Origin of the sequence: Listeria farberi (genome assembly GCF_014229245.1) — a bacterium.
GTDB lineage: Bacteria > Bacillota > Bacilli > Lactobacillales > Listeriaceae > Listeria > Listeria farberi.
Genome location: NZ_JAARZJ010000014.1, coordinates 1 through 83,009, shown reverse-complemented (window position 1 = coordinate 83,009; position 83,009 = coordinate 1). Strand labels below are relative to the sequence as shown.

The following is an 83,009-nucleotide window of genomic DNA, read 5'->3' as shown; positions in this document are numbered from 1 at the left end:
ACTTATAATAGGGTAAATAGTATAAGATTTAATTAATGTTACAAAAGAAAAATTACTATGTTTTAAAGGGAGGAACTTATGTTTAAACACATCTTGCTTTCATTAAATGGGTATAAAGCATCCTATTTACGAAATGATGTTATTTCAGGCGTCGGGGTTGCTGCACTGACAATTCCTGTTGCAATGGGATACGCACAAGTAGCAGGACTTCCGCCCATCTATGGATTATATGCATCTTTTTTGCCGGTTATTGCTTATGTTATTTTTGCCAGTTCGCCGCAATTAATATTTGGGATAGATGCGACAGCTAGCGCCATTACTGGGTCAATTATTTTAGGTACAGCTGGACTTGCAGCGGGGTCCAAAGAAGCCATCACACTAGCTCCAATTCTCGCATTTTTTTGTGCAGCCTTTTTAGTACTTTTCTCCGTCTTAAAATTAGGACGTTTTGCAAAATACATATCTGCTCCAGTTTTAAGTGGGTTCATTTCAGGACTAAGTGTTTCCATTATTATGGGGCAAATCCCCAAAATAATGGGACTAAAAGAAAGTGGAGATAGTTTCTTTTCTAGTTTAGGCATTATTTTTGGTCAATTTTTCCAGTCCAATTGGATTTCATTTGCCATGGGTGTTGTTACAGTAATTATTGTTATAACTTGTAAAAAAGTAATTCCAAAAATCCCAATGTCGCTTGTTGTTTTAGTACTCGGAACAATGGCAGCTTATTTCTTTAAGTTAGACCAATATAATGTAGATATTGTTGGTAAGATTCCAGTGGGATTCCCGTCACTTGCGCTTCCCGATTTTGGAGCTAGCTCATGGGCACTTGCAATCGGTGGTGGTTTGGTTTGTGCTATCGCTACCTTTGCTGGTTCGCTACTACCAAGTGAGAGTTTTGCAATGAGAAATAAATATACAATTGATGATAATCGTGAGCTGTTCGCTTATGGAATTTCAAATTTTGTTGCAGCCTTTTCTGGTTGCCCTCCCGCTAGCGCCAGTGTATCTAGAACTGCTGCTAATGAGCAATTTCGTGGTAAAACGCAAATGGTTTCTATCGTTGCTGCGACCATTATTGCGCTAATCGTTGCCTTCTTAAGTGGCTTACTTTACTATATGCCGCAACCAGTTCTTTCTGGTATCGTATTCGCTGCTCTTGTAGGTATTATTGATGTAGATGTGTTAAAAGGTTTATTCAAGGTTTCCCGTCGTGAAGCAACTGTTTGGATTGTTGCAGCACTTGGTACCCTTTTAGTTGGCGTTATTTTCGGGGTACTACTTGGGATTTTCCTATCATTCATTAACGTAGTAAGTCGTTCGATGAAATCACCGATTGCGATTCTTGGAGTAATCGAAGGACGCCACGGTTATTTCGATTTAAAACGTAAACCAGAAGCAAAACCAATTCCAAATGTTGTTATTTATCGATACAGCGCATCGCTATTTTTTGGAAACTTTAACAAATTCGCAGACGGTTTAAAAGAAGCAGTCCAAGATGATACAAAACTAGTCATTTTTGAAGCAAGTGCGATTATCAATATCGATACAACTGCTACAGAATCAATGAAAGACTTGCTAAAGTGGCTTGATGACAAAGGCATTGAATATTACTTTGCTGACCTCATTGATCATTTGAAAACCAGCTTTAGAAAACACGATCTTGGCTACCTTATCGATAACGGCTATACGAAAAAAACCGTGGAAGACGCGCTCGATGCCTATAATGCTAAAAATAAATAACAAAACGCTTAGTCGGGCTTAAACTCGACTAAGCGTTTTTCATTTTTTACAAAAGAGCAAAAATTCGCGGACTAATTAATCGCACAAATGGTGACACGACAACAATTTGCAAAAATAAAGCCACAAAATAATTGCGTAAAATAAGAATGCCTAAATAACTCCATTCGCCTTGGTTCACAATCAGGCTAAGTGTCGACATAAGCACACACATAAATGTCACCATTAATAATTGCATCATAATGATCTTTTTAAATTTCGAAGCATCTTCCCTTACCAAAAGGGCGTGCAGACGATTCGCAATTTTTCCGACAACAAAAAAGTCTAATAAAAATCCAATAAAAAGAAACGGAACAAACGCTTTTAATATAATTAATAAAGAATCTGTACCAATACCATTTTCAAGAAAGATATTATAAGAGCTCATGCATAAAATCATTAAAGAACACATAATAAGTGTAAAAACAATCTTCTCTTTCCTATTACTGTACATAATTTCACCTCCAAAGAACTATCGTAGCAAATTAAAAATTTCTTCGTAAGTGACAATTTTGTTACAAAAAAAGTTTTGCTCGGAAATCCAAGCAAAACTCGTATTTTACATTTTTTCTTTGTCAAGCTGTGTCCTTATTTCCCGGGCAATATTTTCAATCGTATATAGTGCTGGTAATTGGGACGTGATATTCGCTTCCTGATACATTTCCTTATTAATATAATAAGCGATATTCGCGTCAGAAAGCCTCGCAATAGTTGATTTCGCACTATTCGTAATCGAAATCACTTTACAATTTTGTGCCTTCAACTGGTGAATGTAGCGAATAATGTCTTCATTTTCCCCTTCCACCGAAATCGCAATCATACAGATTTTATCGGATAATTTGCTCGATAAATGGTAAAACGGGTGGTTAAGTGGATCTTCAATATGTAGTGCTAGTGTAAATAACGACGAAAAATAAATCGCACCATATTCAGCAATTACACCCGATGAACCCACCCCTGCAAATAAAACCAGCTCGCGGTCACGGAGAATTTCTACTGCGTTTTGAATTTGCGCTTTAAACTCTGGTTGCGCCGTGCGTTTCAGAAAATCAATATAAGTTGTTTCATCCGCCATATCAATTTGCGCCAACTTCTGCTCTTCTAAATAAAGCTGCAACTTCACGCGAAACTCCGAAAAACCATTACAACCAAATTTCCGGCAAAAACGTAGAATTGTCGTTGTACTCACGTGCACTTCCGTCGCCAAATCGCGAATTCGCATATAAACAACCTTATCTAAATTCGCCACAATATAATTATAAATATCTAATTCCGTATCATTTAATTCCAAATTTTTATCCAAAAAAAGCATTTCCGCACCTCTTTTCGCTTTATTTTACCATGTAACACCTCGTTACTCAAATGTGACAAGTTCCTACTTAGAAAATCCTTACCTAAACCTAGCCAAATACTAGCTATTTTTTCATAAAATTCCTATACTATAACTGTGAGAAGAAAAGGACACTAACAATTAAGTAAGCCTTTTCAAAAAAATATCCTTGGAGGTATAAATAATGACTAAAGGTATTAAAATCGCAACTATTGGTGGCGGATCAAGTTATACACCTGAACTAATCGAAGGATTTATTAAACGTCAAAACGAATTGCCAGTTCGTGAACTATGGTTAGTAGACGTAGAAGCTGGACGTGAAAAATTAGAAATCGTTGGTAATTTAGCAAAACGTATGGTAGAAAAAGCTGGCGTTGACATGGAAGTACATTTAACACTAGACCGCGAAGAAGCTTTAAAAGGCGCAGATTTCGTAACAACTCAATTACGTGTAGGTTTACTAGACGCACGTGTGAAAGATGAGCGCATCCCGAATTCATATGGCGTTGTTGGACAAGAAACAAACGGACCAGGCGGCATGTTCAAAGGACTTCGCACAATCCCAGTTATTTTAGATATTTGTAAAGACATGGAACGCCTTTGCCCAGATGCTTGGTTAATCAACTTTGCTAACCCAGCTGGAATGGTAACAGAAGCAGTTCTTCGTTACAGTAACCAAAAGAAAGTTGTCGGCTTATGTAATGGCCCTATCGGCATCGAACGTAATATCGCTGAAACTCTTGGCGTAGACGTTTCTGAAATTTATGTAGAATTCGTTGGTCTAAACCACATGGTATTCGCGAAAACTGTTTATCATAATGGCAAAGACGTAACAAAAGATGTTGTTTTCAAAATGACAGAAGATGAAGCTGGCTCAAGCCTTAAAAATATCAATGCAACTGGTTGGGACAAAACATTCTTACGTACACTAAATATGATTCCAATCGACTACTTGCGCTACTACTGGCAAACAAAACAACAACTGGAAGACCAAGCTCGCGCATATGCAGAACATGGTACTCGTGCAGAAGTTGTTAAAAAAGTAGAAGCGGAACTTTTCGAGCTTTACAAACAAGAAGAACTTGCTGAAAAACCGAAACAATTAGAACAACGCGGCGGCGCTTACTACAGTGAAGCAGCATGTAACCTAATTAACTCTATCTATAACGATAAACGCGACATTCAAATCGTTAATACTCGTAACAATGGTGCTATCCTTGATATTGATCCTGATTCCGCAGTAGAAACAAACTGTGTTATCACTCGCCAAGGCCCAATTCCACTAGCAAGCGGACGCCTTCCAATCGCTATCAACGGCATCATCCAAGAAATCAAAACGTTCGAGCGCCTAACAGCCGAAGCAGCAGTTACTGGTGATTACGACAAAGCACTCCTTGCAATGACAATCAACCCACTAACTCCAAGCGAATCTGTAGCCCGCGAAATGCTGGATGAACTTTTAGAAGCGCATAAAGAGTATTTACCGAATTTCTTTAAATAAGTAAAAAAGAGCCTGTCAAAGGGCTCTTTTTTTATATCCGCCAATCCGTCATATTATTCTCCAAATAATCAATCCCAAACGCCAAAAGCCCAATCCGGTAATCCGTCGTAAACTTACGCGACAACACAATCTCCGGCAAAACCGCATACGGATAAACTTGCTTCAACTCTTCCGTCAGTTCCTCGGTGAAATCCTTCTGCCCAAAATAAAAATTTGTGTAGAGCACAATCGTTTCCGGATCATAAAAACTCATCGTGAGGAGCACCATTTTACGAATGTGCGCTTTAATTTCATCCACCGAAAAATCAAAGTTATCCCAGTCCACTTGAAGTGGCATATGCTTAATCTCCCCAGCCAGCCCATTCTGACCTTTCAAAATCTCTCCGTTCATCAAAAGCCCCGCACCTGGTGGAAAACGCTCCGGATAGTAAAGTCCCACAATGTTCTCCTCTACAACAGGCCGATTTTTATACCCGAAAATCGCCGCATTCGTATCCGTTTCAACCAACACCGGCAAATTCACTTCCGCCTCCAAAGTCTCCCGCAATTGCACATTTAAAAGTAGCGGAAAATCCATCGCGCGCAGCTTCCCACCAATTTCAATCCCCGGTACCCCAATTACAACGCAAGAAATCTTCGGAAAAGCGCAAACAAGATCTTTTGTATTCCGTTTCAGCGCAGTAATGTCCAAATCCTCTCCAGACATATCCTCTACAAACTCCGGCTCACCAAGTAAATTATAGACCGAAAAAGAATACGTAATTTTCTTCCACTTTTCTTGCAAACTAATAACCAACACCTGCTGAAAATTAGGATTAATTTCATACGAAACAGCTCTTCTTCCGCCAGTCGCAACCGAATTATCTTGTTCTAAAATCTCTTCATTTTCCACTAAATCGCGAATCAGCTTGTTCACTGTAACTACACTAAGCCCAGTCACTTCGGCGATTTCCGCTTTCGTCATCGCACCTTGTTGCCGTAAAATCGACTTGATATTTTTCTTATTCAATTCTTTTAAATCACGAGGAATTGCCATCATCAACCGCTCCATTCGCAAAGTTATTAAATAAACTTTATAAACTATATTTACTATCATTTTAACCACTCTGAACCCATTTGTCAAAACAAAAAAGAACCTCTCATTACGAGAAGTTCTCTTCGATTTATTATTTAGCTTTACGAATAAATAGCGAACACAGCAGACCAATACAAGCCATAATCAGTCCAAAGACAAAGGCATTTTGTATTCCCGCTGTCAGTGAAGCAACCATTTGCTCCGGTCCCATTCCTTGCGCCGTTTCCATATAAGCTTTTTGTCCAGCAGACATGATCGTAATCGCAACAGCTGTTCCGATCGCACCGGAAACTTGTTGCAATGTGTTCATAATCGCCGTACCATCAGGATATAATTTCCGTGGCAATTGATTTAATCCGTTTGTTTGTGCCGGCATCATAACCATCGAAATCCCAATCATTAACACCGAATGAAGCACGATGATAGTTAATGCAGATGTTCCAACTTCTATTCTCGTTAAGAAAAATAGTGCCACAACCGCTACGATAAATCCTGGGATAACAAGTGCGCGCGGACCGTATGCATCGAACAAACGCCCAGTAAATGGTGACATTAAACCATTCAGCACTCCGCCCGGAAGTAATACTAATCCCGCCGAAAATGCCGCGAGCGCTAAACTATTTTGTAAGTAAAGCGGTAGTAAAATCATCGTCGAAAGAATCATCATAAAGCTGATAAATACTAAAATAAGTCCTAACGTGAACATTGGGTATTTAAATACTTTCAAGTCCATCAAAGGTTTTTCCATTGTTAGTTGGCGCCAAACAAATAGTCCAAGTGCAATTCCACCAACGATAATTGAAACTAATACCGTCGCGCTTCCCCAACCATTTTCTCCCGCACTACTAAAGGCAAATACAACTCCACCAAAACCTAGCGTCGAAAGAATAATCGATAAAATATCAATTTTCGGCTTCGTAACCACCGAAACATTTTGCATAAATTTCATTCCGAATAATAACGCAATAATAAGGAATGGCAAGGAAATCCAGAAAATCCAGTTCCAAGTCAAGTTTTCTAAAATAAGTCCTGAGATTGTCGGACCCACTGCTGGTGCAAACATAATTACCAGCCCGATCATCCCCATTGCCGAGCCACGTTTATGCTCTGGGAAAATCAGTAAAATCGTGTTAAACATTAACGGTAGTAATAGCGCCGTACCTACTGCTTGCACTACGCGTCCAATCATTAACATCGCAAACGTTGGCGAAAGCGCCGCAATGAGCGTACCTGCAATAGAAAAACTCACTGCTGTAAAAAATAAACCTCGTGTCGTAAACCATTGTAAAAGTAATCCCGAAATCGGTACTAATATTCCAAGCGTTAGCAAATAACCTGTCGTAAGCCACTGCACTGTCGCTGAACTAATATCAAACACCTGAATCAAATCACTAAGCGCCATGTTAAGAGCAGTTTCACTGAATAGCCCAATGAACCCCGCCATCAAAAATGAGGCAATAATTGGTATTGGCCGAATCTTCTGCCCACCTGTTGCTTCTTGTTGCATATAATTTCCCCCTTTTCAGACTAAAAATTAAGTAGTCTACGTTTGATATTACGGAGATTTCGCCAATAAGTCAACGTTTCAAGCTCTATTTTTACGAAAAATTTACAAGCTATGCTATACTTCGAAGTAGAAAAGAGGGATTTTTTATGACCATTTTAGCATTTATTTTAACTTTCATCGTAATGATCGAGCATATTTATATAATGATTTTAGAAATGTTTTTCGCAAATACCAAACTCGCATCGAAGACGTTTGGTGTCGAGAAGGAACTACTTGCGAATAAGAAAGTACAGACGCTGTTTGCGAATCAAGGGCTTTATAATGGCTTTCTTGCGGCAGGGCTTGTGTGGGGATTGTTTTTCGCGGGAGCAGGGTTTGCTGAAACTGTGCAGATTTTCTTTTTGAGCTGTGTGGTTGTGGCGGCGCTGTTTGGCGGAGCGACTTCTTCTAAGGGGATTTTGGTGAAGCAGGGCTTGCCAGCGGTTTTGGCGTTGGTTGTGGTTTTGTTGGTTTAGAGGAGTGTAGGAAAAGGCTTGGATTTGGGTCCTGGCCTTTTTTATTTTTGGGGTTTAGATTTTAAAAGGAAGTTTATGATTTCATAATAAGTAGTTAAAACAGATTATAGCTGTCTGAATTGCTGTGCTTACACTATTTACATTTCATAATGAGTAGTTAAAACTCTTAACACCATTGGATATAGCATCTTCAACAACTGAATTTACATTTCATAATAAGTAGTTAAAACTTATTTAGCAATGATGCTGAATCTCTATTCATATTATTTACATTTCATAATAAGTAGTTAAAACAATACATCACAGAAAGAATACGATTAAGTGACAAATTTACATTTCATAATAAGTAGTTAAAACCGTGCCGCGGTGGATGATGTTATTGATCTCGTCGCTAATTTACATTTCATAATAAGTAGTTAAAACAAACGGAACTTTAGTGCGCGGGAAAGAATATTCTTCATTTACATTTCATAATAAGTAGTTAAAACGATATAGCATCTTCAACAACTGCTGGTGGTATATTTCTATTTACATTTCATAATAAGTAGTTAAAACCTGTCCCACGAAAACCAAATAAATCTGGAAAACCATTATTTACATTTCATAATAAGTAGTTAAAACGGGCGTTACACGTATGCCGATGGAAGCACAGCAGGATTTACATTTCATAATAAGTAGTTAAAACGACGGGGTGACTATGACTATAGATGATATAAACGTATTTACATTTCATAATAAGTAGTTAAAACCTGTTTACAGATTACGACTGTGAGCAGACCCTTTGATTTACATTTCATAATAAGTAGTTAAAACAATATCTTCCGGGCCGACACGGCCAGAATTTCCAGAATTTACATTTCATAATAAGTAGTTAAAACATTATTGTTTCTTCTGTGATGTATTCTTGATACTCATTTATATTTCATAATAAGTAGTTAAAACGCTGTCGCATGGCAGTGTGAGCATATCAAGAAATAATTTACATTTCATAATAAGTAGTTAAAACTCGATATCTGTCGTACCTTCAAACCTGCCAAAATATTTACATTTCATAATAAGTAGTTAAAACTTTAGTTATCCGCTGATCTGGAAAAAGCAAAGTTTATTTACATTTCATAATAAGTAGTTAAAACACGTAAGTATATTATTCCATTCATTGACTTAGAGGCATTTACATTTCATAATAAGTAGTTAAAACCCGCTCTATTTTACGCCTACTCCCATCATAACTCAGGTCACTATTTTTGTCGACCTCTTAAAAATTGCGTAAAAATCATAACTTATCCCTTCAGATTTCCGCTTAAAAACTTCAAACGCTTTCTCCCCCAATGATTTCCCTAAATCTGTCGAACCCCACTATTTTTCGCACTACTAAAGGTCGACAGACCGAGAACATCAAAAGAAATTAGAAGTCTTTTCATCCGTTAATCCCCAAAATTCTTTTTCTAGCCATCTTTGTTGTCTACTAGAAAAAACAATTACTGAATCTTTATCATCTCGAATATACTTATCTAACTCCATCCTTAACTTAACTAAAAGCGCTGGAGTTATTTCACCTTCAAAAACTGATTTTTGAACATGAGTTAAGTACTTTTTACAAATCTTAAATACATTTCTCCAGACTTTTGCCCCACCGTTTTCTATTGAAATATCATAAATTAAAATTACATACATACCTTCACCACCAAATTTTAAATGCTTCGTATTCTTTATCATTCATCAAATGCTTTACTAATTTATAACATTCTAAGCGAATTAAATGCCGATAAGATACATTTCTTCCTAAATCCCGATGTTTAATTGTTTCTTTCATACACAAATCATACGCTTGTAATACCTTTTGCCGAGCTGCTTTTTTCATATAGCAAAAGTTAGCCTCTTTTTCAAAGTCATCTTCGGTAATAATATTTTTGTTTAACAAACTAAAAATAATCCGATCAGCAATTAGTGGTTTGAAAATCTCTGTTAAAGAGAGCTCACCTCATAAAAATCCCTACCTCATCCGAATAATTACATTTAAACTTAATAACACTCTCATAACGGTTTATTTCATGCACATCGCTCTCACCTTTTTTATAAAGATAGTCAGGAATACTCACCATAAATTCAGCTAAATTGGTTCTTGCAATCATTTTCTCTTTTGTTGATATTTCTTTAGAAGTTTTACAAAGAATAGCAAAATAAGAATTGATTTCTTCCGCATTATCTTGCCAAACTTTTTCCGGAATGACAGAAACGGAATTAATGTTTCTAAATCTCCTACGAACATCTGCTTTATCCAATTCATAACTATCAAAAGCTTTCACGTAGTTTATCGTTTCTATCAAATCGTTATAAAACTCACTCCCACGTAAAGCCTCTGTTGAATAAACCCGCTCCACTAGTTCCATTTTCTTCTCTTCTGTCAAAACGCCAGCATGCTCATTCAAAATGGTCTTAGAATTTTCAAATATCAACTTATCGATAAAAGTTCCAATTCCTGAGCAAACTTTCGCTCCACCATCAAAAACATAGACATTCGTATCCACATCCAGCGCTCGGTTTCGGTAACATCTGCCCATCCGTTGAAACAGCCCATTCACATCCGATAGCTCCGTGAAAAGTAAATCAAAATCAATATCCAATGAAGCCTCTACGACTTGTGTTGCTACCCAAATACATTTTTTCGTACTATCTTTTTGCCCATCTTTAAAAATCGCGTCCTCTTTAGCCGAACGATCTCTTTTAATAAATTGACTATGAATGAGATGAATTTCTTCGCTTTGGAAATACTCTTTTAACTCCGAATAGATTTTTTTTGCTTTACTAATAGTGTTACAAATAACTAAAATTCGATTATTGTTAAAAAATGGTTTAATAAATTCACTTTCAACCTCCGTATGAACCATCTCCATGCTGTGGCGAATTCGCGATGATACAAATTTCTCTTCTGGTTGGACAAAATTCACACCGTTTTCTAAAAGTAAATCTGTCACTATTCCCGGTAAAGTCGCCGTCATAATGCAGAACTTCCCACCAAATTTATCAATATAAGATAATCCTAAAATCAAATAAGCAAGTAAGTCCGGTGAGTACATCTGGATTTCATCAATAATCACTTTGGAATAAGATAGAGTAGCTAATTTATGCTCAAAACCTGCATAACGAAAGACAAAATCAAACAATTGATCGAGCGTGCAAATAGTTATAGGTAAAGACATTTGCCTCGTCCGCGTATAATATTCATCAATATCCATCTCCGCATTTCCTTCATGTAGCAAATACTGACTATAAGTTTCCGAATGAAGTAAACCCACTCGCGCCGCTTGATTGGTCGTAACAATATTTTTTGTGATTCGCTCATAAATTGCATTGATTGCCGTACGCAGTGGAAGTGTGAAAAAACCTTTATTATTCCCAAGCCAAAGTAGCCCTGCCTCCGTTTTCCCCATGCCAGTTTCAGCAATAACGACAATATTTTCATTTTGGTGCTGCATCATATATTTTTGCAAAGCGTTCCAATCAGCTTCTGGATTTTCTGCTTTAAAATGAGCTAGTTGCACTTCCATCGAATCCATCAAAAAGTCATTTTCAAGTTCTACATCAATTCCCCCACTCGCTGCAAAGTCAATTCGATTGAGTAAGCCTTTTAGTAGAACGTATTTTTTGAATGTTTCTGCGTCCGCTGCGGAGTTACCTTCGAAAATTCGGGAGCCTGGGTAGAAGTACAACATTTCTACCTCACTACTATATTCCGCATTTTCTCCTAGCTGACTGTATATAAAACCCGCCCACTGCTCTTCTAATTTGATTATTTCTTTTCTCCACTCTGAATCAGAAAAATCGTATTTTCTTTCATGATGCCGCGCAATCGCCTGATAAACAACTTTAATTTCATCCTCCGAGTATCCCATTTCTTCAAGTTTACTATCTGGAACAAATGCAACAGACAAATAACCATGCGGAATTTCTTTACCTTTACCAGAAGCATTACCTAATTTCGTTTGGAATAATAGATTCATTTTCCCTAAATCATGTAGTAAACAAACTAATTCTAGTAAATACCAATCTATTTCCACAGCTGGGTATAGTTTTTTTAGTCTTTGATAGTTTTTTAATAAATTATCCGTATGTTCTTGAATTGTTTCTTCTGGATTAGATTTCGCTAAATATTTATGCATCTCGAGCCGCCCCTTATACAAAATCCCCTTGAACACTATACATTCAAGGGGTAATTGTTTGTTATTATTACTCCTCTTCTTCAATAAAGACTAAGTAATCATCTTCATCAAAAAAGAAAACATCTTTCTTAGAGACAAAAATTCTACTTGAGTAAATAACATCTCTCTTTCGCCACTTACGGAAAAACTTAGGTGCTTTTTCTGTTCCGTGGTTAACTCTTTCATATTTTTCTGTTAGCAAATATCTTGTACCTAACAGTTTATCACGACCAACTGAGCTTTCATGTGATTTGAAATGAACAGAATTATTTTCAGTGAGCGAGATTGGCACATAGGCATTGTAACCATCTGATATTTCTGTGCTTTTTTTAGGTTGCCGTTTCTCCACATCCACAACTTCCACCTCTTGAATAGTCGCAATATCCTCGCGACGACCTAGCGATGGGAACTCAATAGGCTCTCTAAATGCTTTTTCGATGATTGGTACGAGTGATGAGTCTTCCGGAATGATGTGAAGCAGTAGTTCTAAATCCACAAGAAGCTCTACCGTCGATATACCACGACTCACACCATAATCACCTACTTTGATTTGATGACGAGTGGCATCGTAATTCATCCCATTTTTAAACTCATACCTCGTCGCTAAATCGTTCACCTTCGAAAAGTACTTCCCTTGAATACTAATTTTCATTTCATGATAGCTCGTAAAACCACAAAGCGTATGGACCATCCCGATTACAGTTGAATAAGGTGGTAAAGGATACGTTTCTTTTAATTGAAAACTAGTTGGTTTCTTAAAATTCACCAAGTCTTGCCAAAGTTTTACTCTAATTGCTTTCATAATAAGCATCAATCTTTCCTTTAATATCGTTAAAGAATGCCGGCACAGATTCTGCTTTTAGCTCGGCTTTCACTTCATCAGAATTAGCAAATTGCCCGTCAATAATACCCACTCTCGTATTTTCTTTGATATCTTCATACGTAAGTAAATCTTTAATATTTTTAATAACAATATTGTTATCTGCTACATCTACAACATTTTGGAAAACAGGATTTTTCACATCATAAACTCCACCTATAATGAAAAGAGGTTTTAAATCTTCTCGGCGCCCGCGAATGTCACGGTACAAAAATGCTACTGTGTCCATCAATTTTTTCACACGACGAGCTTTTTCTTTATTATCAAGTGCAATTTCCCCATCGATACCAATTTGATCTAAATCAATCGTCATTGTATAACGATAATAAGATTTATGAATTTCCGCTTGTGCGATATTCATGTTTTCATTTAATTTATCGGCTTGACCTTTATTCGTCAGAAAATCCAAATCACCTTTAAACGTTTCAAGCGAAATGGCATTAGATAAACGGACTTTTGCAGAACGCTTTTGTCCACCGCTTCCTTTCTCTGTTTTAAGGTAACCAAAGAAATCAAGTTCTGGGAAATCTGTAATAGTCGCTTCACTTAGGAATTGAATAACTTTCTTATCACCGCCACCTTCAGCCTTTACTGGAGCTTCTTTCTCTCCAATTTGATCCATCAAGTTGTAGCGAATTGCTTGGCGAGAAATATATGTATATTGGTCACCGTTATTTCTAGAAATCTTTTTAAGTGAAGAAATATTACCAAGAGACTCCCCGTAGTTGGCACTTTCTGCTTGGAAAATAATTGTCATTGCTAGTCCTTTATTTTTCATCTGTGTTTCCCCCGTCTTCTTTTTTAGTTTTCTCTCCACCTACTCCAAGCATAAATGCATAACCAACTGATTTAAAAGCTTCATCATTCGAAAACATTTTTATGAATACATCTGGAATGGGCATAGCTAAATAGGAATAACTATTCAATAAAGCATCCATAAATCCATCTTTATCATTGACCTTTAATGAATTTAATAATTTGTATGTTATTCCCGAAATTTTATTTTCTGACTTCTTCTTAACATAGCCTTCCTTAAATTCCTTTCCACAATTTTGAACGAACCATAATTGATTTTGAGAAATATTTGTCATCACTTCCATCTCCTTCAAAAATTTTGTATTTATATCTAAAATCCCTGAAACGTGTCCCATATTGTAATACAACCCATTTACACTAGTTTGCTTATAGTAGATTAATTTATGAATAAGCGTAAATAAATTTTCATTGTTCATTAAATGCTGAAGAACTTCTTTGTACAAATTAACATTCAAATTACCTTCTTTGTAGCCACAACGAATTAAACCTTTCAATATTCCCTTTGAATCATTTACAATATGCAACATTTTTTTAGAAAGTAAATTGAAACGATAATGCTCATTTTCGTATCTAACTAACTGAATATCCGCCAGTTCATAGCGACGATTATTTTCATGCTCCATAGTAATAGACTCCACAAGTGCTCGGTAAGTATTAGTTGAATTAATTCCATCTTGGTTAAAGCGCAGGATAGAATTCCGCATACGTTCATTAACACGATATAACTCCTCTACGCCATATGAATCGTTGACAAACATACCTTCTCCGTACACATACGTAAATCCAGCTGGAACACATGAATAAATCAAACGACAAATCGGGCAAGTCGCAACATCATTGTTAAAATCCCATACGTGAGCCGTTTTTCTTGCAGTATCAAATCCAACATCGTTCATAAAACTGAGATCTAATTTCAAATTCTTGATTGGTTGATTACAATTGAAACAATTGTATTTCGCTTTAGACAAATCAGTATCTAAATATTCTAAAACTGGATCCACAAAGGTTGTTTTGTAATCTAAATAAGGATCAATAAATTTTGTTTGTTTAAAAAGGAAAGAAACACCGGACCAGCCTTTATTTATAACAGAATATATCAGGTTTTTTGCGCCTAGATATTGAAGTCCCTTTTCACTTGCACAAAAATCAATAATCAGATCTAGCTGAGTATAAATTTGTTTCACCTGTTCAATTATATTTAACTTCACATCTTCCCATTTTTGCTTTTTGGTCAAATTAATCGTATTTATATTCTCTAGCCATTTATTTACATCAACATCAGGATTAATTAGTGGGAACACTTTGATATAATTAGCCTTCTTTAAATAAAATTTTACTACATTTTTCACATATTTATTTAAATTATCCAATGCATTTTCATCAAAAGAAGCAAATTCATCTGCTTTAAAACATTCCATTGTCTTTTTATAAGAAACGATTTTAGACCAAGCTAATGTTTCTTTATATTCTTGAATAAAGAAATTAAAATATTTAGTTTCAAAGTCTTCCAATAAATCAGCTGTGAAATAAATCGATTGCCCCTCAATTCTCACATTTTTTTTACCAACAATATTTAGAAAACCAATTAAACTAGCATTTATAATCCAGTCATTTGCCCGCACTTCTATTTCTGTTTGCATTTTCTCCACCTCCAGTCTAAAGCTGCTCTATCATGCCAAATCCAGATCCTGTCATAGTCCCAATCCCATTCTCCACCAAATACTTCTGCAAATAAGCCTCAGCCTCCAATTCAAAAATCCCAACCGAGCTTTCAATATGTATCTCGTGGCAATAAACGACTACTTTCTTCATCGAAATTGGCGTTATTTTCAATTTCTCCAAATCATAACGAGCTTGCTCACCATGTGCTTCTACCAAATACGGCAACATATTTCTTTTCAAAGTTGCCTCAAATTCGGCATCCTCAAAACTGTAAAACCAGTTTTTGAATGTTTCCCTATCATGATTTCGACTTACAATAGGAGAAAGCGTTTTCAAAATAGTGCGATTACCGCTAATTTTTTTCTCTGGAATCATTTGGATATTTTTTACAGTAATATTATTTTCAGCTCCAAATAAAACTTTGCTACCTCTCAAACTGATTAATGCATTATAAAAAATGACTCCTGTTTCTGCATCTCCCGTTGAAAAATTAATAATACAATTAGCTTCTTCAAGATTAATTTCTGACTTATTATTCTGTGGTTTAGGTAAGTAAACTGAAAAAGTATACTTCTTATGTTTGTTCCCGCCAAATAAATCTTCGTATCTCTCTGGGTTTGATTTCGTAATTCCCGCTTTAAAAAGACTAACAATTTTACTTCGAAAATCTTTAGGGATTTTTTTAGAATCAAAGTCACAATTTATCTTCAATCTCACTGTTTTCCCACCTCCATTCCATAAGATAAATTTAACATAAAAAAACGCCCAAATCAATTGCAATTAAAGGGGTTTCGATTTATTGTGTTATTTTGAACATTCAACTATTCTATTATTTGTTTATTTCACTTTTATCTAATAAAAAAAATCTCTCCTTTTTGTTATTTTTTAAAATTTACTAAAAACAGACTTGTAAACGCTTTCTATCCATGCTAAAATCATTCTATAAACAAATATCCTTATTCAGGAATGTTACCAACTTGGGCATAACCTAGATAAATGGAGAATTGGCTTTTTGGGCTAGTTTTCGATTTATCTGGGTTTTTATTTTGCTAAAAACTTACAAAAAAGGAGAATAAGATGAAGAAAAATATTTTTAAATTGATGATGGCGTTATGCGCAGTACTATTAATTGCAGGTTGCGGTAACAGCACATCTGCAGACAAAAAAGAGACAAAAGAAACTAAAGAAGATGGCACTGTGACATTTTATGTAGTACGTCATGGTAAAACAATGTTAAACACAACTGATCGTGTACAAGGTTGGTCTGATGCGGTTCTTACTCCCGCTGGTGAAGAAGTAGTTAAAAGTGCTGGTAAAGGCTTAAAAGACGTTGATTTCTCTGCAGCTTACAGCAGTGACAGTGGTCGTGCTATCCAAACTGCAAACTTAATTTTGAAAGAAAGCGATAAATCCGCTGATAAAAAAGTCGAAACAGACCCACGTTTCCGTGAATTCAATTTCGGTTCTTATGAAGGCGATTTAAATGAAAATATGTGGACTGATATTGCAAAAAGCCAAGGTAAAACTTTAGAAGAATGGCAAAAAGCTGGTATTTCTCCAAAAGGATTTGCGGATAGTGTAGCTGCTCTTGATAAAACTCGCGTAAAAGAAGGCGAAAACTGGCCAGCAGAAGATTACGCAACTATCCAAGCTCGACTAAAAGAAGGCTTAACAGAAGTTGCTAAGAAAGAAAGCGAAAATGGCGACAGCAATGTATTACTAGTTTCCCACGGCTTAAGTATCGGCGCACTTCTTGATACTATCGAACCAGGATACAAACTTCCTGCTGAAGGTATCAAAAATGCAAGTGTAACAAAAATCACTTACAAAGATGGTAAATTCACTATTGGCGATGTAAATGATTTAAGCTACGTGGAAAAAGGTTCTAAATAAAATCCTATATTTTTATGCCACACATAAATCTAAACAAATAAAAGAGGAGATACTTTTGAAAAGTATCTCCTCTTTTATTATCTTGCTATTAAAGTGTCACAAATCGCATGGGCCATGATATAGGAAGATACGCTACCAAGCACAAGTTTTTCAACCCGATTCATTCCGGTAGCTCCACAAATAATTAAATCTGCTTGAAATTCTGCTGGAATATCAGTTGATAGTAAGATTTTAGGATTGCCTTTAGCTACAAAAGTTTCTACTTTCGCCACCCCAGCTTTCCTCGCTATATCGGCATATTCATTTACGCTTGTTTTTAATTCTAATTCTGCTTTTTCTTCTAAACTACCATCATAAGAGACATTTGGAGAAAAAGCTCGTAAATCAACAATGCTTGCAATACCAAGAACACCATTTAATTTCAGAGCTAGTTCTACTCCTTTTTCAAAGGCTAATTTCGCTGGTTCCGAACCGTCCACAGCTACAAGAATGCGATGATATTTTTCCATAATTATAACCTCCTACAACTTTTCTTATAGTATTCAATACCCTATAAAAATAATTTTAGGCTTCTTTTCAGATGTTTAAGATTTGCGTTTTCTGAAAAGAATGAGAGCCGTCAAACTAAGCATTGCTCCTGCTGAAACTATTGGAAGAGTGCCTAGTCCCGCATCGCCGGTTTTTGGAAGGTTTTTAGTTTTTGGTTGGTTTGTTTTTGTTGCTACATTTTCATTAGTTACGAGTGTAGCCTTTTCTGCTTTTTCTTGCACGTTAACTTGTTCTTCTGCGTTTTCACTAAGGATTTCTGGAAGTTTTGTGACTTCTGAGATTGGTTTTTCATCTTGTGTTGAGTTCTTTTCTTCGGATGCAGGTGGTGTTGGGTCAACTGTTTCGCCGTCCGCATCAGTGACTGTCACAATAACTGTTACAGGATCTGCTTTTTGGCCGCGCTCATTTTCAGCATTTAATGTTACGGTGTATTTTCCTGGTGTGGTTAAATCTACTACTTTATTAAAATCGCTCGTAAGTGTCGCGTTTCCTGTTACAGCGGAATGAATCTCGTTTAAAAATTCGTCGACTGATTTAGTTGTTGCTTTTTTATAAGAAATAGCAGGATCTGCTGTGATAACAGGTTTTTCATGTACAGTTACCTTTACTGTCACAGGAGTTGCTTTTAGCCCTGCCGCATTTTCTGCGTTTAATGTGACCGTGTATTCGCCCGGTACATCTAGTTTTACTACTTGGTTAAAATCACTTTGGACAAGAGTGCCATCGTCCGTTTTAGCGTTAACATCTTTTAAAAATTGCTCTTCTGTTGTTGCATCGTATTGATTATAGTCAAAACTTTCATCGGCTGTTAAATCTAACGTATGGCTAATATCAAAATACTGATCGTAAGTTCCGCTTGAAACAACATAAGAAGTCATATTCGGTGGTGTAGGATAACTACCTGTCGGAAAATCATAGCGCGCATTATATTCAATTTCCGTTAAATTATCAAATTCTTCTTTCGTTACGCCACTTACTGTAATGCCATCATCTGTAATTGTAAGACGTGAACTTGGAAGTGCCACATCGTTAAAACCTAAGTACGTGTTACTTGCAGAGTTGGATTTAGAAAAAGGAGCAACTGTCCCATCAAAGCTAGTTAATGGCTTTGGCATCATCGAAAATGGTAAATATAACGTTTGGTTTGCTTCGTTAAAATCAAGTTTGCCTGATTTAAGCGTGATGCGCGGATTTGTCCGACCGGTATTTTGTCCAAATGCTGCTAAAGCTTTTAAGTTACCATTTTTAAAACTCTCAAAATCATTTAAAGGTCGAAAATCATCAATTCCATCAAATTGTACAAAAAGCGTTGTTAATGCTGGCAAAGAGGCTAATGCAGAAATATCCGTGATTTTCATTGAATTTTGGGCATATAGGTAGGTAAGTTTCGGTAATTTATTAAAATTATTGAAAATATTATGTGTTACTTCGCTGCTACCGATACTCAAGCTCTGTAAATTAACTAACCCGTTTAAATCTACAAAAAAGCTATCTTTCACATTGTCACCACTAACAGTTAAGTAAGTCAAAGATGTTTGGTTTTTAATTGGCTCTAGGGTTTGAATGTTTGTATTGTTAAGTGTAAGTGTTGTAAGATTTTCCGCTTCTTCTATACCAGTAAGATCAGTATAATTACTTCCAGCAAGAGTAACGGTTTTGATTGTTGCTAGTTGGCTTTTAGTGATTGGAGCATCCGCGGGTTGTTTGAGTAGTCCATTTAGATAGGCTCTTAAGTTTGTATCAGGAATATTTACGACCTCTGCGGTTTCATCTGCATGAACTGCCGTTGTAGGATAAATCATTATAAACATACAAATAGTTACGAGAAACATTTTTAGAACTTTTTTCATTTATGGTCTCCTTAATGTTTGATTTCTTTCCAAAGTATAACGTCCTAAAAATTAACTCTCAATACGTTTTCGTAAAAAAATTCACATTTTATTTGATTTAATATTCATATTATTCAGTTTATAATACTGATAAATCGCTTTAAACCAACAAAGAAAACGTTTTATTTATCAGAAATAAAAGTTTTGAAAATTCAATTAACGTAACATTTTGTACACAAATAGACGTTTTATCACTAATTTTAAACTCTCTGTTTTCTATTTATTTAAAAACTTATCAAATTCCACTTGTAAATAAAGCTTTTTTAATGAGAAAAAAGTAGTGCGCTTACCATCATTTCTTCGCCCTATTTATGCTATACTGTTGATATTGACAGAAAAAGGGGTATATTTATGAACAATGAGCAAAACATGAATCAACAAATCGCTTTATTTTACTTCGGCTATAAAGCATTTACAGAGACCGCTGATTTAATTATTGCCAAACATTCACTAAAAAGATTACATCATCGCATTTTGTTCTTCACTGCACGGATGCCTGGACTTACGATTAACGAACTTCTAACCTTTTTAGAAATATCGAAACAAGCTTTACACCAGCCACTTGCAGAGTTAAAAGATCGCGAACTTCTTACAATTGAACAAGGCACTCGCGACAAACGCCAACGCTGTATTTTCTTGACCTCAGCTGGTAAAGAATTAGAAAATGAACTTGGCGCTGCACAACGAAAACAGATGGCGGAAATATTCGCTAATACTTCTGATACTGATGGCTTACATTTTACCGAAGTAATGGAAGGCTACGCAAAAAATCGACCTGGTGCAGCTTTAATAAAAGATTTTAAGGAGTGACGGATGATGGAACAAATTTTATTCATTCAAACTGGCTTTGGTGTAGATGTACACGGCCAAAATATAACTAAAGCGGCTGAACGCGCTGTAAGAAATGCGATTTTCACTAATTCGATGCCCGGAATTCAAGGACTCCTTCCAGAGGGCGATTTACAAAACATGGTAGTGAATATCAAACTAGCTTTACCATGCGATGCTGATAAATTAGACGAAGATTCCATTCGCGCCATTATCCCTTATGGCACAGTAACAATCGAAAAAATGGCTGGCGGCATGATGACAACAAGCGGCATTTTCTTGGAAGATAAAGAAGACAAGAACGACTTAATGTATATTGTCAACGCTTCTGTTGAAACTGGATATTAAGAAAAAACCATCTGATTTTTAGTCAGATGGTTTTGCTTTTATTAAATAATCCAAAATAGCTTCTAACATTTGCTTATTATCCCGAGGAACACTTTTACCTCGCATTAATTCGATGCTTTGAACGTATTTACCCGGTGTGATAAATTCCCCATCAATTTGCAAAATGGTTTCTATTCCAGCCTTTTCCATTTCAAAATGAAATTGTAAACCGATAATATTTTCTCCGTATATAAAGCCTTGATTTAAGCAACCTTCGCTAGCAAACAAACGAGTAGCACCATCCGGCAACGAAAATGTATCTTGATGCCAATGAAATACGTCGAGCGATTCAGGAAAAAACGCTAATTTTTCGGATGTTCGCTTAACAGGAAACCAGCCGACTTCCTTTTCTTTATTTACCGTAATTTCACTACCAAAAGTCGCTGCAATTTGCTGAGCACCAAGACATACACCAAATACTGGTTTATTTTGCTCACTTAATCGTCTTATCAAGGCCCTCTCTTCCAATAACCAGGGGAATTCAGCTGTATCATTTATCCCCATCGGTCCTCCAAGCACAATTAAAAAATCCGCGTCTTTTGGAACATATTCATTTTCTTCAAATAACGTATGTATCTTTAACTGATGCTGATTTTCTCTCGCCCAATTCGCTATAAGTCCAGGTCCTTCGTGCGGCACATGTTGCAATACATCAATAATCAATTTATCAGCTCCCGTCATTTTTTTCTATTATGACGGAATTTTAGGGTTTCCGCAACTAGGCTAAACTATATGTTATTTTCACTTTGAATCTTGATATTTTTCGAAAACTTGTTGCTTGATTGCTTGGTAATTCTTTACTTCATCCTTGCTCTCAGAAATAAAATCGTATTTTTGAACTTCGCCAAGTTTGTCAAAATCTGCAAGAATACCTTGTTTTTCTTGGAGATTTTCACTGAATTTACCGTAACCCATGCTAACTATAGAACTTACTTTATCGTCGCTTTCGTTAAGAAACAAGGTATATTCTTTATTTTTTTCAAGCGCAATATAGTTTTCAACCGCGACATATTTATCATCACTTAAATACCACGGTTCCGAGATATCTATTTTCTCGCCCTTTTTAAAATTACCTTTGTAGTTTTTTAAAATCTCTACTTCACTAATTGTACTTCCATTTTTACCGATGTCTTTATTCTGTAGAAATTTCACTTTAACAATAGAATCACTGCTCGCTGTTAGTTCCTCCAAATTTGCTGGAATAGTGTAGTCCGCTCGTATAGAGATCGTCTTCGAAATGGCAGTTTCTTTCGTTACCCCTTCGTTTTGTGATGAACAACCATATAATAAAACTGCGAGTAGCATAAGTGGCATTAAAACTTTTTTCATGAAAATGTCCTCCAGATTATTTAATAATTTCTTTAAAGCCGCTTCCTACATTTACATTTCACAATAAGTAACTAAACAAAAATGGAAGTTAAAAAATTAAAGATTGATATATCATTTACATTTCACAATAAGTAACTAAAACTTTTAACTGTCTGAATGTAGTTTATATCTTCAACTTGATTTACATTTCACAATAAGTAACTAAAACGGTGTTTGCACATGTTAAGGGAGTCATGTTCACGCAATTTACATTTCACAATAAGTAACTAAAACATCAAACGCGACTGTTGAATGAATTTCCATTTTGTATTTACATTTCACAATAAGTAACTAAAACGAAACACACGCTCTTTTCGATGTAGACCAAACAACATTTACATTTCACAATAAGTAACTAAAACCCGTGCACTTTTCTTCTTACTCCCATCTTACCTCAAAAGGCTGTTTCTGTCGACCTGTTCAAAATCAGATGAAATCTACTTTTGCCAGCATACTTTTTCAAAGCAAATATCTCCAAACTCTGCTTCCTCCAAGCATTCACAACTTTCTGTCGGTCTTCGGTGTTTTTTACGTTACTGCTGGTCGACAGATTACTAAAAACAAAAAAACAGCACTATGCTAAGTTACTGTTTTTAAGTTTAATATTTAAAATAACGGATGCAATGAACGGTTTTCTTGGACGCCTTCGATTGCGCGGCCTAGGATGCGTCCAATGGAAATCGTGGTTAGTTTTTCGAATTGTTTTTCTTCTGGAAGGTCGATAGAGTCGGATGTAATAACTTCTTTGATTCTTGAGTTTTGCAAACGTTCAGTCGCGTCTCCAGCCATGACTGAATGGGTTGCGCACGCGATTACTTCTACTGCCCCTTTTTCAAGTAAAATGTCAGCTGAAGTTGTGGCACGTACACCTGTATCAATAATATCATCGACAACGATTGCGACTTTGCCTTTCACGTCGCCGATAACGCTCATAATCTCATCTTCGTGCGGTCTTGGTTTACGATTTAAAATGGCAATTGGCGCATTTAACCGATCAGCAATTCTACGTGCACGAACAACACCACTATGGTCTGGTGCGACTACAACAACGTCCTCTTCACCGTATTTTTCAATCAAATAATCACCGATAAGTGGAACTGCTGACAGATGATCGATTGGAATATTGAAAAAGCCTTGAATTTGAGCTGCATGCAAATCAACCGTAATTAAACGATTTGCTCCCGCACGTTGGATTAAGTTTGCCATTAATTTGGCAGTAATAGGTTCTCTTGAGCGTGCTTTTCTGTCCTGACGAGCATAGCCATAATAAGGCATAATTATATTAATTGAGTGCACGGAGGCGCGTTTTAAGGCATCTACCATGATTAAAAGTTCCATTAAGCGTTCATTTACGTTTGCATTCATTGATTGAACAACATACGCGTTAGTACCGCGGATACTTTCCTCAATATTAATTTTCACTTCTCCATCACTGAACTTCTGGAGCTCCACCTCACATAAAGGTATATCTAGATAATCTGCAATTTTTGTCGCAAGTGGTCTCTCACTCGTCACAGAAAAAAGTTTCATTTTGCCTGTCATTGCTATCTCCTTCCGCCGTACTAATTTCTTCTCCTTATTATTATATAGAACTGTCTGAGGGTTGTCTACTAGCTAAAAATTCTTCATGGAAATGAAATAAGCATTAGCGCGAACTAATGCTTGTTTCACTATATTACAATTAAAGAATGCCTCCGAACCAATGAAGTCCGTAATATACAATCCAAGTATACCACTGAGTCCCTACAGCTAGAGAAGTTACTTCTACAGCATCTTTCGGTATATTATAGCCGATTTGACCAGCAAGTTCTGTCATCAGTGGTGCCGCTGCGCCTGATAGGTAGAGGGTAATAATGACGATAACGATACCTGTAAAAATACCTCTAAACAAATTACCTTTTGATGGCACAATGGCAAAAATCATATAGAATGGTAATGCCGTTAAATCAGCTAAAGGTAATACTTTATTGCCTGGCAAAATGAATGCCAAGATTAAAGTAATTGGAATCATTAAAAGTCCAAGTGAAAGTACAAATGGGTGTCCAATCCCAACTGCTGAATCTAGTCCGATAAATAGTTCGCGACCTGGGAAACGTTTTTCCATGAATTCATGGGCAGCTTCTGAAATAACGGTAAGCCCGTCCATTAAAAGCGAAACCATCCGCGGAATAAGTACTAAACTAGCTGCAATTGTTACTCCGGTTTGCAGTACTTGGCTTAGTGGCATTTGCGCAATTGCTGCAAGTCCACCACCGATAATTAAGCCCATCAGCATTGGTTCGCCGAAAATACCTAAGCGGGTTTGAACTTTCTCTGTGGACCAATTGATTTTCCTAACGCCAGGAATTTTTCCAAGTAACCAGTTCATCGGATAACCAACAAGAGCCCACCCAGAAGTTTGAATTTGTGGTAGGGAAATTCCATCCAAACCTAATACATCCTCTACATCTTTTTGTGTCCAGTCAGCGATTTTGAAAATAATTGCCATATTAATAATCGAACTAAGAATAGCAATAATCATACTACCGGTCGTTAAGTAAAGTGCACTCGCGATAAAAAGCGGCTGCCAGTAGTTCCAAATATCAACATCCATTGTTTTCGTCCATTTAAAGGCAATCATTAAAATATTAGTTGCAATAATTGCGACGAAAACAAATGGTACTACTTCAGTTCCCCATGCGAGTGATGACCCGACTCCCCAGCCGATATCCGTCGCGGTTAATTTGAAATTATAATTTTCTACGAGTGCTTTTGTTACTGGTGTAATGGTCGTTAACATAAGTGAAGTAATAACGCCTAGTCCAACAAACCCAACACCAACTGTTAATCCTGCTTTAAAAGCTACACTAATTTTCTTGCGGAAAATCACACCTAGAATGGTAATGATAATTGGCATCATAACTGTTACACCAAGTCCGATAATATATTTAAAGAAATCTAGAATAATATCCATTTTGTGCCCTCCCTTTAATCTTGAAGTATCGCGAGTATTTCATCGATTGTTTCTTGTTTTTTAAGGCCTGTTAAAAATGATCTCCCAATAACAACCGGTACATCACCAACATCGCCTGTAACAGTCGTTGAGCTAACAATAATGTCTGGCTTGGATGTACTTACTTTTGATGCTACTTCTTGAACCGTGCATTGACTAATTTCATATGGAATGCGCTTTTCATCTAAAACTGCACGTACTTTTTTGGAAATAACTGTGGAAGTCGCAATTCCAGTCCCACAACATACATAAATTCTCTTCTTTTTCATCTTAAAATCCCCCTATCATTCTGGGAAAAATAATACTTTCCCGAAAAATTCATTTCTTTCATAGATTCGCTCAAAAACTTCTGGTCCTTCAGCAAGTGAAAGACGATGTGTAATCATTGGCTCAATGTTGATTTGTTTATTGGCTAGGAAGTGAATGGTTGTTTGCCACTCTTTCCCTGGAAATGGTGCGGAAATTGCGTTCCATGAACCCCAAACAGTAAGCTCGCTCCGAACAATTTTTTCAAAATAGAAACGTTCGATTGTTACATCCGCGTATGGAATTCCAAGGAAAACGACGCCTCCACCTTTTTTGGCATAGGCAAAAACTTGGGCAGATGTAATGGGTGATCCCGCTGCTTCTACAACTAAATCAGCGTTTAGATCATCTGTATGTGCAGCGACTACTTCTAACGGATCTTCTTTTAAAGAATTAATAACGACGTCTGCTCCTACTTCTTTTGCAAGAGCTAACTTTTTATCGTCTACATCAATTGCAATAACTCTTTTTGCGCCAAAAACTTTTGCCCATTGAATTGCTAGCAAACCGATATTGCCGCTTCCGACAACAACGACATCATCGCCTGCTTGTAATTTCGTATGATAAAACCCATGAACGACTACTGCGGAAGGTTCTACAAGTGCAGCAGCTTCATAATCTAATTCGTCTGGTATTTTTACTACATTTTCTGCTGGAAGTTTGATATACTCAGCATAGGCTCCGGGATGTCTTGCTCCGATTACTGTTAGCTTCCGACAGCGGGCGAATTCGCCTTTTTTACAGTATTCACACTCACCGCAATAGAGTGCTGGGCATCCGGCAGCCCTATCACCAACTTCAATATCCGTTACCTCACTACCAACCTCAATCACTTCTCCTGAAAATTCATGTCCCCACACCATTCCTGGTACGTACGGACCAAGTTTACTGTATCTCGAAATATCAGATCCGCAAATCCCAACCGTTTTCACTTTCAAAATAACATCATCTGGCTGTTCGATTGTTGGCATATCCGCTTCTTCATAACGCAAATCTCTTTTTCCATATAATTTTAAAGCTTTCATTCTGTTAAAACTCCTTTCGATAACTTCTCCAAATTCGCTTCGATATCTCCTTCAAATAAGTAAGATCCTACAACGATTAAATCCGCACCTGCAAGTGTACATTCTTTCGCAAGTTCGGCATTCACTCCGCCGTCTACTTCAATTTGAATAGGACGGTTTCCAATATACGCCTTGGTTTTTCTGATTTTTTCTAAACTTGATTGGAAGAATTTTTGACCACCTAATCCTGGATTTACAGTCATAAGCAAAATACAGTCAATATCATCTAACACGTATTCCAAAGTGCTTGGTGGTGTACCTGGATTTAACACAACTCCCGCGCGAACTCCGTAACTTTTAATTAGTTGAATTGTACGATGCAAATGAGTCGTCGCTTCTTGGTGGACTGTAATCATATGTGCGCCTGCTTCCACTAATCTTGGAATATAACGGTCTGGTTCATACACCATCATATGAACATCAAATTGAAGTTTTGTGCCTTTTTTCATCATTTTGATTTGATCTGGACCAAAAGCAATATTCGGAACGAACGAGCCATCCATCATATCTACATGTAATAAATCGATGCCATTTTTCTCTAAGACTTGTAACTGTTCATTAATTCTGCCAATGTCTGCTCCAAAAACAGACGGAACTATTTTTGCCACTATTATCACCTCAAGATTGAATTTCTATGATTTTTTGTAACTTTTCTTTGTCACTTAGTTTTAATTTTTGTTGACTAAAATGGAGTAATTTAGTTGATTCTGGTGCATTTCGGGCTGATTTCACCCAAAATTCATTTCGGCTTGGCACGAGAATGTACCACGGTAGAGCTTTTTTCTTTGTTTGCCACGCTGCATATAATTCGTCCAGCTCCCACGTTTTCATTTCTGCTAACTGATTCATTTTTTTCGGTAAGTAGTATGCGAGTGTCCACTTGGCGTATAAAATGGTGGTGGCGTAGATCATTACTATAACCATAAAAACCAGCATATTATCTTCAATTAAGTTAACGACAAACCTACCTGGACTTCCTATTAGCCAGTCTACAAAACTTGCAAAAAAACTCCCCATCTATTCCCGACCTCCCTTAATTATTCTTAGAAAAATGTTCTATTGCGGAAAGAACATCTCCCGTTTCTTGCGCTTTAAGTAAGGTCGTCATCACCTCCTCGTCTTGAATAAGTTGAATAAGTGTTTGTAGCATATCTAGTTGTTCATCGGCACTCCTTAGCGCCATCATAAAGACAATTCTCACATCAATTGCTTCGTTATCAGAGGCCATTTCAATAAATGAAACGGGCTTCTTGAGTATTCGTACAGCCACCACTGGCCGAATAACATGTTCGCTATCTGTATGCGGAATGGCAACCCCGGCGTGCGCGGTTAGTAATCCGGTTGGAAAAACTTTTTCCCGTTTAATTACCGCATCTTTGAAACTCGGCTTTACAGCGCCTACTTCACATAACTGTTCCGCCATTTCCGCAAGTAATTTTTCTTTATCCTGTTCGTTTGAAAATCGAACCATTTCTTCTTTAAAATATTCTAATACATCCAAATTGCATCCCTCCGACTGGCTGCTTGTTTATTTATTTAATAATTTGTTTCCAACGGCACCACCAGGATGGATGACGGAAAACTGCTCTTTTGTGTAATTCATATAGGTCATTAAGCAAACAATAACTGCATCAAAACTTGCAATAACAGCCATTGTACTTGCCGTTGCTAACATATTAAAAGGGTCTGGTTCTTTACTTACACTTACTGGGAAAAAGACATCTGCTTCATTGGCGATAACGGATTCTGGGTTTTCTGTTACGCCAATCAATGTACTTCCTTTTGTTTTACAAGCAGGAATTAAATTAAGTAATTCGCCTGTATTCCCACCTTTTGAAATGAGAATCAATATATCTTCTTTTTGAAGTACGCCAAGAGTCCCGTGCACAGCATCTGATGGGGTTAAAAAGACGGCTGGACGTTCGATACAATTGAAAGAATGTACTAATTTTTTCGCAGCGACGCCGGACGTTCCACAACCAGATACGACTATTTTCCCTGTGCACTTGGCGATTTTTTCAACAGTTTTAACGAGGGCCTCTTCACTTGTTACTTCCGGCAAACGGGAAATCGCATTTGCTTCTTCTTGCCATGTTTGGTGAATATTATTTAAAATAGCTTGTTTATCCAAAATTTATTCATCCTCTCTAATTACTAATTGGTTGATTGTTTGCATGACTTTTTCTTTGGTTGCGTTTTCAAGTAAATCGTCTAAAATTTGGTGATTCTCTGCTAAATGAACGATTTGATAAAGTGCTTCAATATGTTGCTCTTTATCCACGGGTGCGATGACTATTACGAAATGAACTTGTTCTGTTTCTGAAAAAAATACGCCATTTTTCACGACTAAAAGAGACATAGCGAGTCGATTCACCCCTGCATTAGGCATTGCGTGTGGAATGGCAATATCTTCACCGATAATAATGTACGGATCGTGGAATTTATGGTTATCAATCATGGTCTTTACATAGTTTGCTGTAATTGCTTGTTGCAGTAACAGCGGCTGACTAGCTAACCGAATCGCTTCTTGATAGTTTTTAACATCCTCACAAATCATGATGTTATCTTCGGTGATTAAATCATGTAAATAGACTTTTTTCACACGTTTATTTTCATTTGTAGCTGTATTAGCGGACAAAATATCAATGATTCCATCTCGTATTGCATTCGGATCCTTTATAACGGCGTTACGCTCCACTACTTCCATGATTTTATCAATACTTGTGAGCTGATTTCCCATTCCAAATAAGTTTTGTAAGACGTGTTGCCGCAGTTGTGTTTTTTCGATATCGTTCATAAATGGCTGAACAACAAAGACATTTTCACCATCTTTTAATGGAATGGAAGAAAAAACAATATCAACTTCTGCTTTAAAAAAGGCGTATTCACGAACAGATATAGTTGGATAAAAATGGATTTCCGGGAATAGTTTTACTAAAATATTTTCCATGATTTTCGAAAAAGTAACCCCACTCGGACAAAGAACAATCGCTCGTTTTTGTTTATGATAAATATCGTTTTGCGGAATCATATCGCTACCGATGAACAACGAAATGAAGAATATTTCGCCTGCCGGGATTTCGCGACCAATAAATTTCGCAAGTGGGTCAAAAGCTTCTTTCACAATAAAGTTAAGCGCCTCGAATTCTTGATTGAATTTTTCATAAAGTGTATCTTCCAAATTCATTTGGTATTTAATCCGGTAATAGGCTGGTTTTAGATGTAAGAGTAATTTTTCAATTAAGATATGTTTGTTTTTAAGGGAAACAAGTGCTTTTTTCTCGAATAGGTCTAAGCATGTGAGGACAACTTTTTCCAAGTCTTCTGTTAATTTTTCAGTTAAAATTTCGCCGGAAAAGATGTTTGTTGTAAGAAGTTGTAATGTGATGAAAAGTCGCTCTTGTTCTGGAACTGGGCCGGTTTTTTCGAGCAAAATATCGGTAATATGGTATTCTCGCGTGTCTGAAAGTGATTTCTCGTCAATATGAAAAGCAGTGTCGATTAAGCGCCGGTCTCTGATTCTTAAGAACATCACGGATAGCAGATAGGGTAGTAATTCGATTTGTTCATAGGTGAATTTTATTTGCATCATCGCTTCTGCTTCTTCAAGTGTGCGGCGAATTTCCATTAGTTGGACTTTTTCAATTCCTGAATACGATAAGAAATAGTGTTCTCCTCGAAACATCTCTTTCACACTACTAACAACTTGTGTCAGAACCTTGCGCAGTTCCCACTCACTGCCTGCCAACTGATAACCCGATGCTCTACTATAAGTGACAGTAGTTTCTTTAGGAAGTAATTTTTGTGCTACTTTTAAATCACGAAGAATAGTGTTTTTGCTTACTTGAATCTTCGTTGTAAAATGGGCGAGGGATAGTTCTTCTTTTGCTGTTAAAAGCATCAGCAAAATTAAATTAGCACGTTCATTTTCAGAAGGTAAGTATTCTACGCTTGGATCTCGAGTTTCTTTTTCAGAAAATAGCGCTGTAAGCTCGGGTTCTAATATAAATCTGCCGTTTTTGGAACGCTTTACTTCTGGATAATTTTTCCACTTAAGCCATTCGTTTACTTTCTGAAAACTATAGCTGATTTGGTAACGCGATAATTTATACTTTACTTCGAGTTGTTTATTTGTAATGTTCGGATTTTTTATGACTTCTTGAAATAGTGTTTTACTTCTGTTATCCAGATACATGCGTCTCCCCCCCTTTGATAGCCTAATTATAGCATAGGGTTCGGCGCTTAAGAATGCGCTTTCATCACAAGTTTTCTCCACACACTTCCACAACATGAGAAGGAGATTGTTACTTTTCGTACAATGTAGCATCTTTATTAAAGACACGAATTGCTTCTACTGCTAAAACTTTGTTGGTCATTTGCGAATAAATTTCATAAGGAATTGTTACCGTATCTGCGCCACTTTCATAAGCTTGCATTACTTGCCCACTATGTTTAAAGCTCGCTGCCATAATTTGTGTTTTAAGCGCCTTTTTATCAAAAAAGTGACGCATTTGGGCGATTTCTTTAAAAGGATCGATGTTCGCTGCGCTCATCCTATTCACATATGGGGCAACAAAATCTGCACCAGCCAAGGTAGCCGCGATTGCTTGATCAGCCGAATAAATAGCAGTTCCTAAGATTTGAATGGTTTTATCCTCTTTTTTGAGTGTGTCTATGACGTTAATACCAGCCTCATGTGCCGGAATCTTAATAGCTATTTTTTCTTTCCCAAACGTAGCTAATAACATGCGTGCATCTGCCAAAATTTCCTCATAGCTAAAACCAACTGTCTGTACAAAAACTTGTTTATTTGTATGTTCTAAAATATGATTAATTGCTGTTTCTCGATTACATTTTTCTTTTACTAAAATAGTTGGGTTCGTTGTAATTCCTTTAAAAATGGAACTGGTTTGAATTTTTTTCACGTCATCTAAATTAGCTGAATCTAAATGCATTTTCCCTCACCTTTCTTGGATAATTTCTCTTAGTGGCGCTAGTTTTTCTTTATAACTACCTGGCTTATCGTTAAACAATGCCGCTGTTCCAACGACATAGACATCTGCGCCAATTGGTTCAAGCAACCGAACTGTTTCTTCAAAAATATTACCGTCTACTTCAATTAATGGTTTATTGGTATGGCTTTCAAGCTCTTTTTGAAGTTGCTTGATTTTTTCTAGTACATGATGCTGGAATTTTTGCCCGGCGAATCCTGGGTTAACAGTCATCATTAAAACCATATCGACTTTCTCTAAAAATGGATAAATCTGTTCAATCTCTGTATTCGGGCTGATGGCAATGGATGGTTTGATTCCTAGCTCCCGGATGTGGTTTATAGTCGCATCGACATCAGGTGAAGCTTCTACGTGAAAGGACATATAAGCCGGCTTTATCGCCGCATACAAATCTACAAATTTATCAGGGTTCACTGTAGCTAAATGGATATCTAGTAGCATATCTGTATTGTTTTTTATATCTTGAAGGACATAGGCGCCCATTGCTGCATTTTCTACAAAAACACCATCCATCACATCACAATGGAGCATCTTTACGTTTGCTTGTTCGAGTGCCCGGAGTTCGTCAGCGAGATGAAGCGAATCTGCGCACATAATGGAAGCCGCAATCATTTTCATTTATCTTCCTCCCGTTCCTCAAGTTCCGCCAATTTTGCGATCCTTGTCATATGTCTCCCGCCTTCAAATTCCGCCGCAAGCCATGTATCAAGTAAGAGTAACGCTAGACTATCGCCCAGAACACGTTCACCAAGACAAAGAACATTACAGTTATTATGTCGCCTCGTCATCATTGCTGAAAAAGCATCTGAAACGACAGCCGCACGAACACCTTTTATTTTGTTGGCTGCCATAGACATTCCAATCCCTGTTCCACAACAGAGCACACCTAAACTGTTTTCGGTTGCAACAAAGTGTCCTACTTTAGCGGCATACTCTGGAAAATCCACGCTTTCTAATGAATAACAACCAAAATCTTTTACTGTGTAGCCGCTTTCAATTAAATGCGCACGGATTTTTTCTTTCAACTGAAATCCGCCATGGTCAGCTGCAATTGCAATTTCCATGTTATCCTCTCCTTTCTCACCTTGATTGTAGCACCGGTATTTCCGAAAATGTTAAACTGTTCGTCACCATTTTTCTCTATTCAACTCCGCAAGATGGTAAATTAGCTCTATCCACAAAAAAAGGCTGAAAAAGCAATGAGCTCTTTCAACCTTCTATGAGTTATATCAGCCTCTTAATTCGGCTTGGATTTCTTTTAGTTTTTTAGGAGTTACATCGTCTCCAAGTGGATCAATAATTGTTACGTGATGTAAATTATCTTGCACTGTTCCTCGAATTTTCTTCAAATATTCTTGACGAAGGGCAGCTTGTCTTTCTTTTTCAAAAGCAGTTAATCCTTCACTTTTTTGTTTTGCAGCAAGTTCATTAATATTTTTTAATAACAATTTCATGCTATCCCTCCTATCATTATCGAGTTACTTTTAATAAGTAACTAACCAAATTATAATACAAAGGTCAATAAAAGTCAAACTTCTTTTTCGAGCATCTTTTCAGGATTTCGTACTTTTGTTTTTTTGCGTTCATAAATAAGATCCATTAATGCGCCCGATCCGAGCAAGACGCCAACAATGATAAAAACGAACCCGACTAATTGTGGAATTCGAATTGCTTCTCCAAGGAAAAGTAATGCGCCAATAAGCGAAAACAATGGATTGAAATTCATAAAAATAGCCGAGCGCGACGGCCCAATTTTCCCAACCGCATAATTATAGACAAAATTACCAAAAGCCGTTGCAACTACAGCCGAAACAACAAACAAGAGCCACAGTTTCCATGAATGAACCGCTACTAATTCTGACATGCCAGCAGGCTCCATGAAGCGACTTAAACCAAACAACATAACCGAACCAAGAAACAGCATATATCCCGTCATCAGACCCGTGTCCATCGAACCAGCGAGCTTTTTAATAATAATGAAACTAAATGCCTGGGAAGCCATCGCGATAAAAATGTCGATGTCTCCCAGTGAAATCCCGCTAATTCCCGTTCCATTAGAAAGAACAACCAAACTCACGCCAAAAATCCCTGCTAAAAAGCCGACCGCTCGCCAAGCCCCAATCCGTTCACGGAGAAAAACCACAGAAAAGATCGCCACCACAATCGGCGCAGAACCAAGAATAAGCCCAGCATTCGTCCCAGTCGTCAGCTTCAAACCGTTCGACAAGAAAAAATGATGAATAACAATATTAAAAATACTCGCGAGGAAAATTAAACCAAATTCCCGCTTTGTAGGCAGACGTAATTTTTTGGTGATAAATAAAATAATAATAACGGTAATCGCTGCAGTGAAAATCCGAAATGATGTCATCGTAACAGTCGGAAAATAGCTAACTAATACCTTCGTCATCGTGACATTAAAACCCCAACTCGCCATCACTGCAATTAATAAAAAATAAAGTCCTATCGGCGCTTTCTCTTTCTGCAAAACAAACACTCCTTTTTTATAGAAAAATGCCCCTTAAATTACTTTAAGGGGCATTTCATAGCGTCATCTTCCGCAGCCTTCCACAAAGCTATAACGCGGAAAATGGGGCAGTGAAACTTAAGTCACTGCTTGTAGGCTCATCGCATAGACCCAACTATAGCATGGATAAATTTTTCTGTAAAGCGTTATTTTGTAAATTCTAACCAAGTAGAGGCAATTGCTTCATGTCCTGCTTTGGTCGGGTGCACCCCGTCCTCAGCTAAAAAGGTCGGCCCATGTTTGATAGCGAGGGCGTTCATTAGCCCATCAAGCGGAATAAGCGTTGCACCAAATTCTGCCGCAAGTTCGCGCACAGCTCCAATTTTTGGATCCAAATCACCACGCCACTCTTTCCGATCTTCCGGATACGGTAATACAAACGGCTCCATCAAAATCAGTTCCGCATTTGTTTCTGTTTTAATCCGATTCAAAATCACACGGTACACTTCTTTAAACGCCGTCACCGAAGTATCTTCCCATCTGCTAAAACTAAACCACGTATCATTTATCCCAATCATAATCGTAACTACATCTGGTTGAAGTGAAATCGCATCTTCCTCAATACGACGATGCAAATCCGCCACCCGGTTCGCACTAACGCCACGATTTATAACCGATACATCATCTTTCTCAAGCTGGTCTGCAATCATTTTCACATAACCATGTCCTAATTCGCGGTCATTTTCAAAATCGCGCCCAGCATCTGTCACACTATCACCTAAAAAAAGTAACTTCTTCATTTAGTTCCGTCTCCTTTAAAATTCCTGATGCCTTATTATAACAAAAAAACCTTAAACTTAGACGATTAATCTACATTTAAGGTTTTTCGAACTTCATTAAAATTGTTTATGCAGTAAATCAAGAACATGACGTAACTCATTAACATCAATTTGCCCAGGAGCTGATGCTTTTTTCGCAGCGCCAAATGTCATTGCGGAGCCAAATATTTCGCCAGCAAGACGACTGATGACGCCAGTTCCCGCCATCGACATCGTAATGATTGGTTGATTAGCTTTTTCAGATACGGTATTCGTTGCATCTAGTAAAGTTAGTACGTCTCCAGCAGATTTTGGCATTACGGCGATTTTCGGAAGGTCCGCGCCAAGTGCTTCCATGCGAGTTAAGCGAGAAACGATTTCTTCCTTCGCAGGTGTTTTATCAAAATCATGATTCGACATCACTATTTTTACATTGTTCTTGTGAGCTGTTTCAATTAAGCGTAAAACGTCTGCTTCTTCATTGAAAAGTTCCACATCAACTAAATCAATTTTACCAGTTCCAGCTAGAGTTTCATTTAATTCAAAATAAAATTCATCACTAACAGCTAACTCGCCGCCTTCTTTTGCACTGCGGAAAGTGAATAAAATCGGTGTTTCTGGTAAAATTGCGCGAATTTCATCTAGTGCAGCTTCCACTTTAGCTAAATCTTTGACGTCTTCAAAAAAGTCAACGCGCCATTCGACAACGTCCAAATCGATTGTTTGTAACATTTCTGCTTCTACTTTAAGCGCAGCAACCGTTTTACCGACCATTGGTACACAAATTTTTGGTGCACCTTCACCAAACGTAACATTCTTTACGACTACTTTATTCATGTATAATTCTCCTCATTCGATATTATGTTTTAAGATTAGCGATAACCTTGTTCTTTTGCAAGTTTTTAAAATAGGATTTCTTTAATGTAATCAACTGGCATTTCTTTGTGTGTCCAAATTTCGAAAGCTTTCGCACCTTGCCAAAGCATCATGCCTAGACCGTTAAGTGTTTGACAGCCTTGTTCTTCGGCGATTTCAAGCAATCTAGTTTTAGTTGGTTTGTAGACAACATCTGAAACGATTAATTCTGGACGAAGCATATCCGCACTTGGTAGAAGTGTTTCGCCTTCGAAAGGTTTCATCCCAACGCCAGTCGCATTCGTGAAAATAACACTTTCAGCGATTCCTTTACGTAATTGATCGTGGTCTTCGATATCAAATAATTGTGCTTTACAATTTGTTTTTGTATTGATTTTTTCTACTGTTTTTTCAGCATTGGCGTAAAAATCATCTTTTCTGTTGAAAATAGAAATTTCTTTTACGCCGTCAAGAGCAGCTTGGATACAAATAGCTGTTGCCGCACCACCAGCGCCGCAAATCGTCATTTTTTTGCCGATAATGTCATGTCCAGCTTCTTTTAACGCACGCATATAACCAGTGCCGTCAGTGATGTGTCCAGTTAATACACCGTCATCATTAACAACTGTATTTACTGCCCCTACAAGTTCAGCCGCTGGAGAAAGTTTATCTAAATATTTATGAATGTTTGTTTTGTTTGGCATGGAAACGTTCCAGCCACGTAAGTTCATTGCGCGGAATCCTTGTACAACATCTTTCAGTTCTTTGTCCCCAACTTCAAAAGCAAGGTATACATAATCAAGCCCGAGTTTTGCAAAAGCTTCATTATGCATTGTTGGTGATAAACTGTGTCTGATTGGAGTGGCGATTAAACCGATTAATTCTGTGTGTCCTGTAATTCTTTCTGTGATTTTGTTTGTCATAATAACATCGTTCCTTTCCAAATTAAGGTTTATTTGTGAAAATGTGAACTTATATAAAGAGCGAATGTGGCAAGACGGACTCCGCCTTGCCAGTTCGGATTACAAAGAGCCAATTTTTTCTAATGTAGTTAAAATATTTCTTCCTTCGCGAACGCCTTCCAAGATTTTTCTTGTCGCAGCGCTGTCGCCAATATTTACGATTTCAATTTGTTTTTCTTTGCCGTATGCCGCAAGCTCTTCCATAAGTGGGCGTTCTGGTCGCATTCCTAGGCAGACAAAGCCGTAATCAAATGGAATCTCGGCGTCTACTCCGTCATGCTTCACTTTGAAATGATCGGCTGCAACTTCGGTTAATGCTGTTTCTGTCTGCACATCGACGTAGTTTTTCTCGATAATGTCCATCATGGAAAGCCTGGTAATCATATCTAAGTCTTTTCCAAGGATTGGCATCATTTCTACAATTGTAACATCCGAGCCACGTTCTGAGAAGTACTCGACCACATCAAGTCCAACTGCACCACCGCCGATAACTGCCACTTTTTTGTTACTAAATTCGGTAAAGTCATCGATATTCGAAATAAGTCCGAAAATCGAATGAACCTTACTGCCTTCTTTGTCAATCACGTCATGCAAACCTTTAATTGGTGGAAGTAATGGTTTGGATCCTGTGGCATTGACTACCACATCAGGATTAAATGTATCAATAAGCGCAGTATCAGCTTTAGTGCCTGTAATAACTTTTAAATTGGTTAATTTTTCTGCTCGGTTCGCTAAATAATTAGGGAAATCGGCAATTCTACTTTTATCTGGAAGGTTAGCAATGGCACGCGCCAAGCCACCAGTTTGTTCATTCGCTTCAATTAGCGTTGTGTTACAGCCAACTTCGGCCGCCGTACAAGCTGCTTCAAGCCCTGCTGTTCCGCCGCCAATTACAACAACATTGGTCGGACGAGTTACTTTTGTTTCTTTGTATTTATCTTCATGAATAATATCTGGATTTACCGTACAACGGATTGGCTTCGACTTCGAAATTCGGTGATCCGCACACCCGATATTACAAGAAATACATTTTCGAAGCATGTCTTCTTGACCAGTTGCCACTTTATTCACCCAGTTAGGCTCAGCAATTAAGCCACGTCCCATCGCAAGCAAGTCCGCATATCCTTCTGACAAAATTTTCTCTGCCGCTTTTGGACTGCGAATGTTACCGGAAGTAATCGTTGGTTTGTTAAATTTATCTTTCACCGCTTTTGCAAGGTAGCTTCTCCAGCCATCTTCCAAGTTCATTTGGTCAATTTGCAAGTATAGGTTGTCATTTATTGCCGCTGATACATTCAAAATATCCGCTTCTTCTTGGCAATAATCTAGCAGTTCCAAAATATCTTCTAAATGGTTACCGCCTTCTGTAAATTCATCTGCACTAAAACGCAGCACAATTGGGAAAAATGGACCAACTTCCGCGCGAACTTTTTCTAAAATCAGTTTAACGATACGCGCACGATTTTCAGGCGAGCCACCAAATTCATCCGTACGTTTGTTATAAAGTGGCGATAAGAATTGGCATAGTAAGTACGAGTGTCCGCCGTGGATTTCAACTGCATCAAAGCCAGCTTGTTGGGCGCGTCTTGCGGCATCTCCGTATTTATTGACGATTTCATAAATTTCTTCTACTGTAAGCGGACGAGGAACAGTGCCCCCTTTTTTAGATGGAATATCTGACGCGGAAACTGGTTGAAGTCCATTCAAACGAGCTGGATAAGCTGATGCCCCAGCGTGGTTAATTTGGATGGATACACAAGTTCCGTGTTTATGAAGACGTTCAGTTAATTTGTAAAACCCAGGAATGTATTGGTCATTATCAATTCTAAGTTGCGTCGTTCCGTTTGTACCATAAGGAAAATCTACACAAGCGTTTTCAATAGTAATTAGACCCGTTCCACCTTTTGCACGTTGTTCGTAGTAATTCATATGTTCTTCTAAAAATTCGCCATTTAATCCAGCAAGGTTTGTCCCCATTGGTGGCATTATCACACGGTTTTTAATGGTCATTCGTTTTACAGTTAATGGTTCAAAAATACTCGGATAATCTGTCATAATAAGCCTCCTGCGACTATAATCTCAGCAAATTATTTGTTACATTATTCACGTTCAATAATGCACAATCTTATTTCTCTTTCATTATAAGTCAGGAGTAATTATTAATCTAATGTATATTTTTCGATTTATCCATAGATTTTTTCTATACAATCGCTTACAATAGAGTTATCAAGGCATTTAAAGGAGGTAGTTTCATGAATTTGCGTCAATTATACTATTTTAAAAAACTAGCTGAAAAAGAGCATTACACTATTGCTGCTGCCGAATTATCCATTACACAGCCTAGCTTAAGCCATTCTATCGCAGAACTTGAGCGAGAACTTGGCGTCTATTTATTTGAAAAACAAGGCCGCAATATTCGTTTAACTAAATACGGTCGCTTTTATTTAACTTATGTGGAAAAATCTCTCGCCGAACTAGAAAAAGGCGAAAAACTTTTACACGAATTAACGAGCCCATCGCACGGAAATATTGATTTAGGCTTTATTTATACAATGGGCGCACACACAGTTCCAGAACTTGTCCAAAATTTCACCAAAGCTGAAAATCATAAAGACATCACATTTTCCTTTTTTCAAGGTGCGACAAAATCAATTATTCCTGATTTAAAAAATGAAAAATTTGACCTAGCAATCTGTTCCTACGTCGAAAATGAACCCGATATTGAATTTTTGCCATTAACAAAACAAGAACTGGTGATTGTGGTTGCTGAAAACCATCCGCTCGCTAAGTATGATTCCATCGATTTAAAAGATACCGCAGATTATTCGTACATCTTCTTTTCTGACACAAGCGGGCTAAGATCTCTCATCGATTCTCTTTTTGCTGAAATAAATATTCAACCTAAAATCGGCTGTTATGTAGAGGAAGATACCGCGATGGTTGGGCTTGTGAGTGTTGATTACGGAATTTCGATTATGCCAAAAATCTCCTCTCTTGCGCATTATAACGTCAAAGTTCTCTCCATCAATGAGCCAAAACATGAGCGTTTCATTTACTTAGCAAGCTTGAAAAACCACTATATCTCACCCGCATCCAAAGCTTTTAAAGATTTCGCATTACGTTATGGCGAACAGCATTTTCTATAGAAAAAAGGAGCCAACCAAATCGGTGGCTCCTTTTCTATTTAAAAATAAATACTTCCCGCTTCAGCATCCGCATTAAATCGGTATAACTCGCCCACTTTTTCTAAATACGGTAAATACTCGATATTCTCCATAAATTCTACTTCATCTGGCAAAATGCCTGGCTTCGTGCAACCATCCAACGTTTGGTAAAGTAGCTCTGCTGAAAAAGTTTCCGGCAAGAAATCACGAATCGCCGTTGTCAGTAAAAATTCTTCTGTAATTGCACTAAATGCTTTTTTGAGCATATCTAAATGGTCAAATGCAAGTGGCAATTCGAGCGCTTCTGTCATTGGAAAAAGCCCGATTTCTGCTGCATCATCGCCAGCCGCCCTTTTTTCCAAAGCTTCCGGTGGTACAATTGCGTAAAACGCCCGTGAAATAATCCAACCACGCGGATCACGACCCGGTTTATCAAATACCCCAAACGGAATCAGCGGAATATCTGTCAAACTTGTTTCTTCTTCTAGTTCGCGTTCAGCAGCTTGTTCAGCTGATTCATTTTCATCCACAAATCCACCCGGAACCGCCCATTTTCCGCCTTCCATATTTGGTTTTCCTTCCGCGTTTGTATGGCTTCGTTTAATTAATAAAATATGTAATGTTGGTGTCCCGTTCAACTCTTTTACAGTAGTTAAAATCATATCACTCGTATAGCCATCTGGTGTACGAAACTCTTTTGCATTATAATTTTTCAGCGCATCTTCTTTGTTCACAAATTCTTCTGTCATGTCAAAATCAGACTCCTTTTTGTGTATTTAGCTCTTTCCATTATAGTATCACAAAAAAAAGAATTTGTTCCAATCACTGGAACAAATCCTCTTATTTTTCGATAATTGTGCGACCTTTATAAGTGCCGTCTGGTGAGATGCGGTGTGACATACGGTATTCGCCTGTTTCACTATCGCGACTCAAACCTGGTGCTGTTAAGCCTTTATGCGTACGGCGCTTGTTTTTCTTCGCTTTGGACGTACGTCTAGCTGGAACTGCCATCTTGCTCGCCTCCTTATTTCTTACACTTGTACCATTGTAACGCTAATCACACGAAACATCAATCTTACAAATCCGCTAAATCCTTCACCCATTCATTCAAAGGACGGCGCGGTTTTGCTTCAGGAACTTCGGCTAACCTAGTTAAGTGCAAAGTTCCGACAATTTTTTGCTCAGAAGGGATACCTAAATCTTCCGCAAACTTCGCATCAAAAATAAATCTATTCGACCGCCAAATCATCCCAATTCCCGCTTCCCAGCCAAGTAATTGAATGTTTTGGATAAACGCACTAGTTGCTCCGATTGATTCGAAATCCTTTTTCCCATGACCGATAATGTTCGTCGTCACAATGAGTAAGTAAGGCGGCGTAATAATTTTCTTCGCATAGCCTGCTTTTAAATCCGCAATCTCTGCTTCAGAAAAACTAACCCCTTGTTCGCGCTCATTAAACTCAATGATTTTCTCGATGTAACGCTCTTTTTCAGCAAGTGTGTGCAATACATATACATTCCACGGCTCTACTTTGCTGTGAAAAGGCGCATAGGCAGCTTGCTCTAAAATGGTGTTTACCGTTTCTCTTGAAATTGGCGCGTCGTTCGCTTTTTTAATGCTGCGACGTTCCATAATTGTTTTTTCAATCATGTTTAATTCCCCCTTAAATGATAAACGTTATCATTTAGAGAATTATAGCATGATTGGATTGTGGGTTGCTAGTAAATGGGCTTTTGGAGAAAACTACTGTATTTATTTTCTCATCTGAAAACAAAAAACAAGCCATCTACCTCGAAATGGCTTGTTCACTCACTTCTTATTTTTCAGCAATCACAGGGTTTTGCACATGAACCACTTCAAAACGAGCGATTGCATTTCCTACGATGCCTTTGCGGTCTTCTCTTTGTTCTCTAGTGTCTTTTGTTCTACCGTGTGCTTTTTTGAAGGAATCGCTTTTCACCCAATTACGTTGGGCTTCTTCGCTTTCCCATTTGCTTGTTACGACTACTTCTTCATAGTCTTTGTCTTCTGGTTTGCTGTGCCATAGTTCGAAGCCTAGGAAACCTTCTACTTCTGCAATATCTTTTGTTGGGTGTCCGTCGCCATTTGCGCCTGTGAACTGACGGATAACGTGCTCTGCTGCGCCTTTTTCTACCTTAATCGTATTAGTTACAATAATCATTCTTAAATCCCCCTCGGATAATTGTATTGTATGTATAATAGGCTAGTTCCTTCCATTATATTGATAATGATTCTCAATGTCAATTTTAGGGAATGGGATTGGAGGGGGATTTAAAAAGAACAAATTTCACAATCAATGAAATTTATTCTTTGGTTTGCTATTCTTTTTCAACCACCGGAATCCAAACTTCCGAATAATAATCAGCGGCAGTTGTGTCGCCTTCTGTGTAAACTTCTAGTTCTGGAGCGTTCCCGTGGGTGTAGTTGCTTGTTTGGAACCATTCGCCGTAAATGTATTCCCACACTTTTTGAATTGCGTTTGGTAGTGGGCCGACTGATTTGAAGATGGCCCATTTACTTGCTGGGATGGTTAGTTTTTCCATGTCTTCTGGCGGAGTGAGTTCGGATTCAACCGAGATATAATAGTCCATTTTGTCGCCGTTCATTTTGCAAACGCCTAAAATACCATCAATCGTTGCAAATTCAGCTAATTCGTTAATTCGTTCTGCATCGCCATTTGCGTTTGCTTCTTGCCAAAATTGGCTGATTTTTTCTTTTTGCACATCATTTTCAACCGAAAAAGTTCGTTTTTTCCCCACAGCTGTAAAAGCATTTCGTTCGACAATTTCTACTTCCATGATTTTTGTCCTCCTTCAATTGCTTTAGGTACCCTAAGTATAAACAAAAACTATCCAATCTCCAAATGGAAACCAGATAGTTTAAATTATTATTCTTCCGCTGCTGCTTGTTTTTGTTTCATGCGTTCGCGCACGCCAACTCGTTTGATTTGTTTACTACGAAGTTGTCCACACGCGGCATCAATATCTGTCCCGTGTTCGCGGCGAATAACACAATTAATACCATTTTTCTTAAGCGTATCATAGAAAGCGAGTACGTCTTCTTTTGTGCTACGTTCATAATCGATATGCTCGTCCACCGGGTTGTAAGGAATCAAGTTAACATAAGCTAAATGACGATGTTCGCCGAGAAGTGCCGCAAGTTCGAGCGCTTCTTTTTTGTGATCATTTACACCTTTTAGCATAATGTATTCAAACGTGATTCGGCGGTTAGTTTTGTTAACGTAATAATGGATTGCTTCCATCAATTTCTCAATCGAATAGGTTTTGTTAATACGCATAATGCTCGTCCGTAGCTCATTATTCGGCGCATGAAGGGAAATCGCTAAGTTAACTTGGAAATCCTCATTTGCAAAATCAATAATGCGCGGTGCAAGACCACTTGTCGAAACAGTGATATGGCGCGCGCCGATTGCTAGACCTTTATCATGATTAATCACACGCAAGAAATCCATCACATTATCGTAATTATCAAACGGTTCTCCGATTCCCATTACAACCACGTGACTCACGCGTTCTTCCAAATTACGTCCATCCAAATAATGCTGTACATTCATAATTTGTTCCACAATTTCTCCAGCAGTTAAGTCGCGACTTTTTTTCAAAAGCCCACTCGCACAAAAAGTACAGCCGATATTACAGCCAACTTGGGTCGTTACACAAACCGACAAGCCATATTCTTGCTTCATCATCACGGTTTCAATTAAGTTCCCGTCACTCAGCTTAAATAAATACTTCGTCGTGCCGTCTGTAGATTCTTGTACCACTTGTTCTTCTAAAGTGTTCATCACAAAATTCGCTGTTAAAAGTTCAATTGTTTCTTTTGGAACGTTACTCATTTCTTCAAAAGTTTTGACACGTTTTCTATAAAGCCAGTCCCACACTTGTGTTGCGCGGAATTTCTTTTGACCGTGTGCTTCTAGCCATTCTGTTAATTTTGTCCATGTTAATCCATAAATGGAGCTCTTTTCCATTGTTCAGCCTCTTTTCAGGTCTTGTTTTCGTCTATAAAGATTATAGCTGTTTTATGGTTCACAAGCAATGCTATTTCGTAAATATCAGTCGTTTGTCCTGTCTCGCACAAAAAAAGTAGCTATTCTGTAACAAATAGCTACTTTTTAATTTTATCTAAACATGGTTTGGGTCGCTTTCGCTAGCACTTTTGGATCACGATTATGTGGTGTTACCGGGCAGATTTTTTTGTCAATATCAAGCAATGTGTACACGGCGATTCTAGCGGCGCGAACGGAATATTCTTCGGTAAAAACCATATCTTTTGGAATTTCCACAAATTGACTAATCATCGCGAAGTTTGTACTACCTTCTGGAACAACGGCTGGACGATCACTCATTGCCCGTGGCTCAAATTGCGCATCAATATATGGCATATAGCATGGAATTACATTGATTATATCCGCTTTAATTTCTTCAAAATCATCTTGCCAGTTCAAATGACACATTAATTCATATAAAATTTCTTCCCCAGTACATTCTTTCATCGGTTTTTTCACGAAATCACCCACACGGTCTGGATATAATCCATAACCCCAGAAAATCGTAGTGTTTGCATCTTGCGCTTTAAAATGTGGTTGTGCGGCAACAACAGTACTCATTAACCAATTAGAATCTTTGAAAGTCATAAGCGCACCACTTCCTGGAATGTTTCCCGTGAAGCGTTCGATACGTTTTAATAATTTATCACCATGACAAGTGACGGTGAAACTTTGCCAATTTGTTTCTTCTTCATGGCCGAAAAATGGCTCTGGATTGCCTAAGTTTGGTTTCTTTTGCGCGACTTTATACCAGAGCTCACCAGAAATTGGTTTTTCTTCAGGTTTTGGTGCTGGCGTATTCATATCACCAAGCGTCGCGCTATCCGTCATACAAGCATTCGTCATAATCACATCATCGTCCGGGCCAAGTTCGATAGTTGATCCATCCGATAAATGAAGTGCTGTCGCGGTAATCCCAGGCGCATCTTTAAAATCGATATCTTCCACCGTTTGATTAATCGTAAAATCAACATGATGTTTATCTAAAAATGTTTTTAAAGGTAAAATCAAGCTTTCGTATTGGTTTAGAGGAGTTCTTGTTACACCTTCTAGCGTATCAATCCGGCTAAATTCTAACATCATCCGATTCATATAACGTCTAAATTCAAACAAGCTGCTCCATTTTTGGAAAGCAAAAGTGGTTTGCCACATATACCAAAAATTCGTTTCGAAAAAGTGTTCGTCAAACCAATCACGTATCGTTAAATTATCCAGTTTTTCTTCCGGAGTAGCGAGCAGTTTCGTCATCAACATCCGGTCATTATTATTAAATCCCATCGAATGCGCATCAAGAATATTGCGGTCTTTATCAACTAATCTCGCTTGCGCATGGGTTGGATGTAGGTGGTCAAAGTTCAAAATTTCTTCTGTCACACTAAAGTTCGGCATATCAAGTGACGGAATACTACTAAATAGATCCCAGAAATTTTCATAAGTTTCTTCATTTAACATCCGACCACCGCGACAAACAAAGCCATGTTCCACGCTTCCGGCGCCATCATTACTTCCGCCTAAAATATGCATACCTTCAATAATATGAATATTTTTCCCATCAAAATTGGCATCGCGAATTAAATAAACAGCTCCCGCCAAACTAGCAATCCCGCCACCGACGAAATACACTTGTTTGTCACCATAATAGCGCGCTTTAATTGCTTCATCCACTGCCCGTTCTTTTTCAGCAGCCTTTTGTTCAGAAATTTTCTTTGCGGCAATCCCTGTTCCAATTGCAGCCCCAGTTAGAGCGACTAGCGTACGTTTTTTATTTTTCATCACTATCTCCTCCAATTTCTTGATACAGATAGTATACCTCGCCTCGTTCGCTTTTAATCTGGGCAAAAGAACGCTTATGTCTGATTTTTAGACAAATTAGATATATTGTCTAGTTTTTGCGGTACATGCTGCTTGCCAAAAATTCCGTGTCCTTCGCAAGTCGAAATAGCTGGTTCGCAATCGTTTCCGGAGCCTCTTTGAAACCGCGCGTAATCCATTTAATCAGTACTCCCGAGCATCCGTAAGAAAAGAATTCCGCATAAAATACCCGATCCGCCTCGTTCACGGCCACATTCGTATCAATTTTCTCAAATAAATCCATAAACAGCGAATTCGTTAATTTAGAAAAGCAAAAAGAAAGAATACTCGCATCCGCCGAAACCGTATTTTTATAGAAATCAGCATTTTCTTTAATCGATTCCAGCATTTTCAGCACATGCTTATCCCAATTTTCAAGCGTAATCCCATCCGCCAAACAATGGAAAAAGTCATTTTCATACGTCCAAGTAAGCAAATCGTATTTATCTGTAAAATGATAGTAAAAAGTTTGCCGATTAAGCCCGCAAATATTCGTAATATCCGCAATACTAATCTTTTCAAACCGCTTATGCTGACAAAGCTCCATCAGCCCACCAGCAATCGCTTTTTTAGTAATGAGTGATTCCGCCATGGCATCCGCCCCGTTTCGTTTGTTTGGGTTAATTGTATCTCAAGTGAGATTGGAATTGCTAGGGAAAACATGGGAAAGATTGGTTCGCTAATATTTTTAGAGTTATAGATTAATTTTTACTATTTGTGATTATATTTTCATATAGTAATAAGATTGTTTTATTACTCCATCGCTTTAAAATTATTTAGAAACTGAATTCCTTTATTTAATTCTTTCTCCATATCGTTCCATTGACTTGTTTCATCATCATACCAAGAATAGATAGTTTTAACTTTTCCATCAACCACAGAAACTACTTCAAATGAAACATAGCGATAAGGGGCACAAGCTGGTTCTTCAACTACAATTTCTGCCATACATTTGTCATTATCCAGTTCTACAACATAACCGTCTTTTTCATTCTTTATAATTGTTAATTTTATATTATTCTTCTTCAAATGCTCTTTTTTTGAATCTATCAATTCAATTACACTCAATCGAATGTCACTGTAGGTATCTTTTTGCATAATTATTTTCCTCTCAAATTTTTGATATTAACAGTTTTTGGCTTTTATGCAAACATAGGAAAGCTTCTTAATTTCAGTTAATCCATCCACTCCAAAAAGGAACATTAGTTTTGATTTTATGAACCTTTAAATCTTCATAGTTTTTATTTCCAAATTCAATTCTAAAATAATCCCATAAATCAGTCCCACAGACTATTATATCTGTCTGATACACTGAAAAAATAGGATTTCCTACCTCACAAGGGACACTAGGTATATATCTATGTGAGTAAATTGGGATAAGAGGGGAAGCTTGCTCCAAATTATATTCAACGATATCAATAGCTAATGCTATGCTTTCTGGTTTTTTTCCCCAAGCATCCATCCAAAACGAATTTTCTTTTACATCAAATATTATACCCTCCCTCGGCCAAGCTAAAATGTTCTTCATTTTTGCGATGTTTTTCTCAGATAAATCAGCCCAATTGTATAACTGATATGGATTAAAAGTCATTAATAGCTCTCTTAATTCTGGAGGAAAAGTTATTTTATACAAATCTTGTATTATATTTATTTGTTCGTTTGACATCCCATCCAATAAGATATACCCATTTGATTCCAGTAATTTAGCTATCTTGTTAATTTGATTTTCAAACATAATTTACCTCTATAATTTATTTTTTAAATTATGATACCACTAGAACTGTAGAATTAAAACCAATGGCTTAATAGTTTGCGAAAAATTCTGCATCCTATTGACAGTCTATAAATAGCCTCTCACCTAGTTTTATTTATTTTTCAAAGCTAGCAGATAACCTCAAACAAAAAACAAGCAAGGTTTATCTCTTTAAAGATTGTCTTACTTGTTTCCTTTTGTGTTACCCTTATTCATTGGAACTATATTATAAAAAATCAGAGCATTATAATATTATGTTTATTGCTTAGGCATATAATTTTCTTTCCAATGGGTAAACCGCTCACTTATAATTACTGAAATTAAATCATAATTCTCTTTTGTATCTTCAATATGATATATGGATTCATATTTAAAACCGTTTTTTTCAGCTTTCTCGTTAAACACATTGCAGTAGTCAACATGATAATTAGCTACTTTTTTGGCAAAATTTGAATCTTCCTCATAGTAATCATTGGCAAAATGCTGACCTAATTCTGATAAATCATCGTCTATAAATTTTTCATCACAATCCATAATCAAAAATTGGGCTCCAGTCATTTTTCCCTGTAGTACTTTTTCAATATCATCTTCAGTATCTTCTTTTAAATCATCGGATATAAGGTTATTATATATGCACCATGCTAAAAACATACCTATAGCAGTTGCTGCATTTTCAGGTGGCAAATCTTTGGGATAGTTACCCTCGTAATGCCATGAAGCATCATCATATTTCATAGATAATTCTCTCCTTTATTTTATACTTAAATTACCTAAATTCTCTCCATTAGGCTGAAGTTAAATAACAAGTATAGCTCTGCATTTTACAAACTTAGTATATCAAAATAACAGGACAAAACAAAATAGTTTTCAATTTTTACTTCCTGGCTTTTACGAGAGTATGGACTGGCCAAAACCCAAAAGTACAAATCCACCTCAATGTCGATGAGTCTTATTCAATCATATACTTCTTTTCCAACTAATATTCATTTTTCATACAAGATAGAATCGTGAGCGTTAAAAGATACCCAGATAGCACAATATAATAAATAGAGTCCCCTCATTGCTGATTAGACATTCTAACCATAAATATTTAAAATTTTTGTTTTTAAGTATTTTTTCAGTCCGTTTTAGAGAAGTTCAATGAAGTTTAACAAGTCTTTATTATTTAATTGGTGAATTTATAATTGATCAAACAAATTAATTATGGAGGAAAATCAATGATTATACTTAAAAATCACTAAGCTTTCTTCACCTCTTTGATATACTCCCACAAAATAAAAATAACCATTTGTATAATTACTTTCGCTATCTTCCTCCAAAAAACTAATGTGATTGTGATAATGAGATTCCCATTCATCCGGAAAAGAAATATTTAAGGAATTGAGACGGTTACGTTCTCGATTCACATATAAATTCACTTGATTATTAGTTAACATTTGCACTAAATCTTTTTCATTTTCAGGATTTTCAACGCTTATAAAACCTGTATCTACACCGTTTAAAAATAACTAGGCTTACACTACCTGAGCTGGTTTTCATTTTATCAATCGCATCTTCGGTCATTTGAGTAATTTTTTTATAAGTTTTCTCAGCAAAATTGGAATTGCTAGGGAAAACATGGAAAACATTTGTTCGCTAATATATAATTAAAAAGAGTTGAATATGATGAAAATGACAGACCCGCTCTACGGAATATTTGAAATAGAACCTGTTTTGGCCGAATTAATCCAGAGTCCATTGGTTTCCCGGCTAGCACACGTACATCAAGGTGGCTCGAGTTATTTAGTAAATCCGCTTTGGGACCTTAGCCGACTTGATCATTCGATTGGCGTGATGCTATTTATTAGGAAATTCGGTGGTTCGTTAGAGGAACAAATTGCTGGATTATTGCACGATGTATCGCACACTGCTTTTTCGCATGTGGTGGATTATGCGCTTGATTTTGAAGAGGAAGATTATCATGAGCAGATTTTTGAGGATTTTGTAAAAACTTCGACGATTCCCGCCATTTTAGAGAAGTATGGTTATTCTTATGAAGGGATTTTTGATGATATTGCGAAATGGAAGATTTTGGAGCAAGAAGCCCCGGAGCTTTGTGCTGACCGGATTGATTACACGCTGCAAGATTTGTATCGCCATGGGAAAATTCGTTTGGTTGAGGTGGAAGAATTTTTGCAGGCTTTAGTAATGATTGATGGGCGACTTTATTTGGCAAATATCGCTCTTGCAGAATGGTTTGTTGCGCAATATTATTCAGAAGTAATTGATTATTTTTATGATCCACTAAATGTTTATAGTTATGAGATTTTGGCTGAAGCAATGCGCATTGCCTTTCAACAGGAGGCGATTACGACCGCGGATCTTCGGTTGACTGATGCTGAATTATTGGCTAAATTGAATGCGAATTCAGTTGCTCGGGAGAAAATTCAATTGCTCGCGAGTCCCCATTTAGAAGAAAATAAGGCGGACTTTACTTATCATCATAAGAAGAAAATACGTTTGATAAATCCGTCTGTTTTGGTGGATGGGCGGCTTATTCCGGCGGATGAGCTTTCGGAAAACGTACGTGAAATGAATCGAGAAGCGAAGATAAAGAGTGAACGTGGAGCCTACATCAAAGTGATACAAAAAAGTAAGCAGTAGTAGTGCTTACTTGAAATGCTTTAGTTTTTGTTTCAATCATTTTGCTCTTGTAATGGTGGGTGTTTCATTTGATTATCCTCTTGACTTGAGCCATCTTTAAAAGCACTGACATAAATATGGTAAGGTAAGTCTATCCTTTCATCATAACTATATTCATACTTTAGTTTTGAATCATCTTTAAAAACTATCTTTGTAAGATAACCACCCATTTTCCAATCTTTCTTAATCATCCTAGTTTCAATTTGATTGGATTTGATTTTTTGTTCTGCTAGATAGTTATCCACTGCTTTATTCGCCGTATATTTGGGAATTGCAAACCAATAAACGTATCCAATAACACTAAGAATGAATATTATACCTATCGTTATCCACCATTTTTTATACTTTTTCATTTAGTTACACTTCCTAAGACATGAGATTTATTTAAAGTATTTCACTTGTTGAGGCTTATATGCTTTTGAAAAATAATTTGGTAAATCATACACGGTAACTAAGGACTGAAATACTTGCACAACATGCTTATTTCCTGTTCCGAAATAATAGGTTTGAAGTACAATCTTAGAACAGTAAGTCGGGTTCTTACTATATCGGCTTCCAGTCATACCGTATTTAGGGAAAATATTTTGTTTGGATGTGCCGTTTGTTGAATAGTAATTTTTATCAGCCTAGCTAGCTGCGGCATTCGCAACTGAACTATCCTTCAGGCGGTAAACTTTTACCCAGCCTCTTTTATCATAATAATCCATCCACCAAAATTAGCCAATTGTGAATGTCTTACCTTTGTTATTAGAGTAAGTATAACTCAACTCTTCAAGGCTATCCTGTTTTAATTATGATTCAAGCTAAAGCTTCTAAAGAACGAGTCACTTCTTCTCTAATTTGCTTTTCACTGTAGTAAACATTAGGTAATTTCAAATCTTCTTCACTATCAGAGAATCTAGCTGCCATATCAGACACATTCCCTAAAATTGTGTATTCTTCCTTTGATAATTCATCATAATCTATTTCTAAATCAAAAATTTTCATAAACTGATTTGTAAAGGTGCTAATCTCTATTTCTCCATTATCCAGTCCATTTAATAAAAAGTATAGTTGTTCTTTTTTTGTCATAATAATTCTCTTCCAATATTATTTTGATATAGCGGACAATGGTCCCAATAGCCTTCTTTCAATGTTCGAACTGAAACTGCTCTATCTAGATTAGCCATATGCTCATTTATTTTGTCTGTATAATTAAATATATCCTTTCAAATTTTTGATATTAACAGTTTCTAGTATTTATGCAATTATAGAAATTCCCTTTTGACAATTAAGTCTATTGGTTAAAGAATTCACCACATTTTATGATTCACAGTATATCTGCAACCTGTCTACTTCAAAAGAAATATAATGCCCTACTAAATGTTTATAGTCTTCCAATAAGTCACTTGTAATGAAAAATCCTACATCTAATACGTTATCCTCTAATAATTCCCCGAAAAGCATGTAACTAAAATTATTAAGGTGCTCAATTCTTTTTATTTGTTCATTTTTCTGTTCTGTAATTTCTAAAAAATCATTAGTAAATATATCTATTTCTGCTTTATATTCTTCGCCTATCTCTAATTCTTGAGGCGAGACATTAAAAGCAACTACTTTTTGCTTATTAATCAAAAGTTCTACCTTCTCTTCAACAAGAGAATCAATTTTATTTACTGCTATTAAATTATTCATAAGTTCCCTCCTATTTAATTGGATTGATAACAGGGATATTTTCCCCATTATTCATCATTTTCCAAAACGTTTTACCACTTTCAACATGATAAGTGGTAATTTCACCTAAATTATTAGTCCCAACAAACTCAAATTTAGCATAACTCTTTATCGGAACACCTTTAGAATTAGTTAGACTGCTGTTTTTCATAAACCTAACATAGCCTGTTCTAACCTCACCTTTATAATTATACTGCACTTTTATTCCGTTCTTTATAACATAATTAGCCCCTGCCAGGTATTCATCAGCACTAGAGAAAACTTTACCAAATTCTCCGCCATGGTTGGAAAAATGAGATTTTAATTTTTCTGTATTTCCAAAATTAGCCTCATTGGCTTTTTTAGGCATTATTGGCTTATTTCTAGCTGCTGCAATCCCAAACCCTAAACCTAATGCCATATCCGTTAACCCTGCATCATCTGCCCAATCTTTCATACTAGCAACATAAGCAGATGACCGCAGTGTGGCTCCAGAAAATCCAGATACTTTTTGACTATTTAAATAGTTGATACCCGCTTTCCATCTTTTTCAAGTAGCCACATCATCACGGTTTCATCTTGACTATTCACATATGTATAGGATAACACGGTGTAATCTTCCAAACCATCCGGATACGGGTCTTTATCATTTTCTTTTCGTGCCGTATCGAGTGCTTTTTTCATAAGTTGTAGACTGTTTGCCGTACTTTTCGGCACGGAGTAAGCACCTGTTTTATCATCAAAAGTGACATGGTGTAACAACTCTTGCATCGCGCGTCCGGTCGCTGAAATAAGTTCATCTAATGCGCTAAAAAAATGGCTATGACTTTGTTCAAAAGCTAAATATTTTTCTAAGATATTCTCCTTATAACATCAGTTGCGCACGGCTTTTGTTCTATTTAGTAAGAAGTAGCCCTACAGAGGATATTTAAATGAATAAATTAACATTTTTTGTCATATACTATCTCAGTATGAAAACTGTAGTTCGATTATATGATCTACGTTCAACTAAATTTCTTCACAAAAAACAGTTTCTTCGAATTTATCCGTATAATCATAATTAGTTTCACATTGACTAAATTTTATAAACTGATTTCCGCTATTTAATTGATGTTTTATCAACTTTTGATTTTTTACATCTGATACTTCGATTTCCCCATCGCCTCTTTCCGTATGGTAAATAATTGTTAATACCCCTTCGCTTTCACTTGTTTCTTTTTCTACTACCCATTTACTTAACTCCATAATTACTCTAGCTTCAAGCTGTGTATTAAGAACACGCTGGAATTTTGCAATTACATTTCACAATGAATCTAGCTAGCTATTGGCAACTTTGTTAGAAGGTTACAGCTTATTAGTCAAGGCTTTAACACTTGATTCCCATTCTCGTGATAAAGTGTCTTTTTGATTTATAAATCTTTTATTTCTATATCTACACCTTCTTCTATAGCTTCTTCCATAGCTTCTTCTAATACACTTATTAGATTTTTTCCATCAGTTGTTACAAAATATTGGGCTAAATTAGTAATATCCTCACTTATATGTGTCCCCCAAGGTGGAGTCTTGTCCAAATCTTCGGCATCCCATATAATTTTTTCGGGAGAAATTTCACCCAATCCTAATTTAATTTCTTTCATTTCCTTTAGAGCAATTTCAACTTTTTCTTTTGACAAATAACCAGCGTACATATCTTTCATTACAACAGGGAATTTGCTTCCCCAATTCATATTTTCTAAGTTTACACATACAGTTGAAAAGAATGAATGAAAGAAATCACCACTCCCAATAGAAAACCATAAAAAATCTACTTTAATACCTACAGCCACATTATTCACCTCTTAAATATTATTTCTACTTTAACACCAGATTTCTCTAAAATTTTACTTCTAATATTTTTCAGAATATCATTTGATACGTTCTGACCTCTAACATCTATTAAAATAGTTTGATCTGTTCCAGTTGGTAAATTAGTTAGTCTTTCTTTTATCTGTTTAGATACGTTATTAATTAAGTTGTTTTGTCCAGAAATGGTTTGAACATTATAATTTTTAACTTCTATACTATGTCCTTGTTTATATAACTCTGGGCGAGAACTTTCTTTAGTTCCATAAGGTACTTCTTCACCATTTAAAAAAGATTTTTGAGAATCATATTCTTTATAATCCAATTCTGCATCAATTTCAGATTGACGCCAACTTGGTCTCTTTGGAATATTTTCAGCCTTTGTCATTATTGCTTTATTTCTAGCAGCTGCAATCCCAAACCCTAAGCCTAATGCCATGTCCGTTAATCCAGCATCGTCCATCGCATCTTTCATACTGGCAACATAAGCGGATGACCGCAATACGCCGCCGGACAATCCAGATACTTTTTGACCATTTAAATAGTTGATACCCGCTTTCCAAGAATCATTCACTTTTCGGTCAAGTTCTTCTCCGGAAAGGTTGGTATAAAGAAGTGGGTCTAATTCCTGGCCATGTTTTTCTAAGAAATCTTGTAATTCCTTGTTCTCTACCCGTTTTCCATCTTTTTCGAATAGCCACATCGTCACGGTTTCACCTTGATCATTGACATAAGTATAAGCTAACACAGTGTAATCTTCAAAGACTTTCGGAAATGGGTCTTTGTCATTTTCTTTTCGTGCGTTATCCAGTGCTTTTTTCATGAGTAACAAGCTGTTTGCCGTACTTTTCGGCACAGCATAAGTGCCTATTTTGTCGTTAAAAGTCACGTGATGCAGCAATTCTTGCACCGCGCGCCCGGTTGCTTGAATGAGTTCGGCTAATGCACTAAAAAACTGACCATGGCTTTGTTCAAAAGCTAAATATCTTTCTAGGATGTTCTCTTGTTCGATGGCTTTCAGCAATTGGGTATGAACGCTTCTTGCTTTCACTGCATAGACTTGTTGCATATCTGGTTTGGTGTTCGGCGCCGTCAATTGCCGGTGTAAACCTTCTTCTTTTCGCTGTAACTGGCTAACCTTGGCCATCGCTTCTTGTAAGATTTCGGCATCAATTCTGGCAGAAGGCGAACTATCCACTTGGCTCCCGAACTCGCGAATATATTGCGCTAGTCGCTCTTCGCTTTCATCCAATGCTTCGATGATGCTCTGGCAAATACTTGTATAGGTACTCGTAAAATACCGTTTAGAGGTACTAACCGCTTCCCCTTTTAAACTATTGTCCTGGGCGTAATCCATCGCTGCTTCTTTGATTTTTCTAATCATCGCTTTGGCTTCGGCATTACTACTTCGCAAACTGTGGAGAAAGTCATTCAATTCGGCAATATCAATCCGGCTCACTTGCTCCACTCCTTTTGCAAGGTGGCTTGTTTTGTTTCTAGTGCGTGGAGCCTGGCCTTATTTTCTTGTAATTCCGTGTCTAAATCGGTTCTTTTATCTTGGAGATCCTTCCTCCAAGCCTGAGATTCTTTGTGTTGCTGCTCTTCTAAATAACGATGAAAACCACTGGCTTCTTCGCCTTGCCAGCCACTGCGTAAAAAGTCGAGTAAAGCTAGTTTTTCGTGTGTTAATTGGTTACTGTCCTCTTCAAGCCAATCTTGTTCATTTTGTTTTCTTCTCGTTTGATCCACATTTGTTTCTGCCATTATCTTCGCTTTTTTGATTTGTTGGAATTGTTGTTCTAGCTTGCTGTGTGCGCTATCCATTTAACGCACCTCCAACTGATTCATTTTTTGTCCCATCAATTGGTCTTGTTTAGCGTAAGCAATACCCATTTTCTTTAAGCGACTCGCATCTTGTTTGGTCACGCCTTGAAAATCTTCCACCACATCCACCAACTCAATCAATGCCGATCGCAATTAATCTATCGAATTGGCTCTGGAGTATGCCATGTTCCCGTTTTTTAAGGGTAAATAACTCCCCGAACTTTTACTTGCCAATTTGCTTGCGTGTTGTTGGAAGGTCCTTTCATTGACTTTTATTTCTCTCATCTGTTTGCTTCCTTTCTATGTATAATCCCTCCCCTCATTATAGCACCGGTAACGCGCTTCTTTTGTGAGCGTTTTGTGAATCTATTTATTAGGAAATAGCATTACATAGGATATTTAAGTGAATAATTTAACATTTTATGTCATATACTATCTCAGTATGAAATCAGAATGCCAATGTTTCACATCATTTTATTCAACCTAACTCAAGTATATTGAGTTAAATTCATTGCTAATTATTCTTTATGGTATAAATGTATAATTTTTATAGGCTTTCCAATAAGTCTTCTCTTGCATATATGGTTAGAAGCCCTATTAATCAGCCATTCGTTATAAAAAACAGACTGGAAATAAAGTAATTTCTACTTTATTTCCAGTCTAAAATGAGCAATGCTCCACTATTTAATTCCCTTAAACCAAATTCCCCACAACTTTCACGCGCAATCTTGTCGCATTGCCCGGATGATACGCCAATGGGATTTCTTCCACTTCCACCACTTCAATCGAGTCAGTCACTGCGCCGGCAAGGGTTGCTTGTTCTCTTGCTTTTTGCTCGGCATCTTTGAGCGCTTCTTCCCGCTCGATTTGAGAATAGATGTAAATTTGTTCATATTGTCCGCTAATTTGGGAAATGGATGCGCCGATTGCGTTGGCGACTGGGCCGTTTTTGTCGCGGAAAATTTGTGCGACACCAGAGATTTCGTCTGGAATAATAACGCTACCACCGCCAACAAGAACTAGGCTTACACTCCCTGAACTTGTTTTCATTTTATCAATCGCATCTTCAGTCATGTCAGCGATTTTTTTATAGGCTTTTTTGGCAAAATCGGTTGGGATGTGTGCGACTAATTCAGGGTTACCGATTTCTGCCATACCTAGACGAACCGCGATGTCCGTTGTGGTCATCGTTTTACCTCCGAAAACTAGTGCTTCTTCGGAAATGCGGTAGCCAACGCTATCTGGTCCGATTGTTATGTCGCCATCTTTTTCGCGAATGATGCTTCCTCCGCCAAGCCCGATGGAAATAATATCTGGCATTCTAAAGTTCGTACGCACTCCGCCAACATCAACCGCAAGCGAGGACTCTCTAGGAAAACCATCCGTAAGCACTCCAATATCAGAAGTTGTGCCACCAACATCGAGAACCATCGCATCTTTAAGTCCCGCCAAGTAAGATGCACCGCGGATACTATTCGTTGGTCCACAGGCGATCGTCAAAATCGGGAATTGTCTTGCATAGTTTAGTGACATTAAAGTCCCGTCGTTTTGGCAAAGATAGATTTCGGCGTGCTCAATTCCTTCTTGTTCTAATGCTTTTTCAAAACCATCACTCGTTGCCGCAATAACTTTGAAAAGGGCTGCGTTTAAAATCGTCGCGTTTTCGCGTTCAATCAGTCCAACAGAACCTACGGAAGAGGAAATTGAAACCGGAATATCTGCGCCTAGTTCTTCTTCAATTATTTTTTGAACAGCTAATTCCTGATCGTTTTTCAAGGAAGAAAAGACGCCAACCACTGCGACAGATTCCACTTCACCTTTCCAACTAGCTAAGGTTTCACGAATTTCTGCTTCGTTGATTTCTGATAGCACCTGACCATCGTACTCATAGCCGCCACCAGTTAATTTATATTTTCCAGACAAGAAGCCAACCATGTCTTCCGGCCAAGCTGTATATGGTAAAACGGATGCTGTTGCCGGATAACCTAAACGAAGGACTCCGACTTTTGCTAATTTTTTACGTTCCACAATCGCGTTTGTACACTGCGTTGTTCCAAGCATGGCGTGCGTTACTTTCGAGCGATCAATGCCCGTTTCGCTCAATACGCGATGAAGTGACTCTGTAATTCCTGTTTCAATATCTTCACTCGTTGGCATTTTTACACTATGGATAAGTTTTTGATTTTCATCTAAAATGACGGCATCGGTGTTTGTACCGCCAACGTCAATTCCAATTTTATACATGACGGCGTTCCTCCTTTTTGACAAGTTCTTCTAGTGGTTCAAAATCGACATCGTAGCCGAAATAGCGCGGTCCAACTGTTTCGATACCTTTGTCCGTTCTCCAAGCATCATCAGCTGGTAGTGCCATCACGCGGACACGTTTTCCGTATTTGAGCGCTTCCGTTGTTACTGGCATCAGCGTTTCAAGGTCTACCATGCAAATTAAATCTGGTGTAATCGCTATTGGTTCGCCATTTTTCTCCGCAACAAGATTTTCGTTTTGGAAATGGACAATGACTTCGCTACCCGTGTCTTTGTTTAGTCCGTCGATTTTCACGCGACCAAAGTTGAAGCCAGCACGCGTTTCCCGAACAACATCGGTAATTTTCCCTTCGAACAAATGATAACCGTGCGTTACATCTAATAGTTTTTGTAGTTTTTCCGCTTCGTCCATTGAAGTTTCACGGATTACTTTACCGATTTCTTCCGATAGTGTCACGATATTTTTAATACTGCTTTGCTTAATTTGCGCGCCGTTACACGGATACAGGCTCACAAGAGAACTCGCGCCCATTTCGACCGTTGTCACACGTGCAAGTCGTTCGGTCCATTTATTATCAATCGTTTCCATGATGCCAATATTACCTTTTTCATCGGTGATAGCCATTGGTGTTGCGGAAATCCCGTCTAGATGGAATGTCACCATTTGTAGTTCTGGAAAAGCTCGGCCCATGCCGTCACAGTCCACCATTGGCAAACCTAGTTGCGCAGCCACAACGATTGGGATCATTGAGTTTACTCCGCCAGCTTCCATTGGAAATGTTCCTTTTACTTCTTTGCCTACATATCTACCTAACTTTTCAAATACACGAATGAATTCGTCGCCTTTAGGAAATTTTTCAATGAGTACAGATGGTGCCCCCATCATCGCGGCTGGAATGAAATAATCATCATCCGCAATTTCTTCTGGGGATAAAAGTTTAATTGGTCCATGTTTTTTAATTGCAGTTAATGCCATCATCTTGCCTATATATGGGTCCCCGCCGCCACCAGTGCCAAGAAACGCAGCACCAATCGCGATATTTTCAATAGCTTGTTCATCTAAATAACGCATTTATTTTCCCTCCAAGTTTTCTACATTGTTGGTTTTTCCGCTCAGCACTTTTGCTCCAACTAAGTAAACAGCTAGTGACAAGATAATGCCGATAAGTGGTTGATTTGGTAATTGTGGTAACGCTGGGAAAAATGTCAAAATGACTGGAATTCCCGCGATGACTGCACCAACTAACCAAGAAGTTACGCCGAGCCAGTTTACGCCTGGTACTGGAGCCCATTTGGATTTATCACCTTTTTGAACAATCCAGTAAGAAGCAATCATCACTCCTGCAACAGGTGGCACCATCGCGGAAAGTACAGACATAATCGGAACAAAGTGGTCCAAAATTCCGATAACTGCGAGTATTGTTCCCAGTCCGCCGGCAATCGCTACAGCTACCTTATGATATTTTTCTGAGATATTGAATACATTGATGATTGCAATTCCGCCTGAGAAAGCGTTGACCGCATTGGTAGTCCATGCCGCAAGTATTAGACCGATAATTCCAAGAACTGGTAAACCAAGATTCGTGAATACTACGGAGATATCAGCTGTTCCCGCCGTAAGAGCAAGAATCGCTCCGACCGCAATCATAAGCACACCTGATGGCAAAATCCCAACAATAGCTGCTTTTACAACGTCTTTACGTGATTTCGTATACTGCGAATAATCCCCTGCAATAACTGCCCCTAAAGCAAACGAGCCAATTGTAATAGCAAGTCCCGTCATAAACGACATACTTCCTGCTGGTTTATAATTTTCCACAATAGCTAGTCCGCCATCGTTTAAAGAAACAACAAGTCCATAAATACATACAAATAATAAAACTGGAACTGCAATATAATTTAAAATACTCAAAATACGAATACCATAAATAGCTGAAAGTAACATAATCACTCCCCAAATCAAGGAAGAAATCGGAACTGGAAGATTGATACCATAAATTCCTAAAAACTGTGAAAATGCCGCCCCGCAAACATTGGCTTGAATTCCAAACCAACCAAGACAAGCAATCGCCAGTAGAATTGAAATAATTTTCTTAGATCCTTGTTCCCCGAAAACTTGTGAAGCTACACTAACTGCTGGAATTCCTAAGTCACTACTTTGCATTCCTTGATATATCATAAATAAGACAATAACGCCGTATCCTAAAAGTGCTATTAAAATGGCTTCCCATAAAGGCATGCCTGAAATAAGTGTTCCTCCTACAAGAAGACTCGGAACGCATATCATTGCGCCGGTCCATACAAATGCCAAACTCTGCCAGGATTGTGTTTGCTCTACTGTTTTCTTCTCTGTCATTTTGTTTCGCCCCTTTTCTTGAAATAGTTGTATTAATGACTAATTATATAAGAACTAGCTAGCATTTGTATTTATCAGAATTGAAAAAAAACAGCGCAATCTTTGTCGTTTTAGACAAAAACTACGCTAAATTTACTTATTATTGTTTGTTTCGCCAAGCAAACGTCGAATTGCTACTGCTAAATACAGGTTATAAGACTCCGGAATTTTTGTTGCTGGATATTGCAATAACTCATTTATCCGTTGAATTCGGTATTTAATCGTATTTTTGTGGAGAAATAGTATATCTGCTGCTTGGTTATAATTCGATTCCCCTTCTAGTAAAAATACCGAAAGCGTCTCAATCAGCTCAGCATTTTCTTCCAAAGGTTTTAACGGTTTCATTTGTTCCGCAATTGCAAGTTCTCCTCGACCAACTATTTCGACGCATTTCGCTGCAAAATCGAATTCTTGGAGCGAATATATCGACTTATTAGCGTAAATTGCATTCGCTGCATTTTTATATTCATTTACTAATGAATAAGCATTTTGGACATCTGATGTTTGTTCCATACCTTGGCAAACGGTGATTTTTAAAGCTATTCCGATTTTCTGCATCATTTCAGCAAATGCTTGAGCCGTATGTGTCCGGTCTCGTTGCGCGACAGAATTATCTAGAAGGACGACGATATTATCTTCAAATAAATCAATCAGCGAAACATTGAAGTGACTAGAAACATAGCTTTTCAGTTCCTTTAATACTAGTTCATTGTCACGAACAGCTTCAGGTTTTACAAGCCACATCCATTTAATAGAAGAAACATCGACATTTAGAATTTTTCCAAGTCGGCGCATCTTGACACTTTCATCATTCAAAATAGCCTTCATTAGTTCGGTTGTACTAATTTCGACATAATTTTTGCCCCATAAATTCATAAATACTTGGACAACTTCGCTAATTTGCATAGCTACATCGATGGTTAATGCTCCTTTTTCTTTCATCATAAATAAGTGCATTGCCTGCATGCCATCTTGAAAAATCGGTCTTTTAGCTGTATAAAAATCTCGTTCGTCTAGAGTCAGCTGGACAAGTTCGTGCTCGTTTATATGTTTTGATGCTTCAATGACTCTTTCAAAATCCCAGTGACGGGTCCGTGGCCAAGTGATGGAATTAATGACTTGGAAGGAATTGTCCGTTAAAACTAGTGAGACATGCGTTCTATCAGATAGGATTTTCAGTGTCGTATCAATGTTTCGTTGTGGTGGTCTTACACTCGAAATTTGTTCTAGCGACTCAGTTACAAAGTTTGTATCAGTCATTTCTTGCCTTACAATAGCTTCAACTACCTCATAAATGACTTCACTATACCTAAGCGACATCTCATTTTCCGGCATAACAATAATGGTAAAATCGAGTTCATTTGCAAAGTCCACTAGCTTTTGGTCAATTTTAGGGACAAATATTCCAACATAGTAAAGTATTAAAGCGACTTCACCCACCTTATGTAATCGTTCAATCGTGCGACACTGCGCCTCGACATCATCCCGAATATTTACAAAAGCCGATACAACTATTTCACTGCCATAAAATTCATCATTATCAAATAAATCATCTTCTAAAAGAGCTACCTCTGTATATTCTAAAACAGAAATAGACGAAACAAGCTTAGATAATCCTGATTTACCAGATACTACTTTCGCTTCTTTTAAAGATGGTAGTTTCATTAAATCTGCTAATTTTACGCTCAAAGTTCGCCACCTCCAGTTATTCTAAGTGTAAACAATCTCTTTAGAAAAGTCCATGCCACCTTAAATCTTTTACATTCCAGGCCTATTATAGTAGCATTAAACCATGAATAAACATATTCTGACTAAAAACATAAGAAAAGAAACGGAGGCAAATTATGTCTACAGAGCCATCCATTAAAATAAATGAAATTATTAATGAAGTTGAAAAAGTTATCGTCGGTAAACGACATGTTGTTAAATTAAGCTTAACAGCCCTATTTGCAGGAGGTCATGTATTACTTGAAGATGTTCCTGGTGTTGGTAAAACAATGATGGTACGCACGTTAGCAAAAACAATTGGAGTTTCCTTTAAACGAATTCAGTTTACACCAGATTTATTACCGGCAGATGTAACTGGCGTTTCGATTTTCAATCCAGAAACACGTGAATTTGAGTTCCGTCCAGGCCCAGTCATGGGTAATATTGTTCTCGCAGATGAAATAAACCGTACGGCACCGCGCACTCAGGCAGCTTTACTTGAAGGTATGGCGGAAAGCAGCGTGACAGTTGACGGTATTACGCGCAAACTTGCTGACCCTTTTTTTGTTATGGCGACACAAAATCCGATTGAGTATGAAGGGACTTATGCACTGCCAGAAGCCCAATTAGACCGTTTTTTACTTAAAATCAACATTGGTTATCCGACTGTGGAAGAAGAAATGCAACTACTTACTTTAAAACAATACCAAGACCCACTTGATCAAACAAAACAAGTTGTAACCTTAGAAGAATTAGTAACGCTAAAAAATAAAGCAAAACAAGTCTTTATTGATGATGTTTTAAAAAATTATATCATTCGCTTAGTGGATGCGAGCCGTAAACATCCATCGGTTGCGCTAGGGATTAGTCCACGTGGATCACTCGCATTTATGCAAGCTGCTCAAGCTTTCGCACTTATTGAAGGCCGAGACTACGTTATTCCTGATGACATTCAGTATTTAGCGCCTTATATTTTCACCCACCGTCTCATTTTGAAGTCTGAAGCTTATTATAATGAAGAAACAGCCGAATCCATTATTGCTTCCATTCTGAAAAACACGTCAGTCCCGGTAGAGAAGAGGTAACAAGATGTTAAAAAAACGTCTCCTATTAGCATCTCGGTGGATTATTATGCTAATTATTTACGCTGGACTTTGGGCTTATACGCTATTTCAAGGTGATACAGCTAGCTGGTTCTTAACCTACTTTTTTAGTTTTATCTTGTTATTTTTACTTTTGTCCTCGATTTACCCATTAAAAGCGTGGAAAGTAAATCGAAATTTCGTTAAAAATACCTACCATGATGGTGATTTAATTGATATGCAAGTATCATTCTCTCGAAAATCACGTTATCCAGTAGGTTATTTGCTATTCCAACAAAAAATACCCGCTAGTTTTGGTAAAATAAGTGCTCGTCAACAAGTAGTATATCCGCTTTTTAAAAAGCAATTCACGGTGACACTTACTGGAATTGTAGGCGTTCGTGGGATTCATTCATTTCCGCCAGTGGATGTAGAAACTAGTGATGCATTCGGTTTGTTAGAGCGTTCGCGCCAACTTTCTTCCGAAAAATCGCTCACTATTTATCCAACCTATTTTCCCGATGTCTTAGAAAAAATTAGTGAAGCTTCTCCAGAAAATGAACGCAATGCCGCTTATTGGACGCTTAAGAAAAACAGCAATTTGCACAGTTTGCGCGAATTTTCTTCGGGTGACCGAATTTCCCTTATCGATTGGAAATCTTCTGCTAAAAGCAATCAACTGATGACTCGAGAATTTGAAAATAGTGCGACATCGCGTTTATCTGTCATTTTTTACGGAGCGAGTCATCCCAATTTTGAATTATCACTTCGGGCAGCTTATTCGTTTATTCGCAAAATCTCCGAAGACAATGGAGAAATTCGCGTTACACTTTTAGGTGACCAAACGAGTAAATTTGCTCCAGCGAAAGGTACAAGTAGGCTTCAGGATATTTCGACTGCTTTTGCAGAAGTCGCACCGGTAGATAACTTAACGCTGCAAGAATCGCTTGATAATAATTTACATTCTGGCGAGAAGATTCTTCTGTTTACACCGTGCATAGATACCATGTTAATGCAAAAAGTGACTCGTTTAACAGATAACAAACAGCTGCAAATCATTACTTTTCAATCAGAGCATTCTAAAGCGATGGATACTCCAGCGATTTTCCTTGAGCCGGCAAGTCTTCTAAGCAGATGGGAGCGTGAAACTCAATGAAAAGATATTTAACGCTCGTCATGCTATTTATTCTATCTGTTTTACTTATCTCTGAATGGGTTTATCCATTCGCTGAACTAACAGAACTCTCTACAGCAAACTGGATTATTTTATTTATAACCCTTTCACTCGGCAGTTTTTTCCTCCGTTTGAAATATTATTGGACGATTCCACTTCATATCGTGATGATTATTTTCGTCTCTGGAATTTACTACGCTAAAGGTGGTATTCTGGCAGGCAATTGGTTTAGTTCTTTTTTCCAAATCACCTTTAATGGTTTTAGAGATATGGTACAGTTTCGCTCGTCCGATATTTCTATGGACTTTATTTTAATTGTTTTTTTAATTGCTTTATGGCTTTTGAGTTATATTACTACTTATAGTATTCTGCGCAAACAGCGGGTTATGAGTGTTTTAGTTTTAACGGTTGCCTATTTAGCGGTTATTAATACCTTTACAGATTATAACAGTAATTGGGCCATCGTCCGGACTGTATTAGAAGGATTTTTATTACTTCATCTTGCACTGGCAAGTCGAATTGCAGCGCCAAATAGAATTAGTGCGGACTCCTTGAAACGTAATGGTTTGTTTTATCATATTTTTGTGATTTTATTACTGGCCGTATTTGTTTTTAGTTCGTTAATGCTTCCGAAAAAAGCACCAATTTTCCCTGATCCAATACCAACGATAAAAAATGCGCTTGGGATTAATACAACACGCACAGTTGGTTATAGTGAAGATGATACAACGCTTGGTGGTGCTCTCAAAAAGGATAACGCTACTGTATTCACGGCCCGAGCGGAAAAAGGTCACTATTGGCGCGTAGAATCGAAAACGGTCTATACTGGCACCGGCTGGGCAAATGCAAATTCCGCGGATGTCATATCTTTTTCTTCCGGTGATAATTTCCCGATTCAACTTACAGAACAAACAACTGGTGCTACAAACACAGCCGAAATTAGTTTTGCTTCTTCTAGTGATTACATGCCTTATCCATATGGAACGCAAGCGGTTAATGGTGCAGTGGATTCATTCAGTGCCAATTTAACCATTGAGCGAGTTGGACCTGTGGATACAATCAAGAATTACACGGTTCAATTAAAAACACCTGTTTATAACATTGAAAAAATGCAGAACGCCGACTTTAGTACACTTTCTAACGCTTTTGTTTCCCAATATACACAAACACCAAAAGACTTACCAGATCGGGTGACAAAGCTAGCCAATAAAGTAACAAAAGACGCCGATTCAATCTATGACAAAACGAAAGCAATCGAAAGCTATTTAAGCACTTCTGGCACATTTACTTATAGTACAGAGGATGCGAAAGAAACGCCTATGGGAGCGGATTATGTCGATCAATTTTTATTTGAAACACAAATTGGTTATTGCGATAATTTTTCTACTTCCATGGTAGTTATGCTTCGTTCGCTTGGAATTCCAGCTAGATGGGCCAAGGGCTACACACCTGGTGAGGGCGAGAAAAAAGAGAATGATGCTAAAACGACTTACACGATCACAAACAACAATGCCCATTCTTGGCCGGAAGTATTTTTCCCAGGAACTGGATGGGTTCCATTTGAGCCAACAGCAACATTCTCCAATCCCGAAAATTTCCAAGAACCAACAACTGAAACAGCTAATAAACCCGAAACGCCTAATGATAGTACGAGTACGCCGGAAACACCAAACACACCTGATAAGACACCAGAACAAGATAACGGCAGCAGCTCCACAGGGGAAACTCCGAAAAAAGAAGAAACTAAAACAGAAAAAGCGACCTCTAATTTCGAAATCCCTTCTTGGGTTTGGTGGATTCCTGCTGGACTAGTTGTGGTATTGCTCGCACTGGCTGTTATATTTAGGCGCAAAATCCGTAGCTATTTACTGCTTCGTTCTCTGAGAAATAGTCCGGAATTTGGCAAAACCTATCATAGACTCGTGAAACTTCTTGCTTCCTATAGTTATATCCGCGAATCGAGTGAAACGTTACGTCATTTTAGTGCCAGAGTAGATGCTGATTTGACAACGACAGAATTCTCGCGACTAACGAAAATGTATGAAGCACAACTCTATAGTAATAACTTAACGGAAAAAGTGATAACTGCGGAGGAAACGCAGCTTGTTCAACAAATTATCGCTCATTTAACTAAATAAACAGAGAAAAAAGCGCCTACAGAACGATTCATGGCGCTTTTTCTTATGTAATATTTTTATTTTTTCACCATAAATATGCGATAATATTAACATGAATAAAATAAAGGAGACTTGAAAATGACAACTATTTTCCCAAAAGAACAAAATGTCACTCCCCTTTTCGAACGGATATTGGCTAATCCAACAGCTTGCAGACGTTTCAAAGATGTATTTCTTGATAATTTAGAGAGCTATCAAGAGACGCGTGGTTTTGAAAAAGATGATACCCTTTTTGCCAAAATTATTTTGTCGGCTTATAGGCAAAGTGATGTAAGCGCCTTGTTGTTAGGTGTATGCGGAAAAACACTATTCGAACTTCTCAGACAAGCTTTTCTTATTCCCAAAAAATTAACAGTGGATAACCCGTTCTTTTTAACAGATAAAGAAGGTAATTTTATAGCCAAAAAGGACGATATTTCTAACCGCGAACAGGAAAAATTTCAAGAAATTTATCAATCGGATTTGCATCACTTTGAAACAACGATTTTCTTAGTAGACGATGATGATATCGTTCATTCCTACGAGCCAGATTTTTCGATTTCCACCAAACGAATCAATAAAAAAAGAGGGATACTAGTGCTTTATTCCCTTCCAAATACTTTAAAACTAGAAATGACTGAATCCGAAGTCTATGCGTTTATTTGGAAAACTTTCTTGCATATACAGGAAATCATTCCATCCAGCCGAATTTTCTATGGACAAGAAACATCAGAAAATGCAGATGAACTTGGCGTATTTCTTCCAATTCACCATTTTGAGAAAAAAATGCTGCAAAATATTGAGCAAGTTAATGAGCTAATTGACGCTCTTCGCGAACAAATGGTTAATAAATAAGACAAAAAGGATGAAAAATCATGGCAAGATCTAGACAAATTTCAGAATCAATCAGGCTGGGGCTTTTACTTGCACTGGCTGGCGGATTTATGGATGCTTACTCTTACATTGAAAGAGGCCAGGTATTTGCTAATGCGCAGACTGGGAATATACTTTTATTTGGAATTAATATTTCAGAGGGGAACTGGACTATCGCTTTTCAATATTTTTGGCCGATTGTCTCTTTTACGGTCGGAATCGCATTATCTGAAGTGATTCATCGGCGCGATATTAGGCGTCTTCACTGGCGTCAGCTTTCTGTTTTGATAGAAGCGGTAATTTTGATTGGTGTCGCATTTATTCCACTTGCTCATAATTTGATTGCCAATTCACTCATCTCTTTTGTATGTGGTATTCAGGTAGAAAGTTTCCGAAAAATGCATGGTAGAGGGGTTGCGACGACGATGTGCATAGGGAATTTGCGAAGTGCTACGCAAAACTTATGTGATTATTTCGAGTACAAGGAAAAACAATATCTTCACAATAGTTTCTTGTATTTTTCGGTTATTCTTAGTTTTATTATTGGTGCCGTAGTGGGGAATTTCTTTATCCAGCTATTTGCTCAATATGCCATTCTCGTTTGTGCATTTTTACAGTTTATCGCCTTTATGATGATGTTTATTGATAGAGAAAGCAAGATTATCTAAAAATGCCAACAAAATGATTTCTCACTTTGTTGGCATTTTTTTATTTTACTTCTTCATCTACTTTTTTAAATTCGAAGTTCTTCATCCATTTTTTATTTTTGCGAATGGAGAAGTAACCGATGATAGATATCACAAAAGCGCCGAGGAAGTCAACGAACAGATCGCCCATTGTATCAGCAACTGCTGCATGACCTTGAAGCATCGTTCCATCTTCTAGCATCGTTTTTTGCATGTTCATTCCAAAGCTATCGGCTGCAAATTCATAAAATTCCCAGAAAACACCCAAGAATACAGCAAAGCTACAAGCAAATAATGCAACAAAAACCGGACTCATCGAAAGGGTAATCCGTTCATCATTATTCAGTAAGCTCACAATAGAGAACCCAAGTCCCCCAAGCATTGCTCCACTGAATGTATGTAAAATCGTATCCCAATTAGGAATTAAATAATAGAAACTACGTACTTCGCCAAGATAAATGGCACAATATAAGAATACGATAAATACAATATACATCGCATTCGGAATGACGAATTTCATTTTTTTACTAATGATGGATGGTAAGAATAGCACTACCACTCCAAGTACACACTGCATAAGCATAAGTGAGTAGTCGCCCTTTGTTTGTTGTCCTTCTGGAACATTGCCAGATGGTGCTGTAATTAAATTAACCGTTGCATAAACCATCGAAACTACGAGCGTTACTAATACAAAAATAGCTAAAATCTGTGCCCAGTTCCATTTTCTTTTCTTTGTTTTGTCCTTCATGAAGCGTCTCACCCCTTTTTAAAATATGTATTCATTATAATCTATGTGAAGCGAAAAAAGAAGTTTAAAATAAGTCTGTCGCTTCTTCGTCATTATTCTGAGGCAACTTTCTGTTTGAAATCATCTATATTTACTGTTTGCACATATATTATTTTATTTTTGCTTTACCAGTATTTTTTAATTTGTTACACTAAACTCATAATAAATCTATCTTTCAAATGGAGGAAAAACGATTGAAGAAAGTATCATCTTTATTAACACAAGAACAATTTTGGAATATTATCGACAACTCTGACAAAGGCAGCAAATTGGAAGAATTACTAGAAAAATTGAGTAAAGAGGAACTTTTTGGTTATAATTATTGGTGGAATTACTACCATAAAAAGTCTTATAATCAGTCACTCTGGGCGGTAGCTTATGTAGTATTAGGAGGTTGCAGTGATGACGGATTTGACTATTTCCGCTATTGGTTGCTAACGAGAGGAAAAGCGGTTTTTATGGCTGCGATGGAAAATGCAGATACGCTTTGTCACGAATTCGATTTATTAACAGAAGATGAATATCCAGAAAATGAAGAAGTAGCTTATTTAGTGATGGATGTATTTGAGAACAAATTCGGCAAAGACTATGACGATGCTGAAATTGAAGCGTCAAGTAAAATTAATTTTGAGGAAGTAACACTGCCTAACATTGATTTTAAGTGGGATGAAGATGACGAAGATTCTATTAAAAAAGTATGCCCAAACACTTTTGCAAAATGGTGGGACAACGACAAATTCTAATAAAAAACACGGAAATCCAGTAATGCGGACTTCCGTGTTTTTATTTTTATTTCAGAAAATCTTGTAAAGCTTTCGCATTTGCGGCTACGTCATCTAAACGTAGAACTGCTCCTGCACCATCAATTCGCTCATTATGCCATTTCCCTTCAACTGGGATAGCGAATTTTTCCATTGTTTCTGTTTTTCCTAGTAGAAAATCTGCGCCAATTGACATTAATGTGCCGGTCGGGATATTGGTAGAAGAATAACCTTGTAATTTTCCAATGACATCTGGAATTTTAGTAACATCTCCAACATCAATAGCTTGTTCTTTCAAGGCTTCTAACACTTGCTGTTGACGGCGAATTCGTCCGAAATCTCCTTCTGCATCTTTACGGAAACGAGCATATTGTAAAAGTGTTTTTCCGTCCATTACTTGCTCACCTTTTTTAATGTTTGCATCGATATTTTTCGACATATCTTTCTCTGCGTTGATTTTGATTCCTTCCGGTGCAAGCGTATCAACAATCTTAGGGAAACCTTCGAAATTAGCTACCACATAATACTGCACATCTACACCAAAATTTTCTTTAATCGTTTGGCGGACTAGTTCTGGACCACCGTATGAATAAGCAGCATTGATTTTATTTTTGCCATGACCTGGAATATCCACATACGTATCACGCATGATTGATACTAATTTTGGCGTATTTGTTTTCGTATTATAATGCGCAATCATCAAGCTGTCAGAACGCCCTTGGTCTGCGCCGCGAGAGTCACTACCAATAAGCAGTACATTAATCGCGTCGCCATCTGCTTTAACTCCATTAAATTTGTATTCTTTTAATTTACTATCATTCTGTGCTTCATTTAAGCTCGATTGATATTGAAAATAACCTATAACTGCAACTACACCAACTAAAATTAATAGGGCTACAAGAATTGTACCAAAAATTCTACCTTTACGTGCCTTTCTTTTTTGTGCATGTCTTGCCATTTTTCACACCTCATTTATTGTAACTTACCTCCATATTACAATAAAATGACAAAAAAAGAGAGCGATATTTGCATAAGATTTTCTAAAGATTAGAATAAGCCCTCTAAACACAATGTTTTAGAGGGCTTGGGGTGCATTCTATAAAGTGCTATCGCTATTAGTACTATCACTAGTTCCAGAGTCCGAGCTATCATCTGAAGGCACCTGTCCAGGTTCACCAGACGGGGGCGTTCCACTTGGGGTACCACTTCCTCCAGGACCTTGCATCGTTCCATTACTATTTTCCGGGGTATTTTGACTAACTGAATACAGCTGATAACTTAAAACACTAATAATTATGACAGAAAGAATACTGACAATAATCGTGCTCCACTTCCATTTATTGTGGATACCATTCCCACGAATAATGACCTTCTTTTCTGGCTGTTCCATCTCTTCCATCCAACATCATCCTTTCGTTACCACTACTTTACCAAGCAAATAAGAACAAAGTATGACATGAATTAGAAAAAAATATGTCAGTCAAATCTAAAGTTTTCTTTAATTTTTTCAACTTTTTCTGAAGTGTTTGGTATAATTAGTTGAATAAAACATGAATTAAGGGGTGTATTATGGCCAATTTAAATGGGAAAAAAGGTAACAACAAGAAAGCAATTATCATTGGAAGTATTGTTGCTGTTGTCGTCCTCGCAGGTATTGCCATTTATTTTTTCATCCAAAATCAGCATAAAGATGAAAAAAGCGCTTTAGCAGCCGCAGAAACTTTTACATCAAATATCGCTAAAGAAAAGTACGACAAGTTGGGGAGTAGCGTCTCAAGTGAATCCTTGAAAAAAGTAGAATTTACAAAGAAAGAAATGGAAGACAAGTATCAAGCCGTTTACGACGGAATTGGTGCGAAAGATATTAAAGTCAAAAATTTAAAGTCAGTCTATGATGACAAAGAAAACAAATTCAACTTAACATATGAACTAGAAATGCGAACAAGCCTCGGAAAACTCGCTACACAAAAATACAAAACCACTATTTCCAAGCAAGATGATGACTGGAAAATCGACTGGAAACCGGCACTAATTTTCCCAGGGATGGTGAAAACTGATAAGGTTCGAATGACAGAAGATGATGCAGAACGTGGTCAAATCGTTGACAGAAATGGCAAACCACTAGCAACAACAGGGCAATTTGCTGAAGCTGGTGTTGTTCCTTCCAAACTTGGTGAAGGCGATGAAAAAGTTAAAAACATTACTGATATTAGCAAAAAACTAGATATTTCTACAGATTATATTAACAAGCAACTCGACCAAAAATGGGTACAAGCAGATAGTTTTGTGCCACTAGTTACTTTAAATAAAGATAAACTTCCAGAAGCAACAGGTCTTACTTACGCTCAAAAAGAAATGCGGACGTATCCATTAAATGAAGCAACATCGCATTTAATTGGCTACGTCGGTGAAGTTAGTGCTGAAGATATTGAGAAAAATCCAAAACTCAGCGTTGGCGATGTCATTGGAAAAAGTGGCTTAGAACGTTACTATGACAAACAATTGCGCGGTAAAAACGGCGGCGCAATCAAAATCATCAATGATCAAACCAAACAAGAAGACACTTTACAAAAAATCGATAAAAAAGACGGCGAAGAAATTAAACTAACTATTGATGCTGATGTTCAGAAGAAAGCTTTTGATAGCCTTGGCTCTGAAACTGGCGCTGTAACAATGATTAATCCAACAAACGGCGAACTATTAGCATTAGTGAGCACACCTTCTTATGATGCAAATCAGATGGTATTAGGAATCACTTCCGAAGATTACGCAAAATACAATGACGATGAACGCCTACCTTTCTTAGCAAGGTACGCGAATCGTTACGCACCTGGCTCTACTTTTAAAACGATTACCGCAACGATTGGACTGGATACTGGAATTACAAAACCTGATAAAGTCCGTGAAATTTCTGGATTAAAATGGCAAAAAGATGCTTCATGGGGCAAATACTTTGTTACTCGTGTCCATGATGTTCCAAAAGTAAATATGACGGACGCACTTGTGCATTCTGATAACATTTATTTCGCCCAAGAAGGTTTAGAAATTGGCAAAGATAAACTAACTGCTGGCTTGAAAAAATTTGATTTTGATAAGGAATATAACTTACCTTTCACGATGAAACCAGCACAAATTTCGAATGACGGGTTGAATTCAGAAATCCTACTAGCTGATACGTCTTACGGACAAGGTGAATTACTGATGTCACCAATTCAACAAGCGATTGCTTACTCGGCTATTGCTAACGACGGAAAAATGCCTTATCCAAAACTAGATACAAAAGAAAAAGCTGGCAAGGAAACACAAGCAACCGAAGCCTCATCTGCTAACCAAGTCAAAGCGGCTTTAGTCAAAACTGTTTCTGACCCAGCCGGCACAGCGCACGCCCTACAAATTCAAGGTCATAGTATCGCAGCCAAAACCGGTACAGCCGAACTAAAAGAAAAACAAGGCGAAGATGGTCTAGAAAATGGCTTTGTTTACGCCTTCGATGCCGACAATCCAAATTACCTCATGGTAGGAATGATTGAAAACGTCAAAGGTCGCGGCGGTAGCGGACTTGTAATCGATAAGTTAAAACCAGTTATTGAAGGTATGTATAAATAAAAAAATCGCCATTCCGTTCTCAAATGGAATGGCGATTTTTTATTAACTTTCATGAGCTAATTCAATAATTTCTCCTTTTGTATTAAAACGAACAACTAAAAGTTCATCGCTAACTTCTGGTAATAATTTGAAATCGAATGTTAAATCGAGCTCATTATTAGCATTTTCTGAAAACCAAGCACCTGATAGCACTAATTTATCAACTAATATTTCATTTGTTATATTTTCTATTGCACCACATTCTGAGACTTCTAAAACGTCTTCTGTTAATTCTTCTATATGAAACTCAAAATAATTAATAATCGTATCATTCACTGCAAATTGCGCTAAAATAGTTTTCTTTGCTCTTAAGTAAAGTTCTGGAATTTGATCCGTTAAAGTAACGATATTTTTAAAATAATCTTCTGAAGTAAGTTTCTCGAAATATTAAAGTCGATTGTCACTTCTTTACCATCTAAAAGGATTACAGCATCCATCATAGTGCCTTTTTCGTCCGAATAAGGTACTGTTCCTAACAACTTGGTAGTTAATGTTCTGTTTGTCATGTTAAGTGCCTCCTAAAAATATTATCTAGCATACGTTCAGTATACGTAGCCAGAATTGAAATAGCAACTAGTTTCACAGTTCTGCTTTCAGGGAAACTAGTAACAACTATTTAAACCGAAGAAAGAAGGAAACCCCATGGTAAAAATCACGAGTTATCCCGCTGAACCTTCTGATGTTAAACATTATATTTCTGGAGAAAAAATGAAAAATGACCACCATTTGCATACTGTGCTCACATTTGATAGTCATTTAAATATAGACGTTCTAAAAAAAGCAGTTATGCAGTCTACTAAAAAACTTCCGCTACTTCTTTGCCATTTTAAGGAAACAAAAAAAGGTGCTTTTTGGCAAGAAAGTGTTTTTTCTGAGGAGGATTTGGTTTTCCTCGTTGAAACAAAGGCGCCAGAAACCGAAGTGAATCGCGCACTCATTGCAAAACTATCTACTGAAAATGGTCCACAAATTTGTTTTACTGTTGTTCGGACTGAGAGCGCCGATCAGCTTGTTATTATAATGAATCATATGTTAGCGGATGGCGCTGGTTTTAAGGAATATCTATATTTGCTGAGCGAACTTTATTCTAAGTTGCTAGAAAACCCAGATTACCATGCGAATTTGAGCTTAGGTTCGCGAAGTTTAAAACAAGTTTTCGAGCAATTTTCACGCAAAGAAATAAAAACGATTTTCACTGAAAAAACGAAGCAACAATCCATCAAAAATCCAACATTTCCACTAAAAGGTGACCCGAAAAATCCAAAAGTTATTTGGACTAAACTACCAAAAGAGAAATTTTCGCAAATCCTCCACTATGCAAAAGAGCACGGTGCGACGGTGAATGACGTTCTTTTTGCCGCAATGGCGCGCACCGTTCTGCAAACAACAGGGGAACATGAGCTTTCCATTGATTGCCCGGTGGATCTCCGCAAGTATTTGCCAAGTAAAACCAGTAGCGGAATTACCAATCTAACCGCCAATATTACATGCCAAATTAGCGCAGATGACGACCTAACGTCTTTCGAAAGTACACTCCAAGCCGTCAAAAAATCGCTCAATTCACAAAAAAACAGCTTAGCCCCTCTGCGAATTTATTATTTATTGGAACTGATTTTCAAGAAAAAGCGCTACATTTTCGCAAAAAAAGCTTCTGGAAAAATGTATTCTATTCCGAAAACAAGTTTTACGAATATCGGAATTATTGACGAAAAGAAACTCGTTTTTAAAGGAATCACTTTAAAGGATTGTTTTATTTGCGGCTCTTTAAAATATGCACCGTTTTTCCAAGTCGCCGCTACTACTTTCCGAAATGAGCTGACACTAAGTACTAATTTGCATGGTACTATGCAAGATCACGCTTGGCAGAAAGAATTTTTGGAGGAGATGATTTCGGAATTTCCTTTTAAATAAGAAACAGCCTACCTCGACCAAGGTAGACTGTTTTATTTTATTTCAACAATTCCCGAAGTGCATCCCCGCGGTTTGTCAATGGTTTTCCTAATGCTTTTTCAAAATCATTAGAAACAACATCTAATTGATTATTCTTAATATCGTGTTGGAAAGATAGAAACATTTCTGCAACAGGCTGTGGTAATCCGACAGAAACTAAATTTTCTACAAATCCTTTATCATCAGAAGAAATGACTTCGAAATCTTTTCCAGTAGCTTCTTTTAATGCTTCTGTAAGTTCTGCGTATGTCATTAGTGGGCCAGATAGTTCAAGGATTTCTGGGAATTCAGCGCCTGCAACAGCTTTTGCAGCTACTTCTGCATATTCGCGTTTTAATGCCCAGCCCACTTTTCCGTTTCCAGCTGCGTATACAAATTTTTCACCATTCAAAGCGCCACCAATCATTGGCATTTCATTTTCGAAGTACCAGTTGTTACGCAAGAAAGTGTGCGCAATTCCGGATTTTTTGATTACTTTTTCAGTAAAAATATGATCCGCCGCTAGAGCACTAGTGGAATTATTTGCGTCTGCGAAACTTGTGTAAGCAATATAAGAAACTCCTGCTTCTTTTGCAGCATTCACTACATTTTCGTGCTCTACTTGACGATTTCCTGGAGCACCAGAGACAAACAACACACGATCAATCCCTGCAAATGCTTGTTTCATTGACTCTACATCACCGTAATCACCAATTCGAATATTAAATCCTGCTGCTTTCAAATCCGCTCCTTTTTCTTCACTGCGAACTAAAGCATACATATCAGACATTGGAACCAATTCTTTTAAATAAGTTAAAGCATAACCACCAAGTCCACCTGTTGCACCAGTTACTAAATAAGTCATTTAAACCACTCCTTCAAAATTTTAATTATTTAAGCTGTACATTTATAATTTACACCTTTATAATAAACATTATGATAAGATAAGTCAAGAAGAAACATTGAAAGGATTGAATAAAATGAAATACTCCATCCAATTTAGTGATGCTATCCACATTTTGGCTTATATAGAAATTTTTAAAAATACGAATTTGTTATCGAGCGAAATAATTGCCAGTAGTGTCAAAACAAATCCTGCTAATATTAGAAGAATTATGAGTAATTTAAAAAAAGCTGATTTAATTACCACACAAACCGGTAAAGCGAATCCGATTCTTACTAGAGCGCCAGAAGATATTTCACTGCTTGATGTTTATAAGAGTATAGAAGGCAATACGAATTTAATTCATGTTGATCCAAAAACAAACCCAGATTGCATCGTCGGAGCCAATATCCAACAAGTACTTTCAAGTAAATATGAACTACTCCAACAAAAAATAGAACTTGAAATGGATCAAATTAAATTAGATAGTATTATCCATGATATTTCTGTACTGGAAAGCAAAGATCGACCGCAGAACAGCGAGTTTATTACTAAGTATTTGTAAAAACGAACATACACACTGTAGTGCGTCCCTTTAGTTAGACCAAAAAATCTAACTCCGGGGGCGTATTTTTAAATGAAACTATACAAAAAACATTACTGAATCAAAGCAAAATTTGATTGTGGGCTATTCCAATATCATGAATGACCGCATAAAAAACCGACCAGATTTATCTGATCGGTTTTTAGGTCTAACTTTTGAATCTTACTACATTCTTCCAATAGTTACTGAATCTTACTATTATGATGAATCACTTTGTTTTTACTTTTGTTTTTCTTCTTAAGAACATCCATCCTCCAACAAATAGCAACGTAACACCCATGAAAATTAGCTCTGTATTCAAAGTATCTCCTGTTTTCGGCATATTTTTTGTTGATTTCGTTGTTTTTGGATCTTTTGTTGGTTTGTTATTATTATTCTTACCTGGTGTTACTATAAACGATGAATCATCTTTTTTGACTGTTAATAGAATAATTTTCTTATCAACGCCTCCAGATGAATTTGTCGCCGTTACAGTTACTTTATACTGCCCTGCTGTGTTCCAATCAACAATTTCACTTAGATTAGTAGTTATTGTTACAGTTCCATAACTATTTGTAGCTTTGGCACCAATATCTTGCAAAAATTGCTTATCAGAAACTGGTTTTCCTTTTGGATAACTAATTTCTACTTTGTCGATGGTCAGTATAGGGCTACTTGTATCTACAATCTGCACTGTGCCTTTTAATTTACTGGATTTATTTCCAAGTGCATCAGTAACAGTAAAGTAGATAGGATAAGTTCCTACTTTATTAAGATTAACTTCACTACTATCTACTATAATATTTTTTGTAACATCACCATCAACAATATCAGTCGCTTTTACTCCAAAGAAAGTTAACCAATTCGGTTCTTTGCTTTGTACTTCTAATTTGTTTGTTGATTTACTCATTTCTATGCTTGGTCCAGTTGTATCTTTAATTGTTAAAGTAACAGTTGTTTCAGCTGTGTTGCCTGAATCATCTTTCGTTGTTACTTTAATAGAATACTCACCTGGAACATTGCCTTTAATTGTTTGTTCTGGTGTATAAGTTACTTTTAATTTATTACCTGAAAGATAATCTGTTGCTTCAATATTAAATATAGATTCTAATGATGGTAACTCGTTTACTGCTTCGATTGTTTTATTATCAGCATTTTTGAAAGTTGGTGCGATTTTATTAAAGATGCTTACTGACACTTTTACAGGTTCTGCAGTATTACCGTATTCATCTTCTGCATTTAAAGTAACTGTATATGTTCCTGCTTTGTTTAAATCTACTTTTTCTGCAAAATCACTAGTAATTTTAACATCACTAGATAATTCATCTGTTACTTCTGCATGGATATCACTTAAAAAGTTAGCTTCGGTTACTTCTGTTTTTCCTTGATAACTTATTTTTGGATCTGCAGTAATAACTGGTTTATCCTTACTTACTTCAACCGTTACTTTTTTTGTTGTTTGGTTACCCGCAGTATCTGTAGCAGTGATGGTTACTTCATACTTACCAGGCTTATTCAAGTTTACTTTTTCAGCAAAATTAGAAGTAATAATTAAATCAGTTGTATCATCATTGTTATCTGTCACATCTAAACGAGCATCTTGGAAGAATTCTGCTTCTGTTTTTGTTGTATTGACGTGGTAAGACACATTATCTGCTTTAATTACAGGCCCTACAGTATCTACTACATTAATAGTAATTGTTTGTGGAATAGCTTGATTTCCACTAGAATCTGCTAAATTTACTTGAACTTGATATTGCCCAGCTTTCACACTAGTGATATCACTAAAAATAGTACTAAAGTTACTAGTAAATACCATTGGCTTTTTATTTGGTTGGACTGGTTGACCTGGTGCTAAATCATAATTATCTCCACCGATAAGTCCTGCCGCTGTATACAATCCTTGTTCAGTTAATTTCCGCATATTTTCGATAGAATAAGTTAATGGATTATTCGTTACTATAATTGTAGGCGCGATAGTATCTACTATGCGTAAATCTACTGTTTGAGTGGCTTTATTACCACTTGCATCCGTTGCTGTAACAGTAACTGGATATGTTCCAAGTACATCCCATTTAACTTTACTATAGTCTATTACTGGCGTGATATTTCCATCATGCGTATCTGTTGCTACTACATTTAATGGCTTAATCCAATCAATATTTGCTTCAGTACTATTCACTTCTGCAGATGAATCTTGATTAACAGTTAATGTTGGAATTGTATAATCGATATCAAACGTTTTTTCATCGGAAGCCGTGTTTCCAGCTTCATCTGTTGCTGTGTTTTTAGCTATATACGTTCCTTCATCGTTTGGAATACGAATCGTATTTCCAGTTCCGGAATAAATAACTGTTCCGTTACTATCTTCTAATGTCCATTCATTTGTTACTTCTGTCGCTTCATCGCTTGATTCAATTGTAATCGCACTTGGAGTAACTTCCCTATCTAGTATAATTTTTGTAGTTGGTTTACTAGTTTCAGTAATATAAATTTCTGCTACTCCACCCACACCTGGAACTACACTATTTAAAGTATATTCATTGGTAGACATATTAAATAGAGGGTTCTTGGCCGAATAGACAAAATTCGTTCCTGTTGGCGCAGTTACTTTCAATTTAAAATTAGCCGGATTTTTAATAGCTACATCGCCAAAAGAAAATTCTCCCTTACTATTCGTTTTAATTGCTGATTGTACTTCTTTTCCATCTTGATCAAATAAAGCTATTTCATAATCTTGACCGTAAGATGTGATTTTTGGTTCTCCGTCTTTATTTACAAAAACAACAGCTCCTTTAATAGGTGTTGACATGTAAATAGGTATTTGGATACCAACTAGATTTTTAGGATTTCCGCTAGCCAAATCATCAATGGTGAATTCTGTAGAGTTATTGACAGTTACCCAACCAATGGAATCATCTTTTGAATCTTTTACGATTTTGTATGGACCAGTAGTAATAAAGTCTGCGTTTTTATTTGGTAGATGAGCAGCTATTTTATAGGTTCCATTACTCAAGCCATTAAAATCAAATAAACCTTTTTCTTTATCCAAAGAGTCCGAGGAAGTATAAACGGTTTCCACTTTCTCAAATTCATTATTATTCTTTTTGTATAAATCTAACTTAACAGCATTTAACCCTAGTTCATCCTCATCTTGTACACCATTTTTGTTAAGATCGGAAAAAGAATTACCGGCTATGTTTAAATCTGTTGATGGACTTGTACTTTTTACTCCCCCACGTGGAGGTTCTGATGCTAATTTGCTTGTACCAGAGCTTGTTTCCTTGTCAATCCGGTAAGCAATCGAGTTATACGCCATTTCACCATTTCTTGGAGCATCAGTTGGAACTATTGCTTCAAAATTTAGTGTGATTTCGTCCCCTACTTTGAATTCTGTATTCGGTAGTTTAATTCGGAAACTTTTCACATCAGTCATATTTGTTGGAGCCGAGATTTGCCAAGGATCGCCTGCTACATTCTCCCCGTTTGTATCGAAACGTTCAGGTGTATTACTTGTTGAATATTCTAAAGTTGCTGAATCACTTTTCTCTCCATTAACAAGAACTTCGATTTCACTAGTCGGGATAACTGAAAACTTCGATCCACGTGGACCAGTTCCTAAAACATACTGATCATCAATGTGTGGAAGTATATCAATAATTTCCAAGTTATTCATACTTCTTGTACCATTATTTTCAAATGTTAAATTATAATCTACTCTTTTACCTGGAATTGTAGTAGCTGTACTTGTACTAACATCAACAAAGTCGTTATCTTGACTTCCTTTAATTTTCATTTTAGTTGCAAGGCTATTAGATACACCTACTTCAGCTACCTTCGATGTAGACAAGTATTTAGTAGATGTTACTCCTGGAAGTTTAGATTGTAATTCGCTAGATAATTCTTTTGTTTCAAGTCCTGAATTAGCAGCGCCATTTAAATTCCAGCTGGAATCAGTCATTGATCCCATACCAAATTCTACTTTATTAGCGCCACTGTTTGTTTTATTTAATTTAAAAAGTAAATCTAATGCTAACATTTCACAACTTTCCATGCCTGCTGCTAAACCAGTATCTGGCGCTTCCCAGTAATACAATGTGGAACCATCTGATAAAGTTTCTTGTCCTTGAACATCTGCACTAGATTTAGGGTAAAGCGTATCCGTTCCATTAGAAGGAGCATACGTATAATTTAATGTGCTTCTATAAGGTTGTTGAATGAAATTTCTCTTAGTTTCTACATCTATACCCTTTGGTACTACTACAAAAATATATGGATTTTCTAGTTTACTTCCAAATGAGCCTAAGCGAACTGACTGTGCAATTTTGTCACCATTAAAGAAAATTGTACTTTCAAATCCTTTGCCATAAATACCAGCATTTGAAGATAAGAAAACTTCGCCATTTATTTTCGCTGGATCAGAAGTTTTTTCTACTACTTGAACGTTCTTTTCATAACTACTTGTAGTTGTATCAATTGCTTTACTCGTGTTGTCAGAGTCTGTATAGGTGATAGATTCTGGTTGGAGTTTAAAAGTTTCTCCTGCTTTCACACCAATATTCTGCATTCGAATTGTGCCATAAGTATAAGGCGGCATATCTTTATCATTAATAATTCCATCTCTAGATGTAAGCTTTAACTTTTCAATGCGATTAACTGACTGGTCAATCTTTGAAAAATCCCAACCACTAGATGTTTGAGGAGCCATTGATATCCATTTACCATTCTGATAATACTCTAATTTTTTCATACTTGCCATTGAGTTATTATTAGGAGTGAAAGATAATGCTTTAATCCCTTCAGGAATTGGTGCCACAATTTCTAAATCATTTACACCTGGTGCCGCAGAAGATATTCTAGGCATGAATCCCCATTCTATTACATCACCTTCTGATATACTTGTTTTAGAAACTTTGCTATCGACAGCTATTGAAGTAGCTGAGTCAGCCACTTCGCTCTTAATTTTAATGGAAGTTACTAAAACATCTTCATCATATACATTCACCGTACCAGTATAAACTGTTCCTTTAACCGCATCTGCTGGTATTTTCGCTGCCATTGATACCTGTATTTTTTTGTAAATATTAGCATTAATTGGTCCATATTCGACTACTTGCTTCTCATCATCATTAACAAGTACATTTGCTTTACCATTAACTGTACTAAGCTGTGACCAATAAGGCTCTCCGAATCTAATTACGTAAGGATCTGCTGTATTAATAGATATAACATCCCCACCATTTTCTTTAAGATATTCTAATTTTAAATTTTTGAAACTTTTATTTTCCAAACTTTTCTTCTGGATTTCAGGCCATTGGATGGAATATCCACCTGGCTTAAGTGAATATGCGATTTCTTTCATATTAAATTCCCAGCTATTATCACCTGCTGTAATTGGGCTGTAATCTAAATTGGTGCTACTTTCTTCTAAATTAACTGTGGTTGTTTTTTCTTCTGGTGTGTAGGTGTCACCAGCACTGTTCTCACCTGATAGTGTAGCTTTTAGGTCCATTGGTACTCCTGGCTTTGCACCATAACCAGCTCGTACAACGATTGGAATATCAAATGGAGCACCACTAGATATATTATCCACTAAGTTAATGGTTAATTTACCTGTAAGCGCACTATAAGATGTTGATTTTATATTTCTATTTGCTGTTGTATCTTTAGGATAATTCACTAATTCAAGATTAGAGTTATTAAAGTCTATTACTAATTTACCGTTTTTCAATGTTGAAGAGCCATCTAGAAAATTAATAGAATAGTTAAAAGTTATTTGTTCTGTATAATTAGCTAATGTAGCTTTACTTGAATCCGCTTGAAGAAATAATTTATCCGAAATAGATGAACCAAGTAACTGTCTACTTGATTTTTTGACTGTTTTTGCAACTTCTTCATCTACGTTTTTAACAACTAACTCTAACTTTGCTTGTACTTTATCCCCTTCTTTTAGTTCTAATTCGTATGTTCCTGTTTGAGAAGGAAGTAAATATAACGTTATTTCTTCGCCTGTACCTATAATTGTTAGCTCATTTTTTCCTTTGTCATATTCAACTTCTTTTCCTGTCTTTTTCTCATCTAAACTAAAAGATTTTGGTAAAGATAATTTATATTCTTTATCTTTCACAGCTCCTTTTATAACAATTGTATTATTATCAGCTTCATTATTAGTTGATTTTTTTTCTAACTTAATAGCTTCTTGTTGCTGCTCATCAGTAGTTGCATAAACAATACTATGGTTTGAGACAATCACAGTTTGTATTAAGATAGTAAAAGATAAAATCCCTATAAAGATTTTTCTAATCAATTTATTTTTCCTCCCATTCTACATATTGTAGGTTCATTCCTATTTATTATACATATGGAATTTGTCATTAAATAGAGGTGATTTCATACAAAACCTATGAAAAAAGTAGAAATGTGAACAATGAGTGAACAATGAAGTTTATATAAATTGATATCCCTTGTTAAAACTAAATTAAAACGAATTTAAAAAAATCTATTTATAGCCAAATAAATCCAATCCTTTAAAA

General features: G+C 37.0%; 77 protein-coding genes, 4 pseudogenes and 2 CRISPR repeat arrays. Of the genes and pseudogenes, 17 read left to right on the top strand and 64 right to left on the bottom strand.

All coding sequences use genetic code 11. The features are described 5' to 3' along the window. Positions 1–78 precede the first annotated feature (78 nt). Positions 79–1,740: a SulP family inorganic anion transporter gene (locus HCB45_RS12630; RefSeq protein ID WP_185620135.1), complete on the top strand. Its 1,662-nt coding sequence runs from the start codon at positions 79–81 to the stop codon at positions 1,738–1,740. 46 nt (positions 1,741–1,786) lie between these two features. On the opposite strand, the gene HCB45_RS12625 is transcribed toward HCB45_RS12630, so the two are convergent. Both HCB45_RS12625 and HCB45_RS12620 read right to left on the bottom strand, forming a co-directional pair. Then, positions 1,787–2,230 (bottom strand): DUF2798 domain-containing protein, encoded by a 444-nt coding sequence (locus HCB45_RS12625; protein WP_185620133.1) that lies wholly within the window; start codon positions 2,228–2,230, stop codon positions 1,787–1,789. Between the two features lie 105 nt (positions 2,231–2,335). Next, a complete protein-coding gene (locus HCB45_RS12620) occupies positions 2,336–3,088 on the bottom strand; it encodes a MurR/RpiR family transcriptional regulator (RefSeq protein ID WP_185318031.1) in 753 nt (250 codons plus the stop codon). Between the two features lie 202 nt (positions 3,089–3,290). Between HCB45_RS12620 and HCB45_RS12615 the strand changes: the two genes are divergently transcribed. Continuing rightward, on the top strand, positions 3,291–4,607 hold the full coding sequence (locus HCB45_RS12615) for a 6-phospho-beta-glucosidase (protein ID WP_185318030.1): 1,317 nt from the start codon (positions 3,291–3,293) through the stop codon (positions 4,605–4,607). Between the two features lie 31 nt (positions 4,608–4,638). Here the strand turns inward: HCB45_RS12615 and HCB45_RS12610 are convergent, their stop codons facing one another. Together HCB45_RS12610 and HCB45_RS12605 are read right to left on the bottom strand one after the other, a co-directional pair. Further along, the gene (locus HCB45_RS12610) at positions 4,639–5,643 is read right to left on the bottom strand and encodes an ROK family transcriptional regulator (RefSeq protein WP_185318989.1); all 1,005 of its coding nucleotides are present in this window, start codon (positions 5,641–5,643) and stop codon (positions 4,639–4,641) included. Between the two features lie 130 nt (positions 5,644–5,773). After that, positions 5,774–7,189: a DHA2 family efflux MFS transporter permease subunit gene (locus HCB45_RS12605; RefSeq protein ID WP_185620132.1), complete on the bottom strand. Its 1,416-nt coding sequence runs from the start codon at positions 7,187–7,189 to the stop codon at positions 5,774–5,776. 146 nt (positions 7,190–7,335) lie between these two features. On the opposite strand from HCB45_RS12605, the gene HCB45_RS12600 reads away from it, so the two are divergent. Next, positions 7,336–7,704 carry a DUF1304 domain-containing protein gene (locus tag HCB45_RS12600; protein WP_185318028.1) on the top strand — a complete coding sequence of 123 codons (369 nt, stop codon included), beginning with the start codon at positions 7,336–7,338 and terminating at the stop codon, positions 7,702–7,704. A gap of 72 nt (positions 7,705–7,776) precedes the next feature. Continuing rightward, a CRISPR array of direct repeats spans positions 7,777–8,902; the repeat unit is 29 nt; unit sequence ATTTACATTTCATAATAAGTAGTTAAAAC. A 197-nt stretch (positions 8,903–9,099) separates the two neighbouring features. Here HCB45_RS12600 and cas2 read toward each other — a convergent pair. The 7 genes from cas2 to cas6 form a co-directional block, all read right to left on the bottom strand. Beyond that, a complete protein-coding gene (cas2, locus tag HCB45_RS12595; RefSeq protein ID WP_031643491.1) occupies positions 9,100–9,378 on the bottom strand; it encodes a CRISPR-associated endonuclease Cas2 in 279 nt (92 codons plus the stop codon). 4 nt (positions 9,379–9,382) lie between these two features. Beyond that, positions 9,383–9,664: a CRISPR-associated endonuclease Cas1 gene (gene cas1, locus HCB45_RS12590; protein WP_312026329.1), complete on the bottom strand. Its 282-nt coding sequence runs from the start codon at positions 9,662–9,664 to the stop codon at positions 9,383–9,385. 16 nt (positions 9,665–9,680) lie between these two features. Continuing rightward, positions 9,681–11,864, bottom strand: coding sequence for a CRISPR-associated helicase Cas3' (gene cas3, locus HCB45_RS12585; protein ID WP_185620130.1), 2,184 nt, complete (start codon positions 11,862–11,864; stop codon positions 9,681–9,683). Between the two features lie 67 nt (positions 11,865–11,931). Next, on the bottom strand, positions 11,932–12,714 hold the full coding sequence (gene cas5b, locus HCB45_RS12580; RefSeq protein WP_185620128.1) for a type I-B CRISPR-associated protein Cas5b: 783 nt from the start codon (positions 12,712–12,714) through the stop codon (positions 11,932–11,934). After that, positions 12,692–13,561, bottom strand: a complete 870-nt coding sequence (gene cas7i / locus HCB45_RS12575; protein ID WP_185620126.1) for a type I-B CRISPR-associated protein Cas7/Cst2/DevR — start codon at positions 13,559–13,561, stop codon at positions 12,692–12,694. Before cas7i ends, cas5b begins: the two co-directional genes overlap by 23 nt. Continuing rightward, positions 13,551–15,239, bottom strand: coding sequence for a type I-B CRISPR-associated protein Cas8b1/Cst1 (gene cas8a1 / locus HCB45_RS12570; protein ID WP_185620124.1), 1,689 nt, complete (start codon positions 15,237–15,239; stop codon positions 13,551–13,553). Before cas8a1 ends, cas7i begins: the two co-directional genes overlap by 11 nt. Positions 15,240–15,255: 16 nt before the next feature. After that, a complete protein-coding gene (gene cas6 / locus HCB45_RS12565; protein WP_185620122.1) occupies positions 15,256–15,978 on the bottom strand; it encodes a CRISPR-associated endoribonuclease Cas6 in 723 nt (240 codons plus the stop codon). Positions 15,979–16,338: 360 nt separating this feature from the next. Here cas6 and HCB45_RS12560 point away from each other — a divergent pair, with 360 nt between their 5' ends. Further along, entirely contained in the window at positions 16,339–17,154 is an 816-nt protein-coding gene (locus HCB45_RS12560; RefSeq protein WP_185620120.1) for a histidine phosphatase family protein, read from the top strand. 77 nt (positions 17,155–17,231) lie between these two features. Here HCB45_RS12560 and HCB45_RS12555 read toward each other — a convergent pair whose 3' ends face one another. Both HCB45_RS12555 and HCB45_RS12550 read right to left on the bottom strand, forming a co-directional pair. Beyond that, positions 17,232–17,663 carry a universal stress protein gene (locus HCB45_RS12555; protein ID WP_003765536.1) on the bottom strand — a complete coding sequence of 144 codons (432 nt, stop codon included), beginning with the start codon at positions 17,661–17,663 and terminating at the stop codon, positions 17,232–17,234. Between the two features lie 75 nt (positions 17,664–17,738). After that, on the bottom strand, positions 17,739–19,553 hold the full coding sequence (locus HCB45_RS12550) for a LapB repeat-containing protein (RefSeq protein ID WP_185620118.1): 1,815 nt from the start codon (positions 19,551–19,553) through the stop codon (positions 17,739–17,741). A gap of 390 nt (positions 19,554–19,943) precedes the next feature. Here HCB45_RS12550 and HCB45_RS12545 point away from each other — a divergent pair, with 390 nt between their 5' ends. Both HCB45_RS12545 and HCB45_RS12540 read left to right on the top strand, forming a co-directional pair. After that, positions 19,944–20,402 carry a MarR family winged helix-turn-helix transcriptional regulator gene (locus tag HCB45_RS12545; protein WP_185318019.1) on the top strand — a complete coding sequence of 153 codons (459 nt, stop codon included), beginning with the start codon at positions 19,944–19,946 and terminating at the stop codon, positions 20,400–20,402. Between the two features lie 6 nt (positions 20,403–20,408). Further along, the gene (locus HCB45_RS12540; protein WP_160465930.1) at positions 20,409–20,768 is read left to right on the top strand and encodes a Lin0512 family protein; all 360 of its coding nucleotides are present in this window, start codon (positions 20,409–20,411) and stop codon (positions 20,766–20,768) included. Positions 20,769–20,786: 18 nt separating this feature from the next. Here the strand turns inward: HCB45_RS12540 and HCB45_RS12535 are convergent, their stop codons facing one another. From HCB45_RS12535 to HCB45_RS12440, 20 genes are all read right to left on the bottom strand, one after another. Next, positions 20,787–21,470, bottom strand: a complete 684-nt coding sequence (locus tag HCB45_RS12535) for a type 1 glutamine amidotransferase (protein WP_185620117.1) — start codon at positions 21,468–21,470, stop codon at positions 20,787–20,789. Between the two features lie 78 nt (positions 21,471–21,548). Then, entirely contained in the window at positions 21,549–22,136 is a 588-nt protein-coding gene (locus HCB45_RS12530; RefSeq protein WP_185608078.1) for a netrin-like domain-containing protein, read from the bottom strand. A gap of 49 nt (positions 22,137–22,185) precedes the next feature. Beyond that, positions 22,186–22,537: a CRISPR direct-repeat array (repeat unit 29 nt; unit sequence ATTTACATTTCACAATAAGTAACTAAAAC). A gap of 244 nt (positions 22,538–22,781) precedes the next feature. Next, complete coding sequence (locus tag HCB45_RS12525; RefSeq protein WP_003765526.1) at positions 22,782–23,717, bottom strand: ribose-phosphate diphosphokinase; 936 nt, start codon at positions 23,715–23,717, stop codon at positions 22,782–22,784. Between the two features lie 139 nt (positions 23,718–23,856). After that, positions 23,857–25,128: a PTS galactitol transporter subunit IIC gene (locus HCB45_RS12520; RefSeq protein WP_003765524.1), complete on the bottom strand. Its 1,272-nt coding sequence runs from the start codon at positions 25,126–25,128 to the stop codon at positions 23,857–23,859. A gap of 14 nt (positions 25,129–25,142) precedes the next feature. Then, a complete protein-coding gene (locus HCB45_RS12515) occupies positions 25,143–25,436 on the bottom strand; it encodes a PTS sugar transporter subunit IIB (RefSeq protein ID WP_003721293.1) in 294 nt (97 codons plus the stop codon). 15 nt (positions 25,437–25,451) lie between these two features. Continuing rightward, positions 25,452–26,498 carry a galactitol-1-phosphate 5-dehydrogenase gene (locus HCB45_RS12510; protein ID WP_185620116.1) on the bottom strand — a complete coding sequence of 349 codons (1,047 nt, stop codon included), beginning with the start codon at positions 26,496–26,498 and terminating at the stop codon, positions 25,452–25,454. Then, on the bottom strand, positions 26,495–27,145 hold the full coding sequence (gene rpe / locus HCB45_RS12505) for a ribulose-phosphate 3-epimerase (RefSeq protein ID WP_033533373.1): 651 nt from the start codon (positions 27,143–27,145) through the stop codon (positions 26,495–26,497). Before rpe ends, HCB45_RS12510 begins: the two co-directional genes overlap by 4 nt. A gap of 10 nt (positions 27,146–27,155) precedes the next feature. Beyond that, the gene (locus tag HCB45_RS12500) at positions 27,156–27,554 is read right to left on the bottom strand and encodes a hypothetical protein (RefSeq protein ID WP_185608076.1); all 399 of its coding nucleotides are present in this window, start codon (positions 27,552–27,554) and stop codon (positions 27,156–27,158) included. 16 nt (positions 27,555–27,570) lie between these two features. Continuing rightward, the gene (locus HCB45_RS12495; RefSeq protein ID WP_185620114.1) at positions 27,571–28,038 is read right to left on the bottom strand and encodes a PTS sugar transporter subunit IIA; all 468 of its coding nucleotides are present in this window, start codon (positions 28,036–28,038) and stop codon (positions 27,571–27,573) included. Positions 28,039–28,065: 27 nt separating this feature from the next. Then, positions 28,066–28,668 carry a KpsF/GutQ family sugar-phosphate isomerase gene (locus tag HCB45_RS12490; protein ID WP_185620112.1) on the bottom strand — a complete coding sequence of 201 codons (603 nt, stop codon included), beginning with the start codon at positions 28,666–28,668 and terminating at the stop codon, positions 28,066–28,068. A gap of 3 nt (positions 28,669–28,671) precedes the next feature. Further along, positions 28,672–30,732, bottom strand: a complete 2,061-nt coding sequence (locus HCB45_RS12485) for a BglG family transcription antiterminator (protein WP_185318013.1) — start codon at positions 30,730–30,732, stop codon at positions 28,672–28,674. A gap of 109 nt (positions 30,733–30,841) precedes the next feature. Next, positions 30,842–31,492 carry a transaldolase family protein gene (locus HCB45_RS12480; protein WP_185620110.1) on the bottom strand — a complete coding sequence of 217 codons (651 nt, stop codon included), beginning with the start codon at positions 31,490–31,492 and terminating at the stop codon, positions 30,842–30,844. Positions 31,493–31,498: 6 nt separating this feature from the next. Beyond that, positions 31,499–32,167 (bottom strand): ribulose-phosphate 3-epimerase, encoded by a 669-nt coding sequence (locus HCB45_RS12475; RefSeq protein ID WP_185620108.1) that lies wholly within the window; start codon positions 32,165–32,167, stop codon positions 31,499–31,501. Further along, positions 32,164–32,613, bottom strand: coding sequence for a ribose 5-phosphate isomerase B (gene rpiB, locus HCB45_RS12470; protein ID WP_185620106.1), 450 nt, complete (start codon positions 32,611–32,613; stop codon positions 32,164–32,166). The genes HCB45_RS12475 and rpiB overlap by 4 nt, the downstream gene beginning before the upstream one ends. A gap of 165 nt (positions 32,614–32,778) precedes the next feature. Continuing rightward, a complete protein-coding gene (locus HCB45_RS12465; RefSeq protein ID WP_003721282.1) occupies positions 32,779–33,003 on the bottom strand; it encodes a DUF896 domain-containing protein in 225 nt (74 codons plus the stop codon). 74 nt (positions 33,004–33,077) lie between these two features. Further along, on the bottom strand, positions 33,078–34,037 hold the full coding sequence (locus HCB45_RS12460) for a DMT family transporter (protein WP_185620104.1): 960 nt from the start codon (positions 34,035–34,037) through the stop codon (positions 33,078–33,080). Between the two features lie 185 nt (positions 34,038–34,222). After that, entirely contained in the window at positions 34,223–34,816 is a 594-nt protein-coding gene (locus tag HCB45_RS12455) for an SGNH/GDSL hydrolase family protein (RefSeq protein ID WP_185620101.1), read from the bottom strand. 96 nt (positions 34,817–34,912) lie between these two features. Further along, positions 34,913–35,671, bottom strand: coding sequence for a type I 3-dehydroquinate dehydratase (gene aroD, locus HCB45_RS12450; RefSeq protein WP_185620100.1), 759 nt, complete (start codon positions 35,669–35,671; stop codon positions 34,913–34,915). 65 nt (positions 35,672–35,736) lie between these two features. After that, positions 35,737–36,612 (bottom strand): shikimate dehydrogenase, encoded by an 876-nt coding sequence (locus tag HCB45_RS12445; protein WP_185620098.1) that lies wholly within the window; start codon positions 36,610–36,612, stop codon positions 35,737–35,739. Positions 36,613–36,711: 99 nt separating this feature from the next. After that, positions 36,712–38,706 carry an NAD(P)/FAD-dependent oxidoreductase gene (locus HCB45_RS12440; RefSeq protein ID WP_185608075.1) on the bottom strand — a complete coding sequence of 665 codons (1,995 nt, stop codon included), beginning with the start codon at positions 38,704–38,706 and terminating at the stop codon, positions 36,712–36,714. Between the two features lie 197 nt (positions 38,707–38,903). Here HCB45_RS12440 and HCB45_RS12435 point away from each other — a divergent pair, with 197 nt between their 5' ends. Beyond that, entirely contained in the window at positions 38,904–39,797 is an 894-nt protein-coding gene (locus HCB45_RS12435) for a LysR family transcriptional regulator (RefSeq protein WP_185318005.1), read from the top strand. 38 nt (positions 39,798–39,835) lie between these two features. Here HCB45_RS12435 and HCB45_RS12430 read toward each other — a convergent pair whose 3' ends face one another. The 12 genes and pseudogenes from HCB45_RS12430 to HCB45_RS15480 all read right to left on the bottom strand — a co-directional run. After that, a complete protein-coding gene (locus HCB45_RS12430) occupies positions 39,836–40,564 on the bottom strand; it encodes an NUDIX domain-containing protein (RefSeq protein WP_185318004.1) in 729 nt (242 codons plus the stop codon). A gap of 91 nt (positions 40,565–40,655) precedes the next feature. Then, positions 40,656–40,826 carry a 50S ribosomal protein L32 gene (gene rpmF, locus HCB45_RS12425; protein WP_003718584.1) on the bottom strand — a complete coding sequence of 57 codons (171 nt, stop codon included), beginning with the start codon at positions 40,824–40,826 and terminating at the stop codon, positions 40,656–40,658. 64 nt (positions 40,827–40,890) lie between these two features. Further along, the gene (locus tag HCB45_RS12420; protein WP_185608072.1) at positions 40,891–41,466 is read right to left on the bottom strand and encodes a nitroreductase family protein; all 576 of its coding nucleotides are present in this window, start codon (positions 41,464–41,466) and stop codon (positions 40,891–40,893) included. A 166-nt stretch (positions 41,467–41,632) separates the two neighbouring features. Continuing rightward, positions 41,633–41,998: a heme oxygenase IsdG gene (isdG, locus tag HCB45_RS12415; protein ID WP_185318002.1), complete on the bottom strand. Its 366-nt coding sequence runs from the start codon at positions 41,996–41,998 to the stop codon at positions 41,633–41,635. 157 nt (positions 41,999–42,155) lie between these two features. After that, entirely contained in the window at positions 42,156–42,635 is a 480-nt protein-coding gene (locus HCB45_RS12410; protein ID WP_185620096.1) for a GyrI-like domain-containing protein, read from the bottom strand. 89 nt (positions 42,636–42,724) lie between these two features. Further along, positions 42,725–43,828, bottom strand: a complete 1,104-nt coding sequence (rlmN, locus tag HCB45_RS12405) for a dual-specificity RNA methyltransferase RlmN (protein ID WP_003725208.1) — start codon at positions 43,826–43,828, stop codon at positions 42,725–42,727. A 150-nt stretch (positions 43,829–43,978) separates the two neighbouring features. Beyond that, positions 43,979–45,679, bottom strand: coding sequence for an oleate hydratase (locus HCB45_RS12400; RefSeq protein WP_003728986.1), 1,701 nt, complete (start codon positions 45,677–45,679; stop codon positions 43,979–43,981). Between the two features lie 109 nt (positions 45,680–45,788). Beyond that, positions 45,789–46,349 (bottom strand): TetR/AcrR family transcriptional regulator, encoded by a 561-nt coding sequence (locus HCB45_RS12395; RefSeq protein ID WP_185620094.1) that lies wholly within the window; start codon positions 46,347–46,349, stop codon positions 45,789–45,791. Positions 46,350–46,510: 161 nt separating this feature from the next. Continuing rightward, a complete protein-coding gene (locus HCB45_RS12390) occupies positions 46,511–46,855 on the bottom strand; it encodes a hypothetical protein (RefSeq protein ID WP_185317999.1) in 345 nt (114 codons plus the stop codon). Between the two features lie 73 nt (positions 46,856–46,928). Continuing rightward, positions 46,929–47,492, bottom strand: coding sequence for an SMI1/KNR4 family protein (locus HCB45_RS12385; protein WP_185317998.1), 564 nt, complete (start codon positions 47,490–47,492; stop codon positions 46,929–46,931). Positions 47,493–47,768: 276 nt separating this feature from the next. Next, positions 47,769–48,245, bottom strand: coding sequence for a DUF7832 domain-containing protein (locus HCB45_RS12380; protein WP_185317997.1), 477 nt, complete (start codon positions 48,243–48,245; stop codon positions 47,769–47,771). Positions 48,246–49,013: 768 nt separating this feature from the next. Beyond that, positions 49,014–49,112 (bottom strand): annotated as a pseudogene (locus HCB45_RS15480) (hypothetical protein); the annotation flags it as partial. 63 nt (positions 49,113–49,175) lie between these two features. Between HCB45_RS15480 and HCB45_RS12375 the strand changes: the two are divergent. After that, entirely contained in the window at positions 49,176–50,153 is a 978-nt protein-coding gene (locus HCB45_RS12375; protein ID WP_185620092.1) for an HD domain-containing protein, read from the top strand. A 32-nt stretch (positions 50,154–50,185) separates the two neighbouring features. On the opposite strand, the gene HCB45_RS12370 is transcribed toward HCB45_RS12375, so the two are convergent. The 13 genes and pseudogenes from HCB45_RS12370 to HCB45_RS12310 form a co-directional block, all read right to left on the bottom strand. Then, positions 50,186–50,545 carry a DUF3139 domain-containing protein gene (locus HCB45_RS12370; RefSeq protein ID WP_185620090.1) on the bottom strand — a complete coding sequence of 120 codons (360 nt, stop codon included), beginning with the start codon at positions 50,543–50,545 and terminating at the stop codon, positions 50,186–50,188. 445 nt (positions 50,546–50,990) lie between these two features. Next, positions 50,991–51,263, bottom strand: coding sequence for a hypothetical protein (locus HCB45_RS12365; RefSeq protein WP_185620088.1), 273 nt, complete (start codon positions 51,261–51,263; stop codon positions 50,991–50,993). Positions 51,264–51,494: 231 nt separating this feature from the next. After that, the gene (locus tag HCB45_RS12360; RefSeq protein ID WP_185620086.1) at positions 51,495–51,866 is read right to left on the bottom strand and encodes a UCP019853 family protein; all 372 of its coding nucleotides are present in this window, start codon (positions 51,864–51,866) and stop codon (positions 51,495–51,497) included. A 10-nt stretch (positions 51,867–51,876) separates the two neighbouring features. Then, positions 51,877–52,751 (bottom strand): annotated as a pseudogene (locus HCB45_RS12355) (hypothetical protein); the annotation flags it as partial. Between the two features lie 141 nt (positions 52,752–52,892). After that, a complete protein-coding gene (locus HCB45_RS12350; RefSeq protein ID WP_185620084.1) occupies positions 52,893–53,129 on the bottom strand; it encodes a hypothetical protein in 237 nt (78 codons plus the stop codon). A gap of 164 nt (positions 53,130–53,293) precedes the next feature. Continuing rightward, complete coding sequence (locus tag HCB45_RS12345) at positions 53,294–53,710, bottom strand: Imm70 family immunity protein (RefSeq protein ID WP_185620083.1); 417 nt, start codon at positions 53,708–53,710, stop codon at positions 53,294–53,296. Between the two features lie 5 nt (positions 53,711–53,715). After that, entirely contained in the window at positions 53,716–55,185 is a 1,470-nt protein-coding gene (locus tag HCB45_RS12340) for an LXG domain-containing protein (RefSeq protein WP_185620081.1), read from the bottom strand. Beyond that, on the bottom strand, positions 55,182–55,550 hold the full coding sequence (locus tag HCB45_RS12335; RefSeq protein WP_185620079.1) for a ribonuclease P: 369 nt from the start codon (positions 55,548–55,550) through the stop codon (positions 55,182–55,184). The genes HCB45_RS12340 and HCB45_RS12335 overlap by 4 nt, the downstream gene beginning before the upstream one ends. After that, a pseudogene (locus tag HCB45_RS12330) lies at positions 55,551–55,835 on the bottom strand (DUF3130 domain-containing protein). A 408-nt stretch (positions 55,836–56,243) separates the two neighbouring features. Further along, a complete protein-coding gene (locus HCB45_RS12325) occupies positions 56,244–57,794 on the bottom strand; it encodes a hydantoinase/oxoprolinase N-terminal domain-containing protein (RefSeq protein WP_185620077.1) in 1,551 nt (516 codons plus the stop codon). Continuing rightward, entirely contained in the window at positions 57,787–58,887 is a 1,101-nt protein-coding gene (locus tag HCB45_RS12320; protein WP_185620075.1) for an S-methyl thiohydantoin desulfurase family protein, read from the bottom strand. Before HCB45_RS12320 ends, HCB45_RS12325 begins: the two co-directional genes overlap by 8 nt. Continuing rightward, positions 58,888–60,171: a cytosine permease gene (locus HCB45_RS12315; RefSeq protein WP_185620073.1), complete on the bottom strand. Its 1,284-nt coding sequence runs from the start codon at positions 60,169–60,171 to the stop codon at positions 58,888–58,890. A gap of 132 nt (positions 60,172–60,303) precedes the next feature. Next, positions 60,304–61,899, bottom strand: a complete 1,596-nt coding sequence (locus HCB45_RS12310; protein WP_185317990.1) for a PucR family transcriptional regulator — start codon at positions 61,897–61,899, stop codon at positions 60,304–60,306. Positions 61,900–62,054: 155 nt separating this feature from the next. On the opposite strand from HCB45_RS12310, the gene HCB45_RS12305 reads away from it, so the two are divergent. The 5 genes from HCB45_RS12305 (at position 62,055) to HCB45_RS12285 (ending at position 67,870) form a co-directional block, all read left to right on the top strand. Next, positions 62,055–63,002: an AAA family ATPase gene (locus HCB45_RS12305; protein ID WP_185317989.1), complete on the top strand. Its 948-nt coding sequence runs from the start codon at positions 62,055–62,057 to the stop codon at positions 63,000–63,002. A 4-nt stretch (positions 63,003–63,006) separates the two neighbouring features. Next, entirely contained in the window at positions 63,007–64,155 is a 1,149-nt protein-coding gene (locus tag HCB45_RS12300; RefSeq protein WP_185620071.1) for a DUF58 domain-containing protein, read from the top strand. Beyond that, positions 64,152–66,311, top strand: a complete 2,160-nt coding sequence (locus HCB45_RS12295; protein WP_185620069.1) for a transglutaminase TgpA family protein — start codon at positions 64,152–64,154, stop codon at positions 66,309–66,311. Before HCB45_RS12300 ends, HCB45_RS12295 begins: the two co-directional genes overlap by 4 nt. Before the next feature lie 117 nt (positions 66,312–66,428). Beyond that, positions 66,429–67,184 carry a DUF4866 family protein gene (locus HCB45_RS12290; RefSeq protein WP_185620067.1) on the top strand — a complete coding sequence of 252 codons (756 nt, stop codon included), beginning with the start codon at positions 66,429–66,431 and terminating at the stop codon, positions 67,182–67,184. 20 nt (positions 67,185–67,204) lie between these two features. Then, positions 67,205–67,870: a YoaK family protein gene (locus tag HCB45_RS12285; RefSeq protein WP_185317985.1), complete on the top strand. Its 666-nt coding sequence runs from the start codon at positions 67,205–67,207 to the stop codon at positions 67,868–67,870. Positions 67,871–67,910: 40 nt separating this feature from the next. Here HCB45_RS12285 and HCB45_RS12280 read toward each other — a convergent pair whose 3' ends face one another. Then, positions 67,911–68,636: a DUF2238 domain-containing protein gene (locus HCB45_RS12280; protein ID WP_003721237.1), complete on the bottom strand. Its 726-nt coding sequence runs from the start codon at positions 68,634–68,636 to the stop codon at positions 67,911–67,913. 233 nt (positions 68,637–68,869) lie between these two features. On the opposite strand from HCB45_RS12280, the gene HCB45_RS12275 reads away from it, so the two are divergent. After that, positions 68,870–69,418 carry a DUF4240 domain-containing protein gene (locus HCB45_RS12275; RefSeq protein ID WP_185620065.1) on the top strand — a complete coding sequence of 183 codons (549 nt, stop codon included), beginning with the start codon at positions 68,870–68,872 and terminating at the stop codon, positions 69,416–69,418. Positions 69,419–69,464: 46 nt separating this feature from the next. On the opposite strand, the gene HCB45_RS12270 is transcribed toward HCB45_RS12275, so the two are convergent. After that, positions 69,465–70,394, bottom strand: a complete 930-nt coding sequence (locus HCB45_RS12270; protein WP_185317983.1) for an LCP family protein — start codon at positions 70,392–70,394, stop codon at positions 69,465–69,467. Between the two features lie 138 nt (positions 70,395–70,532). Beyond that, the gene (locus HCB45_RS12265; protein ID WP_185317982.1) at positions 70,533–70,835 is read right to left on the bottom strand and encodes a hypothetical protein; all 303 of its coding nucleotides are present in this window, start codon (positions 70,833–70,835) and stop codon (positions 70,533–70,535) included. 170 nt (positions 70,836–71,005) lie between these two features. On the opposite strand from HCB45_RS12265, the gene pbp4 reads away from it, so the two are divergent. Continuing rightward, a complete protein-coding gene (gene pbp4, locus HCB45_RS12260; protein WP_185317981.1) occupies positions 71,006–73,042 on the top strand; it encodes a penicillin-binding protein PBP4(5) in 2,037 nt (678 codons plus the stop codon). Between the two features lie 42 nt (positions 73,043–73,084). Here the strand turns inward: pbp4 and HCB45_RS12255 are convergent. After that, a pseudogene (locus tag HCB45_RS12255) lies at positions 73,085–73,587 on the bottom strand (DUF2004 domain-containing protein). A 136-nt stretch (positions 73,588–73,723) separates the two neighbouring features. Here HCB45_RS12255 and HCB45_RS12250 point away from each other — a divergent pair. Next, a complete protein-coding gene (locus HCB45_RS12250; RefSeq protein ID WP_185317980.1) occupies positions 73,724–74,992 on the top strand; it encodes a condensation domain-containing protein in 1,269 nt (422 codons plus the stop codon). A 37-nt stretch (positions 74,993–75,029) separates the two neighbouring features. Here HCB45_RS12250 and HCB45_RS12245 read toward each other — a convergent pair whose 3' ends face one another. Beyond that, on the bottom strand, positions 75,030–75,875 hold the full coding sequence (locus tag HCB45_RS12245) for an SDR family oxidoreductase (protein ID WP_185317979.1): 846 nt from the start codon (positions 75,873–75,875) through the stop codon (positions 75,030–75,032). A gap of 115 nt (positions 75,876–75,990) precedes the next feature. Between HCB45_RS12245 and HCB45_RS12240 the strand changes: the two genes are divergently transcribed. Further along, positions 75,991–76,458, top strand: a complete 468-nt coding sequence (locus tag HCB45_RS12240; RefSeq protein ID WP_484497185.1) for an Rrf2 family transcriptional regulator — start codon at positions 75,991–75,993, stop codon at positions 76,456–76,458. A gap of 247 nt (positions 76,459–76,705) precedes the next feature. On the opposite strand, the gene HCB45_RS12235 is transcribed toward HCB45_RS12240, so the two are convergent. Beyond that, entirely contained in the window at positions 76,706–82,783 is a 6,078-nt protein-coding gene (locus HCB45_RS12235) for a LapB repeat-containing protein (protein WP_185317977.1), read from the bottom strand. Between the last annotated feature and the right edge of the window lie 226 nt (positions 82,784–83,009).

Bases quoted from the DNA above. Each gene is read 5' to 3' on its own strand.
- cas7i (WP_185620126.1), bottom strand. From the start codon at position 13,561: ATGAAAAATAAAGGACTAGCAATGACAATTATTTTCCAAGCAGAAAGT.
- HCB45_RS12410 (WP_185620096.1), bottom strand. From the start codon at position 42,635: ATGGAAGTAGAAATTGTCGAACGAAATGCTTTTACAGCTGTGGGGAAA.
- HCB45_RS12525 (WP_003765526.1), bottom strand. From the start codon at position 23,717: ATGACAGGCAAAATGAAACTTTTTTCTGTGACGAGTGAGAGACCACTT.
- HCB45_RS12380 (WP_185317997.1), bottom strand. From the start codon at position 48,245: ATGAAATATGATGATGCTTCATGGCATTACGAGGGTAACTATCCCAAA.
- HCB45_RS12545 (WP_185318019.1), top strand. From the start codon at position 19,944: ATGAACAATGAGCAAAACATGAATCAACAAATCGCTTTATTTTACTTC.
- cas2 (WP_031643491.1), bottom strand. From the start codon at position 9,378: ATGTATGTAATTTTAATTTATGATATTTCAATAGAAAACGGTGGGGCA.
- HCB45_RS12290 (WP_185620067.1), top strand. From the start codon at position 66,429: ATGACAACTATTTTCCCAAAAGAACAAAATGTCACTCCCCTTTTCGAA.
- HCB45_RS12615 (WP_185318030.1), top strand. From the start codon at position 3,291: ATGACTAAAGGTATTAAAATCGCAACTATTGGTGGCGGATCAAGTTAT.
- HCB45_RS12400 (WP_003728986.1), bottom strand. From the start codon at position 45,679: ATGAAAAATAAAAAACGTACGCTAGTCGCTCTAACTGGGGCTGCAATT.
- HCB45_RS12480 (WP_185620110.1), bottom strand. From the start codon at position 31,492: ATGCATTTAGATTCAGCTAATTTAGATGACGTGAAAAAAATTCAAACC.
- HCB45_RS12240 (WP_484497185.1), top strand. From the start codon at position 75,991: ATGAAATACTCCATCCAATTTAGTGATGCTATCCACATTTTGGCTTAT.
- HCB45_RS12600 (WP_185318028.1), top strand. From the start codon at position 7,336: ATGACCATTTTAGCATTTATTTTAACTTTCATCGTAATGATCGAGCAT.
- HCB45_RS12315 (WP_185620073.1), bottom strand. From the start codon at position 60,171: ATGACAGAGAAGAAAACAGTAGAGCAAACACAATCCTGGCAGAGTTTG.
- HCB45_RS12625 (WP_185620133.1), bottom strand. From the start codon at position 2,230: ATGTACAGTAATAGGAAAGAGAAGATTGTTTTTACACTTATTATGTGT.
- HCB45_RS12365 (WP_185620088.1), bottom strand. From the start codon at position 51,263: ATGACAAAAAAAGAACAACTATACTTTTTATTAAATGGACTGGATAAT.
- HCB45_RS12300 (WP_185620071.1), top strand. From the start codon at position 63,007: ATGTTAAAAAAACGTCTCCTATTAGCATCTCGGTGGATTATTATGCTA.
- HCB45_RS12435 (WP_185318005.1), top strand. From the start codon at position 38,904: ATGAATTTGCGTCAATTATACTATTTTAAAAAACTAGCTGAAAAAGAG.
- HCB45_RS12550 (WP_185620118.1), bottom strand. From the start codon at position 19,553: ATGAAAAAAGTTCTAAAAATGTTTCTCGTAACTATTTGTATGTTTATA.
- rlmN (WP_003725208.1), bottom strand. From the start codon at position 43,828: ATGGAAAAGAGCTCCATTTATGGATTAACATGGACAAAATTAACAGAA.
- HCB45_RS12320 (WP_185620075.1), bottom strand. From the start codon at position 58,887: ATGCGTTATTTAGATGAACAAGCTATTGAAAATATCGCGATTGGTGCT.
- HCB45_RS12520 (WP_003765524.1), bottom strand. From the start codon at position 25,128: ATGGATATTATTCTAGATTTCTTTAAATATATTATCGGACTTGGTGTA.
- HCB45_RS12605 (WP_185620132.1), bottom strand. From the start codon at position 7,189: ATGCAACAAGAAGCAACAGGTGGGCAGAAGATTCGGCCAATACCAATT.
- HCB45_RS12560 (WP_185620120.1), top strand. From the start codon at position 16,339: ATGAAGAAAAATATTTTTAAATTGATGATGGCGTTATGCGCAGTACTA.
- HCB45_RS12510 (WP_185620116.1), bottom strand. From the start codon at position 26,498: ATGAAAGCTTTAAAATTATATGGAAAAAGAGATTTGCGTTATGAAGAA.
- cas8a1 (WP_185620124.1), bottom strand. From the start codon at position 15,239: ATGCAAACAGAAATAGAAGTGCGGGCAAATGACTGGATTATAAATGCT.
- HCB45_RS12335 (WP_185620079.1), bottom strand. From the start codon at position 55,550: ATGGATAGCGCACACAGCAAGCTAGAACAACAATTCCAACAAATCAAA.
- HCB45_RS12530 (WP_185608078.1), bottom strand. From the start codon at position 22,136: ATGAAAAAAGTTTTAATGCCACTTATGCTACTCGCAGTTTTATTATAT.
- HCB45_RS12370 (WP_185620090.1), bottom strand. From the start codon at position 50,545: ATGAAAAAGTATAAAAAATGGTGGATAACGATAGGTATAATATTCATT.
- HCB45_RS12245 (WP_185317979.1), bottom strand. From the start codon at position 75,875: ATGACTTATTTAGTAACTGGTGCAACAGGTGGACTTGGTGGTTATGCT.
- HCB45_RS12515 (WP_003721293.1), bottom strand. From the start codon at position 25,436: ATGAAAAAGAAGAGAATTTATGTATGTTGTGGGACTGGAATTGCGACT.
- isdG (WP_185318002.1), bottom strand. From the start codon at position 41,998: ATGATTATTGTAACTAATACGATTAAGGTAGAAAAAGGCGCAGCAGAG.
- HCB45_RS12620 (WP_185318031.1), bottom strand. From the start codon at position 3,088: ATGCTTTTTTTGGATAAAAATTTGGAATTAAATGATACGGAATTAGAT.
- HCB45_RS12265 (WP_185317982.1), bottom strand. From the start codon at position 70,835: ATGGAAGAGATGGAACAGCCAGAAAAGAAGGTCATTATTCGTGGGAAT.
- HCB45_RS12305 (WP_185317989.1), top strand. From the start codon at position 62,055: ATGTCTACAGAGCCATCCATTAAAATAAATGAAATTATTAATGAAGTT.
- HCB45_RS12390 (WP_185317999.1), bottom strand. From the start codon at position 46,855: ATGCAAAAAGATACCTACAGTGACATTCGATTGAGTGTAATTGAATTG.
- HCB45_RS12540 (WP_160465930.1), top strand. From the start codon at position 20,409: ATGGAACAAATTTTATTCATTCAAACTGGCTTTGGTGTAGATGTACAC.
- HCB45_RS12295 (WP_185620069.1), top strand. From the start codon at position 64,152: ATGAAAAGATATTTAACGCTCGTCATGCTATTTATTCTATCTGTTTTA.
- HCB45_RS12285 (WP_185317985.1), top strand. From the start codon at position 67,205: ATGGCAAGATCTAGACAAATTTCAGAATCAATCAGGCTGGGGCTTTTA.
- HCB45_RS12350 (WP_185620084.1), bottom strand. From the start codon at position 53,129: ATGGAGTTAAGTAAATGGGTAGTAGAAAAAGAAACAAGTGAAAGCGAA.
- cas5b (WP_185620128.1), bottom strand. From the start codon at position 12,714: ATGCTTATTATGAAAGCAATTAGAGTAAAACTTTGGCAAGACTTGGTG.
- HCB45_RS12500 (WP_185608076.1), bottom strand. From the start codon at position 27,554: ATGGGGAGTTTTTTTGCAAGTTTTGTAGACTGGCTAATAGGAAGTCCA.
- HCB45_RS12325 (WP_185620077.1), bottom strand. From the start codon at position 57,794: ATGTATAAAATTGGAATTGACGTTGGCGGTACAAACACCGATGCCGTC.
- HCB45_RS12360 (WP_185620086.1), bottom strand. From the start codon at position 51,866: ATGAATAATTTAATAGCAGTAAATAAAATTGATTCTCTTGTTGAAGAG.
- rpmF (WP_003718584.1), bottom strand. From the start codon at position 40,826: ATGGCAGTTCCAGCTAGACGTACGTCCAAAGCGAAGAAAAACAAGCGC.
- HCB45_RS12445 (WP_185620098.1), bottom strand. From the start codon at position 36,612: ATGACAAACAAAATCACAGAAAGAATTACAGGACACACAGAATTAATC.
- HCB45_RS12455 (WP_185620101.1), bottom strand. From the start codon at position 34,816: ATGAAGAAGTTACTTTTTTTAGGTGATAGTGTGACAGATGCTGGGCGC.
- rpiB (WP_185620106.1), bottom strand. From the start codon at position 32,613: ATGGAAATTGCAATTGCAGCTGACCATGGCGGATTTCAGTTGAAAGAA.
- HCB45_RS12440 (WP_185608075.1), bottom strand. From the start codon at position 38,706: ATGACAGATTATCCGAGTATTTTTGAACCATTAACTGTAAAACGAATG.
- aroD (WP_185620100.1), bottom strand. From the start codon at position 35,671: ATGAATAAAGTAGTCGTAAAGAATGTTACGTTTGGTGAAGGTGCACCA.
- HCB45_RS12485 (WP_185318013.1), bottom strand. From the start codon at position 30,732: ATGTATCTGGATAACAGAAGTAAAACACTATTTCAAGAAGTCATAAAA.
- HCB45_RS12280 (WP_003721237.1), bottom strand. From the start codon at position 68,636: ATGAAGGACAAAACAAAGAAAAGAAAATGGAACTGGGCACAGATTTTA.
- pbp4 (WP_185317981.1), top strand. From the start codon at position 71,006: ATGGCCAATTTAAATGGGAAAAAAGGTAACAACAAGAAAGCAATTATC.
- HCB45_RS12395 (WP_185620094.1), bottom strand. From the start codon at position 46,349: ATGGCGGAATCACTCATTACTAAAAAAGCGATTGCTGGTGGGCTGATG.
- HCB45_RS12430 (WP_185318004.1), bottom strand. From the start codon at position 40,564: ATGACAGAAGAATTTGTGAACAAAGAAGATGCGCTGAAAAATTATAAT.
- HCB45_RS12465 (WP_003721282.1), bottom strand. From the start codon at position 33,003: ATGAAATTGTTATTAAAAAATATTAATGAACTTGCTGCAAAACAAAAA.
- cas3 (WP_185620130.1), bottom strand. From the start codon at position 11,864: ATGCATAAATATTTAGCGAAATCTAATCCAGAAGAAACAATTCAAGAA.
- HCB45_RS12250 (WP_185317980.1), top strand. From the start codon at position 73,724: ATGGTAAAAATCACGAGTTATCCCGCTGAACCTTCTGATGTTAAACAT.
- HCB45_RS12630 (WP_185620135.1), top strand. From the start codon at position 79: ATGTTTAAACACATCTTGCTTTCATTAAATGGGTATAAAGCATCCTAT.
- HCB45_RS12270 (WP_185317983.1), bottom strand. From the start codon at position 70,394: ATGGCAAGACATGCACAAAAAAGAAAGGCACGTAAAGGTAGAATTTTT.
- HCB45_RS12385 (WP_185317998.1), bottom strand. From the start codon at position 47,492: ATGTTTGAAAATCAAATTAACAAGATAGCTAAATTACTGGAATCAAAT.
- HCB45_RS12375 (WP_185620092.1), top strand. From the start codon at position 49,176: ATGAAAATGACAGACCCGCTCTACGGAATATTTGAAATAGAACCTGTT.
- HCB45_RS12610 (WP_185318989.1), bottom strand. From the start codon at position 5,643: ATGGCAATTCCTCGTGATTTAAAAGAATTGAATAAGAAAAATATCAAG.
- HCB45_RS12420 (WP_185608072.1), bottom strand. From the start codon at position 41,466: ATGATTGAAAAAACAATTATGGAACGTCGCAGCATTAAAAAAGCGAAC.
- HCB45_RS12555 (WP_003765536.1), bottom strand. From the start codon at position 17,663: ATGGAAAAATATCATCGCATTCTTGTAGCTGTGGACGGTTCGGAACCA.
- HCB45_RS12475 (WP_185620108.1), bottom strand. From the start codon at position 32,167: ATGAAAATGATTGCGGCTTCCATTATGTGCGCAGATTCGCTTCATCTC.